Genomic DNA, 115,343 nt, shown 5'->3' on the forward strand with positions numbered 1-115,343 from the left:
TGCTGCAAGAGGGCAATATTATTCAGTCGGGGCCGGTAATGTCGGTGTACCGCCAACCCTCGACGGTGACAGCTGCGGAGCTTTTCAGTGAGCCACCGATTAATCAGATCAAAGGGCGGGTAACAGAAACTGAAGTCACATTTGATGACTACGCCCATCACCCGCTGACTCGCAACCTGAGTGATCTTGCGCCTGGCGCATATCAGTTTGGCGTGCGTCCCAGTCATATCAGTCTGGTACCGCAAAACGACGATGATCTCGAGCTTGCCATGACTGTGGAACTGGGTGAGATCAGCGGGTCAGAAACCTTCATGCACGTGAAGAATGACCATTTTTCGCTGGTGCTGCAGTTGATGGGGGTGCACCAATACCACACGGATACGCCCGTTAAAATTTATTTACCGATCAGCAAGTTGTTCGTTTTCGGGGTGGATGGGAGCTTGATTCAAGCACCGCATCACCTGTCCAAGGAGTGAGTGAAGATGGCTGAGATACAACTAAAATCATTGGCGCACAGTTACAGCAAACACCCTTCGGGCGCCGAAGACTATGCCATTCGCCAGATGAGTCACGTCTGGCATAATGGTGGCGCTTACGCTTTACTAGGCCCCTCAGGCTGCGGTAAAAGCACCATGCTCAATATCATATCGGGCTTGCTACAACCCTCTGAAGGAGAGGTGTTGTTTGACAACGTCAAGGTCAACGAGCTGTCGCCGAAAGACCGGAACATCGCCCAGGTGTTCCAGTTCCCGGTCATCTATGACTCCATGACGGTGTACGACAACCTGGCCTTTCCGCTGCGCAATGTGGGCATGCCAAAAGCCAAGATCAAAGCCAAGGTGGACGAAATAGCCGCCATTCTTGAGCTCGGTGAGGTGCTTCACAACAAGGCCAGAAATCTGACTGCCGACGAGAAACAGAAAGTGTCCATGGGCCGCGGTCTGGTGCGCGACGACGTGTCGGCGATCCTGTTTGACGAACCACTCACCGTGATTGACCCGCAGTTGAAATGGAAGCTGCGTCGTAAACTCAAACAGATCCATGAGCAGTTCAACATCACCATGGTGTATGTCACCCACGATCAGCTGGAAGCGTCTACCTTCGCCGACAAGATAGCGGTGATGTACGAAGGTCAGATCGTCCAGTTCGGGACGCCGCGGGAGCTGTTTGAAAGCCCTAACCACACCTTTGTTGGGTATTTTATTGGTAGCCCAGGCATGAACCTGATTCCGGTTCAGCGAACGGAAACGGGCGTCGAATTTGATGGCCTGCCGCTGCACATTCATCCGGAACTGGCGAAATACGCGGAGACCAGTACCTCGTCGAACATCAAAATCGGGATTCGTCCTGAATTTGTTCGCCTGTCCAATACCCCGGCTGATGACAGCTATGAATGTCATGTGAAGTACATAGAGGATCTGGGCACTTATCGGATTGTTACTCTTGAGCTCGGGTCCCAGACGTTACTGGCGCGGATTGATGAAGACCAGGTGATTGAGGGCGATACCGTGCATATCGGTTTTCCCCGCCAATGGCTGAAGCTTTACATCGATGAATTTCTGGTAGAGGGAGCGACAGGATGAACAAGGTACCCAACAACAAGGCCTGGTGGCTGGTGCTGCCGGTTTTCATCCTGGTGGCATTTTCCGCGCTCATTCCGCTGATGACAGTGGTCAATTATTCGGTCCAGGACATATTTGGCCCGGGACAGGCTTACTTCGTGGGCACGGAATGGTTTGAAGAAATACTCGGGGATGAGCGGCTGCAGGACTCTCTGGGCCGTCAGTTTCTGTTTTCTGCTGCCGTGTTGTTTATCCAGATTCCCCTGGGAATAGGGATCGCGCTGATGATGCCTACCCGTGGCAAACGTGCCTCTGTATGCCTGATTATGCTGGCCATCCCGTTGCTGATCCCTTGGAACGTAGTTGGCACCATCTGGCAGATATTTGGCCGTGGCGACATTGGGCTGTTCGGCTGGGGATTAAACCAGCTCGGGTTCGATTACAACTACACCGCCAATACCGGTGATGCCTGGGCAACCGTACTGTTGATGGATGTCTGGCACTGGACGCCGCTGGTAGCGTTGCTCTGCTACTCCGGTCTCAAAGCAATACCTGAAGCGTTCTACCAGGCGGCGGAAATAGATCGCGCCTCCAAGTGGGCTATCTTCCGTTATATCCAGCTCCCTCGCCTAAAAAGCGTTTTGGTGATCGCGGTGCTGCTGCGATTCATGGACAGTTTCATGATTTACACTGAGCCCTTTGTCCTGACAGGTGGTGGCCCGGGCAGCTCAACGACGTTCCTGAGCCAGACCCTGACAACGATGGCCATCGGTCAGTTCGATATTGGTCGGGCAGCCGCCTTCTCACTGATCTACTTCCTGATCGTGCTGTTGGTGTCATGGCTGTTCTTTACCGCTATAACCCACCTCGACAAGCAAAAGTGAGGGCTTAGTGATGAAAATGAATAAACGTAAAAACTTTGGTATTACGGCCTACATCATCCTGCTGATGTTGCCGATCTACTGGTTGCTGAACATGTCGTTCAAGACCAATCAGGAAATCCTCGGACAGCTGACTTTGTTTCCCCATGACTTCACGCTGGCAAACTACGCGACGATTTTTACCGATCCGAGTTGGTACTCCGGTTATACCAACTCGATGATCTACGTTTCAATGAACGTGGTGATCACCCTGTTGGTGGCGCTTCCTGCAGCCTATGCCTTCAGCCGTTACAAGTTTGTGGGTGACAAACACCTGTTCTTTTGGCTGCTCAGCAACCGCATGGCGCCACCTGCGGTGTTCCTGCTGCCGTTCTTTCAGCTCTATTCCTCTATTGGCCTGTTTGACACGCACATAGCGGTAGCGTTGGCTCACTGTCTGTTTAATGTTCCGCTGGCGGTGTGGATTCTGGAAGGTTTTATTTCGGGAGTTCCAAAAGAGTATGACGAGATGGCCTATATTGATGGTTACAGCTTTCCAAAATTCTTCGTGAAGATATTTATTCCGATGATTCGTTCGGGGATTGGTGTCGCGGCTTTCTTTGCTTTCATGTTTTCCTGGGTGGAGTTGTTGCTGGCGCGAACACTGACCTCGGTAGATGCTCAGCCTATTGGTGCGATCATGACGCGGACCATGGGGGCCAGTGGTATTGACTGGGGCGTGCTGTCCGCAGCCGGGGTATTGACTATTCTTCCGGGTCTGCTTGTGGTCTGGTTCGTCCGTAACCACATTGCCACCGGCTTTGCCCTCGGTCGGGTATAAGGAGAGTCATTATGATTGCCTGGATGAACTGGACCTTACCGGTCGCTATTTTCTTTTCCGTAATTGCCGCTATTCTTCTGGTGATGACGGTGTACGAAGTTGTTTCTCCCTGCACCGAGCGCAAGGGGTTTCTGCCCATCGCAACCACCCGTGGTGACCGTTTGTTCATTGGTCTGCTCACAAGTGCTTACCTCAACCTGACGTTTTTGGGTTTAACCGAACTCAGCCTTTGGATAGCCCTGGCGGTCTCGGTTGTCTGGGTCGCCATACTGCTCCGCTGGGGCTAACAAAGGAGATTGCGTAAAAAGCCGGGAAACATGCGCAAATTTTAAAAATTTGCGCATTGATGTTTTTCTACAAACGAACTAATGTTTTATTTATGGCCGAAAACGATCACAGTATTGTTTTCGAGCTGCCACATGACGGGTGACTGACGTCAGGTGAGACGGATTTAAAACCAAAGGCTTTTGCCCGGTCGTCATCCCGAATTCTAACAATACAAACGAGGTTGGATATGCTTAAGAATAATAAGTATCCGAAAGCGCTAATGCTGAGCATTGCGGTAAGCGCGGCAAGCCTGGGGCTCAGCCTGGAGGCTTACGCGGATCAATACTCCGACGCGGCCAAGAAGTGGGTGTCCGAAGAGTTTGAGACGTCAACGCTCAGCCAAGATGAACAGCTAAAGGAAATGGCCTGGTTTACCGAAGCCGCCAAACAGTTCCGCGGTATGGAAATTAATGTGGTTTCCGAAACCATTGCAACTCATGAGTACGAGTCCAATGTTCTGGCCAAGGCTTTTGCGGAGATTACCGGTATTAAGGTGACCCACAACCTGATCCAGGAAGGTGATGTCATCGAGAAGCTGCAGACCCAGATGCAATCCGGGCGCAATATTTACGACGCCTATGTCAACGATTCCGATCTGGTCGGCACCCATTGGCGTTACGGTAAAGTGGTTCCTATCTCCGACATGATGGCAGGCGATGGCAAAAGCATCACCAACCCCATGCTGGACCTGGACGATTTCATCGGTCTGGATTTCACCACCGCCCCCGACGGCAAGATTTACCAGCTGCCTGATCAGCAGTTCGCTAACCTGTACTGGTTCCGAGCGGACTGGTTCGAGCGCGAAGACCTTCGTAAACAGTTTAAAGACATCTATGGCTATGAGCTGGGTGTGCCTGTTAACTGGTCCGCCTATGAGGACATTGCCGAGTTCTTTACCGTCAGTGTGAAAGAAATTGATGGCCAGCGCGTTTATGGTCACATGGATTATGGCAAGAAGGATCCATCATTGGGATGGCGCTTCACGGATGCCTGGTTTTCCATGGCGGGCGCTGGCGACAAAGGCTTGCCAAACGGCATGCCGGTGGACGAGTGGGGGATTCGGGTTGAAGAATGCCACCCGGTCGGCTCCAGTGTGACCCGCGGCGGTGCCACAAACGGACCGGCTGCGGTGTACGCAACCGAGAAGTACGTCGACTGGTTGCGCAAGTATGCGCCGCCGGAAGCGCAGGGCATGACATTCTCGGAGGCCGGGCCGGTACCTGCGCAGGGCAATATTGCTCAGCAGATCTTCTGGTACACCGCGTTTACCTCCAGCATGACCGAAAAGGGCTTGCCGGTGGTGAATGAAGACGGCACGCCGAAATGGCGGATGGCACCTTCACCCCATGGTCCCTACTGGGAAGAGGGCATGAAGCTGGGTTATCAGGACGTGGGTTCCTGGACATTTCTGGATTCCACGCCTGAAAAACGCCGTCTGGCGGCGTGGTTGTACGCCCAGTTTACGGTGGCGAAAACCGTATCCCTGGAGAAAACCCTGGTGGGTCTGACGCCGATTCGTGAATCGGATATTAACTCCCAAGCGATGACCGATGCCGCGCCCATGCTGGGTGGTCTGGTCGAGTTCTATCGCAGTCCGGACCGGGTGAACTGGTCACCGACCGGTACCAACGTGCCGGACTACCCGAAGCTGGCCCAGCTGTGGTGGCAGTACATTGCCCAGGCCGCCAGTGGCGAGCGCACTCCGCAACAGGCTCTTGACGGACTGGCCGAAGCACAGGACAAGGTGATGATGCGCCTGGAACGCGCCTCTGTAATGGCCACCTGTGGGCCCAAGCTGAATGAGCCACGGGAAGCAAGCTATTGGCTTAACCAGCCTGGCGCACCGAAGGCTAAACTTGCCAACGAGAAACCACAGGGCGAGACAGTGCCTTATAAAGATCTCCTGAAGCGCTGGGAAGACGCCCGCGAGGGATAAATGTCTGGGCAAGCCACCGACATACATGAGTTTTGTCGGTGGCTTGCAACCTGTTATTTTAAGGGGCTGGGCTTTCGCAGAGGGCGCCAATTCCGCAGCCGATTTATCCCCTATGTACGCGAATCAGACGATACGTGCCTCGATGTTAGTTATTTCCCAATCTCTGTCAGATCCCCGATACTCGAAGGCCTGCCCAACCGAACAGCGGATGAATGGCTGCAATCATGAAGCAAAACTGGCTATTCGCCGCTATTCGAATAGCGTGTGGCTGATGAAAAAAAGGGCAATGTGTTGAAAAGACAATGGGTAACCGTAATGGATACGCCTATGCGCCCCAGACTGTGAGTCCCAATCGAAAGCTTGTTGTGTTGGACCGGTGACCGGTAGTCTGCGCCGGTCACCGGCCCGTCAGGTCCAGTTTGAGCCTGTAGATAAAACGCGTCTCTTCGAGTCCGAGTTGCTGCAGCTTATGCGCTATTGCGGTATAAACGGGAAACTACTTGTTTACCCGCAGTTTGTTTTAACAATTGCCAGCTAGCAGGAACCGGGTAGTGGGCATTTTGCGTTTCACATTCTATGTAGATGATACCGTTACTGTTGAGGAGCCCATGCTGAGCAATCAAGGTTATGCACTGGGGTAATAAATTGCGATTAAAGGGCGGATCCAAGAAAATCAGATCATATTTATCAATTAACTGTGCCAGCACGACCAAGGTGTCACCACTGATCACCTGAGCTTGTACCGATTCGACCTGTAGTAAAGCCAAATTCTGTTGTAAAGCCGCAACGGCTTTTTTGTCTAATTCTATGAAGGTGGTGTGCTGGGCGTGCCTGGAGAGGGCTTCAAAACCCAGACCGCCACTGCCGGCAAAAGCATCCAGGCACCGGCTCCCCTGTGTGTAGGGCATCAGCCAGTTGAACAAAGTTTCTTTATTTTTGTCGGTTGTCGGGCGCAACCCTTTGACATCCAACACAGGCAGTTTGCGGCCACGCCAACGCCCACTAATAATACGTATAGCACCATTTGCACTTTGTTGTTTTTTTACGTCTCGCTTCATTTATCTTAGAAATGCTATGATTGCCCTTTACTGGAGTCAGTGTACTCAATTAACCTAACGATTTCCCAAGGATTTCTAGTCAATATGTCCAAGTTTTTCGGTTGGCTCAAAAAAGACAAGCAAACGTCAGAGTCGCAAAAAGATGCACAAAACACAGAAAGTGAAGCCCAATCTCCTTCATCTGAGCCAACCCATCACGCTGAGTCAAACCCAAATAATCAGCCAAATGGATCCCAGTCCGGCGTCACCGAGATAGGCTTAGAGCAACTGTCCGGCACCCAGGTGGAAACCGTTCCCCCGGAGCTAGAAGCTTTAGCCACGGAGCAAAAAACCACCACAGAGCAATCTGTAATAGCACCAGAGACTACTTTAGCCACTCCCCAGCCCGATGTTGCCGCCGATAAACCAGAAAAAAGCGGTTTTTTATCTAAATTAAAACAGAGTTTGTCCCGAACTAAGGAGAACCTGGGCAGCGGTCTGATCAGTTTATTTCGTGGTAAAACTATTGATGACGAATTATTTGAAGATCTGGAAACCCAATTACTGGTTGCGGATGTGGGTATGGACACCACTACCAAAATCATTAAACAGTTGACTGACAGTGCTGGACGCAAACAACTCAAAGACGGAGAAGCCTTATATCAGTTACTCAAAGAGCAGATGACCGATATTCTCAGTCAGGTAGACAAACCCCTTGACGTTTCCTTGGATAATGGCCCGTTTGTAATCTTGATGGTTGGGGTCAATGGCGTGGGTAAAACCACCACCATAGGCAAGATGGCCAAACAGTTTCAACAGCAGGGCAAAAAAGTGATGCTGGCCGCTGGCGATACCTTTAGAGCCGCTGCGGTGGAGCAATTGCAAGTATGGGGGGAGCGTAATAATATCCCGGTCATCGCCCAGCAAACCGGATCAGACAGTGCATCGGTAATTTTTGACGCCTTACAATCGGCTAAAGCACGCAATATAGATGTTTTGATAGCTGACACCGCCGGACGCTTGCAAAACAAAGAGCATTTGATGGAGGAGTTAAAAAAAGTGGTCCGTGTCATGCGTAAAATCAATCCTGAAGCTCCCCATGAAATCATGCTAACCCTGGATGCAGGTACCGGCCAAAATGCCGTAAGCCAAACCAAGTTATTCAATCAAGCTGTGGGTCTTAACGGTATCACCCTGACCAAACTTGATGGAACAGCTAAAGGTGGCGTGATCTTCGCTATAGCGGATCAATTCAAGATCCCGATCCGCTACATAGGTGTGGGGGAAGGAATAGACGATCTACGCCCATTTAACAGCCGCGAATTCGTCGACGCCTTGTTTGTCGAAAACACCACTAATGCCAGTAACCTGTAGCCAGCACAGATGATCAAATTCGAACAAGTGAGTAAAACCTACGCCGGTGGTCAACAAGCTTTGCGCAAGGTAGATTTTCATATCGAGCCTGGTGAAATGGCGTTTTTGACCGGTCATTCAGGGGCCGGTAAGAGCACCTTGTTAAAATTGATCAGCATAATGGAACGACCGACTGTGGGCAGAGTGCTTATTAATGGCCATGATCTGAATATTATCCAACGTCGACAAATTGCCTTTATCAGACGCGACATAGGCATGATATTTCAAAGCCATCAATTGTTAATGGACAAGAGTGTGTTCGATAATGTGGCCTTACCCTTAATTATCGAAGGCTATTCACATAAGGAAACCGGCAAACGGGTACATGCCGCGTTAGAAATGGTCGGGCTACGGGACAAGGTCAAAAACCTGCCTATGATGTTATCCGGAGGTGAGCAACAACGGGTGGGTATCGCCCGGGCGGTGGTCAACAAGCCCCCGTTATTATTGGCCGATGAGCCAACGGGCAACCTCGATCCTAAATTATCCATGGAAATTATCCGATTATTTGAGGACTTTAACCAAGCTGGTGTGTCAGTCTTTATTGCAACCCATGATTTGGGGCTTATAGCACGCATGAAATACCGGACCCTCACGTTGCGTAACGGGAATATGATCACCGATGGTTTATCCGAAGAATTCCAGACGTCATAGCCAATATGAGGTAACAACATGAGTATCTTATTTCAGGGCAGAGCTCAGGGCGCCCAGCTTAGTCAAATATCGTCACTTCAGCGTATACAAATGTTTTTTATTAGCCATCTGCGCCAAGCACTTAGTAGCTTAGGAGAGTTATGGCGAGCCGGTGCTGCTTCACTGATGACAATCGGTGTATTGGGCTTGAGCATCACCTTGCCCAGTACCTTGTATATTCTGGTCAAAAATGCCGAACAAGTCAGTTCCGGCTGGGAGCAGGCTTCGGAAATTTCGCTGTTTCTCAAAAACGATCTGGCTCAACAGGATATCGATCAACTACTCACCCGCATCAATCTTTGGCCCGAAATTGGCAAAGTTACCTATATTCCGGCCAATGATGCCCTGGCCGAATTCCAGGAACTGTCAGGATTTGGGGATGCTATTGCCTATTTAGATAAAAACCCCCTGCCCCACGTAGTACTGGTGACTCCAACGGATAAACATGCAGGCCCCACAGCAGCACGACTGCTGCTGAATAAATTGCGTAAAGAACGGGAAGTGGATATAGGCAAATTAGACGTGGAGTGGTTAAAAAGACTGGATGCCATACTCAACGTAGCCAAGGAGTTGGTAACCGTCATCGCCTTACTGCTGTTTTTGGCGGTGATCCTGATCATCGGTAACACCATAAGATTAAACATTTTAAGTAAAAAAGACGAAATATTAGTCATGAAGCTGGTGGGCGCAACCGATGCGTTTATTCAACGCCCCTTTATGTACACGGGTTTCTGGTATGGCTTGCTTGGTGGCTTACTGGCCTGGATGGCCGTCATTTGCCTGTTATGGTGGATGAGCGCCAGCGTGTCGGCGGTCAGTGCCTTGTATCAAAAACAATTCAACCTAACCGGGGTGGATTTCAATACTTTGCTGGTGATGTTAGCCACATCCATTTTCATCGGTTTGGCCGGCTCGGTTATTTCGGTGAAAAGGCATGTAAGGGATATTGAGCCGAAGTAATTTACCGGGGAAGACCCATCCCCCGAGCAATTATCCTATCCTCTTTTACTTGCTGGAAAATGTGGGGATATAGATTGACGCAGACCGTTTCCCCATAAAATAGATTGGTTAAAAATACTGTGCAGGCGTTTCTGATCTATTTTAAGCATGCCCGCGATGCGGATGACTTTCAGCCAATTGGCACTCTCAAATGCCTTCACCAGAAGTAAATAAACAGACAAATCGTTTTGTCCGCCGCTCAGGGCATATTTAACCTCCTCAGTTAATGGCAACTGTGCGAGTAAGGTTTCCATATTTTGATCAAGCAGCGCATCCAACAATGAAAACAGACCCACTAAGAAACCCACAGGAGGATTGGCGCCTTTTTTGGTTTCCTGGGCCAATAAATCACAAAACTTCGCCCTTACCAAGGACAAATGCAGTAACTCTATGGGTTTGTTATCGTTCAGGTTCGCCAGGGCAAGCAGGGCAATAAACTTTTTAATTTCCACTTCACCTAAGTAATTCAATGCATGACGCAAGGACGTGATTTCATAACGCTTATTAATCATCGGATTATTGACAAAGCGCAATAACATATAAGACAAACCAACATCATGTTCTATCACACTGTTAATTTGCTCCACGTCGAATGTTTCGCTGGAACTGGCGCCCATCAACTCCACCAGGGTGAGTTTTGAGGTCGGCAAATGTTGATGTTTAATGGTGTCCGGCCGGGCAAAAAAGTAGCCTTGAAAATAGTCGAATCCCATATCATGGTAGATAGCAAAATCTTGTGGACTATCGACGTTTTCAGCCACCAGCTTGACCTTTGCATCAACCAAGCGTGGCATGCTACGAGAAATAGTTTCATGATCACTTTGCATGACATTAACTTTGATAATATCAACGTAAGGCAAAAACTCGTTCCATTTAGGATCGAGGTGATGATCATCCAGCGCAATCTTAAAACCTGAATTCTTAACTTTTTTGCATACATCCAGCAAGCTGTCATGGCCAAACATGCCGTCTACCAACTCGACCACAACATTTTCCGGGTCAAAAGATTTAGGCAACCCCTGGATTAAGGTCTCTTTCTGAAAATTGATAAACGATTTTTTACTACAAGATATGTCATCTAAATTCAAGGTCAAATAGTTCTTGGCAATCAATTTAGCGGTTTTCTCATCCCTAACCACATCGGGATAACAATTATTTTTGCCATCCCGAAACAGTAATTCGTAAGCGAAAACATCTTTACGTCGATCGAGAATAGGTTGACGAGCAATAAAGGCGAACATTAACTTCCTTTTAAATTTATGTATCTAATTCTTGAAATTTGAAATTTAGTGACCCCATCGTTGCCTCATGGTTTTGAGTCAATGATGGGAGCTACAACAACAGTATATAATATTGAGAGTACCAGACCTGATGAAAGTTTGTAAATAGTCTATATTCTGCGCAGCCCCCACAATGGCTGCATTTGCTACGGGCAAGGCTTTGCAGTCCTTGTTAATGTGGCTTGTTATCTTCAGGTTACATATTAAAAACCACAAGGTAGTTTTTCTAACCGCTACATCTGTTACTATCCGCACTTAGATCGTCTTTAGCAGCGTTTTAAACAAGGGATTTATATTTGTTCCGATCTCCACAGCATTCTAAGAGATCTTGATTTTTATTCTAACGTACCCACATATTTGAGTTGCTAAATGAAATTTTTTTGAATTTGAGTGGTCTATCACAGCAGATTGAACTCAAAATGGTTCGCGGAAAGTAAAGTGATTTGCTAATATTCCCAACCTAATCGTTATACGAGGTAATTATGACAACAGACATGCGTGCATTGACGTTAACTGTCCCACAGACGGGTAGTATAGAGACTTATATTCAGGCGGTAAGCAGTATTACTATGCTCAGCGCAGAAGATGAACGTGGTCTGGCTGAACGTTTGCAACAAGATGACGACTTATTAGCGGCCAGAAAGCTGATCATGTCTCATTTACGCTTCGTCGTACACATAGCCAGGTCATACTCAGGCTATGGTTTGCCTCAAGCAGATCTTATCCAGGAAGGCAACATAGGTTTGATGAAAGCCGTCAGGCGGTTCGACCCCACAGTTGGCGTTAGGCTAGTCTCATTTGCAGTGCATTGGATTAAAGCCGAAATACATGAGTTTGTATTACGTAACTGGCGCATAGTTAAAGTTGCCACCACTAAGGCACAACGCAAATTATTCTTTAATCTACGTAAAAATAAGAAACGTTTAGGTTGGTTTACCCATGCTGAAGTGCAAAAAGTTGCCCAGGAGTTAGGTGTCAGCGAGAAAGAAGTACTGCAGATGGAAGCCCGCATGAGCAGCCATGACCAGTCATTCGATTTATCTGCCGACGATGACGAAAGTGGCAGTTTCGCCCCTGTGCAGTTTTTAGAAGATAAAAGTGCAGATGTTGAAACTGATGTAGCTAATGCCGATTGGGATACCGCCGCTTCGAAAAAGCTTTATTCGGCAATTAAAACCTTGGATGAGCGCAGTCAGCATATCATTCAAACCCGTTGGTTAAGCGATGATAAAACCACGTTGCAAGATTTGGCTGACAAATATGAAGTATCAGCAGAACGGGTTCGACAAATAGAGAAAAACGCCATGAAAAAACTTCAGGGTGCTATGGTATAAACTTTGGTCAACCAGTATATTTAATAAAAAAGCGCATATCATGCGCTTTTTTATTGCCTAAAAAAAAGCTACAAAATCTATATTTAACTACCCTCTTCTGAACTGCCAGGGGCTTCAGGTAAAATCCAGAACACGCCGTTAAATTCGGCTACCGCAGTATCACCATCCAAGATATTAACCTGTAATTTAATCTGGCACTTTTTGTTGCGCGACAAGGGTTCTAATTTTCCGCTTAATGACTCGATATGACACAAAGCTCTGGGCTGCATAGTGATGGGTTTGTGGTAATGAATATTACCATCGCCCAACACAATGTCGCCGCTGAGGTTCTTTTGTTTTAACTGTAAGAAAATCATCCCCCATCCCGTTAGGGTCGCCAAGGAAAAAATGCTACCCGCAAACATAGTGCCATGCAGATTGATATTTTTATTCAGCGAGGCACGATTTTCCAGGGTCTTACCTGAGTATTGATGTAATTTGATCCCCATCTGTTCGCTGATGGGAATAGTCTCGTGCCAGATTTCCTGTAATTGTTTGCACCATTTGGGATGCAGCAAGATAGTGTTATGGGCGAGCAACCGTTTTACCATTTGCTGACGTTTCAGCTTGCCTAACTCACTGGGTGCTTCTTTTTGTATTTCAAAACCGCAGCTAGTAAAAAACGGGATAGACAATTCACGGCTGTTGGTGACCATTCTCACCGCCCCTTCTTGTCTGGCAACCGACTCAAGTGCCGACATAATCATCTTCGCCAGGCCTTTACCCTGGGCATCAGACGCGACCGCTATATGCCTGATCTGGGCTTCTTCGGCACTGTTCATATGCACCCTACCAACGGCAATCACTTCACCTTTAGCACTGCGTATCATGCGGTGCTGGCTGACCTGCTCATATTCGTCTTTTTCCGAGCCCAATGGATAATTCCAGGGTTTACGCAACATTTGCCAACGAAACTCGAAATAGTCGGCAAAGTCTTGTTCAGAAACTGGCGTATCAATTCTATACATTGCTAAGTATCTATCCTCGTTGCAGTTACTGGCACCTAGAGACAACCCCTGGTTGCTCAATTAGGCGATATGCTATTTACTGAATATCATTAAATAGCATTCTGGGGTCTGCCGCAAATTATACTTCCAGGCTAAAGGTAACCGGCCCGTCATTGACCAGAGAGACTTGCATATCTGCGCCAAACCGGCCAGTTTGGCATTTTATGCCGGACGCTTGAGCACAGTGAATGAAATACTGGTATAGGTACTCCCCCCTTTCAGGGGAAGCCCCGGTAGAGAAACTCGGACGTAACCCTCTGTTAGTATCGGCGACCAGAGTAAATTGAGAGACGATCAGTAATTCACCGCCAATCTGTTTAAGATTAAGGTTCATTTTACCGTTGGGATCGGCAAATATACGGTAATTGATAATCTTGTTTAACAGTTTGTTTGATTTAGCTTCATCATCATCTTTGTGCACCCCGAGCAAGAGTAAAATACCTTGCCCGATATTGGCCACATCCTGGTTGTCAATGATGACCCTGGCTTGGGCTACCCGCTGGATCAAGCCTTTCACGCTTGTTCTCTGATAAAAGTCGCCATAGCGTTAGTCGCCAGGCACAACGCCGCGGTGATTTTTGGCTCCCCAGAACTATGTCCCGATTCAGGTACTATGGTCAGCTGACTTGCATCCCACTGCTCACTTAGTGCATAGGCACCTTGCAGTTTACATACACAATCGTATCGTCCATGCACAATATTAGAAGGTATCGTATTGATCTTATGTATATTTTTCAGGATGTAATCCGCTTCAATAAAACAAGCATGTTTAATATAGTGACACTCTAGAAGCGCTAAACTGATGGCGCGATGCACATCTGGCATTAATATCTCTTCGTCCAGCGCACTGTGAAGTCGACTAATGCGCGCTTCCCACAAACACCAGGCTTTGACCGCCGCCATTTTACTTACTTCATCATCACCGGTGAAAATTTGATAATAGGCTTGGGACACCGACATCCGGGGTAACTGCTCTTGCACCGGCTCAATAAAATCTTGATAGAAATCGGGAAACAGCTGTGCCGCACCGCCTCGTTTATCCAGATACCAATTAAAATCTTCTTGCCGACCTAGAAAAATACCACGTAATATTAGTCCTATCACACTTGAGGGCTCATCAATCGCTAACAACAGCGCCAAGGTTGAACCCCAAGAGCCGCCAAATAGCAGCCATTTTTCTATCCCCAGATGGCGCCGTATCTTGTGTATGTCTTGGATCAAATCTTGGCTAGTATTATCCGTTAATTCTCCAAAGGGTTCAGATTGCCCACAACCCCGTTGATCAAAACCGATGATCCAATATTTTTGCGGATCGAAAAAACGCCGGTAGTCACCGGATAAACCCGCCCCCGGTCCGCCATGCAAATACAATACAGGTATCCCCTGGGGATTCCCGGTTTGTTCGAGATAAAGACAATGCTGCGCGCTGACCTGCAACATTTCACTGAGAAATGGCTTAATAGCCGGGTATAATTCACTCATATTAGTGGGTACGTCATAATTGTTTGTCGCATTAGTTTGTTTTAATTTACTATTAGTAGTGAACAATAGTGAAATAAATCATCAGGAGCAACAGATGTCAGGACAAGGTTCAGGTGGCAATGTCATTGCCGCACTATGTAATTTCTTCATTCCAGGTTTGGGTCAACTGGTACAGGGCAGGATATTAGCGGCCCTAATCTTCTTTGTTTTAGTTAGTGTAAATTATACGTTAGCCGCAACAGGGATTTTATTTTTTATGGCATTGTTCGGTTTTATCTTCCATGTCTGGTCGATTATCGATGCCGCCAAGTACAGGGGTTAAGAGTATGAAATTCATTTTAACGTTAGTTATGCTGACTATGCTGACCGCTTGCCAGAGCGCCTATTATGCCGCCTGGGAAAAAGTGGGTGTGGAAAAACGCGATATATTGGTGGATCGAGTCGAGGATGCCAAAGACTCCCAGGAGGACGCCCAACAACAGTTTAGCTCGGCCCTTGAACAATTCAGCCAACTGATTAACTTTGATGGTGGTGAACTGCAGGACAAGTATGAACGCTTAAAAAACCAGTATGAAGCCAGTGACCAATCCGCTCAGGAAGTCAGTAGCCGCATCGACAAGGTCGAAAGTGTCGCCGAAGCGCTGTTTGATGAGTGGGAAGATGAACTGGAAAAATACACCAGTGAAACCTTACGCCGGGATAGCGCCAATACCCTGAAGGATACCCAAAGGCGTTATAATAACCTGGTAAAAGCCATGCATAAGGCCGAGAGTAAAATGGCCCCGATTTTAGCGACGTTGCATGATAACGTACTGTATTTAAAACATAACTTAAATGCTAGCGCCATCGGTGCATTGCAAAACGAATTTACTGGGGTGAAAAACGACATCAACCTGCTAATCAGCGAAATGAACAAAGCGATTGCCGAGTCCAATGCATTTATTTCCAGTATGCGCAGCTGAGTGGCTCTCTGGTCCCTAGTGAGGCAGATAACCTGAGCAACAAACGTATACGGGCTGTTGCCCGTATTATATTAGATAATTAGCTTGTCGAAGATGATGTATTCTCATCATCTTCGATAAATTCATCTTGTGGCTCTTCGTGTAAAAACAGTTCGAGCACATGGGTGAATTCCGCTCCCAGCAGTACCACTACCCAGGATAAATATACCCACACAAATAAAATCGGGATTACAGCCATAGCGCCATAGATCACTTGGTAAGACGGAAAATTGGTAATGTAAAACGAAAACCCCTTCTTCGATAACTCAAACAAAGTCGCAGCCAGCAAGGCTCCGGATATGGCATGACGGGGATTAATACGCTTATTTGGCACTATCATATAGATAATGAAAAATGCCGAAACAGAGGCCACAAAGGGCACTATTTTGAGTATAGTAGTGGTGACCCCATACGTATAAGCCTCAGCGGTATTGGCTAGCGCCATTAAATACGAACTCACGATGACACTCAATCCTATTAATAAAGGTCCCAAGGTCAGTACCATCCAATATATGGCGAAAGTAAAAATGATCGGCCTTTCACTTTTTGCCGCCCAAATGCGGTTCAGAGTTTTGTCGATATTGGAAATCAGTAACAAGGCCACTACCACCAAAGACACTATACCAATAGCCCCCATTTTAGAGGCATTGCCGACAAACTCCCCTACATATTGCTGAATTTGCTCCCCCGCCGCCGGGATAATGTTGCCAAAGACTAAAGCTTCAATATCTCCGCGCACTTTGGAAAATGCCGGAAAGGCCGACATTATAGTGAAAAACACCATAACAAAGGGAACCAGAGAGAGCAGAGATACGTAGGCTAGGTGTCCAGCAGAAACCGTTATGCCGTCTGACAGGCAGTGTTTCAAAAACATCCGCACAAACAAATTGAGCTTAGGTGCCTGCTTTGTAAAGCTATTCAATAAATTAATTTTATTATCCATCAAGTTCGCATATGGCCAAGTAAGTTAACCCGTCTAGTCTGCTCTAACACCCAACATATGGCAAATGGCATAACTCAATTCGCTGCGATTAAGGGTATAAAAATGAAAATCCCGGACCCCTTCTTTAGCCAACACCTTGACCATATCCATGGCGATACTTGCCCCCAATAGATTGCGTGTCGTCTGATCGTCCGCATCCAAGCCGTCATACATTTTATGTAACCAATTGGGGACATGCACATTAGTAAAACCGGCAAAACGTTGCAACGTCTTATAATTAGTCACCGGCAGTATGCCAGGCACTATGTCCATATCTATGCCTGCCGCTGCAGCCCTGTCTCTGAAACGCAGAAATACTTCGGCATCAAAAAAGAACTGGCTAATGGCCTGATTCGCACCAGCCTCAGCTTTGCGCTTAAGGTTTAATAGGTCAAATTGGCTGTTTGGGGCTTCTGGGTGTTTTTCTGGATAAGCCGCCACGGCGATATCGAAATCTGCCACCTCTCTAAGCAAGGCAACCAGGTCCGATGCGTAAGACACATGTTCGGAATAGCCTTCTGGCAGATCGCCACGCAAGGCAACAATTTTTCGAATGCCACTGGCCCAATAGTCTTTGGCGATCTGCACCAGTTCATCCCGGGTTGCATCCACACAGGTCAAATGTGGTGCTGCTGCAATACCCGTTTCGCTATGAATACGTTTAACGATTTCATGGGTGCGATCACGTTCACCACTGTTAGCCCCGTAGGTAACCGACATGTATTTAGGTTTTAGTGGCGCCAGTCGCTCAACCGATTTCCATAGCGTTTGCTCCATACTCGGCGTTTTCGGCGGAAAAAACTCAAAAGATACATTGATCCCTTTTAATTCGGATAATGATTGATTGAGCGCATCAATCCCCCGTGCATAAGACACCATGGTGGCTCCGTTAAATTTGGACGTTTAGACGTCTAAATTAAACTTTGTACGTAAAGCCGTCAAGATGTTTAGCAGTCTATCGTTGACCTTTATCGGTTAACAGTTAGAATTTCCGCTTATAAGAAAGAAAAAAGCGAGTAAAACGATGGCTAATACAACCAAGTGGAATGGTAAATACATCCACCCCTATGCAGAACACGGTAAAAAAAGTGAACAAGTAAAAAAAGTAACGGTGTCTATCCCTCTCAAGGTCCTCAAGGTGTTGACCGATGAGCGCACCAGGCGACAAGTTAATAATTTACGGCATGCCACCAACTCTGAGCTGCTATGTGAAGCCTTTCTGCATGCATTCACCGGCCAGCCCCTGCCTGACGACGTGGACTTGCAAAAAGAGAACCCCAACCGTATTCCGACCGAGGCCTGGAGAATAATGCAAGAAATGGGGCTAGAGGACGACAGCAATGACTGAGTGTATCAAGGAATATGACTAACGTTTAGGCGTAGGCGTATTCTCCGCCCCGGATCAACGCGCGTTTATAGGCCTCACGGGCATGGATACGCTGCACATAACTAGCGATATTAGGATAACCTGTAATGCCCCGTGACGCACTAGCCTCTAAAGGGAAGCTCATTTGGATATCCGCCCCGGACAGTGTCTCACCAGCAAACCACTGATGTGTGGCTAAATGGCTTTCGATGAAGGCCATATTAGCGCTGATATTCGGTCCAAAATAGCCACCCATGACCTTGTCGGCAATTTTATTAGCAATGATTTTGACAAAAAACGGTTTGGCGTTAGTTCGCACTTTATCAAACACCAATTTGGCCACCATAGGTGGCATTAATGAGCCTTCTGCAAAGTGTAACCAGTAGTTGTATTCTCTGTAGGCCTGACTGTCCACAGCAGGCAACATCTTGTCCGCGGAGTAACGACGGGCGAGATAGTCAATAATGGCGCCAGACTCCGCGACAGTGATATCACCATCAGTAATAACCGGCGATTTACCCAGAGGATGGATTTCTTTCAACGTATCCGGGGCCAAATTGGTCACAGGATCACGCTGATAACTCTTGATGTCGTATTCTAACTCCAGCTCTTCTAACAGCCAGAGGATCCGCTGGGAGCGGGAATTATTTAAATGATGTAGGGTAATCATAGTGTCTCCGATAAAAATTTGCTTGCCCTAAGTTACGGTTATTGAGAGCAATTAGTTCATCGTATTTATGAATAGACTATTATCAGCTAAAAAAATACCCGTTCAGAATGTGAAAAATTCAGTGATGCTCAAGCAAAACTGAATTTTTTCGATAACACCATATTGTCAAATTCCAGCCGTAACGTTTTATTTACCGCCCGGATCCAGACTTGCAAAATAGGCTGCTAGATCATTTATATCGCTATCACTCAGACCCGAGGCCATGGGGGCCATCACCATATTTTTGCGTTCACCGCCACGAAAGGCGTTAAGTTGCAAAACCAGGTATTGCTCTTTTTGCCCAGCCAGATTGGGATACATAGGTATTTGGGATATGCCATTAGCACCATGGCAAGCCACACAGGTCATAGCTTTATTTTTTCCCGCAGCCACATCGCCAGCATAAGCGTTACTTGTTAACATACTGATTAACGTGGCGCTAACGAGGCCACAAGTTTTGAGAAGTAGTTTCATATTCGATCCTTATAGGTGATGACTAACTATACAATAACTCAAATACATGGCAATTAAATAGAGGTATCAAGTGAACTTAGATCATTCTTACGCCCTTGAATTAAGTGATTTAGGTTCACTGGTCACGCCCGTGGGCATTAAAAACGCGAGACTCATTCACGTCAATCAATCTCTTCGTCAAACGTTACAACTGCCCTCAAACTCTGACCAAAATGTTGTTTGAACAAACAAGTCCTTTAAATAAATTATCTATGGCGCAAAAATACGGCGGACACCAATTTGGCCACTGGAATCCAGAGCTAGGGGACGGTCGAGGTTTGCTTTTGGGAGAAACCACTGATGCAGCAGGTCAGCGCTGGGACTTGCATTTGAAAGGTGCGGGGCCCACCCCTTATTCGCGTTTTGCCGATGGCCGGGCAGTCTTGCGCTCAACGTTGCGCGAGTATTTGGCCAGCGAAGCGTTGCATCATCTCTGCATACCAACCTCTCGCGCATTATGTTTATTGGCCAGTGAAGAGCCGGTTTACCGGGAAAAACCGGAACATGCGGCGATGATGATCCGAGCCTGCCAAAGCCATATCAGGTTTGGCCACTTCGAATATTTTTACCATAGCAATCAACACGACAAGCTAAAACGTTTATTTGACTATTGTTTCAAATACCACTTTGCATATTTGGCGAAGGACCGATTTCCCCATTTGGCCATGCTCAGAAAAATCGTAAACGACACCGCTGATCTTATCGCCAAGTGGCAAGCGTTTGGCTTTAATCATGGAGTGATGAACACGGACAACATGTCTATACACGGTATTACATTCGATTTTGGACCCTATGCTTTTTTAGACGATTTTGCCCCTGATTTTGTCTGTAACCATTCAGATCATCAAGGTCGATATGCATTTGATCAACAGCCTGGTGTCGCACTATGGAATTTAAATGCCCTGGCCCATGCCTTCACCCCCTATTTGGACATTAGCCAAATTAAATCGGCCCTTGGGGAATTCGAGCCGCAACTGCTGAATCACTATCGCGACCTGATGGGCAAAAAATTAGGACTATCTTCCGACGGGACGGATAACCAAGATCTGATCAATCAATGGCTAAATCTGATAGAGAAGGATAAACGTGATTACCATATTAGTTTCCGCCTGCTATGTGATGTAAATGAATTCGCAGACAATGCAGCACTAATAAATCATTTTATTGATCGAGATGCAGCAATGGCTTGGCTAGAGCGCTATAAAATAACCTTGTTGTCCCAAGGTACGACGCAAAATATCCGCCAACAGCAGATGAGGTTAATCAATCCCACCTATGTATTACGTAATTACCTGGTCCAGTTAGCGATAGACGATGCTGAAAATGGCGAGTTTGGCAAATTTGAAACACTCCTTAACGTATTGCAACAACCGTTTGACAGCCAATTGCAATACGCAGAGTATGCCAAAGCCCCACCCAATTGGGGCAAACACCTGGAAATTTCATGTAGCAGCTAAACCAGGCTGCACGCCATTGGTGATTTAACAAGACATCGGGTCAAGCTTTTAGCTTATACTGTTGCTGATTAACTGACTTTGAATTGATAAATATTGAAACATACCTTCTTTAAAAAACTGTTTTGGCTGCTCGCCGCCACCGTTTGTTTCGTCAGACTGGCTGTTGCCGAGCCAGTGGTGCTGGAACCAAATCTAAGTAAGGTCAACCTGCTCAAACAAACCCAGTGGTTAGTCACCAACGACAGAGCCCAGTTATCAGACATTCAGGATTTACAAAACTGGCGCTCAATTTTTTACCCCCATCCTCTGGAATCAAACCAAAGTCTGTGGGGTAAAGTTCAGGTACAAAGCAAACACGGTTCGCAACACTATTTTCTGTCCATAGGTAATCCTCACCTGGACATAGTGGATGTATATTTATTAGATGAAAAAAACCGCATATTAAGCTCCTATCCCATGGGCGCATCCAGGGACAATAGCACTCGTCCTTACTCCCATCGTTTATTTGTTGTGCCGATAGATGCACCATTAGACCAGCCACTTAATTTATATTTTAGGGTGCGAGATGACGGTCCTTTAGTTTTTCCTCTGAGCATTTATTCTGCGTCTGAATTGATCGCTGACGAACAACGCTCCATAGCTGCATTTGCCTTTTTAAGTGGCGCACTGGCGATAATGGCTGTGTATTTCCTAGTGACTTACACTTTGTTGCGCAGTCCGGTACGCTTTTGGTTTTCCGTTGCCAGTGCCGGATATCTACTGCTTTTTTTAAATATTCAAGGATTAGTCAGCCAAGCTATCGGAATTAGCGCCTACATCAGCCAGATCACCACCTGTTTATGCGGATTGTTGCTTTTTACCCTGACAAAAGTCACTTTTACTATTTTGGAAAAAGTACCAGCTTATTATCGTTACTTCTTATATACCTTAGCGTTAATTACCGTCGTTTCAACCTTTGTACTGTCTAGTTATCAGCAAATCCTGACGGCCGCTGTCACGGGTATGATTTCTGTATTAGTGGTCGCGGTGTTGTCGTTATTTTATCGTGACAAAGACAAAACCATGGCCAATCGAATATTTGCCTTAGGCTTAGGGCTGATTACACTCACGAGTGTGGTGCATGTGAGTTTGTATTTGGACGGCTTCGAATTCCCCCATCAGCTATCGCTGGCCTTAAGTGCGGTTATCATTCTGGGAATAGTGTTAATAGCTGTGGCCATAGCCGCCCACGAAAAAGTACTTTCCGTTCGCCATCATGCCACTTTGCAAGACACCATTGGCGAACTACAGCTCTACCAAGAATTATTTCGTGACTCTGCCCAAGGGTGTTATATCTCTACACCGAAGGGCAAGTTACTTAAGGTCAACCGGGCCATGAGCGAGATGTTCGGCTACGACAATGAGCAACAAATGCTCGAAGCCATAAAATCCACTGCGGAATTTTATGCCGCTCCCCAGGACCGCGAGCTTCTACTCGGGGAATTGCAATGTTACACTAAAGTGTTAGGTAAAGAGATCAGGGGCCTGCGCAAAGATGGCAGCGAGTTTTGGTTTTCGGTTTCCGCTCAACGTAAACAAAATGACAACAGCACCGAGAAATTTATTTACGGTTCACTGTTTGACATAAGCCTGCGTAAAAAATCGGATATTAGCCTGGAATATATTGCCACCCACGACGCATTAACCGGAACGTATAATCGTCAGGAATTCGAAAACAGACTGCACAACGCGCTACAATTGGCGCAGTTGAACCAAACAGAATTAACCCTGCTGTATATCGACATCGACCAATTCAAGGTAGTTAACGATACATGCGGCCATAAAGCAGGGGATTTGTTGCTCAAACAACTGGCCGACATGTTAGCAAAAATAGTTGCCCAACAAGGGACGTTAGCCAGGCTCGGTGGGGACGAATTTGGCATACTGCTGGAGGGTGACCATGCCCAGAAGACCTATATGTTGGCCAATAGATTGCTTACTGGTGTACAAGAATTCCGCTTTACCTGGGAGAAACAAATTTTCACCTTGTGTGTCAGTATCGGTCAGGTGTCTTGGCAGGCGGATATCGGCAATTCCGAACAGCTACTGAGTATGGCTGACTCCGCGTGTTATATGGCAAAAGAACGAGGACGCAACCAAATCCATACCTATTCGCCGGAAGATCAACATATGCTGCGCTACGAATCCGAGCTGGTCTGGTTGTCACATATTCAGTTTGCGCTAGAAAACGATGGTTTCGAGTTGTTTTTTCAAAAATACTTGCCCATGACTAAAGTAGAAAACGGCCACCACTATGAAATCCTGCTCAGAATGCGTGACGACAAGGGCGAGCTTATCTTGCCCTCCGTCTTTTTGCCGGCCGCAGAACGCTATCATTTATCCCCCCGCATTGACCGCTGGGTTGTGGAAACCTATTTTCGATGGTTAGTGAATAACCCTTTGCATCAACAGGCACTGTTTCGATGCAACATTAATTTGAGTGGTCATTCCTTGGGTGACAAGGATTTAAAACTGTTTATTCTCAATGCCTTTGAAAAATATGCTGTGCCTTACGACAAGATATGTTTTGAAATAACTGAAAGCATGGCGATACTGAAGATGGATGAAACTCTGGAGTTTATTCATACCTTTCGCCAGTTGGGATGCAAATTTGCATTGGATGACTTTGGCAGCGGATTTTCATCCTACAACTACCTAAAAAATCTCCCCGTGGATCAAGTTAAAATTGACGGTGATTTTGTCAAAGACATTCTCATCGATCCTGTGGATTTGGCCATGGTGACCTCGATCAAAGATGTGGCTAAAGCCATGGGTATTGAAACCATAGCCGAATATGTCGAATCAAAAGAAATCATGGTCGAGCTTGGTAAGATAGGCGTAGACTTCGCCCAGGGGTATGGGGTGAACAAGCCGTCAACATTAACCATACTCGCCGATAACCAGCAGCAGGTCCTGAACGAATAATCTCGCTCACACCTTGTTTTCATGCGCTAAGCGCCCATATAAATGGGCTACATAAGTAGCGCTTACCCATAACCCTTAAATTTACAAGTATCAATATGAAACAGCACCAGAAGTATGAATATGTAAGCTCAGCCTCTCTACCGACTCGATGGGGACAATTTACTATTCACGGGTTTGTTGAAATCGACACGCAACAAGAACATGTGGCCCTGTCCTATGGTGATTGGCAAACCGGTGATGTGGTGCCTATGCGGATCCACTCAGAATGTCTAACTGGCGACGCCCTCTTTAGCACTCGTTGCGACTGCGGAGCCCAGCTGGAAAAATCCTTACGCAATATAGTTGAACAAGGTAAAGGCGTATTGCTTTATTTGCGCCAGGAAGGCCGCGGTATAGGTTTATTAAATAAAATTCGCGCCTATCATTTACAAGACAAAGGTATGGACACAGTTGAAGCCAACGAACATTTAGGTTTTGACGCCGACTTACGTGAATACGGCATCTGTAAGTTAATGCTGGATAAATTGAATGTAAAGCGGGTGGCGTTAATGACAAACAACCCTAAGAAACGCATCGCCCTTGAGGCACTAGGCATAGAAGTTGTCAGCCGCACGCCAATAGATCATGGGGTAACGGACGCTAATCGAAAATATATTCGTACCAAAACCGAAAAGTTGGGACACGAATTCGATCCTCACCTGTTCAAATAAAATAATAATTTGCGGGCTAAGCGGGTAAATGCAAAACCATTGCTACCCGGTTTTGCATTTACCCAGCTAATGTCGCATGCCACGCATTTCACCCTCCACCCCGGTCTCGGGCAGTTTCAAGCTAAGCTCGTTAGTAAAGGTTCAGTTTTGGTTAAGCCTTAAGGGCTTATAACTAAAACATATCCCTAAGCCATTTGTCTGTATGGCGTTTAAACGAGGTAGGCTCATGCGTAATAATATCAAATACATTTTTATTTATTTGTGTCTTATCGGGGTACTGGTGGCTACGGTATTGCAACTCGCCCAAGCACAGCAGACGGTCAACACAACGGTAGAAAGTATGCAACAACCGCTTGATCAAGGCAAACTGGATCAAATGCTGGCACCCATCGCCCTGTATCCTGACACCTTGTTGTCGCATATTTTGATTGCGGCGACTTATCCACTAGAAGTGGTACAAGCCGCCAGATGGCGGGAGGCCAATGCTGATCTGGATGAAGATCACGCCTTGCAGGCGGCAGATAACCAAGACTGGGATGCCAGTGTCAAGGCGCTGGCCCCCTTCAGAGACTTATTGATAAAACTCAGTGATGATCTCACCTGGTTACAAAATTTAGGTGATGCCTTTTTAACCAATGAGACCCAAGTGTTAGAGTCAGTGCAAAATCTACGTCATAAGGCTTATGCAAAAGGTAATTTGAGGAGTAACGAGTACCTGGAGGTTGAACAGGAACAAGATAAAATAGTGATCCAACCGGTGCAAAAAGAAATTGTCTATGTGCCCTATTACGATACCACTGTGGTATACGGTGATTGGTGGTGGCCGTCATACCAGCCGATTTATTGGCGTTCACCCAGACACTATGCCTATCGCTCCGGCATTTATTGGAGCCCCAGTTTTCACATTAGCACCGGATTCTTCTTTGGCGGTGTGCATTGGGCCAATAATTATGTCGTTATTGATCACAATTATCGCCGTCGTACCGCCAGACATCATCAGCCAAGAGTGATTGTCAGGGAATATCCTCGCTGGCAACACAACCCTCACCACAGACGTGGGGTGCGTTACACAACTAACGGGCATCAGCAGCAACAGGTACGCGTTAGGGAACGTCAACCTGACGTGAAACACTTACGCCAGTTGGCACAAAAGCCGGTAGCGGGGCACACCGTTGTGAGGGGGTCAGTTAACCACCAGCAGATCAAACAACGACTCCAAGAGCATAGGCAGAGACCCAACCAGTCTGATACCAGGGGCGTATTAACCCGCCAGGGCAAACAAGATAAGCAATTACACCGGGTACAGGACACCCCAGAGCGCAGTGTACAAAAACCTGCCCAACGCTCTTATGCTCAAAAACGAGAGGTCCCAGCGCCTAGGTCCGGGTTGGAGCACCGCACACAGTCTCGGGCGCAGTTTGAGCGCCCGTCAGCCGACAAACAGGTAGTCGGACGCCAAGAAGTAGCTCCCCAAAGACCGGTTCGGCATGTACAACAGCGACACAGGGCGGACAGAGCGACGACCCAACCACGTCAAGGGCTATCCCGACAGTCAGAGTCACGTCACAGACGTGATACTTCGGAGCGTAAATAGCGATGGTTGAGAAAAGTTGAGAAATTTGTGGCGCTGATAAAAAGCACATTATAAAGGAGAGAATGAGTAGGCTTGTCCTGGCAGAGTCTTAAAAAACAAGGAAAAAATAGCCTGCCTGGCAGGCTATTTGCCTTTATTTACTCGAGTAACCCTGTCCCTTCTAGACATCGGTAGAGAGGTAAGCATTAACTTGTGACGCTTTGCGTTGCTCAGAAAACTTTATCAAGTCGACGCCGTTACATTTCACGCCGTCAACTGATACCACTTTACGCATCACGTCTTTTGAACTAAAGGCCACAAACCCAACCTTACTTCTTACGCTGCGCTTGAGCATGTCCAGATCGTCGTTGACCACGGCTTTGCAAAAGTTTGAGTATTCAACGTCACCGGAAAAACGTACCTTACTACTAGACTCCATGCCTGCACTGGCAGTAAAAGCCGTCAATGTGAACAGCGATGTTAATAGTACTTTTTTCATGAGTGCTCTCCAAATGTGTTGCTCGTTGTAAGTCTTGCAGGAAATTTCCTGCCTCTTAGTTATGGGTTAAATCCTCAGCCCTGTCTGTGGTTTTATTGTGCAAATCAAGTAAAAATCATGTAAAACAATAGGTTACAAATCAGCAACATATGCAATTCTTTGATATAACTACCTTTTTTAAATTTCGATATATTAATATTGATGATTCATGCTCGTATTTATTCGAAATTCATCTTGATTAAGGTGATTTTTAAGCTAAAGAAAATGGCTGAAAAACCTTTTGTTAACGAAATCCAGTGATTAACCATGGGTAAAAGTCCCTTATCTGGATCAATACAGTCTTAAAAACATACATCCATACATAATAAGCCACGGCTGCCTTGGGAATTTGAATCTACCTAAACCCGCACTCAATCCGCGACAGTTCATCGGGATTAGCCAGGCTTTTTTCAATAAATTACAAGATCCAATAGGCACTTGTGATTATACTTCGCGACTCCATTACTATTTAAACTTCAGATGACGACAGACTATGAGATTACTTCCTGAATGGGCGCCACAAGAGGCAATTATTTTGGCCTGGCCAGACGCAAAAACAGACTGGCAGCCTTGGCTTGGAGACGTACGAGACGTTTATCTGAATATTATTCAGGCCATTAACGCACAAGGCACAGGGGTGATATTGTTGATCCGAGCAGAGGAAGTTGACGCTTTTAACTCCTTAATTGCCTGCGCCGCTGCCCCCCTGAGCGTGTTGTTGGTGCCAGCGGATTACAATGATACCTGGGTACGGGATTACGCCTTTTTGACCTGCGTTACTGACCAGGGCATGCAGCCTGTGGAATTTATCTTCAATGGTTGGGGCAATAAATTCGACGCCCGAAAAGACAATAAAATTAATCAGCAAGTCTTAGCAGGTTTGTGCAGACTCGAATTACAAAGCTTCGATATTGTTGCCGAAGGCGGCGCATTAGAAATCGATGAGGCTGGTGTATTGTTATCCACTGAATTTTGTTTATCTAACCCCGAGCGCAACGGGGAAATGACAAGGACGCAATATCGCACGGTATTTGAAGAAGCCTTGGGCGCCACCAGCGTCTGCATCTTTGAACACGGTCATTTAGAAGGAGATGACACAGATGGCCACATTGATACCCTGGTTCGTTTCACCCCTCACAATGGCTTAGTGGTGCAAACTGCATTTAACGCTCCTGATGATCTCCACCATCAAGGTTTAGCAGCTTTAGTTGCTGAATGTCAGGCTGCTTTACCTAGCCATCAGATATTTGAACTACCGCTACCACATATAGTCAATGCTCAGGGCGAACGTTTACCGGCCTCGTACGCTAATTACTTGATAAACAACAAACAGATCTTATGCCCGGTGTATCAACAGCCTGAAGATGATCTAGCCATGATAATTATGGGCCGTGCTTATCCACACCATACTATAGTGCCGATAAACTGTTTACCCTTGGTGCAACAATTTGGTAGTTTGCACTGCATCAGCATGCAAGTGCCAACCCATACATTGAAACCACAGATCAGTCAGCAACTACTTTCAGGAGTCAGTGAGTTATGAGCCGTACACCACAAACCTCTAAAACCCTAAAAGTTGGAGTCGTGCAACAAGCGGTGGCCGACAATAATAAAGAATTGAGTTGGCAGCGCAGTGCCGAGCAAGTCAGCAAATTAGCCAACCAAGGTTGTGAGTTGGTAATGTTGCAAGAGCTGCACAGCACGTTATATTTCTGTCAGCAGGAAAACACCGACTTTTTCGATCTAGCGGAGCCCATACCAGGCCCGGCCACAGATTTTTTTGCGGATTTGGCCGCAAAATTAAATATCGTGTTGGTCACTTCGCTATTTGAAAAACGAGGCTCAGGACTCTACCACAACACGGCTGTGGTATTTGACAGACAGCTCGGCATGGTCGGTAAATACCGCAAAATGCATATCCCCGATGATCCGGGTTTTTACGAGAAATTCTATTTCACCCCGGGGGATCTGGGTTTTGAGCCCATTCAAACCAGTGTGGGTAAGTTAGGTGTGTTGGTATGCTGGGATCAATGGTATCCGGAAGCCGCGCGTTTAATGGCCATGCGTGGTGCGGATATGTTGTTTTACCCCACCGCTATAGGCTGGGATCAAAACGACACTCAAGATGAACAACAACGGCAATTTGATGCCTGGCAGACCATTCAGCGCTCCCATGCAGTGGCTAACTCCTTACCTGTGATCGTGGCTAACCGCACGGGTTTTGAGGCTTCTCCGGTGGCAGGAGAAGATGGTATCCAATTTTGGGGGCAGAGTTTTATTACCGGCCCCCAAGGGGAGATTTTGGCACAAGCCAAAGCCGATAAAGAGCAGAATTTGATGGTCGAGCTGGATTTAACCCGCACCGAACAAGTGAAACGCATTTGGCCGTATTTTCGCGACCGTCGTATCGATGCCTACGAAGATATGACTAAACGCTGGCGCGATTAGCTTTAAAAATTGATCAATAAAAGCTGCGAGAAGCATGCTCACGCGGCTATTTACTGAGTACTGATATGGTTGTTAAATAACCGATACCAGCGGTGCTAAAGGCAATGAGGGTTGCTTGAGTAAATGATCATCCTGCCAAATTTGTTGCATCTTTTGATTATCAATATTACCCCCGGATAAAATCACCATCACTCGCTGTGGTGTTTTTTGCGCTGCCAAATAATTTACCACAGCGTGCATGCTCATGGCACTTGTAGGCTCCACATGGATTTTTAACAAGTGCTGTAGCCACTGGGTCCAGTAGGCAATCTGCAATTCATCCACCTCATAAAACCCGTCCAAGCGTTTTAAAAATTCATAGGTAAGCTCACCCACAGCGGGTGTGGCGGCACCATCCGCCAGGGTTATCGCGGGTTTTTTTAAGCACTGAATACTGCCTAAACGTAAGGTTTGGGCTGCATCATTGGCTTGCAAAGGCTCCGCGGCAATCACTTTGGTGTGGCCACTGATCGCTCTTGCGGCGATCAAACTGCCGGATGCGAGTCCACCGCCACCACAGGGCATAAATAAGGCATCGATTTGCGGGATTTGCGCAAAAAGTTCAGCGCTGACCGTGCCTTGACCTGCGATAACATCAGGATGATTAAAAGGTGGGATCCACAAGGTCCCGGCGTCTCGTGCTGCTCTGGCCACCGCTTGATCAGCCTCTTCACGTTGCGCATACAAACACAGCTCGGCCCCATAGGAGCGGGTTGCTGCGGCTTTAATTTTTGATATATTTTGAGTACTGTAAATAGTGACCGGTAGATTGAATAGCGAGGCAGCAAAGGCCACAGCTTGAGCATGATTGCCTGAGCTACTAGCCACTATCCGCCGAATATCCCGCCCCTGATCTTTGGCGTGCAGCAACGTATTTAGTGCACCACGTAGTTTAAAGGAGCCGGTTTGTTGGAAACACTCTGCCTTAAAATATATCTGGTGGCCAAGCCAGCGGTTCAATAAACTGGATGTGATGACAGGTGTGGTTTGCACATATGCGGCGATACGCTGCTGGGCGGCTTGAATATCAGAAAATATGACGCTGGGCATGTAATGGCTTAATCCATATAAAAGAGGGTTTGACTTTAACACGCCGAATTTTACAGCTAAACATTAGCGGTTTTTTTATTTATAAAATCAGTTTCACTACACAACAACCTTGAGGAATAAATTATGGGTTTATTGGATGCCCTATTAGGTAACGCTTCAGAAATAGATGTCAACGAAGTGCGAGAAGAGTTGGCGCCGATCATCGGTGATAGCGAAAGTATTCAGCAGGTATTTAAGGTGGTTAGGGACATGTATGTATTTACCAATAAACGTCTGTTGTTAATTGATAAACAGGGCTTAACTGGGCGCAAGGTGGATTATCATTCTATTCCTTACAAGGCCATTACCCAATTTAAAATTGAAACCGCCGGCCATTTTGATTTGGACGCCGAATTTAAGATTTGGGTCTCGGGTCAAGAGCAGCCCATCGAAAGAGACCTAAAAAAAGATACGGTGGTTGGTATTCAGCGCACCCTGGCCACTCATATGTTTGCCTAAATAAAAAACCAAGACAGGAAATAACAAGGGCGACTCTCGAGTCACCCTTGTTGCATCGACTGTATCCGATGTTTTTGGTTAGCTACTTCATGTCAAAATGCCGATTAAAGAAGTTCGTGATGGTGTGGTACAGATGGATGCCGGTTTGTTTACCACGGATACTGTGTTTTTTGCCTGGATAATCCATGCTTTCAAACGGGATCGCCAAGTCTTGCAAATGTTTGTATAACTTGGTGCTATTGCTAAACAACACATTGTCATCCGCCATACCGTGGTAGATGAATAAATCCCCCGTCAGATTTTTTGCATAAGGGAAAACAGAAGAGGCAATATAGGCGTCCTTATCGGTTTGCAGGTTGCCCATGTAACGCTCGGTATAGTGGGTGTCGTACAAAGCCCAATCTGTTACAGGTGCCCCCGCAACTGCGGCCTGGAAATATTCACCGGCTTTAAACATGCTCATCAAAGCCATGTACCCCCCATAACTATGCCCATGTATGCCAATACGTGTGGCATCCACATAAGGCAGCGTGCGCAAAAATTTCACCCCGGCGATTTGATCGTCAACCTCGATGTCTCCCATTTTTTTATACAAGGCGTCCTCAAAGGCTTTACCCCGGTAATTCGAGCCCCGATTATCCACTGTGAATACTACATACCCTTTATCGACCCAGTACTGCATTAACAGGCCTCTATTCCCCCCCCAGCTGTTGGTAACCAGTTGGGCATGCGGTCCACCGTAAACGTAAACGATAACCGGATGTTTACCTTCAATTTTACGGGGTTTATACAGGCGGTAATACAGTTGGGTGCCATCGTCGGCCACAAAACTGTCCAGGGTGGGTTTAACCCATTGCTGCTGGTAATCACTCAGGGGGTGATCCGCATTCAGGGCATTTTCGCTCAACCAGGCGAGGTGTTTACCATTTGCGCTGTGCAAGCTAACTTGCCAAGGCGTATTAACCGTAGAAAATTTGTCCACATAAACCCCAGCGTCCTCGCTAAACTCAGGGATATGTGTGCCACTGCGCTGGCTGATTGGCGTGATTTCCCCACCATCAAAGGACACCACATAAATATGACGTTCCGTAGGCGTATCCGCCCGTCCGGTAAAATAAATACTGCGTTTATCTTCATTGATGGCTTCGATTTCATCAACCACCCAGTCGCCGTCGGTCAGTTGACGCACTAACTGACCGTCGTTTTGATACAGGTACAGATGTTTGTAACCACTGCGCTCAGAGGCCCAGATAAAATGCTTTTGGTCTTTTAGAAAATGTAAATCGTTATGTAAGTTCACCCAGGTGTCACTGGTTTCGCTCAGTAGATTGTATTGCCTGCCTGTAGTGCTGTTATAAGCCCGTAATTCGAGCGTTTTTTGATTTCTACTTTGCCATTGATAAGTAACTGACTGGCTATCTTGCATCCAGTTCACGCGTGCCAAGTACAGGTCTTTTTCAGCACCTAAATCAATCCATTGGGTCTCACCAGTGCCAATGGTTTTCACTGCCAGTTTAACTGCCACATTCGGGGTCCCTGCACTTGGATAGCGCTGACTGATCGTTTTAATTGATTCGGCGTAAATTTCGCTACGGGTGACTTCTTGTACCCCTGATTCATCAATTTGGGTAAAAGCGATTTTAGTTTCATCAGGGGACCACCAATAGCCTGTCATACGACCCATTTCTTCTTGGGCGACAAATTCCGCCATAGCGTTTTTGATGTTCTCTTTGCCATCAAGCGTTAACTGGGTCTCAACTTTAGTGGCTAACGCTTTGATAAACAGATTTTGATCCCGCACATAAGATATATAATTACCTTTTGGGGAGAAACGAATATCTGTCTCAAATGCCTCGGTATCCAGGACCTTCTGAACTTTGTCATCACCCAGGCGGTAATAATAGGCATCACCAGCCAGAGGGAACAACAATGCCTTACCATCATCGGACCAGTGATAACTAACGATACCACTACCACTCATGCGCATCCGTTCCCGGCGGGCTTTTTCTTCGTCAGACAACACTTCGGGGCCACTGTGTAAATCGTCGGAATTAAACAGCATCTGGGTTTTGCCACTGGCGATGTTGTATTCCCACAAATCATAACGCTCGTAATCGCTTTGTTTACCTTGCAAGAAGGTCACGCGTTTACCATCAGGGGAGACTTGCACGCTGTTAGGCGCACCACCCTCTAATGCCGGAGATTGGAATATACGCTCTATGCTTAATTTTTCAGTTGCCATAACAGAGGTCGCCAGTGAACATAATAGTATCCAGATGAGTTTTTTCATTAATAATCAGTATCCTTTAATCGTCAAGCACGTATTGTAAAGAGTTGATTCAAATAGGCAAAATATGAAAACAATAAAACACGCCTTGGTTTTGGGTGCAACCGGCCTGGTTGGTAAAGCATTAGTGACAATGCTGCTTAACGATCCCCGTTACAACCGTATCATCTGCCTACTACGCAGGCCGCTGCAACAAAGGGATTTCATCGATCCTCAGGGCAAACTGGAACCTATAGTGATCGACTTTGAAAACTTGCAGGCCTACCAGGGTTATTTTGGTGTTGCCCATGTCTATGTCTGCCTGGGCACTACTATTAAACGGGCCAAATCCCTAGAGGCTTTTCGCAAAGTGGATTTTGAATATGTGCATATTGCCGCCCAGTTAGCCCGAGCTCAAAAGGCCCATAGTTTTGTGTGGATATCGTCAGTGGGTGCCAACGCCAAAAGCAGCCATTTTTATTTGCGGGTTAAGGGGGAGCTAGAAAATGCTATTTTTGCTATCTCAGGCCTAAACCATCCCAGCGCGGTACGACCGTCATTATTACTTGGGGCTCGAGAGGAGCCACGCTGGGGTGAAAAAATAACAGCCGCAATGGCAAAATTGCTGGGCCCTATAATGTTCGGCCGTTTGGCGAAATACCAACCTGTGGATGCCAGATATGTAGCGGCCCAAATGATCAAACTACAAGTATTCTAAGACTATGGCAAACAGCGGTTTTCAATTTAAACAGTTTTTTATTACGCACCAAGGCTGCGCCATGAAGGTGGGCACCGACAGCATTATGCTTGGCAGTTGGGTTAACCCATCCCAGGCACGTACTGTTCTGGATATCGGTACAGGCAGCGGCTTATTGGCGATCATGCTGGCCCAGAAAACGCGGTCAGATTGTACTATTTCAGGTCTGGACGTAGACGTGGGAGCTATCCGGCAAGCCCAAGAAAATGCGCAAAAGTGTCCCTGGACAAACCGACTGCACTTTATTCACTGTGCGCTGCAAACTTGGCAACCCGGGTGTCAGTTTGATCTTATTGTTGCCAACCCCCCCTATTTTAATAGCCCAAAGGAGCCGCTGGATAAATCTTTTCAAACGCGCCTAATCGCTCGCCAGACTTTAAGCTTGTCCCATCAGCAACTCATAGCCGGCGTGGCAGAACTACTTTCCCCAAAAGGGCAATTCTGCTGTGTGCTGCCAGTGCAAAACGCCTTAACGCTAATGGCATATGCCCAAACCCATGGTTTATTTTGCACCCGGCTACTGATTGTTAAAGCCAGACCCGAAGGTGAAGATATCCGTTACTTAATGGCATTTCGTCGCCAGGCTAACAAGCCTCAAACCGAACACCTGGCTATTTATACCCATGAGCAAAACTATAGCCCAGCTTACAAGGCGTTATGCCAAGCCTACTATCTCAACTTTTAGGGCTAAAACGTCGAAACGGCAAGCTTAGTGGATAATGATCAACTCTTGGTCATATGTGATATATGCTGATAACACGGGGAAATTCGACTAATCTAGGTGTAATGCAGCTGTCGATTTTATGCTTGTTGGATATTAGGATCACGAGGTGAACATGGGTACTTTGAAACTACCGGAATCGATATCGTCCCTGGTTGAGCGTTTGCAGGTGGTAGAATTCAGCTGGCGCGGGGTGCGCATTCAAGTTCCCAAATTTGCGATTTATGCCAGCCTGTCCCAACCGATTTTTGATCAGATGATCCGGCGTAAGGGTTACCAGATGGCCATTCTAAAATTTGGCCGCTACCGAGTACCCATCATCGACCCTTTCAAAGATGATCTGTCGTTATGCCCCAATTACGTGATTATTCTTAGCCATTGTCGAGCCAACCGATTCGGTTTGTATGGCTATCCAGCAGATAACATAGAAACCGGTATCGAACTGCCGTTTCAACATAGATCGGTGCCGCGCATAGTCAAAAACTTTATCTAACTAAAAAGGCGGCCATCAGGCGTCCCGGGGCAAACCCTTTTCTATACTTCTAATTAGACGCTGCTTGAGCCGATCGGGGCCGGCGGCAGCACTTATCTTCTTAACCTGCTGTTGGCCCAACGCCCATCTGGCATGCTCTTGCACCAGCTCACTGGACGTGCTGAGCAAGGTTTCAAGTGCCGTCACAATTTCGGGGCTGTAGGGGGCATTTCCCAGGCCTACGGCCAAATTACGCTGCCAACGCTGGTGACCGATACGCCGAATGGGCGATCCCTCGGTGAGGCGCAAAAACATATTTTCATCCCAACTCAACAATTCAAGCAAATCTTTGTCTTGCAATGCCTGACGAGGATTAAAATCGTCTTCATCAGTTAACTGGGCATAACGGTTCCAGGGGCAAATCAGCTGGCAATCATCACAGCCATACACCCTGTTACCGATCAGCTTGCGGTATTGTTCAGGGATGGCCCCTTTTAATTCTATGGTCAGGTATGAAATACAACGCCGGGCATCTACCACATAAGGCTCTACTATGGCCTGGGTGGGGCAAATAGTGATACAAGCGGTGCAACTGCCGCAGCTTTGCTCGGCGGGTTTATCCACAGGCAAGGGAATATCCACAAACAGTTCCCCCAGGAAAAACCAGGAGCCCGCCTGTTTATTCAGGGTAAGGGAGTGTTTGCCCGTCCAGCCTATCCCGGCTTTCTGGGCAATGGCATGTTCTAGCACTGGGGCGGAGTCCACAAAGGGTCGAAAATTCAGCGCCTCACATTCTGATTGAATTTTTTCACCGAGTTTTTTTAGTCGACTGCGTAATAGTTTGTGATAGTCCCGCCCCAGGGCGTAACGACTGATATAGGCCTTATGTTTATTTTTTAAGGTGTGAGCAAACTTTGCGTGGGGGGGAAGGTAATCCATACGCACGCTTATCACCCGCAGAGTGCCTGGCAGCAGCTCTGACGGACGAGCACGTTTCATACCGTGCTGGGCCATATAATCCATGTCCCCTTGGTAACCTTTATGCAACCAGGTCTGCAGGGGTTTCTCGTGCGCGGCTAAATCCACATCTGCGATCCCTACTTGCTGAAAGCCTAGCGCTTTACCCCAAGCCTTGATATTTTCAGCTAACTGATTCAGAACATGGAGATCATATTGTGCAGACGACATTAACTACCTTAATGGACAATTGGGCACCGTCTAGTTTATCACACAAAGTTTTTTGGGCAGAACAAGTGCGCCACAATGAACGAGCAGCAGCCCAAACAATGGGTTGCCCTATGTTTACCCTGATGGAACGCGCCGGACATTCAGTATTTGATTTTCTCAAACAAAATTGGCCCTATGCCCGACGGATAGCGGTTTTGGTTGGTTCAGGGAATAATGCTGGCGACGGTTATATAGTGGCAAGTTTAGCCAAGGCATTTGGCTGGCAGGTTACTTTAGGCGCCATAGACCCAGATAAACAACTGACAGGAGATGCCCTGCAGGCCCGGCAAAACTGGCTGGGGGCCCAGGGCGACATCCTGCCCTGGCAGGATATTGAGTTGTCCGAATTCGATGTAATAGTAGACGCCCTGCTGGGTACAGGCCTATCCGGCGAGGTGAGGGCAAATTTTACCCAGGCGATTGACGCGATAAACCACGCCCAGATACCCGTGCTGAGTATCGATATTCCCTCGGGTTTACATGCGGACCTGGGTTACCCACTCGGCCAATGTGTGCAAGCGGATTGCACTGTGACCTTTGTGGGTAAAAAAATCGGGTTAACCAGTGGTCAAGGAAAGCATTACAGCGGTAAACTCATCTATAACGATTTAGGCATAGGACAAACGTTTGCCACCTTAGTCCAGCCCGCTGCTCATTTAATCAGTTTTGCCCTCTTACCCAAATTAGCGAAGCGAGCCGACAATGCCCATAAGGGCCAATTTGGTCGTCTACTGTGCATAGGAGCTAATCAAGGGATGCCTGGCTCCATTCGTATGACCAGTGAAGCGGCGCTGCGTAGCGGAGCCGGCCTGGTGCGAGCTTATTGCCATACTGATAACCGATTGGCCATAGCCATGGGCCGTCCGGAATTGATGCTCAGCAGCGACAATTTTGAGCAGCAATTAATCTGGGCCAGTGGTTTTGCCCTTGGGCCTGGCTTGGGACAAAACCATTGGGGAACAAACCTGTTTGCACAGTTATTCAAACATTTAAAACAGCAAAGCAAACCTTTAGTAATTGATGCTGACGGACTGAACCTATTGGCCGCAGATGAGGTCGGACTGCACCAGTTATTGGACAGTAAACGCACGGTACTCACGCCGCACCCGGCTGAGGCCGGCCGCTTGCTTGGCTGTAATACAACAGACATCGAAGAAAACCGGCTGGGGTCGGTACAAGAAATCGCCAAAAAATATCAGGCAGTATGTGTGTTAAAAGGGGCTGGCAGCATGATAAGCGATGGACAACAAAGCTGGATTTGCCAGGACGGCAATCCAGGAATGGCCACCGGTGGTATGGGCGATGTATTAACCGGTATCATCGCCGCGCTGTTGTGCCAGGGCATGAGCGCCACTCAAGCGGCCTTGTACGGCGTATGTTTACATGCTGCGGCCGCTGACAAGGTTGCCAGCCAGTATGGACAACGTGGTATGCTTGCCACAGATTTGTTTGACCCCTTACGAGTATTAATTAACTCAGCATGAAAAAAACATTTTTTTTAGCCGATGAACAAGCCACAGTAGATCTGGCTGGCCGCTTGGCCAAAATATGCAGCCAGGCCACCGTTATTTATCTGGAAGGCGATTTGGGAGCCGGTAAAACCACCTTTAGCCGTGGCTTCATTCAGGGTTTAGGACATCAAGGCAAGGTAAAAAGTCCAACCTACACCTTGGTTGAACCATACGAGGTTGGGGGCTGGCGAGTATTTCATTTCGATTTGTACCGCTTGGCGGATCCTGAAGAGTTAGAATTTATGGGGATCCGCGATTATTTCGATGATGATTGCCTGTGTTTGATTGAATGGCCTGATAAAGGCGCCGACCTCTTGGCATCTGCTGATTTACACATTAGTATTGAATTTGTTGATAATAGCCGCTCACTAAACATGCAGGCCATAAGCGGATATGGGCAACAACTTGTAAGCAACTTCACATAAGAATTAATAAATAAGTAAAAATAACAATGAAATGTAATAGGCAATGGGTATCAGTGTGGTTGTTAGGCCTGCTATTAAGCGGGCTCGCTGGTGTAACAAACGCGGAAAATGCCATAGACGGCGTGCGAGTTTGGCCGTCACCTGGTAGCACACGTATTGTTTTTGATTTAGCCGATGCACCACAATTCAGTTATTTTAGCCTGACCAAACCTGAGCGCTTGGTTATCGATTTAGCCAATACCCGGGAAAACTTCAATTTTGCTAGGATCGCCGGCAAAAGCCCGTTGATAAAAAAATTACGCTACAGCACCCCCAAAGACAAAGACTCTGTGCGGGTGGTAATAGAGCTCAATAAAAGCCTTGCCAGTTCACTTTTTTCCTTGCCCCCAACCGAGCCTTATCACAATCGCTTGGTTATTGATCTGGAAGACAAAACGGCTAGTCAACTAGAGCCAGTGGTAATCAAACACCGTTCCAGTGCAAAATCCGAGCGGGATATCATCATAGTCCTCGATGCGGGGCACGGCGGTGAAGATCCCGGCTCAATTGGTCGAGGGGGGAGCTTTGAAAAGAACATTACTTTGAATATCACCCAGCGCATAGCTAAACTGATCGATGCTGAGCCGGGTATGCAAGCCATCATGACCCGTTCCGGTGACTATTATATTTCCCCCAACAAACGCCCAGAAATTGCACGCAAACATAAAGCGGATTTATTGCTCTCAGTACACGCTGACGCGTTTATCACGCCCCAGCCCAGCGGTGCTTCGGTATGGGTATTGTCCATGCGCCGAGCAAATTCTGAATTAGGACGCTGGATGGAAAAATCTGAACGTCATTCCGAGCTCCTCGGCGGTGCGGCACAAGTGATAGAAGATACGGCCAATGAACGTTACCTGACCCAGGCCTTGCTTGATATGTCCATGGATCATTCCCTTACCACCAGCTATGATTTAAGCAAAAGGGTGATAAGTCAGCTAAAGGGCGTCACCAAAATGCATAAAACTATTCCCCAAGCGGCTAGTTTAGCGGTTCTGACTGCCCCGGATATCCCTTCCATCCTGGTTGAAACTGGCTTTATCTCCAATCCTAAAGAAGAGAAAAATCTTAATTGGGCGGATTATCGCCAGAAATTGGCTCAATCCATTTTTGTGGCGCTCAAGCAGCATTTCAAAATAGCCCCCCCGGATGGCTCCTTATGGGCTAAACAAAAGCAATTTAATCGCACCCACAGGGTCCGCAGCGGAGAGTCCTTATCCATACTTGCTCAGCGCTACAATGTGCGGATCAGCTCTTTAAAGGCCGCCAACAATCTCAATTCAGATATTGTGCGAATAGGTCAAGTACTGACTATTCCTCGCACCTAGTCCGTAATACAATATAACTATTCATTCACACCTGCCGCAAAGGTTCGACTTCTTGCCCGCTTCTATTACCACCATACGCATTTTACCCCCGCAGCTAGCCAATCAGATTGCCGCCGGTGAGGTAGTTGAGCGACCAGCTTCAGTAGTTAAAGAGCTGGTGGAAAACAGTCTGGACGCCGGAGCCAGCCATATCGAGATCGAAATCGATAAGGGTGGCCATAAACGTATCTATATTCGCGATAACGGCTGTGGAATAAAGCAGCAACAGCTCGCCTTGGCCTTAAGCCGCCATGCCACCAGTAAAATCGCTAGCCTGGATGATCTGGAACAGATCAGTAGTTTAGGTTTTCGTGGTGAAGCACTGGCCAGTATCAGCTCCGTGGCACGACTAACCTTGACGTCCAAACCTGCAGACCAGCAGCAAGCGTGGCAAGCCCATGCCCAAGGCCGGGACATGGAAGTGCAGCTTAATCCGGTGGCGCATCCCAAAGGCAGCAGTGTGGAAGTGCTGGATTTATTTTTTAATACACCGGCCAGGCGCAAATTCCTGCGTGCAGAAAAAACCGAGTTTGCCCATATTGATGAAGTTATCCGGCGCATAGCCCTGAGCCGTTTCGACGTGAGTTTTAGTCTTAAACACAATGGCAAATTGCTGCGCAAGTACCCGGCAACGGATAATCAAGATGGACACAGCAAAAGATTGGCAGCAATTTGCAATAAAACCTTTGCTGAACATGCCATAACCTTAAACAGTAGCTACCAAGATTTAAAACTGCAAGGCTGGTTGACACCCCCTGATAGCGCTAGTTCCCAAGCTGACTGCCAATATTTTTATGTCAATGGGCGCATGATGCGTGACAAGTTGATCAATCACGCTATTCGTCAGGCATTGGAAGGTGTCGTCAGTGCCGATAGCCAGCCCAATTACGTATTGTATTTACATATCCAGCCCCAGCAAGTAGACGTCAATGTGCACCCTGCCAAACATGAAGTCAGGTTTCACCAGGCCCGACTAGTACACGATTTTATCCTCAGGGCTGTAGTTGATGGGATCAACCAGTATTTCGAATCCCATGAGACTCAGTCCGCCACTGTAGAACTTGCGCACGTCACCCCCCAACATAGTTATATTCAGCCACTGCAAGACGTACCACAGACCAGGCACCGCGCCCCAGGTGTAGCAGATAATGCTTACGGTCAGAGCAACCACAGGCCTATACCCGGAGATTTGAGAGGCAGTCAACCCCCTGCCGCCAAAGCCGTACAAGGTTATCAGCAACTGGTTACCCCCAACCCCGATACTGCCACCTTTGCTCTCGCATCCACTGCCCAATGTCTCACCTTGGATCCCGAGCGGATCCTGGTTGGACTAGAAGACAAGTTTTATGTCCTGATGAGCAGGGATTTACATTGTGAAAAGCTGCATCGACTATTCGCCAACCAAGTGCCCGTTAGCCAGCCCTTATTGATGCCGATATCCATAGATGCCTCACAGACCATGTTGCAACGAGCACAGGCGTTATATAAGCCATTGCTCGACAACAGTGTGGAAATCGGCTGGAGCGCCAAGCGAGTGATATTACGTAAAGTACCCGCGGGTATGCGCCAATTGCCCTGGGCAACCATTTTGCCAGACTTGCTCAGCGAACCGTCCAGTACAAACCAAGTCGTGCGGGCCCATCTTTTTGAGTGTATCGCCACCCAATCACTGGATTTTTCGGCCTCCCAAGCCCGTGCACTTTGGGCGGAGCTGGCAAGCGATGAAAGTATTGTGTTGGCCCAGTTAGTCAAAAAATTAGGTAAAGAATTGCCCTTGCACAAATGGATAAGCGATTATGTCTGACAATTCTAGCCAAGACAGGTTGCCTCCGGCCATTTTACTTATGGGGCCGACCGCGTCAGGCAAAACGTCCTTGGCTATTGAGCTTTGCCAGGCCCTGCCCTGCGACATCATCAGTGTTGATTCGGCGCTGATATACCGAGGCATGGATATTGGCACCGCTAAACCCAGTGCTCAAGATCTAGCACAAGCTCCCCATCGGCTGATCGATATACTTGACCCCATCCAGAGTTATTCCGTAGCCGAATTCAGGCGTGATGCCTTAAGGGAAATGCAAGACATCACTAATAAGGGCCGCATTCCCTTGTTGGTGGGGGGAACCATGCTCTATTACAAAGCCCTGACGGATGGTTTGTCCAGTTTGCCAGAAGCAGATCAAAGTATTCGAGGCATGATTGAACGCCAGGCCCAGGATCTTGGTTGGAACGCATTACACAGGCAGTTGAGTGAAATAGATCCTGTCTCCGCTGCCCGTATTCACCCCAATGATCCCCAACGTTTAATACGCGCTTTGGAAATATATCATTTAACTAAAAAATCTATGACCGAATTAAGTTTGAATAAGCAGCCACCGGCCCCATATCAGTTCAGTCAGTTTGCCATTGCCCCCCAGGATCGTAATGTATTACATGCCCGTATTGCCGAGCGTTTTGACACCATGCTCAGGGACGGCTTCGAACAAGAAGTAGCGCAATTGAAGCAGCGTTCGGATTTACATACTGACCTGCCTTCCATACGCTGTGTGGGTTATCGACAAATGTGGCAATATTTACATGGTGAAATAAGTTACCAGGAAATGAAAGAAAAGGGCCTTGCAGCCACACGACAGTTGGCAAAGCGTCAATTAACCTGGCTGCGCAGTTGGGAAAATTTACACTCGTTAGACACGTTTTCAAAAGACAATTTGACTAATGTTATTAAACTAAGCAAAATTCCCCTGTGAGCCGTTAGCTATACAGCCTTTATTATTTCTGTATACTTAGCGAAAGGGTGTAATTAATAATAAGAAGAAAGGATAAATGATGGCAAAAGGTCAGTCTTTACAAGACCCATTCTTAAATGCGCTTCGCAAAGAGCGTATTCCTGTTTCAATTTATCTTGTCAACGGGATTAAACTGCAGGGTCAGGTTGAGTCGTTTGATCAATTTGTGATTTTGCTAAAAAATACAGTAAGCCAGATGGTATACAAGCACGCGATATCCACAGTTGTTCCGTCACGCGCCATCCCCATGTCAGCAACCAATCCGCAAGCAGATTCTGACGAAGGTTAACTGCTAGTGGTCACAGGAGAACGGCTTGTTTGACCGTTATGAAGCAGGCGAGCAGGCTGTATTAGTCCATATAGATTTTTCTGATGACACCAGTAAAGAAGATTTACTTGAGCTGCAGTTATTGGTTAGCTCCGCAGGTGTCAAGGCGGCTGATGTAGTTACCGGATCACGTAAAGTCCCGCATACGCGTTATTTTGTCGGCAGTGGCAAGGCTGAAGAAATCGCCAACACGGTTAGAGCGACTGATGCTGACGTGGTTATTTTTAATCATAGTTTGTCTCCCTCTCAAGAGCGTAATTTAGAACAACTTTGTAAATGCCGGGTACTGGATCGTACCGGATTAATTTTGGATATTTTTGCCCAACGCGCCCGCACCCACGAAGGCAAACTGCAAGTTGAACTCGCCCAACTCAAACATATTTCTACCCGCCTAATCCGCGGCTGGACTCACCTTGAACGGCAAAAAGGCGGCATTGGGTTACGTGGCCCAGGCGAAACCCAACTTGAAACCGACAGACGTTTGTTACGCGCCAGAATTAAAAGCATTCAAGCTCGCCTGAGCAAGGTACAAAAACAGCGGGAGCAAAGTCGGCGGGCAAGGGTACGGGCTGAAATTCCAACTCTAGCCTTGGTCGGTTATACCAATGCGGGTAAATCGACCCTGTTTAATACCCTCACAGACGCAACGGTTTATACTGCGGATCAACTGTTTGCCACCCTGGATCCGACCCTTAGGCGCATAGAGTTACACGATGTGGGGCCAGCTATTTTGGCTGATACGGTTGGTTTTATTCGTCACCTGCCCCATGATCTGGTAGCGGCATTTAAAGCCACTTTGCAAGAAACCCAACAAGCGGACCTGCTATTACATGTTGTGGATTATTCTGATGAGCAATTCCGTGAAAATATTGATCAGGTCAATGCGGTTTTGGACGAAATTGATTCAAACGAAATTCCGCAATTAATGATTTGTAACAAGATCGATCGCATGCAAGGTGTTGAGCCGCGTATTGATAGGGACGAAAATGGCCTACCGACTCGGGTGTGGATGTCGGCGCAGCAAGGCTTAGGGACCGAATTATTGTTTAGTGCATTGAGTGAATGCCTGGCTCAGGACATGATGCTCCTGAAGTTACGTATTCCGCCTCAAGAGGGTAAACTCAGGGGGGTGTTACTAAACATGAACTGTATATCTGAGGAGTCGTATGCAGAAGACGGAAGTTGGCTAGTGCAGGTACATATGCCTACTGTGGATTGGCATCGTCTTAACAAGCGCACTGGCTCAGATCTCAATACTTTCGTAATAAACGATTTATAATAATAAATATTTCACCTTGAATTTTTTAAAACTGTTTTGATTGATTAACTATTTGGAGAGTAAAGATGGCTTGGAATGAGCCCGGTGGTAATAATAATGATCCTTGGAAAAATCGTGGTGGACGCGATCAAGGTCCACCAGATTTGGACGAAATGTTTAAGAATATTTTAAACAAGTTTGGCAAATTTGGTGGTGGTAAAGGTGGTTCATCAGATGGCAAAGGCTTTAGTATTGGCCTGAGTTTGGTGGTCGGTTTATTAGTGGTTATCTGGTTTATCAGTGGCTTTTATACCATACGTGAAGCAGAACGTGGAGTCGTATTGCGCTTCGGCGAGTTCAGTCATTTTGTCGATCCCGGTTTACGCTGGAAACCGACCTTTGTGGACACTGTATTACCGATTGATGTACAAACTGTGCGCTCCATGCCCTCTTCCGGCTCCATGCTGACAGAAGATGAAAATGTGGTACGGGTAGAGATGGAAGTTCAGTACCGTATTTTGGAACCCTATAAATACAGCTTTTCGGTAACCAGTCCTGAAGAAAGTTTGAGTCAGGCGCTGGACAGCTCCATTCGTTATGTCGTTGGCCATTCAAAAATGGACGCGATTTTAACCAGCGGTCGTGAAGTGGCTAGACAGAATGTACGGGATGAGTTGCAAAATATTATTGAACCCTACGATATGGGCATATCTATAGTGGATATGAACTTTAAAGATGCCCGTCCTCCGGAGGAAGTCAAAGCTGCATTTGATGATGCCATTGCCGCCCAGGAAGATGAGCAACGTTTTATTAATGAGGCCGAAGCCTATTCCCGGGAAATAGAACCTCGTGCTAGGGGACAGGTCAACCGAATGGCAGAAGAAGCCCAAGCTTATAAAGAGCAGTCTATTTTGCAGGCACAAGGTGAAATTGCCCGCTTCGAAGAACTGCTACCCCAATATCAAGCTGCACCTGAAGTAACCAGAAGCCGTTTGTATATTGAAACTTTGGAGTCAGTTTATGCCAATACCAGTAAAATCATGGTAGACACCAAAGGCAGCGGCAATATGTTGTACCTACCTTTGGACAAAATTTTAGAACGTCAAAACAATACCGTGGCGCCCGCTAATAACAGACGAACCTTAGAGGGTCTGCGCAATCAGGATCCGGTGACTACCTCAGGTAGTGCCGTTGATAATGGCCTGCGCGATGACCGTTTTCGCACAGGGAGAAACTAAGCGATGAAAAATTTTATATTAGTAATCATTATCGCGCTTGGGGCTTTGGTATTTAGTTCGTTGTTTGTGGTAAAAGAAGGCGACCGGGCCATAGTCATTCAATTTGGCAAAGTGCAGCGTGATAGCGAAACCACACAAACAGTAGTATTTGAGCCTGGTTTACACTTTAAATTGCCCTTTATCGACCGGGTGGTAAAACTTGATGCGCGGATCCAGACTCTGGACGAAGTTGCGGACAGATTTGTGACCTCGGAGAAAAAAGATTTAATCGTTGATTTGTACGTCAAGTGGCGCATTAGAGACTTTGCCAAATATTACCTGGCTACAGGTGGTTATAAAGACAGCGCCGAGATATTACTGCAACAGAAAGTCAACAACGGGCTGCGTTCTGAATTTGGTACTCGTACCATTTCAGAAATTGTCTCTGGTGAGCGTTCTGAGCTGATGGATGAAGCCATGGCTCAAGCCGCAGATAGCTCAGATCAATTGGGAATAGAGATCGTCGATGTTAGGGTTAAGCAAATTAACTTGCCCATCGAAGTGCGTAACTATATCTTCCAGAGAATGCGCACCGAACGAGATGCCGTTGCTCGTGAGCACCGTTCTGAAGGTAAAGAGAAAGCGGAGTTCATCAAAGCAGAAATGGACGCAAAAGTAACCGTCATGCTAGCTGACGCCGAACGTAATGCACGTAAATTGCGCGGTGAAGGTGATGCCAAGGCTGCGGAAATATACGCCCAAACCTATACCAAGGATCCCGAGTTTTATAACTTTTTACGCAGCATGGATGCCTATAAAACCAGTTTCTCCAGCAAACAGGATGTATTGGTGATTGAACCTGATAGCGACTTTTTCAGATATATGAACAAGCAATCGGGTAAGCAATAACTACGCGAGTTGTAGCAAACTGAAAAAGCGCCTTAGGGCGCTTTTTTTATGAGCGTTAATAGCACCTCCGTTAAGCTGGAGACAAAGGGTTATTCCGTAACGAGTCTTTTTGACTTTTAGCTGAACGGCCAACCGACGATCGACCGGTATTCAAAAAACCTCAAAATCAAGCTTTCAACTGCTACCCAACGAAATTCTGCGTGCAAGCAGAAAATCATGCTCGGAGTAATTAAAAGATAGGCTTACCTCAATATAGCCGCCTTGTCTGGCTTTTTTAGCATATTTCACTGATAAATAGCCGCCTTTTGATGCTAGAATCGGGCAAATGGCTTCATTACTTACGGCCTAATGCTTTACATGCTCAAAGATATTCAGTTATTACTGCCCCAATTTTTAGATTTACTGCTTGACGCTGTTTGTGTGGTCGACAGACAAGGTCATTTTGTCTTTGTGAATGCGGCCAGTGAACGGATTTTTGGTTATACCGCCAAAGAATTGCTTGGGACCCCAATGCTGGATCTGGTTTACCCCGCCGATCGCGACATCACGCTCAGCACGGCACGAAAAGTTATGGCTGGTAAGCCTGTACCCCACTTCGAGAATCGATATGTGCACAAAGATGGTCATCTGGTGGACATTATGTGGTCAGCCTCATGGTCGGCTAAAGAAGGCTTGCGTCTGGCCGTGGCCCGGGATATATCACAGGCAAAACGAGCCGAGCGACAACAAAAGGCACTTTACGCTATCTCGGAGGCAGCCCATAACGCTGCTAATCTGGCCGCGCTTTATCAACATATCCACCTCATTATTACGACCTTGCTGCCGGCGGATAATTTCTGCGTGGTGTTATATCAATCTGCAACCAACAAATTGACCTTTCCCTACTATGTTGACCAAAATGAGCACACCTATACCGACCGAGGATTAAACCCAGATGAACCCTTGGCCCAGGTTATTTTAACCGGGCAGCCTTTGCTCATACACGCCACCCAAAACGGAATGACTAACAGCCAAATGCCAGCTAACAAATCAGCCGTAATGAACTGGTTAGGGGTACCGTTAATCTCTGCAGATAAAGTGATAGGCGCACTGGTGTTGCAACAACCTACGGGACGGGGCAATTACACGGCCCAAAGCGAACAACTGTTGCATTTTGTATCGATGCAAATTGCTAATGCTATCACCCGTAAACAAACTGAAGCGAATCTAAAACACTTGGCCAGCCATGATGCCCTGACTAATCTGGCTAATCGCACTCTGTTCAATGTACGCTTGGAATTCGCTCTCAAACAAGCTCATCGTGAACATCAAAAATTAGCGCTACTCTATATTGATTTAGATAATTTCAAAACAATCAATGACACTCTTGGCCATGAGGTGGGCGATGGGGTGCTGGTGGAATTTAGTCGACGCCTGAATGTCTGCGCGCGAGACTCAGATACGGCCGGGCGCATGGGAGGCGACGAGTTCACCTTAGTATTAACCAATATCCATGGCAAAGATGATGTCGAGCTGGTCATCACCAAACTCAAGGCTTTGACCGAAAAACCAATGAAAATAGGCGTTCATAGTGTCGCTGTTACTGCGAGCATAGGGTTTGCTATCTACCCGCAAAATGGCACCACAAGGCAACTACTGTGTAATGCTGCCGATGTGGACATGTATCAGCAGAAAAAAGCGCGGCTAGAGCGAACCGGCACACAGACTAAACCGGGCTAAAGCATAACAAGATTAGGTTTCTAGCAGCCCCTGCGCTTCCAAAGCTGTACTTCACCCTCTCCATGCTCAGCGAGTAACTATTTTCAGTGCCCCAGCGACCAGTTTATCCCTGTCTATTTTGGCCGGGATCTCTGCCCCCTTACGCGCCATCGGTCTGGCATCTATAGCACTTTTCCAGCGTTGAAGATGGGGTAAGTCATCGGTATTAACTCCGGACCATTCATGGGTGCGTGCCCAGCACCAATTAGCCATATCGGCAATGCTGTAGTCACCGGCTAAATATTCATGGTTGGCTAACTGCTGATCTAATACACTAAGTAGACGTTTAACCTCATTATGATAACGATCTATAGCGGGCTGGATTTTTTCCGGGAAATAGCGATAAAACACATTAGCTTGTCCCATCATGGGGCCTAATCCGCCCATTTGAAACATTAACCACTGGATCACTCGGGAGCGTCCTTTGACATCAGCAGGCAAGAACTGACCTGTCTTTTCAGCAAGATAGAGCAGGATGGCCCCGGACTCGAATATCACCAAGTTATCTTCATCTCTATCCACCAGTACCGGAATACGTCCATTCGGGTTACGGGCTAAAAACTCGGGCGTTTTCTGCTCCTGGTCCATCAAATTGATGCTGTGCACCTCATAGGGCAACTGCATTTCCTCTAAAGCAACTGAGGCTTTCCAACCATTGGGGGTAGAAGACGTATATAAATCAAACATGTTATTTTCTTTCACGCCTTGGCGGCAGCGCGGGCACTTATCGAATCATACCAACGCTGCAGGTGAGTATGTTGTGGCGATATACGAACCTTAACAACGCGGCCAAAATCAATGGCACACACCGCCGTAATATCGGCGACACTGAAGCGCTCACCGGCAATAAACTCCTGTTCGCTTAATCTGTTATTCAGTATTGCAAGAAACTTGCTGGCGTCTTCACCGGCGGCCTTGCCGTATTCGGGCACAGGCGTCATGCGATCCTTAAAATAACCAGTGGTATGTTGAAAACACATACCGATTGGCATAAACAAGCCGAACTCCACTTGTCGTTGCCACATATCGATTTGCGCTTTTTCAAGAGCAGTGCTGCCCAGTAAGGGTGGCTCTGGATGTAATTCTTCGAAGTAACGGCAGATAGCCACCGACTCACTGATGCAGATACCGTCATCTAATTCTAATACCGGCACCTTGGCCATTGGGTTGCGAGCGCGCATGGAAGGACTGAGGTTCTCTCCGCCTTGGATATCAACCTGAATATAATCCATAGGTATGTTCTTTTCAGCGAGAAAAAATCGCACTCGACGCGGCGTGGGTGCGGTTTTTGTTTCATATATTTTCATTTCACGGCTCCTGTGCCACTTGCTGCACTGGGCAACAAACACCTTAAGTTAATTGTGCTGTAACCAATAGCGATTTTTAAGCTCTTGGTAGCGCTCTGTAGTTTTATATTGTTTTATAGCATTGTTTAGCAAAGGAACTAATTCACTATGTTTGTTATGCACATAGTGATAAACCGGTACCGATATAATTGTGCGATAGGTGCTATCGGACAGCATGGCACTGTTATCAATAACGTCACTGGCGCTGAGCACTAATAACCCCTTCTCAGTTTGATTAAAAGCATTAAACAGCGCCTCGACCGAATCATATCGTTTAATGACTACATGGTTTTCCTGGGCCCAGTTTTTTACCACCAATAGCTCATTGGCGACTAAAACTTCACTACCTTTTGCAAGACTACTGGAGCACATCTCTATGTCTTTACACACTAAATAAATAGACATATTAACCAGCGACTCTGGGACTTGTTCCAGTACTGGGGCTAATTGGGTATAGGCGTCTACCCGCATCAACTCCCCATCACTACCGAAACGGTAGGAATTAAGCGCAGCCTCTAGTGTTGCGAAACGGGTAACGGAAATTTTATACCCCAACTGTTGATAAATATCTTGCATTAAATTAGATGCGAAGAATGTCTCTTTGAATCCGGTGACAGAGGAAAGATACAATTGAGGAAGACGATCCAAATCCGAATTTATATTCACCTGGTAAGTAATTTCAGCTCCGTTAATCACCCATTGGGTTAACGATACCCCCTTGTCTTGATGGATACTTTTGGCAAAACTACGGGCAGCATTTTGCGCAATACCCGACTTGGCGTCGCGATCGAAAAACTGCACCAACATGTCCGATTGCTTTAGCGTATTAGCGGATATTTTCATTCGCTCACCGGGCGAATTTTGCATAAACCCTTCATTAATGACCGGTAATACGCCCAAATCCATCGCGATGGACGCGTTTTTCGTCAATAGATATCGCAGTAAATCGGTGAGCTGATTTTTGTTTTCGGCTGAGCGAGGAACTACCCACACTTCTAAGGGGGCAATTTCGCTATTATTATCTTTTCGCGCCTTGGGAAAGGGGAAAAAACCTATATTGTCTGATTGTGTTGGATCGATGCTGCCTTCAGCAAATTGCCCCATCAGAGTCATTGCAGCCTGTTGCCGCACGACAGCTTGCACGGCTTGTTGCCAGCTCCAACGGCGCTCTGGCGCAAAAAACCATTCATGCCCTAATAACTGGCTAAATTGTTCAATTAATCTCGACGCCGATTTTCCTGTTGCAGGATTGCCGGTTATTAATTGTTGGCGCAACTCAGTTCCCCCGGCATCCAGTGAAAGATAATCCAACCAAGCGAGCACCGGCCAGCCTTCCTGAACCGCTTGTACTAACGGGTTTGCACCTTGGTTTTTTATTTCATGGCACAAGGCAATGAACTCTTCCCAGGTCTTCGGTGGACTGACGTTTAACTCTTTAAATACTGACTTATTGTAATAAAAGCCCCAACCATACTGTGAAAGAGGTAAAGCATAGGTACCCGTTTCATTGGACACACTGTTAAAAACTGCAGGTTGGATCGCACGTTGCAGCTCTGCTTTGGGTAACAATGTATCTATGGGTTGAATGACATCCTGATCAATAAGCGATTGCAGGCGTTGCCCACCTTGCCAGTAGAGCAAGTCGTGCTCGCCTGACTCTAACCAATCCGGTAATAAGCGTTTAAAGTCCTTGTCGTTGTGTAAAACAAGTTGAACGCGAAATTCGGAAGAGTGTTTTTCAAAGTCAGCGAAGACTTGGCGATACACCTCACTTTGCTGCTCGCTGGTTGTCAGTACTGCAACCGATAAGGTTTGAGCTGCAAATACTTCAACCAAAATGCCGATATAACCGCAAAATAACCCAATTAGTTTAACTATTTTTGTCATCAATATGTGTCTCACCAGTGCCACTTCATAAAATCTGTTTCACAGAGATTCAACCCTTATGCTGCACCGTCAGTAGCCAATAAAAACGAATGTAAAAAATGAATATTAAGGGCTTCGAGCTCCCATTGACATTAGACAAAAGTCGGTTTTCTAATATGATAATGCAAAAAACGCGCTACCATTAGGCGTACTAATCCGATTCTGTGGTTTTTTGCCATTTTTCGAGTTGCTCAGCGGCCTGAATTTTAAGTTGTTTATGATGGGTATTAACCCACCAAGACTCTAACAAACGAATATTTTTGCGGTTAGCTTTATAGAATACGTCACTAATATCCCCGATAAATGGAATTAATCCAATCAGAAAATCAAAGATCGTGTTACGGATCATAGCAATACGTAACGATCTTGGCGCATCCATCTGTCCTGCTAAGCGGATAATATGGGCCGAGAGGGCAAACCCAACGAGATCCCCCACACCTGGAACTAACCCTAAAATACTGTCTAATCCAAAGCGGATTTTAGTAAAGGGTATGCCTATGGCAGTATCGAGTATATTCGCCATCTTCTGCGCCTTGCGCAAGGCGGTAGGGGCCTTTAAATCGGTGGCTGGCTTCATTATTTATCACTCCCAAGCTCAGCGGCTAACTGAGCACTTAGCTGAGGATTACGTTGAGGTACTTCCCACCCTGCGAGGTTATTCTCGATAAGCTCCCTCAAGGCAGCAATATGCTGGGGGCGAGCATTTAAGGCCGCTATATATTCATAGCGTTCGCCGCCTGCCGCAATAAAGTATTCACGGTTTTCTATGCCTATCTCTTCGATAGTTTCCAGACAATCAGCCGAAAAACCCGGGCAAATCATTTGCACCGACTTTATCCCTTGGGCCGCTAAAGCCTTCAATGTTTCATCGGTATAAGGCTGCAGCCACTCCTCACGGCCGAAGCGAGATTGAAAAGTCACCAGATACTCATCTTTATGCAATCCCAATCGTTCGGCTAACAGACGCGAAGTCTTATAACATTCACAGTGATAGGGATCACCGTTTAGCAAATAACGTTTGGGAATGCCGTGGTAGGTAAATAGTAATTTTTCTGTACGCCCCTTTGCCGCCCAATGCTCTTCGACGCTGTGGGCCAACGCCTCGATATAAGGTGGGAAATCATGATAATGGGTGACAAAACGCAGCTCGGGGATCCAGCGTTCCTTGGCTAAACAGGCCGCCACAGCATCGAAAGTGGAGGCGCTAGTGGAGGCGCAGTACTGGGGATATAACGGCAATACCAGCAGCTTTCTCACACCTTGTTCTAACATTTTGTGCACAACACTGTGGATGGCTGGTGAGCCATAGCGCATAGCGAATTCCACGACTACATCGGCACCATATTGCGCCTGCAGTTGAGTGCGCAATGCAGCGCCCTGATCTTGAGTATGGAACAATAGAGGCGAGCCGCGTTCTGTCCAGACGCTAGAGTATGCCTGGGCGGATCGTTTGGGCCTAATATTGAGGATCACCAGATTTAATACCATCCACCAAATAAATTTGGGTACTTCAACCACTCTGGGATCGGACAAAAACTCCTTTAAATAACGCTTCAATTCCTCTTTTTTAGGCGCGTCAGGGGTGCCTAAATTGGTGATCAACACCCCAACCTTATCGGCCTGGCTATGGGTAAAAGACGAATTACTGCGGTATTTCATGGATGAACTCTTAGAATAAAAATTAGATGAGGTTGCCAAGGGTACGCAACCGTCAACGAAATAGTTTAAAAACGCTAATTTTGTTAACCTGCAGTCCATAATACTCGGCGCCAAATTTATATTACCCCATATAATCAGTGGTGGCACCCGGTCCTACAGGCATAATTATTAAACTACAAGGCAACATTGTGGCCAAAAGTGTGCCTAAACCCAAGTCTTTTTTGTACGGGACAGCAATGGCTAATACCCAACCAAAATAACTCATATCTGGATTACCTAAAATAGCGTTTTGAGGCAAAACGGTAAGAGCACCAAATAAGCAGGAAATTAAACACCACATAAACAAGCTCGGAAATAATATTGCATATGATCCCGGCCCGCACTAGGGACACGGTTAATATGCTTTGGGAGGCATTCATCAACAATGCCCCCATGATAGTAGAAAGTAAGCCTGGGTATTCGCCAACCGATACCCCAAACACAACCAACTCTTGCCGTACCCAAAGCCTTAAAACCGCTCCTTTATTAATTTTATTATGGGATGTGTGCTCAGCTATATTAACTAATACCCGGTTTAGACGTTATATTTTCAGCAATAATGGCCCTGCAAACGTCTATTTATTCAGCAACACGACTAAATTTTGACAAAAAAACGTTTGTAAATACAGCGGAACACTTTATTGTTATCTATCGGAAAGTGGTCGTTAACCTATTGTTGCTGCAAGGAAATTCAGATGTCGGAAAAGAAACACACTCATGATGACGAAGAAAAAAGCAAACCCATTAACGAAATAGAGCAACTCAGGCAAATTGTTTTTGGTCATGCCCAACAAGATCTTGAAAACCGTATAGAGCAACTCGAACAGAGTATGCATACTCAGTTTACACAAATGCAGCAACAGACATCCGAGAAAATTAAGCAGATAAAAACGTCACTAGAGCAAGGTTTTCAACAACTTGAAGATAAACTTGCCACAACTGACCAGGCAAATGATGCTAAAACCGCTGAACTATATACACTCAACAGCAAACTCTCTTCTGAGCTAGAAATGGCTGATAGCGTTCACAAGCAGGAAAATGACGAACTGCATCAGCGCCTAGATCAAGAAGTAAAAAAGCTGTCTGCTAGCTTTAATGAGCAACTCAGCCAGGCGTTAAAGGAAGTGACCCAAGTATCCAATGAACTGAATGCCTCTAAAACTGATCGCAAGACCTTGGCCAAATTGCTGACTACCGTCGCCAGTAACCTCGAAACCGGCGATGATGAGTAACGACACGGATGTCAACTCAAGGGCCACCCATCACTGAACCAGAATCGCAAATGAAGCAACTGCGGGAGTTATTATTCGGTGAGCATAACTGCCACCTCAAACAAATATTACGCCAGGACGCGCGTCAAATAGTTACTGAGGTTTTTTCGGAGGCCTTACATGACAGGCAAGAGCAAGATGGCTCGGTAAAAACCGTTATCACACCCTTGGTCGAAAAATCTGTCGAGGTTTCCATAACCACCCATAGAGATCAATTTGTTGGTTACCTGTACCCCATAGTTGGCAGCGTAGTGCGCAAATCTGTAACGGCCTTTCTAAGTGAATTTTTAGAACGAACCAACGAGTTAATCGAAAATAGCCTAACTTTCAAAGGCTTCAGTTGGCGAATGAAAGCACGACGGGCAGGCATTCCCTATGCCCATTATGTAGCCAGTCAAACGTTTAGCTTTCGCGTCGAACAAGTAATGTTAATTCATGGCAAAACCGGACTGTTATTAAATACCGTCGCTTATGGCCAACAAGGCAGTGCAGACGCCGAACTCATTTCTTCTATGCTGACGGCCATTAACGACTTTGTATCCGACTCATTTAGACCCGCAACGGATAAGGGTGAACAACATTTAGACATAGTAAAAACCGATGATTTCACCTTAGTACTAAAAAAAGGACCAGAGGCTTTGTTGGTGGCTGCCGTGACAGGAAACATGCCACAAAAAGTGGCTGACCAATTGCAACGTAGCCTTGAAGAAATACATAGTCTCTACATCAAGCAATTAAGACAGTTTACTGGTGATATCGCGGCCTTTATCCATTGTGATCAACAACTAAATGATTGCCTGTTAGCAGAACTGAAAAATCCCCAGGTCAAACAGGCTAAAACACCTTGGATGGCATGGTGTTTAGTGATTATTCTGTTCGGTGGCCTTACTTTTTATGGCTATAAACGATGGGAGTTAAACAAGCTGTTGCAACACATATCTATGCTAAAACATCAACCCGGCATTATGATCACTGACCTCAATAGCTCAAGCTTGACTGACATCGAGCTTGAAATTTTAAGAGACCCCAGCGCTATAAATGTGCAACGTTGGCTTACTCAGCAAGCTATCCCAGTTGCCCGGGTACATATAACTGAAAAGGCCTATTTATCTCTAGAAGCAAAAATGATCCAAACCCGCTTAAGTAGGCTAATTGCCAAATACCCAAGTCTCAGTTTAACTTGGCAGCAGGCTACCCCGCAGATAAGCGGGCAGCTTGATAATCAGCAAATGCGCAATTTGCAGCTGGATATTGACCGGCTCACAGGTTTGGAAAATCGTTCCGTCCTGCTCGCTTCCGTACATTTAGTCGATAACGAAGTGCAAGATGCAGACAATGCAATTGTTGTCCAAGGTCTAATCGATTGGCAAATATCCCGTATTAACGGTACCCAAATAGGGTTTGTAAACGCCAGCAGTGAACTCAGTGCATCTGCCCAATTACAATTGACTCAATTGGCAATGCAAATCCAGGCGTTGATTAAGTTGGCCAGCGAACAGCAGTTAATGGTAAGTTTTATCATTATGGGCGCCAGTGATGCTCAGGGATCCCACGCTTTTAATGAGACGCTGAGCTTGCAACGTGCCAACCGAGTGAAATTTCAATTACAACAGTTAGGTATTGCGTCAGAGCGGCTCAATGCCATTGGCATAGGTATCATTGATGTACCCTCTATGGGGATTGGGGCACGCAAAGTGTTATTTAATGTTCTAACAGTAAAAGCAGCTTAACAGCCGTTGATATCAGGAAGTCTATGATCCATAAAAAAATATGTTTATTAGGTGCGTCTGGAGTAGGTAAAACCAGCCTGATAAAACACTATGTAGACGGTATTTTTTCCGATAAATATCTGACCTCAATAGGCGTGAAAATCGACAAGAAGATCGTTAAACTCGCCAAAGAGGAAGTACAACTGATGATTTGGGACATAGAAGGCATAGATCGTTACTGTGGTTTTCAGGCTAAATATATGCGTGGTGCCTCAGGGCTGATCATAGTCGTTGATCACACCCGTTCCCAATCTTTAGTAGAAGGCCTTGAAATTTTCAAACTGGCTCAGGATATATCCCCTATTCCCAGCATACTTGCCATTAATAAGTCTGATTTAGCCTGTTCTTGGCACTGGAATGAAAAAGAGCTGGCTGAACTGGCTAGTCCATTTACTCATACCTTACACACCAGTGCTAAGACCGGCAACAATGTGGAAGCTATGTTTCAGTCTATTGTCGACAACCTTATCAGCGAGTTATAACGGTGGATTTATCTCTGTTTAAGACCTTAGACATTATAAATTGTTGTATATTTAGGCGTGTTTCGGCTACACAATTTGACATACTTTATGCCGAACACCACTGGTTAAGTGTGCTATTACCGGAAACGTGCCAAGGTAATAGGTTTACCTACCAGTTTAATTGCGCTTTTTTGGATGAATTCCTAGCGCAAGCTGAACCGTTCTGGCAACACGCCAGCCAGGGGAAAATAGAATCGGGTATCTGGAATGAAAACATCGAGGATATGCCCCTTAAACTCAACGCCTACGCCGCTGTCGATCAAAGCCAACAATATCTGATCATTTGCAACGTACAACATGACTTTTCCAAACAACAAAAGACACTGCAAGCGGCACGAGAATTGTTGTTATCTAATGATAAAGTCGTTACTCAGCAAGAATATATTCACCAGCGTCTGGATGAGTTACTCAACCAATCCCACTCTTTGCAAAGTATCCAGCAACCCATTAGCGAAGTCGTTGAGCAAACCGAAGTTGGCGTGGTGATCCTCGATCCTGATCTTAAACCGTTAAACCAAAACCCTGCATTGTATAAAATATTCGAAACATCACATACACAGTCAGGCATCGCACCCTGCCAAATAATTTTGCAGTTATTTAAAAAACAATATCCGGAATTTGAGCGGGTCATAAGTACTGGCAGCCGCTGGGGAGGTGAGATTTTTTGGTTGCCCCTGCAAGGGCAAGGCAAGTGGTTAAAACTAGCAATTTGTCCGGTAAAAACTGAGACCCAGCAACTTACCCATTGGGTATGTATGGTGAATGATATTTCGCAAATAAAACACCTGTTGCAGAACAATGAAAAACTCACCCATTTCGACGCGTTAACCGATATTTATAATCGCCGTCATTTTTGGCAACAACTGGAACAAACAGTCGATAGCGCCGTACCCTTTTATTTATTGTACCTCGATATAAAAAATTTCAAACGCATCAACGAAATACACGGCCACTCTCGCGGCGATGACATAATTAAAGAACTGGTTGAACGGATTCGTCCGCATATTGATAATTCGGATATATTCGCCCGTATTGGCGGGGGTGAATTCGCTATTATTCAGCAGCAAACCTTTACCGAACAGCAATGTATTACCTTAGGGAAAACCCTTATCAGTGCGGCCACCCAACCCTTCTATTTAGCCAATGGTATGGGTTGTGAAATCGGTCTAAATATAGGTGCGGCAAGTTTCCCCCGGGATGCAGATGATGCTGAAGGGCTAATGAAATTTGCCGATCTTGCGGTATTTAATGCCAAAAAAGCCACCAACAGTAGCGTGCAATTTTACTCTCAGAAACTCAAAGACGCCTCAGAGCGGGTTATCGAATTAGAAAATGCGTTGCGTAGCGCCATAGTGAACAATGAATTCGAATTATATTTGCAACCTATGTTGGATCTTGCCAGTGGAAATGTCATTAAAGCCGAAGCGTTGCTGCGCTGGAATAGACCTGATGGTGTGCTGGTAGGACCGGATGAATTTATTCCTATTGCCGAGCAAAGCGGATTGATTATTCCAATCGGCAAGTGGGTCATAGCCCGGGCATGCGAGATGCTTAATGTACTTGGGGGCCAGGGTTATAATTTTAAACTCTCGGTAAATTTATCCCCTCGTCAGGTTGGCGATAGACATTTGTATGAGTTTATTCAAACGACTATAGGCAATAGCAATATTTTACCCAATCAGCTTGAATTGGAATTAACCGAAGGGGTCCTGGTTGATAATTATAACAAGGTTCAATATCTGTTAAATGCGGTCAGAAAGCTTGGTCTGAGTGTATCAATTGATGATTTCGGTACCGGTTATAGCTCGCTGTCTTATTTACAAAAATTACCCATTGACCATATAAAAATTGACCGTTCTTTTGTGCGAGACTTGGCCAGTAATGAAAATGATCAAGCTATAGTGTTAGCGATCATTGCCATGGCCCGTAGTTTAAAGCTCAACGTTATTGCTGAAGGGGTTGAAACAACGCTGCAAAAAGATTTTTTGCAGCTCAATCAGTGCAATTTAGCCCAGGGTTATCTGTTTAGCCGCCCCCTACCCTTCTCGCAGTTTTGTGCCTATCTAAAACAATCTACAGACCCGTAAAGTGAAGTAAAATCCTTATGTATACCCTAACCCAGAATGGGCATATTCATTGGCATATCCCCCTCCAGATTGACTATATTATCATTTATTGATGATGACGAATTTAAAATGGTACAGGGTAATCGTGCATAACACTTACTATATCCTTTAGCGCTTCGTCACTTAAACGGCTGCTAAAAGCTTGAATATTTTCTTTTAATTGGTTCATGGTAGTCGCGCCGATAATAGTAGAGGTTACACCGTCGACTTGATCACACCAGGCCAAGGCCAATTGTGCAGGTGTCATGTGATGGCCCGCTGCCAGCTCGACATATGCCTTAATGGCTTGGGCACTTTGCTTGGTATCACGGAATATTCCGTTGCGCTGTTCGAAGCTCCAGCGGCTGCCTTTTGGCATTTTGCCGTTTAAGTATTTACCACTAAGAGCCCCTCCAGCCAAAGGTGACCAGGGTAAATAAGCCAACTGTTCATGAATACAATTTTCAATTAGATAGGGCCAATCTTTAGTATGCAGCAAGCTGAATTCATTCTGGATAGAGACCATGCGTGGCAAGGCGTGTTTTTCACTCAGACGCAAATACTGATTAATTCCCCATGGCGTATCATTTGACAGGCCACAAAAGCGGATTTTTCCGGCTTTAACACAAACGTCCAGGGCCTGTAATATTTCCAGCATCTGGCTAGTTTCTGCCTGACTATCCACATCGGAAAATTTTACCCGTCCAGGCCAATGTTTAGCAAAATGTGGAGAGTTCCGATTGGGCCAATGTAACTGATATAAATCTATATAATCTGTTTGCAAACGCCTAAGTGATGCATCCACAGATTGGATCACAGCATCCCCAGTGATCCGGCCACCGTCACGGATATAAGATAATCCCGAACCGGCAATTTTACTGGCCAGTATGATGTCACCACGGGTGTGCGGATTTCTGGCTAGCCAATCACCGATAATGCTTTCGGTACCCCCATAAGTATCGGATGAGGGTGGCACTGGATATAACTCTGCTGTATCGATAAAGTTAATTCCCTGTGCCAGTGCATACTCAATTTGTTGATCCGCTTGCTGTTGGGTATTTTGAATCCCCCAGGTCATGCTGCCCAAACACACTCGAGATACTGATACTTCGCTGTGACCTAATGTAGAAAACTCCATTGTGCATCCTCTATTACGTTTCGCATTAATTGACTGTGACTAACATTGAAAGACTTAGGCGTTCTATTATTTATGGCTATTCAAGGTGAACCTTGAGAACTCTATTCAGTACTAGGAAGCTTAAACTATGGGGGCGTTTGATTAAAACCCTATGTATGTTTAGCAAAAAAAACCTTATAGCTGGAGCACATAAAAGGGTGAAAGCGGGGCTTTCTGACGCATTTCACAGGCATAAAAAAAGGCCACCTAGGTGACCTTTTTTATAGCTAAATTAGCTACTTAAAGAATTTTAGCTACCACGCCTGCACCTACTGTGCGGCCACCTTCGCGGATAGCGAAGCGTAAACCTTCGTCCATCGCAATCGGTGCTATCAATTCAACAACAAATTTCAAGTTGTCACCAGGCATAACCATTTCTACGCCTTCAGGAAGCTCTACAGCTCCTGTTACGTCCGTTGTACGGAAGTAAAACTGTGGACGGTAACCTTTGAAGAACGGAGTATGACGACCGCCTTCGTCTTTAGACAACACGTACACTTCAGCTTCAAACTTGGTATGCGGGTTGATGGAACCTGGCTTAGCCAATACTTGACCACGCTCAACGTCTTCACGTTTAGTACCACGTAACAACGCGCCGATGTTCTCGCCTGCACGACCTTCGTCAAGCAATTTACGGAACATTTCAACACCCGTACAGACACTTTTGGTGGTGTCTTTCATGCCGACGATTTCTACTTCGTCACCGGTTTTCACGATACCGCGCTCAACACGACCTGTTACTACCGTACCACGGCCTGAGATTGAGAATACATCTTCAATAGGTAACAAGAATGGCTTGTCGATATCACGCGCTGGCTCGGGGATATACGTATCAAGGGCTTCGGCAAGCTCAAGAATTTTCGCTTCCCATTTCTCATCGCCTTCAAGGGCTTTAAGGGCTGAACCTTGGATAACGGGTAAATCGTCGCCCGGGAAGTCGTATTCAGAAAGTAATTCACGTACTTCCATTTCAACCAACTCAAGCAATTCTTCGTCATCTACCATGTCACATTTGTTCATGAAAACGACCATGAAAGGTACGCCAACCTGACGGCCTAACAAGATGTGCTCACGGGTTTGTGGCATAGGACCGTCTGTCGCCGCTACAACCAGGATAGCGCCATCCATTTGGGCCGCACCGGTGATCATGTTTTTCACATAATCGGCGTGTCCAGGACAGTCAACGTGGGCGTAGTGACGAGCCGGTGTATCATATTCAACGTGAGACGTTGAAATGGTGATACCACGTGCACGCTCTTCAGGTGCGTTATCGATTTGATCGAATGCAGAGGCAGAGCCACCGTAGGTTTTAGCCAACACAGTAGTAATTGCCGCTGTTAAAGTGGTTTTGCCGTGGTCAACGTGGCCGATTGTACCGACGTTTACATGCGGTTTTGTACGTTCAAACTTTGCTTTTGCCATTGTCTATTCCCCAGCAAATTGTGATAAGAAGTTGTGTTTACTTAGAACTGGGGAGAGAAAGTGGTGCTGATAGGCAGATTCGAACTGCCGACCTCACCCTTACCAAGGGTGCGCTCTACCAACTGAGCCATATCAGCACTGATTGGAGCGGACAGAGGGAATCGAACCCTCATCATCAGCTTGGAAGGCTGAGGTAATAGCCTTTATACGATGTCCGCACATCTCATTTTCTCTAACCACCTCATTTTAAAAAAGTGGTGGAGGGGGCAGGATTCGAACCTGCGAAGGCTGAGCCGTCAGATTTACAGTCTGATCCCGTTGACCGCTTGGGTACCCCTCCAGAGATTGATGGTGCCGACTACCGGAGTCGAACTGGTGACCTACTGATTACAAGTCAGTTGCTCTACCAACTGAGCTAAGTCGGCACGTCATCAAGTGGGTGCGGATATTAGAGGAACATTTGAGATGGTGCAATAGGCAAGTTTGAAAAAAACGTAATTATTGTATCGTTTGCTTAAATTTACGCCTAATTAACTTTATTTTAGCCAAATAGTGGGGGCCAGAGGCAATTATTTAATTTTATAAATAATTCAACAAACCACATAAAACTAAATTTGGATGAAATACGCACTGCTCAGTCGTGTGATTTTCAAGCAATGCCTGGCCACCACCACTGATTATGATTTGATATTTATCTGCCACAGCGGCAATTTTTTGCTCCGCAGCATGAAAAAATCCAAGTGTCGCGGCGACACAACCCATATTCACACAATCAACTGTTTGTTTACCAATCAATAAATCCGCCGGAAACTGTTCGTTGGCAAAAACATGACGGGTATTGTTCACTACACTGTCACGCATCAGCGAAAAGCCCGGCGCTATCCAGCCGCCCAGATGTCGATCTTCCACCACAAAATCACAGGTATTAGCCGTGCCAAAATCCAGTACCGCAAAAGCCCCGTCAGTTAACCGACGCCCGGCAATTATGGCTAACCACCTATCGACACCAAAGGTCTGGAAATTTTCATAGGCGCAATCTATGCCAAACCCCCTAGCTGGGGTGGATACCACCAATAGAGGTGTATTCCACTGGTGGCAGATTTGTCTCAAAACCGTCACCTGATCAGTTTGCCCTACAGAGGACACCAGCACCCGGTCGCTCTGGGCTATCATAGGCGCAAGTTCTGTGACCTTAGCACAATCGAGTACTTCCATTGCGCCAAGATCTACAGCCGGCCCGGCATTGACCAAGGTGAATTTAATCTTGCTGTTACCTATGTCGATTAATAAGGCATTATTTTGATCGGACACTGATTTCTCCCCCACTAAAAGCCTGTAATTTGTCGTCTACCTGGAGTAACAGCGCACCCGTTGAGTTTATCCCTCGGCCGATGCCGGTAATGGATTTACTGCCTATTATCAGCGAGATCACTTGATTGCAATAGATATCCAAGGCCCGCCACCTTTCGACAAAGGGCTCTAAGCCATGTTGGTCAAAGCTATTGAGGGCCTTCATCAGCTCATCTAACAATAACGCTGTGATCTTATTGCGATCCACTGGCAGGCTGCTTAGCCTGGCAAGATCCACCCAGGGCTGATCAATTTCTGCTACCTGGGCGGGCAATGACATATTCAGGCCAATACCTATAATACAGTCACATGCTCCGCCCATTTGCCCTTCTACTTCCACTAGTACCCCAGCCAGCTTCTTACCTTGGGCGTAGATATCATTGGGCCATTTGAGCTGTATATCGTCGTATCCGGCCTTCTTGAGGGCCTCACACAGGGCAACGCCTACCGCCAGGCTTAATCCCCCAATTGACTGGTATCCACCCGCAAACTGCCAATACATAGACAGATAGAGACTCGCCCCATAGGGGGATACCCATTTTCTACCACGTCGCCCACGCCCAGCGGTTTGTGCCTCAGCCACACATGCATGACCGCTGATTAGCTTTCCTTTGTTGTCCTTAAGATACTGATTGGTGGAGTCAATGACGTTGAGCACCTCCAGCTGCTTGATTGTAAACTGCTGACAATGTTTGCCAATAAGATCCCTTGCTAACAATTGCATGGGAGCGGCCAATTTATATCCTTTGCCGGTAACACTGAATATGTCCAGACCTAATTCAAGCAATGATTTAATATGTTTTGACACTGCAGAGCGAGAGATACCTAACTGCTCACCTAAGGCTTCACCGGAACAGAAATTTCCCGACGCGAGTTGGGTCACTATGTGGGTTTTGATATCGTCTACTTGTTTCATAATTTTACCGGTCCATCCTTGCCTATCAGTTGCACTTCATTTTCCAAGCTGATATCAAATTCTGTCAGCACTGCCTGTTTAATGAGTCTGGCCAACGTCAACAGCTCCTGTCCCTGACCTGAGCCGATGTTTGTCAATACTAGTGCTTGTTGTGGGTGACAGCGAATACCACCCAAGGTTTTGCCTTTAAACCCCAAGGTGTCAATCAGCCAGGCAGCCGGCAGTTTTACTCTATTGTTATCCGCCGAATAATGAGGCAGAGCAGGCCATTTTTGCCTGATCAGTAAAAACTTGTCCTGAGTGACAACCGGATTTTTAAAAAAGCTACCGGCATTGCCCAGTATCTTAGGGTCCGGAAGTTTGGCGGACCGAATGGCGACGACTTTATCGAAAATATCCTGGACGGTGGGATTTACCAAGGACGCCAATTCACCATAGTGTAAAACAGGCTGCCAGGCCTTAGGGATACGGAAATAGACCTTAGTGATAATACTGCGCTGATATAGTTGGTGTTTAAAAACACTGTCCCGGTATGCAAAATGACATTGCTGGTGACTGAGGGTTTTAAGCTCGTTGGTTTGGCAGCAGACATATTCAATTTGAGCGATAAAACGTTCGACTTCAATCCCGTACGCACCAATATTTTGAATTGGCGCAGCCCCTACCGTGCCTGGGATCAATGCCAGGTTTTCAAAACCTTTTATACCCCTTGCCAGGCACCATTTGACCAAATCATGCCAACTGAATCCGCTGCCCACGGCCAGTTCAAAACTGTCAACGGTCTCATGCAGTTCGATCTCTTTAAGATTAATACGCAACACCTGACCATAAAAATCGCTGACAAAAGCCGTATTACTACCCTGACCAATGACATAATAAGGTCGGTCTTTAATGTCGCTAATAAAGCCATGTATGTCTTGAATATTACGGACATCAACAATAGATTCACAACAAGCGGGTAAGGCGAAGGTATGCAGCTTCTGAACAGATTTCAAATTTTTAGCCATCTGGAATTTTCAGCCATTCTAGCCAAGGGGAAAAAGAAAACAAAGGATTGCTTGTGCAAATGGCAAGAAGATTCAATCACTGCCAACCTGAATGTAGGTCAATACGGCTTAGGGTTCTAGAGCCAAATTTTTTAAGGCCTCATAAAGTCCTCGGCGCTTGGTAATATTCGAGCGCAGATTCTTCACTTTGTTAACCCCCCAACACAGGTGATCCCGCTTCTTGTGTACGCTGCACAGCTTGGAATAAATCCGCACTTTCATTTTGTTCTACATCGCAAACGATAATAATACCGTCAACCAGCTTGCCTATTGCTACAGCATCACTGACGGTGTTGATCGGCGGAATTTGTATCACTACACGTTAATAATGGTTACTCAGCTTGCGCAAAAAACCTGAAAATCTGGGTTTGCATATATAATCCAAGGAATCAACTGGGATGGGCCCGCTGGGCATCACAGTAAGCGGACTATTATGCACTCGACTGATGCACTCGACTGATGCATTGGCTAAAGGTCATTTGACGGCTAATGAAAATCGTTAGCCCAGGGTGGTTGGGATCGAGATTTAAAGTGTTAGCCACATTAGGGGTACGCAAATCTGCATCCAATAACAGGGGGGGTTCCCATGCGACTAAAGGACTCAGCCAGATTAGTGGCAATATTAGTTTTGCTATCTTTGTTGCCAAAACTGGTAAGCGCTATCAGTCTATTACCTAACTATCCTTCGTGACCAATACTGCGGTTCTAATGGAGCGTATCGCTTTGCGGTACAGATAATTTCGTTCTCCATGTTCAAAATTTGTAGTCTGATCAATGACTTTTTTGATCCTTCCACTTGATCTATACAGGTTTAAGGAACGGGCTTTTAGTAGTAATCATTTCGTCTAATATTAAGTGACGATTTTGCGTACGTCTACCCTCTAACGCTGTATGACTCCATGTTCGATTTAACGAGATGTATTTTTGAAAAACGCTAATCGTATACCCTAAACCTCATATACTTGGCTAAGATTATTAGAGCGCAGTGCATTCATCGACACCAGCAGACGTCTACTTGGCTATAACAATATTGTCTTAATAATTGACGACACGGTGTAGATTGGCCCCAGAAGCAGCCAATGTTGCCATGTACTCTCTTTGTTACAAAAAAATTCATTAGGTTGTGGGAGCAAAGCGTTTTGCAAAGCTTTAATGACTTGGCGTAAACAACGTCATTACCAACACACTTTTTTAAAAGAAAAGAAAACAACCGCATAGTGGCTTAATAAAGCTCAAGTGCATTCAAAAAACAAGTGTTATACCATTCGGTATAATTGACTAGTCATATTTATCCAGCCTCTTGTACACATTTTGATGACACCCTATCAATAGAAAAATGCAAAAAAGCCCCCCTTACGGATAGCCCTGTCTGTAAATGCTATTCGTGCATCGGATGCCGCGCATCGGGTGCCGCGCATCGGGTGCCGCGCATGCGACGGCCATGAATGGCGGAAGGTAGGGCAATGCAGGAGCACCGGGCTTGCGATCGAGTTGCCGAGGGGTGAAAGCGGGGCTTTCAGGAACACTGCTCCTGGCGCTTGAACGGGCGGCAAGGATGCTGCACTGGACGCAGCCCTATGGATGGGTGACATCTAGCACTTCACGATAACCACGGCTATTGCATGGGATACTCCGCATGACACCACATGGATTAGGTTAACGTGCAGAAGAACTTTCTGGCAGCCGATGTAGGCGTTAACCTCGCAGTTCGCCCAGAGATTATTCTGCGCAAGGGTGAAAGCGGGGCTCTCAGGAGCACAGCTCCTGCCGCTTGAACGACTGGCATGAATGCCAGGCTGTAACTCCGTTAGGGGGATGACTATCATCATATACGTGTTTATGTCGCTACTGATAAAGAAAAGAAAGTTTTCCTGTGGGAGTAGCACTTGCGCGGCAGCGCTTATAAGAATGGCTACCGGCCTCAAGGCCGATAACGGTGCATTGTTAACTTTATTTCAGGCAAACAAAAAAGGGCCACCCTTACGGATAGCCCTTTCTCTAAATGGGAGTCTGGCAGTGTGCTACTCTCGCATGGGGAGACCCCATACTACCATCGCCGCTAATACGTTTCACTTCTGAGTTCGGAATGGGATCAGGTGGGGCCGTATCGCTATGGCTGCCAGACAAAAAACGTGCTGATTTATCCGCGTCTTTTTGCGGTAAATTAGCGCAAGGTGAGTCGACCTGTCTATATGAAGTGTCGTGTTCATCTTGCATAAATCAATATGTAAAAGCTGAGGTAATCAATGCTAAAAAACGTTTAGTCTTACTCTGTCGATTAATAATACTTGTCATTCATACACGTCTACTATTATTTACACACTTGACCGTCGCTGCGCTTTTACTTTAGCGAGTAGATAATATGTCAGCAGGGTACCCCTGCGCTTAAGCATATTATCACGACAGCGCGATAGCGCGTTTATAAAAAGCTATTTGGGCGTTGTATGGTTAAGCCTCACGGGCAATTAGTACAGGTTAGCTCAACGCCTTACAACGCTTCCACACCCTGCCTATCAACGTCGTAGTCTTCAACAACCCTTTAGGACAATTAAATTGCCAGGGATGACTCATCTTGGGGCTCGCTTCCCGCTTAGATGCTTTCAGCGGTTATCGATTCCGAACGTAGCTACCGGGCAATGCCATTGGCATGACAACCCGAACACCAGCGGTTCGTCCACTCCGGTCCTCTCGTACTAGGAGCAGCTCCCCTCAATCATCCAACGCCCACACCAGATAGGGACCGAACTGTCTCACGACGTTCTAAACCCAGCTCGCGTACCACTTTAAATGGCGAACAGCCATACCCTTGGGACCGACTTCAGCCCCAGGATGTGATGAGCCGACATCGAGGTGCCAAACACCGCCGTCGATATGAACTCTTGGGCGGTATCAGCCTGTTATCCCCGGAGTACCTTTTATCCGTTGAGCGATGGCCCTTCCATTCAGAACCACCGGATCACTATGACCTACTTTCGTACCTGCTCGACGTGTCTGTCTCGCAGTTAAGCTGGCTTATGCCATTGCACTAACCTCCTGATGTCCGACCAGGATTAGCCAACCTTCGTGCTCCTCCGTTACTCTTTGGGAGGAGACCGCCCCAGTCAAACTACCCACCAGGCACTGTCCGCAACCCCGATAAGGGGCCAACGTTAGAACATCAAACGTACAAGGGTGGTATTTCAAGGTAGACTCCACGTCATCTGGCGACAACGCTTCAAAGTCTCCCACCTATCCTACACATGTAGGGTCAATGTTCAGTGCCAAGCTATAGTAAAGGTTCACGGGGTCTTTCCGTCTAGGTGCGGGTACACAGCATCTTCACTGCGATTTCAATTTCACTGAGTCTCGGGTGGAGACAGCGTGGCCATGGTTACACCATTCGTGCAGGTCGGAACTTACCCGACAAGGAATTTCGCTACCTTAGGACCGTTATAGTTACGGCCGCCGTTTACCGGGGCTTCGATCAAGAGCTTCTCCGAAGATAACCCCATCAATTAACCTTCCGGCACCGGGCAGGTGTCACACCGTATACGTCATCTTTCGATTTAGCACAGTGCTGTGTTTTTAATAAACAGTCCCAGCCACCATTTCACTGCGGCCGCCATTCGCTTAGAGAGCAAGTCTCATCACAAACAGCGGCGTACCTTCTCCCGAAGTTACGGTACGATTTTGCCGAGTTCCTTCACCCGAGTTCTCTCAAGCGCCTTAGTATTCTCTACCTGACCACCTGTGTCGGTTTGGGGTACGGTTATTAATATCATAAGTTTAGAGGCTTTTCCTGGAAGCATAGTATTTGCAACTTCAACACCGTGGTGTCTCGTCTCGTGTCTCAGGTTATATGTCGGTCCGGATTTACCTAAACCAACGCCCTACGCACTTTCACCTGGACTACCAACGCCAGGCTTGCATAACTTTCTCCGTCCCCCCTTCACTGATATTAACAGTACGGAAATATTAATCCGTTTCCCATCGACTACGCATTTCTGCCTCGCCTTAGGGGCCGACTTACCCTGCCCTGATTAGCATGGGACAGGAAACCTTGGTCTTCCGGCGTGGGGGTTTTTCACCCCCATTATCGTTACTCATGTCAGCATTCGCACTTCTGATACCTCCAGCAGGCCTCCCGGCACACCTTCAACGGCTTACAGAACGCTCCCCTACCACGCATAGCAAGCTATGCGTTCGCAGCTTCGGTGTATCACTTAGCCCCGTTACATCTTCCGCGCAGACCGACTCGACTAGTGAGCTATTACGCTTTCTTTAAAGGGTGGCTGCTTCTAAGCCAACCTCCTAGCTGTCTTAGCCTTTCCACATCGTTTCCCACTTAGTGATAACTTAGGGACCTTAGCTGGCGATCTGGGTTGTTTCCCTCTTCACGACGGACGTTAGCACCCGCCGTGTGTCTCCCGGATAGTACTCACTGGTATTCGGAGTTTGCAAAGGGTTGGTAAGTCGGGATGACCCCCTAGCCTTAACAGTGCTCTACCCCCAGTGGTATTCGTCCGAGGCGCTACCTAAATAGCTTTCGGGGAGAACCAGCTATCTCCCGGTTTGATTGGCCTTTCACCCCCAGCCACAAGTCATCCGCTAACTTTTCAACGTTAGTCGGTTCGGTCCTCCAGTTGATGTTACTCAACCTTCAACCTGCCCATGGCTAGATCACCGGGTTTCGGGTCTATACCTTGCAACTAAAACGCGCAGTTAACACTCGCTTTCGCTACGGCTCCCCTATTCGGTTAACCTCGCTACAAAATATAAGTCGCTGACCCATTATACAAAAGGTACGCAGTCACAGAACAAGTCTGCTCCTACTGCTTGTACGTATACGGTTTCAGGTTCTATTTCACTCCCCTCACAGGGGTTCTTTTCGCCTTTCCCTCACGGTACTAGTTCACTATCGGTCAGTTAGGAGTATTTAGCCTTGGAGGATGGTCCCCCCATATTCAGTCAGGATAACACGTGTCCCGACCTACTCGTTTTCACTTAAAGTTCGTGTTCGTGTACAGGGCTATCACCTGGTATCGCCATACTTTCCAGTATGTTCCACTCACTTACAATCAGCTTAAGGGCTAGTCCCCGTTCGCTCGCCGCTACTAGGGGAATCTCGGTTGATTTCTTTTCCTAAGGGTACTTAGATGTTTCAGTTCCCCTCGTTTGCCTCATTAAGCTATGTATTCACTTAATGATACCGCCGAAGCGGTGGGTTTCCCCATTCGGATATTTGTGGATCAAAGCATTTTGTCGGCTCCCCACAACTTTTCGCAGACTTACACGTCCTTCATCGCCTCTAACTGCCTAGGCATCCACCGTATACGCTTAGTCACTTAACCATACAACCCCAAATAGCTTCTTTAGCTTGCCCTATGCTTCACCTTCGGCGTCTCTCACTCGGTCATGTACAGACGTACATTCCCTCACTCGTTCCTCCTGCGGCTTTGCCTAGAACAACCTAACTCGCTATTTCCTCGTAGCAAACAATCATAGTCTGCACGTCGAAATAACTCGCCCTACCCTTTGGCCTTTTATCCAAAGTTAGGTGCAACTTGCGTTGCCGTTGTATGCGTGACAAGTATTCATTCAAATCAGATAGAGTAAGCTCTTAAAAGCGTTCTCTTCGTTTTGATTACTTTATCAGCTTTCCATATTGTTAAAGAACAAGGTGCACATGAAGCTCGATTTTTGAGTTCATGGGCGCAAGGTGAGTTCAACTACCTGACGATGTCAGATATTGTCCTCCTCTTGCTAAGGTCTAAAAAAACCCTAATCAATACCCGCTGTTACCAGCATTCATTCATTAAGGTTTGCTACCTTTGAGCAATTTTTCACTTCCCACCCCAAATGTGGTGGAGCCAAGCAGGATCGAACTGCTGACCTCCTGCGTGCAAGGCAGGCGCTCTCCCAGCTGAGCTATGGCCCCGCTTTACAGCAGGTCGATGTTGTCACACCGTAATCTTGTCTAATCAAGGCGAGCCTTGTATCAAAGATGCAATTCGCGGCTAGGCAAGGCGGATAACGAGGACGTGTGGTTTTCTACACGACGAGTCATCCAACGCAGCATAGGCGTGAATTTGGTAGGCTTGGGCAGACTTGAACTGCCGACCTCACCCTTATCAGGGGTGCGCTCTAACCAGCTGAGCTACAAGCCTCTTGCTTGGTCTTTGTCATCTATGCTTCCTGGCTACAGAATTTCCTTGATCACTAACAGACGTTAGCTCCCTGCGACACATTCTTCGCGGCGTTGCCTAGATAACAAATACACTGCGCAATACTCTTTCAAGTATCACGACAAGTTGCTTGAATTTCCCAAGCACTTCTTTTGCTCTTCTTTATTAACAACAAAACAATCTGTGTGAACACTCGACCTGACAAGGCCTGCCTAATAGTAAGGAGGTGATCCAACCCCAGGTTCCCCTAGGGTTACCTTGTTACGACTTCACCCCAGTCATGAATCACAAAGTGGTAATCGTCCTCCCGAAGGTTAGACTAACTACTTCTTTTGCAACCCACTCCCATGGTGTGACGGGCGGTGTGTACAAGGCCCGGGAACGTATTCACCGCAACATTCTGATTTGCGATTACTAGCGATTCCGACTTCACGGAGTCGAGTTGCAGACTCCGATCCGGACTACGATGAGCTTTAAGGGATCCGCTTACTCTCGCAAGTTCGCTTCCCTCTGTACTCACCATTGTAGCACGTGTGTAGCCCTACTCGTAAGGGCCATGATGACTTGACGTCGTCCCCACCTTCCTCCGGTTTGTCACCGGCAGTCTCCTTAGAGTGCCCAACTTAAGGCTGGCAACTAAGGACAAGGGTTGCGCTCGTTGCGGGACTTAACCCAACATCTCACGACACGAGCTGACGACAGCCATGCAGCACCTGTATCTGGATTCCCGAAGGCACTAAAGCATCTCTGCTAAATTTCCAGTATGTCAAGAGTAGGTAAGGTTCTTCGCGTTGCATCGAATTAAACCACATGCTCCACCGCTTGTGCGGGCCCCCGTCAATTCATTTGAGTTTTAACCTTGCGGCCGTACTCCCCAGGCGGTCTACTTATCGCGTTAGCTTCGCTACTCACGGATTAAATCCACAAACAGCTAGTAGACAGCGTTTACGGTGTGGACTACCAGGGTATCTAATCCTGTTCGCTACCCACACTTTCGCACATGAGCGTCAGTTATTGACCAGGGAGTCGCCTTCGCCACTGATGTTCCTCCAGATATCTACGCATTTCACCGCTACACCTGGAATTCCACTCCCCTCTCCAAAACTCTAGCCTGCCAGTTCTAAATGCTATTCCCAGGTTGAGCCCGGGGCTTTCACATCTAGCTTAACAAACCGCCTGCGTGCGCTTTACGCCCAGTAATTCCGATTAACGCTCGGACCCTCCGTATTACCGCGGCTGCTGGCACGGAGTTAGCCGGTCCTTCTTCTGTTGCTAACGTCACAGCTAACGGGTATTAACCGTCAACCTTTCCTCACAACTGAAAGTGCTTTACAACCCGAAGGCCTTCTTCACACACGCGGCATGGCTGCATCAGGCTTGCGCCCATTGTGCAATATTCCCCACTGCTGCCTCCCGTAGGAGTCTGGACCGTGTCTCAGTTCCAGTGTGGCTGATCTTCCTCTCAGAACAGCTAGAGATCGTCGCCTTGGTGAGCCTTTACCCCACCAACAAGCTAATCTCGCTTAGGTTCCTCTTTGCGCGAGAGCCCGAAAGCCCCCTTTGGTCCAAAGACGTTATGCGGTATTAGCCATCGTTTCCAATGGTTATCCCCCACACAAAGGCAGATCCCTAAGTATTACTCACCCGTCCGCCACTCGTCATCTTCAAAGCAAGCTTTGAAATGTTACCGTTCGACTTGCATGTGTTAGGCCTGCCGCCAGCGTTCAATCTGAGCCATGATCAAACTCTTCAATTAAATATTTATCGAACATGAATTTTTGTTGGTAGACACTCATCAAGTGAGTATCCACACAGATTGTCTTGTTATTAATTGTTAAAGAGCGTTTCGCGGCGATGAACACCGTACTTCGATTTCATCAGCGCAAGGTGACGGCCATTCAATGACGTCACCTAGTTAATCTTTCTGCTTAAGTTGTCCGAAGACCCTCTTAAGCGGGAGGCGTATATTACGTTGTTCGTTTTGGTTGTCAAGGTTTTATTTAATTTTAATCCCAAACTAAACCGCCTTGCAACCCGCTAATCTCTTGACTCTTACGAGTCTTGAACCCCCAGCCTGAGCCGGTATCGTTTCAGCGGTTTAACCTGCTGTCCCGAAGCGAGGTGCGCATTATAGACACCCCGTCGATGAGCGCAACCCTTATTTGCAAATAATTGTTTAAGCGGACAATTTATACCCAAGTCGCTCATATAGGCAGCAGCTTGCTGGTTTTCAATCCAGTATTTAAGCAGGACAAAGCTAATTAGTTGGCGAATATGTAATAAATGAGTAACATAGCTCTGCCTTTTTATTCTTATAAACACACAATCTTTTAGGTAGATACATGAAATCATCCATTACAATAAATATAATTCTTGCCATTATTCTTGCCGCTGTGGGCTACTTTGTTTTACCCCTACTCGCCCCTAGCCTTGATCCCGCCTTGGCGTTAGCCGTGGGTATCTTGATAGGTGGCATTTTAATTCCCCTACTTTGTTCATTAACAGGCGGTAGCTCAACCACTACCAGTGAGACAATTGATGATCAAGACAGCAAAACGCTTTATGTTGGTAACCTTCCCTATCGTGCCAATGAGCAAGCTGTTCAGGAACACTTTGAACTTCAGGGGCAAGTGCATTCCGTTCGTTTGATGAAAGATCGTCGTACAGGTAAACGCAAAGGTTATGGCTTTGTGGAAATGAATGCAGCTGGAGCAGAAAAAGCAATCCAGAATTTGAATGATTCCGAATTTCAAGAGCGTACACTTAAAGTACGCATGGCCAAAGATAAAGTAGACGAAGAATAATCGCTTACTTCGAGCAGTTTTAACCCTGCTTTGATCATTGCCATCAAAACCGATAAACCTAACTTATCGGTTTTTTTATGGCTGAAATTTGTCTAAAAAAATACCGCTTAACTAACGAGCGGTATTCAATAGCGTAGTTGGGGCGTGATATCCCTTACAACACAGATACCAAGGCAGTAGCCAACGCGTCAACATTTTTATTGCTGATCCCGGCGATATTCACCCGGCTTGAATCAACGAAATAAACACTGTGTTCGTCTCGCATCCGTTGGACTTGTTCGGGGGTAATACATAAATAAGAAAACATGCCTTTTTGGCTATTTACAAAACTGAAGTCCATGGGCGCACCTTTTTCGGCTAGCTTGTCCACCAGCAAGGCCCGCAAGCTTCGCATGCGAGTACGCATATCTTCCACTTCTGCTATCCATTCATTACGCAAGTCATTATCGCGCAAAATAATACTGACCAGGGCACCACCGTAAGACGGTGGCATAGAATAAATACCCCGGGCGATAGATTGGATTTGGCTTTGCAGGGCATTTTTGGTCCGGCTATCAGCGCTGATCATAACCGCCAGGCCCACCCGCTCACGATACAGGCCAAAGTTTTTCGAACAAGAAGCCGCAATAAGCACCTCAGGTAAATTATCCACTAACAATCGGATGCCGTACGCATCTTCTTCTAGGCCGTCACCAAATCCCAGATAGGCAATATCCACAAAGGGCACAAAACCCCGTTGCTGGGCTAGTTCCAATACCTTCTGCCATTGCTCTTTGGTTAAGTCAGCCCCAGTGGGGTTATGACAACAACCATGCAGCAAGACCACGTCACCTTTTTTTACTAGGCTGAGGGTCTTAACCATGGCATCGAAATTGATGCTTGCATCCGCTTTATTAAAGTAGGGGTACATTTCTATCTTAAGACCGGCGTTGCCAATCAAAGGAATATGATTGGCCCAAGTCGGATCGCTGACCCATACGGTCAGTTCGCCATTACAACGTTTAAGTAGTTCTGCCAGAATACGCAAGGCACCACAACCGCCGGGTGCTTGAACGGCAGCGACCCGGTCTGCAAGCAAGACCTGATTACCTTTGCCTAACAACAAATCAAGCATGCCATCTATATAACCTTGCACTCCTTGGGGGCTTATATAGGTTTTTGAATCTTCCTGCTCGAGTAAAATTCGCTGTGCTTTTGCCACACAGGACAGAATAGGCGTATGTCCTAATTCATCTTTATAGACACCCACACCCAAATCAATCTTGGCTGGGTTGGTATCTGCTTTGTAAGCAGTGGAGAGTCCCAATATGGGGTCGGCAGGCAATTGCGGCAGTACTTCAAACATGTTGTTCCTCGGGGAAATAGTTATGAGCGGGTTAAACGGTGGCCATTATGCCATTCAAAGGACATTTTTCGAACTTAAAATGCTGCTATTTTATATCGAAATGATAGCTATTTTCAGCAACACACTCCGCTCCATTATCAAATGTACGTTCTTGCCACCTTACACCTTGGTGCTTATCCACTAATAACAAAGTAGATGAGCGTGTTCCATACTCTGGACTTTGAATGAAAATAGAAGACAACTTACGCTCCCATTCTATAGATACACCAGTTTGTGGCAAGTCATCATCAGCCGCTAGGGTATCGTCTCTCAATAAAGCAAAAAGCTGCTCAGATTCAACCTGGTGATCGTCTGCGCAATAGTCTGTTAGTCGTTTCATGCCTTTGGCGGCTTTTGGCCAGGGGCTATTTAAACTGGCATTGGATAAGCCATACACCCCAGGCGTGAGACGCCTCACCTGCTTATCAGAGTTATTGAAAACCCGCAGATCATGCCAGTGACCAAACAATAAATTAAAACCGTTATATTGCTCAGATCCCCGATTTAGGGTTTGTAGATACTGTTTTGCACTGGGCGACTGTTGTAAATAGTCAGTGACCAGTTTGCCCCGGGTTAGCGCCAGTGGATTGTTGTGTTGCGGGTCTCGAATGTTGGTTAGGGCACCAATCTGGCCCCGGCGATTAATACCCATCCAACTGCCCCCAGCCTGTAAATCCCGGCCTGCGAGCATATCCGGGCACTCATGCCAAAATCTGGACTGGGCAGTAGGCCGGGCAAAAAACTCGTCTCGATTGGCCGCAATGATCAACGGATAAGCCGAATGCTGATTTACCGCAATAAAAAGGATACACATAAGGCTAGCCTGAAACTATAGCGCTGTTAGTCATGTGTGGAGTTTTCTTCTACCAGTTGTTGTTGCACCTCAGCAAATAAGTCACTACCTTCGTCCAGTAAAACGGATAGGTCTGCGGCGGGCACAATCCGATAAGCTGGCGGTAACAAGGTGGCGTCATAATCTGGTCTAGGGCTAAATTCACCACTGCCTAGCAGTACTACACTCAAAATTGGCAACAGCAAGATAATGGACAAACTGCAGGCGAGAATATTGCGTCTTTTGTTACTTTGATGAAACGCAATAAACAGGCATAGCCATATAAAGGCAAACAGTATTGCGCCAAACACCAATAATTCTATCCACATCAAGTTTTGCGGGGCATTGAAGTTAAAGGATAAAAATTTCTGTAGTAGATAGAGGCCGTACAGGACAAATAAGGTGAGCCACAGAATATTGAACTGACTTACCACTCTGCTTTCTTTCTTAAACACCTTGCCCATCACGGCAAATAACAAAGGCCAGGCACTTAACAAGGCCATTTGCCCCATTTCTTTGGGCAACATAGTGGCTAATTTATATTCATCTGCACTGCCTATAAAACTGGAAACCAGTGACAATACCAGATAAGCGATTGTCAGACATATAGCCAGGGCACTGCTGGAAAGCCAACTAAGGTTTTCTTCTAGTCGACTTAAAGCCAAAGTGGCAGCCACAGACTGATTGGAATTAATCACCTTGAGACGGGTACGTCCCAATTTGAGCACATCCTCACCGTACAACTGACCGTCTTGGGCAAGATAGCCATTCACTTCTGTACCATTTACCGAGTGGCAATCCTGGAATGTAAGCACCCCATTATCTGTTCCTTGACTGATACGCAGATGTTCGGAACAGACATAAGGATCATCCAGTCTTAAGTCACAATGGTGATCGCGACCTATGGATATTTCCGATTTATCAAATTTGAAATATTTAATTGTCTGGTGTTTTCCGGATAACAGCTCCAAAACTATTGCCATGAGATTGCCCCCATAAATTGCTGGGTAAACTTTAATGCCGAATCCTTGCTTACACCGGCCAAAGTAAAATGACTGATCAAACCTTGAGTCTGATGATCCAAGGTGGCACCTATATACAATACGTCGTACAAGTCGGCGAATTCTTTGTAAGCACGTAGACAGAAAGTGGTTTTCATAGTGACCGCATGCTGATTGATGATGTTATTTTGCTGACATTGATAATTGCTTACATCGATTTTGCTGGCTAAATTCCCCGCACCGGCTCCTGCGATACTCTGGCCGTAAAAACTGTAGAATCTGTGCTGACCAAAGTGCTCACTGCTCAACCATTCAAATTCTATTTCCAACCCACCGGTGCGCAATCCAGTGTGCAAATATATCTGTTCGTCTAAGCGACAACGATTTTCCACTGATAAATACAAAGCTTCCTCATTGGCACTGTTAGAATCCCCCCAACAAGACAAAAACTGACCTATGCCTGTTGGTACATTAGCTTCGCCCAATAAACTGCTTTGCCAAACTCCTTCACTTAGGCGCGTAATTAATTGTTGCTGATTGTCGAGCAACTGCAGGCGGATCGTGGCTTTATATTCTTCCCGGCTGAGCGTCTTTTTATCTTCACCGGCCAACAAGGAACGCAGTTTATTTAGGGGAATTAAAAAACCAATTTGATTCCCAGCCGTGGCGACATTCACCCCTACAACCTGTCCTTTGGTGTTAACCGCGGGACCACCACTCATACCCGGGTTAATCGAGCCAGTAAAATGTATCCGTTGATAAAAACTGTTTTTCTTCAAGCCATTGAACGTCCCAGGCACCACTATCATGCCCAAATCATGAGGATTTCCCAGGGAATAGATTGCTCCGCCTTGTTCTGGCAAGGACGCAGCAAGGGCAAAAAAATCGGCATCATTCTGTGGCGCAACCTTATTAACTATGGCCAAATCATTGATCACATCAAAATTAGCCAGTTGCAGTGCCCCTGTGCTGCCATCAGCACTAAGGTATTCCATACGATATTTATCCGGAAAATACACATAGTCAGACACCACATGATAATTGGTCACAAGGGTACCGGCTTTGTCAATTTGAAACCCTGAACCTATGGAGGATTTATTACCGGAGCCAAGTTCGATAAGCCGAATCTGATAAAGTGCTCCTTGGTAATGACTGAAAAGATTTTGTGCCGTTTGCTGGCCCTGACAATAGACACTAAAGAGCGCCAAAAAACATAACATAGTTCTCAAAATCCAGCTTTCCTCATTCATTTACCTTTCCAGGTCCTGTTTATCACGAACAGTCATTCACCCTCGACAAAGGGTTTGACATAGGGGAGTATTCCCACAGTGTAAATTGGTCAAGCCAAGAAAGAAATGGATGATAGTTTAAATACGCCAAAACTGAGCGCAGACATCCCAAGGATCGGCAATGTTATATACCCAAGTGACCTCAAAATGCAGAGATCACTTGGGTATAATTTGCTGGCTGGGCAGAACGGTCTTACGTATGATGGGCTAAGTCACACGGCGTCGTTGAGCAAATGGTCCGACAAATACGCGCTGCCAAGCAAATAATATTCTGCCTGACTCCCGACGGGACGCGCAGTAGACAGGAAAGCTGGAAAATGGGCTTATTACATATAGCTCATAAAGCTGGCATTCCTGTGTTTTTAGTGGCTTTTGATTATAAGAAAAAACAAATTAAATTAGGCCCAGCGCGCAAAGTAAGCGACGATACACGAGCTGAGTTAAATTAAATTTATCGGCATTACTCCTCCGTTCAGGCCAAATATCCTGCTTACGTAGCGACCAATAGAATTATGCCCAAAGACGGAGACAAAGATTGAACAAGCAAGGCTTCACCACCCGATTAGTACATGCAGATCGCCTAATTAATAAACCGCAAAATGGTGCGGTACATCAGGCAACCGATAATTCAGTGCTGTTTGAATTCGACAATGCTCAGGATTTAGTTGATGTGTTTCAAGGCAAACAGGCAGGGCATGTATACGCTCGTTCTTCGTCCGCTTCCAGTGTCGCCTTGCAAAACATACTCGCTAATTTGGAAGGCGGTATCGGTGCGATCACTTTTGCCACGGGTATGGCTGCGATAAGCGCGACATTATTAAGCCTATTGCAAGCTGGGGATCACCTGATCATGAGCCGGTTTTTATTTGGCAACACCAGTAGCCTGTGCAAAACCCTGCAGGGGTTAGGTATACAGATTAGTTTCGTTGATGTGACCGATATTAAAGCCGTCGAAGCCGCAGTCGCAACCAATACCAAAATAGTGTTCGCAGAAACCATTGCCAATCCGGCCACTCAGGTTGCCGATTTGCAGGCCATTGGCCAGCTGTGCGCCCAACGGGACTTAGTGTTTGTTGTCGATAACACCATGACCCCGGCCAATGTGTTCTCCTCCAGAAGTGTGTTGGCCTCTTTGACTATTGCCTCATTAACCAAGTACGTCGCAGGCCACGGCAGTGTATTGGGGGGAGTGGTAATAGATACAGGACTGTTTAATTGGCCGAGTTTCGAGAACATTTTGTCTTTGTACCGCACTGCCGATAAACAGCAATGGGGCTTAACCCAAATAAAAAAGCGGGGATTACGGGATATGGGCGCCACTTTAGCACCGGCATCAGCCCATGCTATATCCCTGGGATTGGAGACTATGGTACTTAGGGTCGAACGTATATGTGACAACGCTATGCGCCTCGCCTCCTATTTGCATACCCATGAACAAGTTAAAAACGTTTATTACCCGGGCCTGGCAGATCACCCGCAACACTTTTTGGCCAGGGAGTTATTTTCCGGTTATGGCGGCATTGTCAGTATAGATCTCGCTGAGCATATCGACCCTCTGGCTTTCCTAAATGCAATGCAACTGGTGATTTGCGCCACTCATCTAGGTGACACTCGCACCTTGGGTTTACCAGTGGCGCAAACTATATATTTTGAAAATACCCCCAAGCAGCGCGCCGAAATGGGTGTGAGTGACAAAATGTTACGCTTTTCTATCGGTATAGAAGATATAGATGACATAGTGGCAGACTTCACCCAAGCATTTGCGCACTTCGCCTAACCACCCAGCGCAAAGAGCGGCATGTAACACTCACGGATTGAGTGCCAAGCCTGCAGTGAGCTACCTTAATTAAGCTTATAACTGGTGGTAATTTCGACGTTACTTGTTAGCATTAACATCACCGAGCAATATTTCTGGGCAGATAAATTTACCGCTCGGGCCACATGTTTGTCGCTTAGGTCTTGACCTTCAAGTTCAAAATGGGCGTGTATTGAGCGGAAAACCCGAGGCGCAGTATCCTCTCGTTTGCCCGTCAATTCGCATTTGCAACCGCTTACCTGCTGGCGCGCCTTTTTCAAAATTTTCACCACATCAATTGACGAACAGGCACCTACTGACAACAACACGCTTTCCATGGGTGAGAGGCAGTTGCCTTCTCCGTCCAGCTCCAATTTATGGCCGGTGTCGGTTTCTCCGCTAAAGCGCATGCCATCTTGCCAACTAACAGTTGCTTTCATACATACTCCACTACTTTATTCCATCTGGTGATTAAACCGCTATTTAAGCAAGGTAACTTTACTCTTATCCAGCAAAATACGTTTTTGTTTATATAAGGCGCCCAAAGCTTTTTTATACACACTTTTACTGACATTAAAACGTTTGGAAATTTCGTTAGCCGGGCTTTTATCGGTCAAGGTCGACAAACCATCGTGGGCGATCAAATCATCGATTATCAACTCTGCCAGATCCTTGCGGGCTTCCTCGTCATGGAACTGGAAACACAGGTCAATTTTGTTGTCTTCCCGTATATGTCTGATAAAGCCTTTGAGATGTTGACCGTTACGTAACGGTTTGAAGACTTCGTCCTTAAAGATAAGGCCCAAATGGGAACCATTGATCACGGCTTTGTAGCCCATGTCGGTATGACCGCATATCAGTAAATCTACCGCCTGTTTGGGCGCAAAAATACTGCCATCTTCAATCAGGAAATCACGTAAACGCGTGGATGCTGCCACCCGGCCAGTTTCATCATCATAAAATACATACACCACATATGAGACGCCCTCTGCCATAGGAAAGTCTTGTTCGCTGTAAGGCACCAGTAAATCTTTCCCCAGCCCCCAGTCGAGGAAAGCACCGACATTATTTACGCTGACCACACGCAAAAAAGCGCATTCATCTACTTGGGCCAAGGGTTTTTGGCTGGTCGCCACGATCCTGTCATCGCTGTCGTGATGGACAAAAACCGTAAGCCTGTCTCCCACCTTACAATCGCCGGGCGCTGATTTTGTGGGCAACAAGATTTGCCCCGCATCACCACCGTTGAGATAGAAGCCAAATGGGACCTGGCTAGTCACCTCAAGTGTATTAAATCTACCGATCTGTAACATAACGCCTAACTGTCTATATAAATCGAAATAATACGCTAGTGTAACTGATATCAGCAGTACCGACACGCCGAGCCAAAAAATAAAAACAGCTGGCAAAGATAGTTAAGATCCCTGACGATTTCGTGACATAATTACAATCTTAAACTCCTCTTTTAGCAATTTTTTGGTTCGAGTAGCATTGATGCGTATTGTATTTTTAAATGGTGAATACCTGCCGATGGAACAGGCAAAAATATCGCCTATGGACAGGGGATTCCTGTTCGGTGAGGGCATCTATGAAGTCGTCCCCTCATACGATGCCAAATTAGTGGGTTTTGTACCGCATATTCAGAGAATGCAAGCCGGGTTGGCCGCCATTGAAATCACGCTGGATTACACCGAATCGGACTGGCGTAATATAATGAAAACTCTGATGGATAAAAACGGGTCAGGAAACTTAGGCTTATATTTACATGTGAGTCGAGGCACGGCTCCCGAGCGCTTACATGCCTACCCTAAAAATATAGTACCCACAGTCTTTGCCTTTACCTTCGATATCGGCCCCGAACACATAGCGGATAAACGCCAAGCCAAGATATACAAAGTGGTCAGCGCTGCAGATTTACGCTGGAAACGTTGCCAAATCAAGTCTACGTCCTTGTTAGGTAATGTCATGCACTTCCAACAAGGGCAAGACGCCGGTGTCCAGGAAACCATCTTGTACAATAGTTCGGGTCAGCTAACCGAAGCCAGTTCGTGTAATGTGTTTGTGGTTAAAAATCAGGTGATCACCACTCCGCCTCTGGATAATCAATTATTACCCGGGATCACCCGAAAATTATTGCTCGATATGTTACGAAAAGATGGCCGACTACAAGTTAAAGAACGACCTATCCACATGCAGGAGGTGCGGGCCGCTGACGAGTTGTGGTTAACCAGTTCAAGCAAAGAGATAGCGCCCATTGTAGAACTTGACGGCAAACCCGTGGGTAACGGCCAGGTGGGTGATATATGGCTACTTGCCCAGGCACTTTTCAATAAACATAAATATTCATATTAAGATACAGGACGTTATTTAACCACTATGTCTCGACCGACCACTATTACTATTGACCTCCAAGCAATCAGAACCAATTGCGCCCTCGCCCAGTCACTGGCAGGGAATGCAAATATTATGGCCGTTATCAAGGCCGATGCCTATGGTCACGGCGCGATACCTGTTGCTCGGGCATTAGCGCCCCAGGTTGAGCTATTTACTGTTTCTTGCCTGGAAGAGGCGTTAACCTTACGTGCTGAGGGGATAACCACCCCCATACTTTTGCTCGAAGGTTGTTTTAATCAGATTGAACTGACCACAGCAGCAGACAATACACTGCAAGTGGTGATCCATAACCACCACCAACTAACCCAACTTGTTGAAGCGACCATTTCAAAGCCTCTGACGGTTTGGCTAAAAATTGATTCCGGCATGCATCGTTTGGGTATTGCAGCCAAAGACTGCATGGGGTTTTACCAGCAATTAAAACAAATACCCCATGTCAGAGATATCGTCTTGATGACCCATCTGGCCAGTGCGGATCAATTGCAAAATCCGCTGACCGGCCAGCAAATTGCCTACTTTAAGCAATCCATCGAAAAGCTCCTGACATTGTGCCCACAGACCCAACAAAGTATTGCCAACTCTGCGGCACTGATGGCTTGGCCCGATAGCCGGGCAGACTGGAATCGCCCGGGGATCATGTTATATGGCATCAGTCCGTTTGCAGACCCCCTCAACAACGAAGCTCGCCTCGTGCCAGCTATGACTTTTAGCTCCAAAGTGATTGCTATCAGAGAGGTCAACAGCGGTGAGTCGGTCGGGTACGGCAATACTTGGGTGGCAACAAAGCCATCGGTGATCGCTACAGTGGCGGTGGGTTATGGTGACGGTTACCCCCGGGGGGCTAAATCCGGTACGCCGGTGTTGGTCAATGGTCAGCGCACTCAACTGGCTGGTAGAGTATCCATGGATATGCTCTGCCTGGATGTCACCCAGTTAGATGTGGTAAATATCGGGGATGACGTTGAACTGTGGGGCAAGCAGTTGTCCGTCAATGAAGTGGCAACCTGGGCGGACACCATAGGTTATGAATTGGTTACCCGCATGCCCGCTAGAGCGAGGCGCATTTACCACAACTGATGTGTATGTATCACCCGCCTCAACGCTGAGCAATAATCACCGCTCGCAAAGGAGCGGGATATCCTTCGATGGTTTTCGTAGGATCATCTGGGTCAAGGAAATCAATCAGGGATTGACTGTCCATCCATTGGGTTGCCCGCTGCTCGTCAATAGTCGTGACGGCCAAATCAACTACCCTAATATTTTTAAATCCTACTCTGGCCAACCATACTTCCAACGCAGCAGTACTGGGTAAAAACCACACATTGCGCATTTGCGCATAACGTTCGCCAGCCATTAATACACAATTTTCGTCCCCTGGTACCACTAACGTTTCAAGTACGAGCTCCCCTCCCTGGCGCAGTTGATTTTTCAGTTGGTACAAGAAATCGATAGGACTTTTACGATGATAGAGAACGCCCATGGAAAAAACCGTGTCAAAAGCATTAAGTTCAGGCAATTGCTCGACCCCTATGGGCAAAAGATGGATACGCGGGTCTGGATTAAAATGTTTAATCGCCTGAAACTGCATCAAAAACAGTTGCGAAGGATCGGCCCCCACTACCATCCTGGCGTTTTCACCTAACATACGCCACATGTGATAACCACTGCCACAGCCCACGTCCAATACGTATCGATTTTTTAACGATTGAATGTGTGGTTGCACCCTCTGCCACTTCCAATCGGAACGCCATTCCGTATCCACATGAATGCCATGGATATAAAAAGGACCTTTACGCCAGGGTACAAATTGTTTGAGTAACCCGCTTATCTGTTTTTGGGTATAAACATCAATGTCGGCAGCGTTGCCCAATTCCACCTTATCCAGCAAATTGATCCTTGAAATCTGGGTTTGAGGCAATTTGTCGAGCAGTTTAAGCCACTTATTGAAATCTCCATGCAGTTGTTCCTTTTGCCAAGTAGCTATTTGTCCCGGCAAAACTTCCAGCCAATGACTAAGAGGAGACTCAGCAATTTGTTGATAAAAATGATTGAACCAGTTCACGGCCATAAGTTACTGCCTAATTTATGCTGCTAGTAAATATAATTATTGTTTAATAGCGACCAGCGAAGCGAAATTAAAACATTGGAACCATAACACTACTTCGCTAAATCCAGCATTTAACAATCGGGATTTATGGGCTTCAAATGTCTCGGCGCGCAATACATTTTCCAGTGACTCCCGTTTCTGACTGATCTCAAGTTCGCTGTACCCGTTTCTACGCTTAAATTCATGATGCAGATCGATTAGCAGCTCGTTACCCTGTGCAGAGCCATGCTGGAGTTTTTCCGACAATATCAGGATCCCCCCAGGGTTTAAGCCCTGGTAGATGCTTTGGATTATATTTTGGCGTTGCTCAAGGGGAACAAATTGCAAGGTGAAATTCATGACCACGCTAGATGCATTATGGATGGCAACATTTTGTAAGTCATCACATATCACTTCAGCCGGGGTTTTGGATTTAAATGCCTTTAGATGTAAACGACAGCGCTCGACCATAGCCACTGAGTTGTCGACCGCAATAATCCGACACCCCTGTGCCTGAATATACCTGCCTGCTGCCAAACTTACCGCCCCAAGGGAACAGCCCAAATCATATATTAGGCTTTTGTCCGTGGCATAACGACCGGTTAATTGACCGATGGCATCGACAATGGTGTTATATCCCGGAACTGACCGCTGGATCATATCGGGGAACACTTCCGCCACCGAATCGTCGAAACGAAAACCATCAACTTGCTGTAGTGGCTGAGAATAGATGGCGTCTTTGCCTGAATGCATAATATATTGATAGGTCAATCGGATGAATGGCAGGATTCTACCCTCATGCCCGGGTGCGATCAATTTCCTTTAGTTTAAGTTTGTCCCCCATAGGGGTGGTATATCTTGTAACCTTATTTATTGAACATAGTTATTGCATTAATCTCTTCATTATTTGCGACTAAAGTATTAGTCTTGTTTTATACAGTAATAATAAATACTCAAAGGCGTTTTAATGGCAAGATTTTTAATCGCAGACGATCATCCACTTTTTCGGGACGCATTAGTTGGCGCATTAGAACCTCTATTTGAACAAGCTAAGATTGTGCAAGCGGACTCTCTAGATTCAACCTTAGTTTGCCTGGAGCAACATCCTGACATGGATTTAGTCCTGCTGGACCTGCACATGCCTGGTTGTGAAAATTTTTATGGGTTAATTCGCGTCACCCAAGATTACCCAAAGGTGCCTGTGGTTGTGATTTCGGCTACTGATTCAGTTGAAGTGGTCTCATATGTCATGAGTTTTGGTGCCAAAGCATTTATTCCTAAATCGACCTCGACCCAATTGCTCTCCGAGGCCCTGTTGGCAGTTATAGATGGTAAAACATGGCTACCGGATGGGCTGAGAGAAAAAATCGCCAGCATTGGAGACGAGGGAATGACGCTGGCACAAAAGCTAGCCGAGCTAACCCCTAAGCAATTTCAGGTATTAAAGCTTGTTCAAGAGGGTCTATTGAATAAACAGATTGCCTATAAGCTTAATGTCAGTGAAGCGACAGTGAAAGCCCATATCAGTGCGGTGTTTCGTAAATTAGAAGTCAAAACCCGCACCCAAGCGGTACTGATACTTAACCAATTGCAGCTTGAAGATTAACTTGCAGCAGATATTATGTGCCTTGGCAGGTGATTGGAAATTAATTGACATGCACCTGCCAAGGTAGCGATTATTGTGGCCCTTGTTTGCTTAAATTCAGTGGTAAACCGTCTATTAATCTCTGATTGAAGGAATAAAAGCGCTGAATGGCAGTGATTAAGTCAGGGGTATGCACCTCCCCCATCTGATTTATCAACCCATTGATTAAATTGTCGTATTCCTCACCACTTTCCAGGGTTTGCCTCGATTGCTCAATCACGTCCAACATTTTATCCAGATAATGAGCAACAGGCTTTACCACTTTGACTGGATCGCCACGGGGGTCGTCCTCGTTAAAATGCGATACTGATTCGTAGGTTTGAATTGATTGTGACTGCTCCACCCGAGTCAATTGCAAGGCAAAACCGGTTAGTTCCTGCTCATCAAAACCGAACTCCAGAGCCTGATTAAACGCAGATTCAACATCACCATTAAAAAACTCATCAGCCAAACTATTTGCATCAGATACCAGTTTGCCGATAGCAACAACCTCTGCCTCATCGAGATCACCTTTGACTGAAAACGAAAAAGCACTACTTTCAAAATGCTGGTAGCTTCGAGTAACAGACACTTCGGCTTTTGTTTGTACTTGCTGCACTTCTTTGTCTGCCAAGTCACTGGTCTGTGCAGGTTCGTCGGTCTGCATAGTGCTCGCCTGTTTAATTGACGGCGTTGTATAGGATTGGTTTAACCCCTCTGCTGCCCCTGGTAGGGGCCGCACTACAGGTTGGTCGTATATACTTTGTTCCTCAGTTTCAACCAGTATCTGACGGTTTATTTCGAATGCATCCAGGTTTTCAAAACGAATATTGACTTCATCCCCATCTAAGGTACGAATAGTTAACTCCCCTGAATCATTGCGCTGATAACTGGCTTGTTGGCTTATTTGAATTTTTTGACTCTGGGCATCCTGGACTGGTACGGCCGTGCCAAATATTTCATCCTGCAGTTTTTGCAAGCCTTGCTCGATAGCGTCTCGGCTGCGGGTTATACCGGTCTTAATTTCGTCATTCATTATGTCGCCTAAGTCTTTTTCAGCCATGGCGATCCCCTTAAGTACGCCGGAGCGCGCCTGCTCAAATAAGGACGTCAGCGCCTTGTCATCCACCCCTTTGCTTTGGGCATTTTTGACCGCTCCGCCCACAAATTTGAGCACATTACGGGCAATCTCTTCAAAATCGAAGAGGCTTTTTTTCGCTTCACTGGTTCCTTCCCCATCGGGGCTAGGGAGTTTGGCTTGTTGATTGTCGATAGCCAAATTTTGATTAAGGGCGTTGTTAAATACCCGGATCCCCACAGCGGTATTCGAACTGAATTTAGTGGTTTGCAAAGACACCTCACTGCCCTGTATACCAATAGCCTGGCGCAACCCAGAATCCCTAAGCTGATTCTGCATACTATTTTGTGCACCCAAATGTTTGGGCTTTTCACTCATAAAAGCTTTAAGTTCATTAATATTCATAATAGATCCCTCACTATCCTCATAAAGGTTATCGGCTGCACTCTGGTGAAATTTAGTACAAAATTACTTTTACTTTGCATAAAACTAATATTGCAGATCCGGGGAAAACACTTAAAATCCCGCGCCATAATCTACACAATCACTGGAACTATGTTATGCGACCAACCGAGATTAACCCGGCGGAATATTCACAACAGCTGCAGGATAAGGTTGCGCAGATAAACAATGTGTTTCAATCGTTCCAATCACCTGCATTGGAGGTGTTTCAATCGCAACCCTTACATTACCGAATGCGCGCCGAGTTCCGAATTTGGCATGATGGGGAAGCGCTGGATCATGTGATGTTTGACCAAGCCAGCGGTGAAAAATACCGAGTGGTCACCTTCCCATCCGCCAGCCAGTTAATTAATCAGGTAATGGCTAAACTACTGGGGCTGCTGAAATTCAATGAAATTCTTCGCAGAAAACTATTTCAGGTCGATTATTTGAGTAGCCTCAGCGATGAAATTATTGTCACACTGGTCTACCACAAACCTTTGGATGATGATTGGCGGCTGGCCATGAAACAGGTGCGAGATCAACTCAGAAAAGAATTTAACATCGATATCATAGGTCGCGCCAAAAAACAGAAAATTTTGCTCGACAGAGATTTTGTAATTGAGCAGCTACCTGTGAATAACCGGGTCTATCAATTCAAACAGATCGAAAATAGCTTCACCCAACCTAATGCTGGTGTTAACAGCAAAATGGTAGAATGGGCACTGGATGTTACCCAAAATAGCCAGGGAGATTTACTCGAATTATATTGTGGGTCGGGGAATTTCAGTTTGCCCATGGCACAAAACTTCAATCGGGTATTAGCAACCGAAATATCGAAATCCTCGGTTGCAGCAGCCCAGGTTAATCTGCACCTGAATGATATCGACAATGTGACTATTTTACGCATGTCCAGCGAAGAATTTGTGCAGGCCTTAAATAAAGAACGCACCTTTAGGCGCCTAGCAGAAGTCGATCTTAGCCAGTACGATTGCCAAACAGTCTTGGTTGATCCGCCCCGTTCAGGACTGGATGATGACACTTTGAGCATGGTACAAAACTATAAAAACATTGTGTACATATCCTGCAATCCACAGACCCTGAAAGACAATTTGCTAACCCTGCAAAAGACTCACGCTATCAAGCGCTTTGCGATTTTCGATCAATTTCCTTACACCCACCATATCGAGTGCGGCGTATATTTGCAGCTCCGTTAGATACCGGCAGCCTCTTTTGCGCCATTGGCTATAAACCTCAATTGCATCTTGACCCGCTGAGCTAAGAGTGCCTGTTGCTCGCTGCCGGAATCCAGTGCTTCAGCACCGGCACTAAAGACTAACTTGACCATGGCTTCCGCTTGCAAATTAGCAAACTGGTAAGGCAAGCCCGTGGTTGTCATAGTGTAATCGGTCAACTCCACGATGAAATGCTGGATCTCCCTCAACACCGCAGCCCGAAACGCTAGTGATGTACCCGTGTGCTCCCGTAACAACAAACGGAACACATTGCTATTGGCACAAATGAATTCCATAAAGGTATCTACTGACGTATTAATTACCCCTCCTCCAGAAGCAATACGTAAACGAGCCTGACGCATCAACTGGCGCAAAGTCAATCCCGCTTCATCTACCAGAGTCAAACCGAGCTCATCAATATCTTTGAAATGCCGGTAAAAGGAAGTAGGGGCGATACCCGCGGCCCGGGCGATTTCACGTAAACTGACACTGGAAAGGCTGCGTCTTTCATCTAACAAACAAAAAGTCGCGTCGATGATAGTTCGACGAGTTTTTAATTTTTGCTCTTGGCGATTCAACCTAACTCCGAATTAAACTGGGGGGTGCTGTGTATGTTAGCTCGAATGACAACAAACAAACACAGCTCACTGGCCACATTACATCATAAATAACTTGCCAAATGTGGCCCAGATAGTTAGATTAGCTTACAAGTGTAAGCTCAATAAAGTTGCTTCTTTTTGCCAATGAAAAAACCCCGTCTAATACTCACCAACGTTCTGGTATTTGTCATTACTGGCCTTATCGCCTTACTGGCGGTGCCCTATGTGGCTTTTACCCAAGGTTTCGATACGGTCGAAATTATATCTTGCATAGTGCTGGTGTATTTTTCAGGCATGTCTATTACCGCTGGTTACCACAGGTTGTGGGCGCACAAGGCCTATGAAGCGAACGGATTTGTCAGATTTGTTTTAGCCATAGGCGGAGCAATGGCTCTGCAAAACAGTATTTTGCATTGGACCTCGGATCATCGGGTGCATCACAAACACGTAGATAATAATGATAAAGACCCTTACTCAGCAAAAAAGGGGTTTTGGTATTCCCATATGGGCTGGATGTTGCGGGAGTATCAGACTCGCAAGTACAGCGATTACAGTAACTGTAGAGATTTACAAAAAGATAAGATCGTGATGTGGCAGCACAAGTATTACCTGCCTATTATGTTGATAGCTAATTTTGGCATCCCGTTGTTGTTAGGCTGGCTCAATGGTGATTTGTGGGGCATGTTGTTACTAGCAGGATTTTTCAGATTAGTGGTGGTTCATCAAGTTACTTTTTTTATCAATTCACTGGCTCATCTGTGGGGACGTCAACCTTACACAGACAAGAACAGCGCCAAAGACAACGATATATTGGCCTTTTTTACATTTGGTGAGGGCTATCATAATTACCATCATATATTCGAATACGACTATCGCAACGGCATAAAATGGTGGCAATTTGACCCGACTAAGTGGCTCATCAGAAGTTTAGCCTATATCGGTTGGACCAAAAATCTAAGGCGCTGCCCGGAAGAACGCATTGAAAAAGCCAAAATAGCCATGCAACTGCAACACGCTCAGGTAAAACTGTCAGTGCTGCCAAATGCCGATGAAATATTGCATGCTCTGCAGCAGGAATACGATCTGATCGTGCAAAAAATGGCCGAATTTTACGCTACCAAGAAACGCTTAATGGAAATCCGCAAGCAAAATATAAAACGCAGCTATGAAAGACTTGAACTTGATTTCAAATATAAAGAATTAAAATACAACCTGGAACTGCAAAAACAGAAATGGTTAACCCTGTACCAGCTTGAGTACCAACTAGCCTGATTGCCAAATTCATTAGTAGCGGCCTATATTCCCCAGGCCGCTGACAAACTGTTCATCAACGCACATCTCTTGTGGAAAAAAGCGTAAGTTTGCCAGCACATTATTACAGCACGTTTGGGTTTGTTGGCAATTTTACTTTCGATACAGTCCCTATCAATTGTCAATGAGTCTGTTTGTATACAGTCAAACAACCAGTTGTTTTGGGTTCCACTTTGAACTGCACCGGCAGAAAAAAGGTCCAGTGGGTGAATTAAAAAAATATTTTAGGTCTTAACATAGATAATTCCTCGATAACTTGTTTAACGAAGCGTTAAACAACCCAATCTTGGGCGGGAACAAAAACTATGCAACTCACAAAATTGTGACAGGGCCATGATAAATTTAGTTAATTTTTGATAGGAACAATGTTAATGAGTTGTTTTGATGAGGCGAGAGGTTGTGAAATTTGTGCGCGTTTTTTACCCAACCCACCTAAACCCATTATACAAGGATGCTCTAACTCACAATTGCTGATCATCGGCCAAGCCCCTGGAATAAGGGCTCATAATTCCAACAAACCCTGGAATGATGCCTCGGGAGTCAGGCTGCGCAGCTGGCTGGGTATTAGCGAGCAGCAGTTTTACGATGAACAAAAAACTGCCATCTTGCCCATGGGTTTTTGTTATCCAGGTAAAGGTCAAAGCGGCGATTTACCGCCCCGCAAAGAGTGTGCCCCGAAGTGGCACGACCGTCTTATTCAATCCATGCAAATAAAACATATCTTTTTAATTGGCCAGTATGCCCAGGCTTATTACTTGAGCGACAACATGACCCTGACCCAGAGAGTCAAAAATTGGCAAGATTACCGCCCACAATATTTTGTATTGCCTCACCCCTCACCACGCAATAACATTTGGCTCAAACGCCATAGCTGGTTTGAAGAAGAAGTGGTGCCTGCTATCCAGCAGGCCGTCAAGCGGATATTATAACAATGCCCTATTTGGAATTAAAGCTTTTCTTTATTTTGTTCGAAATGGTTCAGTAGCTCATCAAATGGCATGGGCTTGGCGTACATAAACCCTTGTGCCTCATCACAGCCCAGTCTGAGCATATAGTTGGCTTGTTCGGGTTTTTCTATGCCCTCGGCTATGGTTTTTAAGCCCAACTTATTGCCAAGAGTAACTATGGTTTCGGCGATAAAGGCCGATTGATTAAGGCTGATTTCGTTGACAAAAGCGCGATCCACCTTTAGGCGATCCAAGGGCAATTGCTGCAGATAACTCATAGATGAGAATCCTGTGCCAAAATCATCCAAGGCCACTTTAACCCCAAATTCTTTAAGTTCATTAAGGGCATCAATCACTATATGCGGCTCATCCATCACGATACTTTCGGTGATTTCTAATTCAATGGATCCGGGTCTCAAGTTATTTGACAAAATAGCATTTTTGACAATATCGATAAATTCAGGATCCCGAAACTGGGGCATCGATATATTGACCGCCATACGTAAATCTTGATAACCCTGGGCCAAAAGGTATTTTAATTTTTCACACGCTTCCTGCATTACCCAGGCACCGATATCAATTATCAGTCCTGAATATTCAGCCAACGGCACAAATACCACCGGAGAGATAAAACCACCGTCCTGAGATGGCCAGCGTAACAGGGCTTCCATACCAACGATTTTTTCACTGAGCAAATCAATTTGTGGTTGATACCATAATTGCAGCTTTCGCTCGTTAAAATCACTACGCAATCGACGGATCATATCCAGACGCCAGGTGGTCTGCTCTTCCATTTCAGGGGCGTAATACTCAAAGTTGGATTTTAAGCTCTTCTTGGCAAGGTTGAGAGCGATATTAGCCTGTTTCAATATGTTGATACCCGAGTATTTTTTACCATTTAAGCGACAAAAACCAAAAGCAGCGCTTAATGGCAAGGCGTGGTCACCGGCTTTAAACGCATTGATAAATAATCCTTGCATGCTGGCAGGATTAATCTCTGCTTCGCTGCCTACCACCCCAAACACATCTGAGCCTACACGCCCCAACATGGACGCATTTGGAAACAATTCCTCTAGACGCTGGGCAATGGCTAGCAGTGTTTGATTGCCTGTTTCCTGCCCCAGACCATCATTGATATCAGCAAAATGATTAATGTCTATTAATACCAACACATCATGAGCATGGGCCGGATAATCGTTAAACTCGTCAAGCCTGTTGATGAATTCAATGCGGTTGGGCAGTTTAGTCAACCAATCTTTAAATGCTGCCGTATGCAATTGGTGAAACAAGTTAACGTTTTCATAGCCCACAGATATACTTGATACAAACACTTCCAATAACTGTTTATGTACGTCATCTATTTGCTTACCCACTTTCATATACACTGCAGCTTCATAGCCCGAGCTATTTAAATATAAGACTGAAAACTCTCGCTCGTAAAGATGCTCTTTGCGCTGTAGGCAAAGATTGACCGCTTGCACAATCTGCTTATCGTGCAATTGCTCAATTTTTTTATTGATGCAGCTCGTAAACTCACCCGCAGCCCCAAGAACATAGACGGCGTCATCGTTTTTATCCAAAACAGTGCCCGCCCTGGCGCAAACTAAACCCGATGAATCCAAGCCAATCAACGAATTGACTTGGGTCAATACCCCTTCGCAAAATTCCTTTACCGAGTGTTCTTCGAGTAAATTAGATGCCGAACGAATAATTTTTTCTAGACCTCGCCGACTTTGATTAATGGTCAATATTTGTTGATATGAACGCAATGACGCAATGATAGAAGTGATAAGTTTGCTGCGAGTGAGCTCGGTTTTGGTTTTATAATCATTGATATCATAGTCTTTAATGACACTTTCTTCTGGAGCATAGCCTGGTTGCCCGGTGCGCAAAATGATCCTGGGTTCCAACAGGCCCATTTCCGAACGCATTTTGCGCACAACTTGCAAGCCTGCATCGTCCGTTTCCATCACTACATCGAGCAGAATGATGGCCAGACTGGCTCCCAGTTCGGCGATGATTTCAAGGGCCTCTTTTTGAGAATAGGCATGATAAAATTTAAGATTTTTATCATTTAGTACCAAATCTGACAGGGCCAAACGTGTAACCGAATGAATTTCCTCATCATCATCCACCACTAATATATTCCAACTGCCAACATATTCGTGGTTGGTTGGGCTGTTTTCCTCAGACAGGAAGACTATCTCATCATTTTCATATTCAATTGGACACATGTAGTTATGGATTCTCACACGAGTTGTTGAGTAGATAATCAGATTAGATACTAACCATACCGTAATCTGGCGCTTAGCAAAAGATTCTTATAAATAAGTCCTAAATTGCATTTCCTTGCATTAAGCTCTAGCATACTATGGTAAAAATTATTTACGAACATAGATTTCAACTTCTTTGCCACACCTATGAAAATTGAACAGACTTCTATCTCAGCACCTCCCAAAGTGCAGCATAAGATCACTACGTCTCCTGAGCCAGCGCCGATAACTAGCCAAAAAAATGCCGAAAGACTAAATGCCCAGACAACCAGAGAACGGATCGGCCAATGGTTCGCCCAGATTGGCATTGTTCCTCCTCAACAAGGTCGTCTCACTGCCAGCATCGACAATCGAGTGTTAAGACGGGATAAACTGGCTGCACACAGGAAACTTGGCAATATAGAAAGTGTGCTGGACAAGGCTCTGAATTTTTGTATAGAGGATAATAAAGATGAGCGACTCGATCCGGACTGGTTCTTTAATTTTGTAAAAATGGCTGAAGAAATATATTCACCTGCCATGCAGGAGCTCTGGGGGAAGATTTTCGCCGTTGAGACCAGCCGCCCGGGCAGTTTTTCTTTACGCACTTTACAGACTTTAAAACAACTCACCCACAAAGATGCGCAGATATTTCGCCATGCAGTGACCTTAGCCAGTCGACGTCAAGGTGAACCGACCCCAAAGCTGATAATTGGCTACCATCAAAAGCCCAGCGTCTGGTCGCTTTTTAGCCTGCGAACTGAGCATCATCTTAATTTGGGGAAATTCGGTTTGGGTTATCCCGATTTGTTATCGTTAATGGACTTGGGGCTGATTTATCAAAGTGAAATCGAGTCCGGTGAGCTAGCACCTAACAGTGCTATAGAATGGAAAAATAGCGGACAGAGTTTCCAGTTAACCGCGCGGAAGACCGGCACCATCTTGGTCTATTACAAATTTACCAGTACCGGTGCGGAATTATTTACTTTAGTGGGCGCTAACAAACCCGGTATATATTTGGAAGAGCTGAAACGAGTATTACACAACGGCTTTAATATAGACTAAATACCGTCACCAAATTCATGCAATCCACACTCACGTTTCATGCCGAAAAAACGCGTATCTTGTTCACTCATGCCTTCTTGCAAAGAACGAGTGGTATGCCAGTCACCGATTGAGACATAACCTTGTTCCCATAAAGGGTGATAAGGAAGATCGTGTTCCTTAAGATAATAGTGAATATCCTTATTGCTCCAATCTATGATGGGATAAATCTTAAACTGCTTATCTAAACGCTGCACCACGGGCAAAGTTTCACGTTGATCTGACTGTGACCGTCTTAACCCGGCAAACCAACTCTTGGCTTGTAAGTCTGCTAATGCGTTCTGCATAGGAGCAACTTTGTTCATGCGATTATATTTTTCGATGCCCTCTAAACCCTGCTCCCACAACTTCCCATATCGCGCTTCCTGCCAGGCAGGACTCAATTCATCGCGGTAAACCTTCAGATTAAGTTTTAACCGGTCGACCAGCGTGTCAATAAATTGGTAGGTCTCGGGGAAAAAATAACCGGTGTCAGTCAATACTACCGGGATATCCGGACGCTGCTGCACAAGTAAATGCAGCATCACGGCAGCTTGGGCGCCAAAACTGGACGACAATACAAAATTCGAAGGTAAATTTTCCAGGGCCCAGGCCACTCGTTGTTGGGCAGACTGCCCCTCCAAATCTGTGTTTATCTGGGCAAGTTTGTCGACCGAAAACAATGGCGTTCCCCGTCGTTCTTCGACTGTATTAGATTGCATAATCAGGGTCGCCATAAAAATCCTTTGCAGAGTTTATCACTGGTTTTATAAATTCTGCGCGGATCATGAAATCACCGAAGGCTTCACCTTTTTCGCGCCCATTTGCCCACTTAGCGATTAAACTATCTAATTCGCGAAGTATTTCCTTTTCATCAATATTTTCCCTGTACATCCTAGGAATACGGGTACCTTGACGATTACCACCTATGTGTAAATTGTATTTACCTGGGCCTTTTCCGACCAAACCGACTTCAGCCAACATTGCGCGACCACAGCCGTTGGGACATCCGGTAACACGGAATATCAGACTCTCATTGGCAAGGCCATGCTTATCCAATATGCCTTCCAGTTCGCTTACTGCATCGGGCAAATATCGCTCAGCTTCGGCCATGGCAAGAGGACATGTCGGAAATGCCACACAGGCCATCGAATCTTTGCGTTGCTGGCTGAGGTCGTCGGTAATCAAGCCATGTTCACGAGCAAGTGCTTCAATTTTTTCCTTATCCTGTTCAGCGACACCCGCCACAATAAGGTTCTGATTGGCGGTTAGGCGAAAGTCTCCTTTATGAATTTTGGCGATTTGTGCACATCCTGTTTTCAAGGTCTTGCCCGGGTAATCCAAAATACGACCATTTTCGATAAATAAGCTCAGGTGATGTAAGCCATCAATACCTTCGACCCAACCAATACGATCGCCACGGGAGGTAAATTCATAGGCACGGCTTGGGGTAAACTTCACATTGGCACGTTTCTCTACCTCAGCCTTAAAAGTGTCTACTCCCACACGCTCAAGCGTATATTTGGTCTTCGCATTCTTGCGATTAACTCGGTTCCCCCAGTCACGTTGAGTAGTCACCACGGCCGCCGCAACGGCCAGGGTCTTATCCAGCGCAATGAAGCCGAAGTCGTCAGCTTTACGCGGAAAAGTGCTTTGATCACCGTGAGTCATTGCCAGGCCACCACCGACTAACACATTGAAACCAATAAGTTTTCCACCTTCTGAAATGGCCACAAAATTTAAGTCATTGGCATGCACATCAATATCATTTTGTGGTGGGATCACAACCGTCGTTTTGAATTTACGGGGTAAATAATTATTGCCTAAAATAGGCTCTTCTTCTGTGGTTTCTAATTTTTCACCATCCAACCAAATTTCCGCATACGCGCGGGTTTTTGGCAGTAGATGTTCACTGATTTTTTGAGCCCATTCATAAGCCTGTTGATGCACTTGTGACTCTACTGGGTTAGAAGTACACAGCACATTGCGATTTACATCACCGGCGGTAGCAATGGAATCAATTCCCACTTTGTTAAGTGTTTGGTGCATCAATTTTATATGGGGCTTTAATACACCATGAAATTGAAACGTCTGGCGGGTAGTCAAACGAATACTGCCATATAGGGTATGCTCTTGGGCAAATTTATCGACCGCCAGCCATTGTTGTGGGGAAATAATCCCTCCGGGCAGCCGGGCCCGTAACATGACATTCTGTAAAGGTTCGAGCTTTTGCTTGGCCCGTTCGGCTCGAATATCCCGATCGTCCTGTTGGTACATACCGTGAAAGCGGATCAATTGAAAATTATCACCGTTAAAACCGCCGGTTAAGTCATCTTTTAAATCTTCCGCTATGGTGCCACGCAAAAAGTTGCTTTGCCCTTTTAGGCGTTCATTATCGGCCAAGACGCCTTGCACCACGTATTTGTCATTATTGGTAGTCATTAGTAAACATCCTTCTGATAGCGTTTCGCACGACGCAGTTCGCTAAGGTAGGATTCCGCCTCCTGTTGATTTTTGCCTCCGTGCTGTTGAACAATAGCAACTAAAGCTTCGTGTACGTCTTTGGCCATGTGTTCTGCGTCACCACACACATACAGATAGGCGCCTTTTTCAAGCCACTGAAAAACCTCGGCTCCCTGCTCTAATAAGCGATGTTGCACATATATTTTCTCTTGCTGATCTCGAGAGAACGCCAGGCTCACTTTGTCCAGGACGCCATCTTTGACAAAACGCTGCCATTCAACCTGGTATAGGAAGTCCTGTGTGTAATTAGGGTTACCAAAAAACAACCAATTATTACCCTGTGCTTCGTCCACTTCACGTTGTTGCATAAAAGCTCTAAACGGCGCAATACCCGTACCAGGACCTATCATGATGACGGCTGAGTTAGGATTTTCTGGTAGCCGGAAGTTGTTGTTTTTCTCGACAAACACTTTAACTTCACCACCTTCATCCAGACGTTGGGCCAAATACCCTGAAGCGCCACCTTGATGGGGAACACCATGGGCATCGTATTCAACTAAGGCAACAGTGAGGTGTACTTCATCTTCTACTTCTGCCTGGCTAGACGCAATAGAATACAAACGAGGAGTTATGCCGCGCAATGCGTTGGCAAGCTGCTGAGCGCTCACTGTTATCGGGTACTCTCGTACCACATCGATAATTTGACGCTCAGACAAATACACGCGCAAGATGGCTTTGTCTGCCAACTTTTCAGCCAATTCAGCGTTGTCTGCAATTTCATTGTAGGCGCTGACAAAAGTCGGATAGCTTTGCGTCAATTCCAACTTTTCAAGCAATGCATCAAAAATTGTCATTGCGTGTCCTGCCAAGTCTATAGATTCATCCTTGTCGATAGATAACAATGTTAGCAACTCGGTAATCATTGCAACGTCATTGTTAAACCATACACCTAGGGCGTCTCCAGGCTGATACTGGATCCCGGATCCCTCTAACGAAATCTCTATGTGCCGTATGTCTTTGACTGAATCTCGCCCGGTGATTTTTTGGCTCTGCAATAAGGAGGCGTTAAAGGGGGTCTTTTTACTGTATTGATGACCAACCAAGGCTAAACCGGATTTTCCACCAGCAGCTAAACTAACGACCCCAGAACCGGGTACGCTTAATTCATCTTGTATTTTTGTCGTAACCTGCTGTAACCATAGCTCAACTGCACCATCATAATCTACGTCACAGTCTACGCGCTCGGTAATGGGTTTAGCACCCGCGGCAGCCAGTCTGCGATCAAAATCCTTCGCTGTCTGGCAGAAGAACTCATAGCTGCTGTCACCCAGGCCCAAAACTGCATAGTGAAGATGGTCTAATTTAGGCACCTTTTTACTGGCTAAAAAATCATGTAGCTCAATGGCGTCGTCTGGCGCATCCCCTTCGCCGTGGGTACTGACGATGATGACAAGGTGAGTTTCATTTTTTAATTGTTTTAATTTGAAATCAGCCATGTTGACTAACTTAGTTTTTATGCCCGCCGCTTCAACTTTTTGCTTATATTCTTTAGCCACACTTCTGGCATTGCCGGTTTGTGAGCCATACAAAATAGTTAAAGTCTTGCTTGCAACGACCTCCGTTTGAGGAGCGATAAAAGAACCAGATTGATCTTGCGCCACACCGGCTAAATAGCCGCTTAACCAATGCATTTGGGCAGTATTGAGCGAGCCCGCCAATTGATTGACTTGTGCCCACTGCGCTTCGCTCAATGCTGAGTTTGAACCTAAGATCTGATTTGTATTTGATGACATAATATCGCTAACCTCTAATGCTATGGGGCAAGGTTAGCGATTAATGTTCATAACCGGAAAGAATTAAAACTAATTTTTTATTACTTAATGAGCTGAGCAATTATTCAACAATTGCCTACAGGCTAAAAATGAACTTCGATCCCAGCAAACGCTCCCCTAAATTCCAAATCAGAATAGAGGTTATCCAAGTCTTCCAGTTCCATTTTCATAGCGCGAAACCCGACTTGCAAGGTAGTATCGATAGCGATGTTATCCAATAAACTATAGGTGATCACTGCCTGGTAATCACTCACCTTGTGGTCATCGAAACTTAAGAAACTGCCTTCAACATAGGCACCAATCCCCGTAAAAGGGACACCGAATGCTATACGGGTATACAGCATGGGAATAATACCTGTAAAATCCTGATCACCGTTTTGCGTAGGATCATTTTTGACCTGCACAAACGCGTTGCCATCGAGATGTTTGCCGTTTACGCCTAAATCGAAGCTAAGCAAATCATTATCGAACAACTCGTAATACAGAATAAAATCCGTGCTAACCAATTCTATATCGGAAGTAAGCACGGTATTTGCCGAGAACAACTCACTGTCGAAAGTAAAGCTAGAGGACACGGATACCTCACCATTGGTATCCATATCCGAACGTTGAATTTTAATATTTGGCACTAGGGGCAGTGGATGTTCCAGAGCGAGGTAAAAATTGCCCTTTGTTTGATCATCGAAATTAAAAGCGATATTGGTGCCATCGTCAGAAAAACCACCCTTGGTATTCATATTCCACACTTGGGCGCCTGCGTATATGCCTAACAGAGTATCGGCCTGGGCAGGCACACTAGCCAAAGCAGCGGCGACAGCGCAGATGCAAAGCGACTTTTTCATCATTTATCCTTGATTTAACAGTTCAGAAAGTTCAATTAGAGCAGCATTTGCCCGGGAAATATAGTTCGCCATCACCAAGGAGTGGTTGGCTAACACGCCAAAGCCACTTCCATTTAGGATCATTGGGCTCCAGATTGACTCTTGAGTCGACTCCAGTTCACGAACAATTTGCTGCACACTCACCCGAGCGTTTTTCTTATCCAGCACTTCAGCGAAGTCTGCTTCCATAGCTTTTAGAAAATGGATCAGGGCCCAACTCGCTCCCCGTGCCTCATAAAAATTATTATCTAATTGCCACCAACTGGTTTTCTGCTCTAGATCTCTGTTAGAAGGGGTGGATTGAGTCGCGCCTGCATCTCCCGCCAGACTGGTATCTAGCCTGTCTTGTCCCACGCTGGCGCTAAGTTTTTGCGATAAGCTACCGAGACGCTTTTCGACCTGTTTAAGCCAATCACGCAAGTTGTCCGCACGGGCATAAAATTGCGCACTGCCCTGTCGCCCATTGGACAGACTGGTACGATACTCATATAACTTATCGATAGCGCCTTGATATTGAGATTCCGCCGAGGGTAATAACCAGCTGCGGTGATCGATGTTAAATTTCGGCTGAGCATCGGTCAAATATGAGTTTTCAGATGATTGAGACTGAGAGCGGCTCAAGTCTTTGCGCATGGCCAAGGCCAGATCCCGAGCCATTTCCAACGCACCGAATTCCCAGCTGGGCATATTGTCCATCAGCAAACCTGGAGGCATAACGTCGTTGGACAAGTATCCACCGGATTTATTGAGTAACGTCTCAGTCACCCGAATCAAACTGGTGGTAATGGCGTAACCTGGCACGACTTTTTCGTTGTGTTCGGCGGCGTATTCGCTCGCCGCTTGACTAGGCTCAAACCTCTGAGGTTCGAAACTCCATAAAAAAGCCACAAACCAAAACAATAAAATGAGCAGCAATACAAAGGATAATATCCATTTTGGTCTAAAATATTGTTTCATATCCACCTCCTAGTGATGATGAGCCTGCTGTTTGGGCTCGCTAACGATCCCGTTGAACGTAATGATATCGCCGTCTTGGGTAATTAGCCTAAGCTTAACACTTTGGGCGTTTTTCAAGGGGGCATTTAAACCAAAAATCATCATATGTAATCCTCCCGGTTCGAAATTCACCGTCTGCCCTGCCGGAATAGTTACAGATTTTTGTTTTTCCATGCGCATTACTTCTCCTTGCATAACATGGTTATGCAACTCCGCCTTTTGCGCTATATCAGTTTGGGCGGCGACCAGGGTAATATCATATTCAGCGGTATTTTTTACGCTAAAATAGGCGGACGTATTAGGTAGACTGGGTGGCAATAGCCTGACGCTAGCATCGCTAACCATCAGCTCAGCATAAACACTGCTGGCAAAAAGGAACAAACTTAAGGCAAATAAAAGTGAGCGTGGGCGAAACATCTTAATTTCCTGTTCGAAAACATGTTGAGAAAGAATTATTCAGTAAATCGGCACAACATGCCACCCATTACTCAAGACTATTGTGTGAAACCCGTTTGCCTACTGATAGCTGGACGGACGTTTGTCTTTGAGCAGCCAAATCACCAGCATTACCACTAATATGATAGGCCAAAATGCACTTATACCAGCAAAGAGCAGGGCACCGAACACCACTAGTGCCACAAAAGCCAAAGCTCCAACGAGACTTAAAGCAACTACAAACCCCACTAGTACCAGTGCGATCCCCAGGACAATAAACACTAACAAAGACGTCAATGGTGCAACGTTTTGACTATCCATCTGAACATTAATGTCAAACCAGTCTGTGGCAACATAACCTAAACTGTAGGTTAACAAGATAGCGATGATAACCGCCATAGCCAGGTTTTTAAGGATGTTCATGGCCGTGATGGCACAAGTAGCACTGCCACCCCGTAAGCGATTGCGGTAGCTAAGGGTAAAAATAGGAAGCAGGCGACGGTAGCCAGGCGAATGACCCAGCGCGGTTGTTGCCAGTGTTTGGCTAGCCCGGCGCATACACCAGAGACTTTTGCTCGGGTTGAATCTCGGTATAAACGGTCAAAATCAAAATATTCTCTCATGCTATTCTCCTTGATGGTAGTAGGCGCACTAAGCCAATAAAACGGCGTAGTGCGCTAGGCCTTAAGCTACTTTGTTACGCAATTGATCAAGCTCTTGCTCAATTTTATCCTGGGCTTCGAGCTCATGAAATTGAGATTCCAAACTTTGGGAGCCGCTCACCAGATCGTAGGCATCGACCTGAGACTCAAGATCATCGATACGTCGTTCATATTGTTCAAACTTAAGAATAGCAGCATCGATTTTATCCACCTGCCCGTTGTTTTTAACCCGTAACCTTACGGCTACTGAACGCTGCCTAACGCTCAGCGTTTTCTGTTTTGCCCGAGCTTCAGTGAGTTTATTCTGCAGTTTTCCACAATCCTCCTGCAGTTTGCTTATCACCTCGTTTACACTTTCCAGTTCTTGCTGTGCACCGGCTAATTGTTTGAGTGCATGGTGTTTTTCTGCCAATGCGGACCGCGCGAGATCCTCCCGCCCTTTTTCTATAGCAAGCTGAGCCTTTGCTTGCCAATTATCACTGTTCGCCTGGAATTTTACCGTCTGTCGTTGCAACTGAGTTTTGTCCGCTAAAGTCCTGGCTGCCACAGCGCGAACTTCAACCAAGGTTTCTTCCATTTCCTGAACCAATAGCTTAATAATCTTTTCCGGATCTTCGGCTTTTTCCAAAATCCCATTGATGTTGGCTTGTACTATTTCTGACATTCTCGAAAGTAGTCCCATTGTGATTCTCCAAATGGTGATTGTTGTTAATCACTGGTGTAATCCAGCCTTGGAAACACAGTTACAAATGTCGTGCCACGTTCGGATAAAAATTTAAATAATTGATTTAACAGAATTTTCAGCGAATTAGTCACGGCACACTATTTTTCGGAAACGGCTTAAGATGGTTAAATGCACTAATAGGTTGGTGAAATTCACCATGTATCTGGTTAGAATTTTCAATCTTAATGTTTACCCACTTAATGATTGCAAAAGCCTTGATATTGACAATAAAATGGCTAATAAATATGCAAATGAACATCCCCGCTAAGGAACAGGCAAATGAACGATAGTAAAATCCAGACATTAGTATTAGATGCAATCGCCCTTACCAACCAATCCCGTGAAGACTCAGAACAAATACCTGTTGCTCCAGACACCGCTTTATACGGCGCCCAAGGCAATTTGGACTCAATGGGACTCGTTGCCTTATTGATTGATATTGAGGAAATGCTCCAGGATGAAGGTATCAATGTTTCCTTAAGTGACGAGCGCGCTATGTCTATGGCGAACAGTCCATTTAAAAATGTGCCCACGCTGGTCGCCCACATTTCCAACCTGCTTACAGAAGCTTAAGGCTCATGAGACAGATTCTTGTAACTGGTGCGAGCCGAGGTCTGGGTAAAGGGATCGTCGAACATTTTTTGCAACAGGGCGATCGGGTCATAGGTTGCGCCCGCAGTGCCAGTTCAGTGGACCATCCTAATTATCATCACTTTACCGTAGATGTGGCCAGTGAAGAACAAGTGCAAGGCATGTTCATCGCCATCCGGCAACAGTTCAAATATCTCGATGTATTGATTAACAATGCCGGTGTCGCACGCATGAATGCGTTTGCTTTAACACCTTTTAAAAATATGCGTGAAACCATAGATGTTAATTACGCCGGCACCTTTATGTGCAGCCAAAAAGCTATTGGTCTGCTGCGTAAATCCAAGTGTCCGCGCATTATCAATATGAGTACGGTAGCTGTGCCAATGAATCTTGAAGGTGAAGCTGCCTATGCGGCCTCGAAAAGTGCTGTTGAGACCCTTACCCGTATTATTGCCAAAGAGTTAAGCAGCTTTAATATCACCTGTAACGCTATTGGTCCGTCCCCCATCGCCACAGATTTAATTCGTGGTGTAGGGGAAGACAAAATAGCCCGTCTGGTGCAGCGACAATCCATTCAAAAAATGGCCCAACCGGAAGATGTGCTTAATCTGGTCGATTTTTTTATTAGACCGCAAAGCAACATGATCACCGGTCAGGTTATTTATTTAGGAGGCATATCATGACAGTTCAATTTTTACTGGACAAAATGTCTGAGCTGCAAGAGCAACCAGCTGTTGCTGTGGGCGACAATATTATCACTTATAGTCAACTGCTAAATAAGTATCATGCTTGGTTGGACTGGCTAGCCCAAGAACAAATAAAAGCGGGGCAAGTGGTCAGTATAAAGTCAGATTATTCCGCTGACAGTATCTCGCTATTTTTAGCGTTGACACAAAATGGCAATATCATTGTGCCGCTGTCCAATGACTCAGTTGCTCACTTCGATGAATTTTGTGAGGTCGCGCAAAATCAATATGACATCATTCTGGATGCACAGGGAACCCGGTTAACGAAAACGGCATTTCAACCAGCCCATCCCTTATACGAAGAACTGCGCGCAAAAAACCGACCAGGCTTAGTATTATTTTCGTCGGGTTCGACCGGTAAAAGTAAGGCTATATTTCACGACCTATCGTTACTGTTAAACAAGTTTAAGGTACCGCGTAAAACCATGCGTACCCTGGTCTTTTTACAGTTTGACCACATAGGTGGTGTGAATACACTTTTGTATACACTGGCCAATGGCGGCACCGCAATTGTGCCTGCTAAGCGCACCCCCCAAGACGTATGTAAGGCCATCGAAAGACATCAGGTAGAAGTGTTACCCACCTCACCGACCTTCATCAACTTATTGTTGTTATCGGGTGCCAGTGAGCAGGCCGATCTCAGTTCATTAAAATTAATTACTTACGGCACCGAAACTATGCCTAGCAGTACCTTGACGGCCATTTCGAATAAATTTCCTGACATAAAATTACTGCAAACTTATGGTTTATCTGAGGTGGGGATTTTACGTTCCAAGTCTAAAGATTCCAAATCTTTATGGGTCAAAGTTGGGGGCAAGGAGTTTCAGACTAAGGTTGTCGATAACCGCCTATGGATAAAATCCGAATCCGCCATGTTGGGGTACCTCAATGCACCGTCTCCTTTTGACGAAGACGGGTTTCTGGACACAGGGGACCAGGTTGAACAAGAAGGCGAATGGCTGAAGATCCTCGGTCGACAAAGTGAAATCATCAATGTAGGTGGCGAGAAAGTCTATCCGGCAGAAGTGGAGAGCGTGGTATTGGACATGGATGGTGTGGAAGATGTGGCGGTTTATTCCATTGCCCACACGATCACCGGTATGATAGTGGCGGCCGATATTAAAATCACCACAGATGAAACGTTGCAGGAGTTTAAGGTCCGCTTGAGGAATCATTGTGGGAAATTTCTGCAAGGGTACAAGATCCCACGCAAGATAACGTTGATTGACAACTATACTCATAATGCACGCTTTAAAAGGATGCGCAGAAAAGCATAACGAAGTTTTTAGTGCAATACCCCATCGCATAAACACAGGACTGAAACTAATGCGCAATATGATTAAGTTTTTACTCAACAAGCTATGTCAGTTATTGGCATTGCCTTTTGCTCTGACCTGCTGGCTAGAAAGCTACCTTAGCCAGCATTCTGAAACCGTTTTTTCCATATGGGCTCAAGCCTTTTCCGTTTTACCTGGGCTGCCCGGGGTTTTTATGCGCCGGGGGTTTTATTCCCTGACTCTGGATAAGTGCTCCGTGAACTGCCATATAGGTTTCGGCACTATTTTTGCGCACCGCAGTTCAATTGTCGAAGAGAACGTTTATACCGGTAGCTATTGCACAATTGGCTCAGCTCATCTGGGTAAAAACTGCCTGATTGGTAGTCATGCCAGTTTACTCAGTGGTAACACCCAACATACCCGGGATGATGAAAGTGGCCAGTGGCAGGCCTTTTCTCCCCAAGGCATGACCCAAATAAAGATCGCTGAGAATGTCTGGGTTGGTGAAGGGGCGATCATATTGGCGAATGTTGGAGCGGGCTCCCTCGTTGCCGCTGGCGCGGTGGTCAATACCAAGGTCAAATCTAATGTGGTGGTCGCTGGCAATCCAGCTAGATTTGTCAAGAATTTCGACACACCAACCCCTCTAGAGGTGCCTGAGGTCAACAAAATTCAACACAATGTCCCGGTCTAACAAGAACTGATATGCAGATGAAACGTTGTGACTTTGTCGATTGGATGAAAGCCATAGGCATGTTTTTGATCGTATTTGGACACTTCTTTGGTGAGCCCTATAACCAATTAACCCAACCGGTTTATCCCAAACAGCTGGGGGTAGCTATTTTCGTATTTATTATGGGGTGGGGACTAGGCAAAGAAATCCGCCCTAAAATACAAGTGGCCTTCAACCGTATATTTCCGATGTTTTTCTGGGGCATAGTCATAGCGCTGTTTATCAGTCTGGTTAACCTAATCCTTAACGATAATGTAATGTTCAGCAATTACGCACCCTTTGTATTTGGCGTAAATGTGCTCATCGATGGCTTTCCCGCTAACCCCACCACTTGGTTTATTGGCACCTATTTACATATTATTTTATTGTGGGCTCTAATACTCTATCGCCTCAAAGTGACGCCCCTGGTACTGCTGGCCAGTTTACTATTCGAAGTCATGATCCGCGCTACCCTTATCTCTAACGACACCATTTATATTGCTTATATGTCTGTGCCTAACTGGCTTACCGTATTTTTGCTGGGTATCTATATGCGGGATAAACAGGACAGTGTTAATAGTAAAGGGTTGATAACGATCCTGTTTGCTTGGGTTGCTTTTACCACATTATGGGTGGTAATACTGAACGCATTAGAAGTGACAGGCAGATTTCCGTTCCGGGATTTGCAACTGACCACGGGTTTTAGCAATTCAGTTTTTACGTCCGCTGCCATTTCAGCGGTTTATCTGACACATACAGCATTTTTTGTCGCCGTATTTAGCAAAATCAGGGCGGGTAAGCTGGTCAGATTCTTTTCAAGAAACACGATAATCGTGTTTATTGGCCATATGCCTTTGTATTTTGTGCTGGAGCCAATGGTCAGGCTGGTATTTCCCAGTGGTTGGCCAAAACGATTGTGTATCGTTATCATCATGTTTGTGGGTTTGTCATTGCTGTCTGAATTACTCAGAAAAGTCATTAATACAGATGAGCTAAAGAATAGGCTGTGGAAATTATTACGTTTGGAAACAAACTGCAGGGCGAGTTAAAACAGTGGCTATGATCTGGTTTACAACGGTCAATACTACAGGGAGTGACCGTTATTTATTGATGTATTTACCCTTGGCATTGACAGCGTTGGTTCTTTTTTAACAAACGCATACAAGCTGAAGAGCAGGGCGCCTGCCAAATAGGCAACAACTGGCGCAAGTAACAAGAAAACCAAAATGGCGTGATCAAACATAATCACCTCTTATTCTGCTTGTTTTTTGGCAATCTTTTGTTCGGTTAAGTCAGTGATAGTGACGCTAGATGCAACTTGCGATCCCCCATCTAGACTAAACATATTACCTGCGGTTAATACTGCCTCTTGAATGTTGTATTGCAACTCCATTTGCGTCGCTTTGATGGTATTGCTCATCAGGTGACCGACAAATTGTTCCAAATTTACTTCCTTAGCCTGAGCTGCAGAGTTGAAAGCGAAAGTAGAAGTCAGGGCAATAGCGGCAATTGTGACTTTAGTAAACATAATATTCCTCTCTATATTGGTGGTAATAACGGCCTGTTGATTTGGTATAACCGTTATGAGTTAAGTCGCAGTATGTATTGCGAGAGTTGTGCCAATTTAGAGATATTCTTTAACGTACTGATTTAATTGAATTTAAAGTTAGTGCTGATTGAAAAACTTGATATAAATAAGGGCGCAAGTCAAGGAATTGGTTAATTTCACCAATTTTTTGGTTAAATCAACTAACTTTAGCGTTTCGAAATTCACTTACTTGCGCTTGGGCATCTTTAAGGGCAGCTAAAGCATTGAGCAATAGTTCCGGGCCGATCTGGCGACCCGAATTGTTTTGCCCGGTGCCATGTTGGCTCAAATAACGGCGCCAAATTCTACCTCCAGGCTGTCCTTGGAACAACCCCAGCATATGTCTGGCAATGCTCCAGGCTCTGGCACCTTGCATTAGTTGTTGCTCCACATAAGGCACCATGGCCAACACAATTTCTTCGCGGCTAAGTACATCATGGTGATCCTGATAAAAACGTCTATCCACCTCAGCCAGAATATAGGGATTACTGTAGACTTCGCGGCCTATCATCACCCCATCTAAATACTGCAGATGTTGGTCTACATCATCCAAGGTTTTCACCCCGCCATTGAGGCTGATATTTAATTGGGGGAATTGTTGTTTTAAATGGTAAACACGCTCATATAACAACGGGGGAATATCACGATTTTCTTTAGGGCTTAGACCTTTGAGCCAAGCTTTTCGCGCATGTATGGTAAAGACTTCACAACCGGCGTCCGCCACGCATTCAATAAAACGGGTCAAGTCATGATATTCATCCATTTCATCAATACCAATGCGTGACTTAACAGTAACCGGAATATCCACCTCTGCTTGCATCGCGTTGACACAGGCGGCCACAGTTTCAGGCTCAGCCATCAAACAAGCTCCAAATCGACCATTTTGCACCCTGTCAGACGGACACCCTACGTTAATGTTTACCTCGTCATAGCCATACTCTTGCGCCAACGCAGCGCAACGCGCCATATCAGCTGGGGCTGACCCACCTAACTGCAGTGCTACCGGGTGCTCTTGCTGGTTATATTGCAAATAATCACCTTTGCCAAAGATGATCGCACCAGTGGTAACCATCTCGGTATATAACAGCGTATGTCGGGAAATTTGCCGTAAAAAATAACGGCAATGTTTGTCAGTCCAATCCAGCATAGGGGCTACGGAGATTGTGCGATTGATTGTCTTAGTTAGCAAAAACCATTTACCTTATTGTTTTATAAATACTTTTATTAATTCAGGTTAACCGCATAGGCACACCTAAAATTAAGATTTTTGTTTAGCCTAACGAATTATACCATTAGCCAGGGTGGGTGAAGGGGAAAAATATAACAAGCGTGGCATTGGAGCGTGCGGAACAGGTTAGGGTCAAATAGAGTAGCTTATCGTTGTACTTCGACTATGGGGTAGCTAGAAAATAGTATTGACAAACTCAACCATGCTGACGGTACATGTTTGGCCGTCAGCAGATTGCAATTATACAAATCTAAAACTTTGCGTGGCAATGTTTTTTGTTCAACCCTGAACAATCTCTAGTCGGCCTGCGCTAAATTTTCCCCATCAGTAATAATATGATTAATATCAGTAACACCAATCCTACTAAGCCACTGGGCCCATAACCCCAACTTCGACTATGGGGCCAACTGGGCACTACGCCTAGCAATATCAATATTACAACAATCAGCAGAATTGTTCCTAAACCCATTTTACCTCTCCTTATAGAAAATCACTAATAAACAATGCCAAGGCATAGTCCTTTTTTTCAATTAACCTACACCCGTTGCGTGGCACTCATTTGCGTGCCAGGTCAGGTAGTGAAGGAAAACGTTTGGCTGGTCCCAGTTATCATTGCATGATTCCGGTTTATTGGTGCGTCAATGACAACGGAACTCCGAGCCTGACCTAAATTCGAATTAGCACTAAGATTGCAGGGATTATTCCCTAAAAAAAACAATAGTTAACAGCCCAATTAATAGCAAGTTTTGGGAATTATTTTTGATTGATTTCGATAGTACGCAATACACTCGTTAAATAGACGGCTGGGAAATACCGGGCCCATTACTAATGCATTAGCCTATATTTGCACCCGTGCCAAATATACTTCCCTAAACAGCTGTTCCTAGGCGAAAGAAAAGCAGGTTAACTGTATTAAGAAATAACCGTGCAATAATGTTTGAATAATATGTTAACACTATGAAAAAGAAAGATTGCCGTGCAAATTCCGTCTATAGTCGTAAGCTATTGTGTAATGAATTTAACTACCCAGGAACTAGATAATGAAAATCGCAATTATATCGCGCAACAAAAAACTTTATTCAACCAAGCGCCTGATCGAGGCGGGGGAGCTGCACGGCCACGAAATTGATGTAATTGATGCGCTGCATTGCGATATCGACATTGCCAGCAATCGCCCGGCCATTCGTTATAAAGGTGAAGAACTCGCCCATTATGACGCGGTAATTCCTCGAATAGGGGCTTCCATCTCATTTTACGGTACCTCTGTTATCCGTCAGTTTGAAATGATGGGAACATACAGCATCAATGAGTCTGTGGCGATCAGCCGCTCTAGGGATAAGCTGCGTTCGTTACAACTTTTGTCGCGCAAAGGAATTGGTTTGCCGCGAACGCAATTTGCTCACTCTTCTGACAATATTAAACAACTAATTAAAACCGTGGGCGGAGCGCCAGTGGTCATAAAACTACTGGAGGGAACTCAAGGAATAGGCGTAGTATTAGGAGAAACCGCCAAGGCCGCCGAAAGTATTATTGAAGCCTTCCGGGGTTTAAATGCCAATATTCTGGTGCAACAATATGTCAAAGAGGCAGGTGGGGCCGATATACGCTGTCTCGTTGTGGGAGACAGAGTAATAGCGGCGATGAAACGCCAAGCTCAGGCTGGCGAATTTAGATCCAACCTGCATCGCGGTGGCAGTGCTGAAATCGTTAAATTAAGCAAAGAAGAACGGGCCACGGCTGTGGCAGCCGCCAATATCATGGGCTTAAATTTATGTGGGGTGGATTTGCTGCGCTCCAGTACCGGTCCAGTTGTCATGGAGGTGAATTCATCCCCCGGCTTGGAAGGTATCGAATCTGCCACCAAAAAAGACGTGGCGGGCATGATTTATGACTTTATCGAAAAAAATGCCAAACCTCACCACAACAAAACCCAGGGCAAAGGTTAAGTTAACGAGTAGTCTGAAATAGCTGCTCTACCCGCTCTTACTCAGGTTAGCCGTCAGAGGAACTGGCAGCTACATACCTTTTGCAGTGCCAACCTTGCCACACTGGCACTTGGATGATCTTATAAGGGAGACATCATGCGAGCTTGGGAAAGTGCTTTATTAACAAGTTACGAGCAGTTAATTGCTTACCTGGTGGCTTATGTACCCCAGCTAGTAGGTGCAGTGATACTGATTATTATTGGTGGCTTCATTGCTTGGATACTGGCAAAGGCGACAACCAGTCTAATATCACTTGTTAGTCGTTTTATGAACAAGCTCACCCTCACCCTGCTACCAGACAAAAAAATTGAAATTAAGCCCCAACATACCCGTTTGGCCGGTCGGGTGGTGTTTTGGATTGTGATGTTATTTTTCTTTGCTGCTGCGACTTCTAGCCTTGGCATGACCTTTATTGCGAGCTGGCTGAAAGAATTTTTAAGCTATTTGCCGAGTATTCTAGCGGGTGGCGTGATCATTTTAGGAGGTTACTTTATCGGTAGTATCGCCAGCGCGATGACTGTAGCCGCTGCTGAAAGTACTGGTTTTCGCTATGGGCACCGGGTTGGCATGTTGGTCAAATGGGTGATCGTCTCCATTGCCGCCGTCATTGGCATCGAACAATTGGGGGTCAATATTCATTTTGTCACGACCCTGATCATAGTCTTAATGGGTGTGTTGAGCTTAGGTGTGGCATTGGCCTATGGTCTTGGCAGCAGCGAACTGGTAAAAAATTTGGTGGGTGCCAGGCAAGCTAATAAACATTTACGGCTGGGAGATCGGATTGTGATAGCCGGCATAGACGGACGATTAATAGAGATATCAGCCAGTATGCTGGTGGTTGAAACGGCTAATGGCAAGGCGTTGGTGCCGGCCAGATATTGCATGGAGACCCATTGCAATATCATCCAGGCTGACACAGAAGACAAGATAAACCAGTAGTTCCTTACCAATACCAGGCATATGGATAACCTATGAGTACTTCTCATTTAAAACTGACCGTCCATTTTTTCAACGAAGAACCCGAAGCGGCGGCGCGCAAATTAGAGCTGTTACCTGCCCATCAAGCAGCCAGTGTATTACAGGAAGCCTCATTATCGGCAGCCAACAATGTACTTCGCAAAATGCTGCCCAGTGCATCCGCTAAACTATTCCCGTTTTTTAGTCAGGAGCAGTGTTTCAAACTAGTGGAGAAAATGAACTTATCAGACTTAGCAGCGATCGCCCGCTACATGCAAGGTGAAGAACAACAAAATCTGATTAAACAGCTTCCTGTGCGTAAACAGAGCTTGTGCAATATGTTGATTAGTTATCCTGAATATTCCGTTGGCTCCATGGTGGAAACGGACATGCTGGTGGTTGACAATCAGATGGATGTGAAAGATACCTTAATCCGTTTACGCAAGAAGTCATTTTCATACTTACAAAACATATACGTAGTAAATCAGGGACGCCAATTGACGGGTCAAATTTTTATTGGCGATTTGCTCAAAAGTGAACCTGTAAGCTTAGTTTCCAGTTTGATGCTGCCGATAAACCACACTATTAGTGCGTCCTTGGATTTACTTTCGGCTTATGAACTCGATCTATGGCGCAACCAGGATACGGTAGCCGTAGTCAACAGAAAACAAGAATTTGTGGGCATGGTGCATTTCCATCGACTGCGCCATTTTATGACACGCAAAAAAATGAGCAACGATTTGCCACAATCCGTATCGGCCGATATGTTGGAGACATACGGCGATACTATTGTCTCTATGGCCGACCTTATTAGCCCTATGGGATATAATCGCTGATACCTGATTGTGCCCAGAGCAGCAGAGCCCCCTATGACAACAGATAAAACCCAGTTGTTTGCCACCTCACAACAACTTAACCGGGAATTTTTAGCCCTCTATCCCTATAAAAGTGCCCGTCACTTAGAAACCATTGAAGCAAAACATGCCGGCGAATTATTGAACTCACAGCCCCTGGACGTGGTGGTTAACTTGTGGACATTTATCCCTCCTGGTGCAGCAGAAGATATTTTCACTGAGCTGGCGCCAGATTTTGCCGCCACACTGCTCAAAGCCCTGGATAGTCATATAGCCGTGGCCCTGCTTAGTAGACTGTCGACTGCACGTCAAGAGGAAGTCATCGTTCAGTTGAGCAAAACCGATGACAAAGTCGTCTCTGAACTAATGGAATTATTGAGTTACCCCCAGGATACAGCAGCGCGCTTGATGACGACCAAGGTCAACGCCTTTTACAGCGATCTTGCCGTACATGAGGTGTTGAGAATACTCAAACAGCGCAAGGCCAAATCTGAAGATGTCATTTATGTCCTGGATAAGGAACAATACTTATTAGGCGAAGTCAGCCTCGCGTCTTTAATAGTGGCTAACGCCGAAGAAAAATTGCTTACTATTGCCAGCCCAATAAAAGCAGTAATCAGCGCACTGGACAACAAAGACAGCGTCATCGAAAAATTTGAAGGTTTTCGATGCAGCGCCATACCTGTGCTCGATAGCCACCAACAACTCATTGGCATGATCCGATTTTTTGATGTCTACCAATCTACCAAAGAAGACTTAGCCAGTGACATGCAGACCATGGTGGGGGTTAGCAAAGAAGAAAAGGCCTTATCCAGTAGCTGGTTTGCAGTAAAAAAACGTTTGCCATGGTTGCAAATTAATCTATTAACCGCCTTTGCCGCCGCCGCTGTGGTCGGCGCCTTTGAAGGCTTAATTTCTGAAATAACCGCACTGGCAATTTTGCTACCTGTGGCAGCCGGTCAATCAGGCAATGCAGGGGCGCAAGCATTAGCCGTGACTATGCGCGGATTAACCTTGCGGGAAATTACCACCCGCCACTGGCTCAAGGTGATGAAAAAGGAATTATTGGCCGGCATCTTAAACGGTTTTGCCATTGCGGTTACCTGCTCCTTGGCGGTTTATCTTTGGAGCCACTCGTTTGGTTTGGCGGTTGTGATTGCACTGTCCATGGTCTCTTCGTTAGCGATTGCCTGTACGGCTGGGGCTATAGTCCCCATAGCGTTAAAGAAATTTGGGATGGATCCCGCCCAGTCATCTTCTATAGTACTGACCACTATCACTGACATCGCCGGTTTTATGTCATTTTTAGGTATCGCCATGTTATTGTCAGACATGTTACCCAGGGGCTAGCGCCCCACCCGCGCTTCAGATTTTATGTTCAGTCGGTTTGGTCAAGCTTCGATTTTCTGTGGCCAAACAAGTCAAACAGCCCACGTTCTGCAAACTGGAGGACGGTTCATGCTCACCAATATATCTTGGCAAAAAAAACTGGCCAGTGCCTTAACACTCAACGAGGAAGTGGCCCAGAGTCGCTATTTTCAACTGGCCACTATCGACACCGATGGCACACCCTGCTGCCGGACTATGGTCTTTAGGGAGTTCGCCGAGGCAGAATCCCGGCTGGTCATGCACACGGATTTACGTAGCGATAAAGTCGGCCAACTCAATTACCACAAATTGGCAGAGATATGCTGGTACTTCCCCCAAACTCGTGAACAATTCAGGTTAAAGGGCAAGATAGAGCTGATATGTTCACCTGATCATCCTCTTGGTGCTCAGCGAACAGTCCATTGGCGGGGACTATCCGACGAGGTTCGGGCAGGCTATGCACAACCAGCCATAAGGGAAAATAAATGCACTACCAAGGTGCTAGTTAGTAACCAACACCTACCCCAAGAAGCGTTTGCCCTTTTACAACTGACTGTTGATAGAGTCGACCATTTGCAGCTGCAGCGCCTGCCCTATAAACGCTGGTTGTATCAACGAGATAATGAAAACAGCTGGCAATCATGCCCAATCCAGCCTTAATGTAGTGATTTGGCAGATGATTTATCTGGTTATCTAAAATCACTTACCTTTCAGTGATCTATAATTCTCTCGAGCGGTTCTAAAATGCTCTATTAATGCGGCTCTGGCTTAGAAGGTATAATTATTTGCCCGATCCTTCAAGCAATTATAGGTGACAGGGATAAAAAATAGGTACACAGTAGCAGATAACGATTTTGCTTGATTATTAACCTGTACCTATCTGGCCAATGGGATTATTGATCGTCGGAATTAAAGCGGCGTAAGAATAGTTAAGTGTGGCAGTTAGGTGTCCGGTGCACACCTAATAACAGCTCTAAGAGGCAGACCTATGTTAGTGTTGAGGCTCAATAAATCCGGCATGCCACAGGCGTGGATAAGTCTGGAAGAGGCTGCGAAATATTACACCCAAAACAGGGTGCTGTTCGAATTAGGTGATGCCAAACGTATTTTGCATGGTGGCTGGAATAAATGTGGCCAGCAAAGTCTACTTACTCTCTCTTCCATTATAGGGTGTGAAGGGAAAGTCGTTTATCCCTCTGGCAAAATTCACCTGAATAACCGTTTTCTGTTTCGCCGGGACAACTACTTATGTTTATATTGTGGTAAAAAATTCCGCGTCCCTCAGCTAACCCGCGATCATATTATTCCCCGCAGTAAAGGGGGCAGGAATATTTGGACCAACTGCGCCACCGCCTGCACCAGATGTAACTGCTTTAAAGCCGACCGGACCCCGGAAGAAGCGGGTTTGTCACTTATTGCCGTACCGTTTACACCTAATCTATATGAACGTTTTTATTTGATGAACCGTAGGATACTCGCAGA

Annotated in this window: 106 protein-coding genes, 6 tRNA genes, 3 rRNA genes and 2 pseudogenes (2 of these 117 only partly in view); 58 read left to right on the forward strand and 59 right to left on the reverse strand. The window is 46.1% G+C overall.

The window, feature by feature from the left end; translation table 11 throughout:
* The 6 genes from AC3RV5_RS21330 to AC3RV5_RS21355 form a co-directional block, all read left to right on the forward strand.
* On the forward strand, positions 1 to 476 hold the final stretch of the coding sequence (locus tag AC3RV5_RS21330; protein WP_489729577.1) for an ABC transporter ATP-binding protein. The gene continues 613 nt to the left of window position 1, outside the view; the window shows 476 of its 1,089 coding nt (coding positions 614-1,089); the start codon falls outside the window, past its left edge; the stop codon is at positions 474 to 476.
* A gap of 6 nt (positions 477 to 482) precedes the next feature.
* Positions 483 to 1,583, forward strand: coding sequence for an ABC transporter ATP-binding protein (locus AC3RV5_RS21335; protein ID WP_489729578.1), 1,101 nt, complete (start codon positions 483 to 485; stop codon positions 1,581 to 1,583).
* Positions 1,580 to 2,446: a carbohydrate ABC transporter permease gene (locus AC3RV5_RS21340; protein WP_489729579.1), complete on the forward strand. Its 867-nt coding sequence runs from the start codon at positions 1,580 to 1,582 to the stop codon at positions 2,444 to 2,446. Before AC3RV5_RS21335 ends, AC3RV5_RS21340 begins: the two co-directional genes overlap by 4 nt.
* Before the next feature lie 10 nt (positions 2,447 to 2,456).
* On the forward strand, positions 2,457 to 3,263 hold the full coding sequence (locus tag AC3RV5_RS21345; RefSeq protein ID WP_489729580.1) for a carbohydrate ABC transporter permease: 807 nt from the start codon (positions 2,457 to 2,459) through the stop codon (positions 3,261 to 3,263).
* Between the two features lie 11 nt (positions 3,264 to 3,274).
* A complete protein-coding gene (locus AC3RV5_RS21350; RefSeq protein WP_489729581.1) occupies positions 3,275 to 3,550 on the forward strand; it encodes a DUF2160 domain-containing protein in 276 nt (91 codons plus the stop codon).
* A gap of 227 nt (positions 3,551 to 3,777) precedes the next feature.
* Positions 3,778 to 5,526, forward strand: a complete 1,749-nt coding sequence (locus tag AC3RV5_RS21355; RefSeq protein WP_489729582.1) for an ABC transporter substrate-binding protein — start codon at positions 3,778 to 3,780, stop codon at positions 5,524 to 5,526.
* Positions 5,527 to 5,993: 467 nt separating this feature from the next.
* Here AC3RV5_RS21355 and rsmD read toward each other — a convergent pair whose 3' ends face one another.
* A complete protein-coding gene (rsmD, locus tag AC3RV5_RS21360) occupies positions 5,994 to 6,584 on the reverse strand; it encodes a 16S rRNA (guanine(966)-N(2))-methyltransferase RsmD (RefSeq protein WP_489729583.1) in 591 nt (196 codons plus the stop codon).
* Positions 6,585 to 6,668: 84 nt separating this feature from the next.
* On the opposite strand from rsmD, the gene ftsY reads away from it, so the two are divergent.
* From ftsY to ftsX, 3 genes are read left to right on the forward strand one after another with little or no spacing between them, the layout of a single operon-like run.
* Positions 6,669 to 7,937 (forward strand): signal recognition particle-docking protein FtsY, encoded by a 1,269-nt coding sequence (gene ftsY / locus AC3RV5_RS21365; RefSeq protein ID WP_489729584.1) that lies wholly within the window; start codon positions 6,669 to 6,671, stop codon positions 7,935 to 7,937.
* 9 nt (positions 7,938 to 7,946) lie between these two features.
* Positions 7,947 to 8,630: a cell division ATP-binding protein FtsE gene (gene ftsE / locus AC3RV5_RS21370; RefSeq protein WP_489729585.1), complete on the forward strand. Its 684-nt coding sequence runs from the start codon at positions 7,947 to 7,949 to the stop codon at positions 8,628 to 8,630.
* 18 nt (positions 8,631 to 8,648) lie between these two features.
* Positions 8,649 to 9,629, forward strand: a complete 981-nt coding sequence (ftsX, locus tag AC3RV5_RS21375) for a permease-like cell division protein FtsX (RefSeq protein ID WP_489729586.1) — start codon at positions 8,649 to 8,651, stop codon at positions 9,627 to 9,629.
* 35 nt (positions 9,630 to 9,664) lie between these two features.
* On the opposite strand, the gene AC3RV5_RS21380 is transcribed toward ftsX, so the two are convergent.
* A complete protein-coding gene (locus tag AC3RV5_RS21380) occupies positions 9,665 to 10,909 on the reverse strand; it encodes an EAL and HDOD domain-containing protein (protein ID WP_489729587.1) in 1,245 nt (414 codons plus the stop codon).
* A gap of 521 nt (positions 10,910 to 11,430) precedes the next feature.
* On the opposite strand from AC3RV5_RS21380, the gene rpoH reads away from it, so the two are divergent.
* On the forward strand, positions 11,431 to 12,282 hold the full coding sequence (gene rpoH, locus AC3RV5_RS21385; RefSeq protein WP_489729588.1) for an RNA polymerase sigma factor RpoH: 852 nt from the start codon (positions 11,431 to 11,433) through the stop codon (positions 12,280 to 12,282).
* A gap of 83 nt (positions 12,283 to 12,365) precedes the next feature.
* Here the strand turns inward: rpoH and AC3RV5_RS21390 are convergent, their stop codons facing one another.
* From AC3RV5_RS21390 to pip, 3 genes are all read right to left on the reverse strand, one after another.
* A complete protein-coding gene (locus tag AC3RV5_RS21390; protein ID WP_489729589.1) occupies positions 12,366 to 13,289 on the reverse strand; it encodes a bifunctional GNAT family N-acetyltransferase/hotdog fold thioesterase in 924 nt (307 codons plus the stop codon).
* Positions 13,290 to 13,407: 118 nt separating this feature from the next.
* A complete protein-coding gene (gene dtd, locus AC3RV5_RS21395; RefSeq protein ID WP_489729590.1) occupies positions 13,408 to 13,845 on the reverse strand; it encodes a D-aminoacyl-tRNA deacylase in 438 nt (145 codons plus the stop codon).
* Complete coding sequence (gene pip / locus AC3RV5_RS21400; protein WP_489729591.1) at positions 13,842 to 14,810, reverse strand: prolyl aminopeptidase; 969 nt, start codon at positions 14,808 to 14,810, stop codon at positions 13,842 to 13,844. The genes dtd and pip overlap by 4 nt, the downstream gene beginning before the upstream one ends.
* A gap of 94 nt (positions 14,811 to 14,904) precedes the next feature.
* Here pip and AC3RV5_RS21405 point away from each other — a divergent pair, with 94 nt between their 5' ends.
* Together AC3RV5_RS21405 and AC3RV5_RS21410 are read left to right on the forward strand one after the other, a co-directional pair.
* On the forward strand, positions 14,905 to 15,132 hold the full coding sequence (locus AC3RV5_RS21405; protein ID WP_489729592.1) for a hypothetical protein: 228 nt from the start codon (positions 14,905 to 14,907) through the stop codon (positions 15,130 to 15,132).
* A gap of 4 nt (positions 15,133 to 15,136) precedes the next feature.
* Positions 15,137 to 15,772, forward strand: a complete 636-nt coding sequence (locus AC3RV5_RS21410; RefSeq protein ID WP_489729593.1) for a DUF2959 domain-containing protein — start codon at positions 15,137 to 15,139, stop codon at positions 15,770 to 15,772.
* A gap of 79 nt (positions 15,773 to 15,851) precedes the next feature.
* Here the strand turns inward: AC3RV5_RS21410 and AC3RV5_RS21415 are convergent, their stop codons facing one another.
* Together AC3RV5_RS21415 and metF are read right to left on the reverse strand one after the other, a co-directional pair.
* Positions 15,852 to 16,754: a virulence factor BrkB family protein gene (locus AC3RV5_RS21415; protein ID WP_489729594.1), complete on the reverse strand. Its 903-nt coding sequence runs from the start codon at positions 16,752 to 16,754 to the stop codon at positions 15,852 to 15,854.
* A gap of 33 nt (positions 16,755 to 16,787) precedes the next feature.
* On the reverse strand, positions 16,788 to 17,672 hold the full coding sequence (gene metF / locus AC3RV5_RS21420; RefSeq protein ID WP_489729595.1) for a methylenetetrahydrofolate reductase: 885 nt from the start codon (positions 17,670 to 17,672) through the stop codon (positions 16,788 to 16,790).
* Between the two features lie 145 nt (positions 17,673 to 17,817).
* On the opposite strand from metF, the gene metJ reads away from it, so the two are divergent.
* The gene (metJ, locus tag AC3RV5_RS21425; RefSeq protein WP_489729596.1) at positions 17,818 to 18,141 is read left to right on the forward strand and encodes a met regulon transcriptional regulator MetJ; all 324 of its coding nucleotides are present in this window, start codon (positions 17,818 to 17,820) and stop codon (positions 18,139 to 18,141) included.
* Between the two features lie 25 nt (positions 18,142 to 18,166).
* Here the strand turns inward: metJ and AC3RV5_RS21430 are convergent, their stop codons facing one another.
* On the reverse strand, positions 18,167 to 18,829 hold the full coding sequence (locus AC3RV5_RS21430; RefSeq protein WP_489729597.1) for a glutathione S-transferase: 663 nt from the start codon (positions 18,827 to 18,829) through the stop codon (positions 18,167 to 18,169).
* A 186-nt stretch (positions 18,830 to 19,015) separates the two neighbouring features.
* A complete protein-coding gene (locus AC3RV5_RS21435; protein ID WP_489732229.1) occupies positions 19,016 to 19,291 on the reverse strand; it encodes a c-type cytochrome in 276 nt (91 codons plus the stop codon).
* 121 nt (positions 19,292 to 19,412) lie between these two features.
* Here AC3RV5_RS21435 and AC3RV5_RS21440 point away from each other — a divergent pair.
* From AC3RV5_RS21440 to AC3RV5_RS21455, 4 genes and pseudogenes are all read left to right on the forward strand, one after another.
* Positions 19,413 to 20,838, forward strand: a pseudogene (locus AC3RV5_RS21440) (protein adenylyltransferase SelO).
* A gap of 93 nt (positions 20,839 to 20,931) precedes the next feature.
* Positions 20,932 to 23,802, forward strand: a complete 2,871-nt coding sequence (locus AC3RV5_RS21445) for an EAL domain-containing protein (protein WP_489729598.1) — start codon at positions 20,932 to 20,934, stop codon at positions 23,800 to 23,802.
* Between the two features lie 95 nt (positions 23,803 to 23,897).
* Positions 23,898 to 24,512, forward strand: a complete 615-nt coding sequence (gene ribA, locus AC3RV5_RS21450) for a GTP cyclohydrolase II (protein ID WP_489729599.1) — start codon at positions 23,898 to 23,900, stop codon at positions 24,510 to 24,512.
* A gap of 226 nt (positions 24,513 to 24,738) precedes the next feature.
* Positions 24,739 to 26,106: a DUF3300 domain-containing protein gene (locus AC3RV5_RS21455; protein ID WP_489729600.1), complete on the forward strand. Its 1,368-nt coding sequence runs from the start codon at positions 24,739 to 24,741 to the stop codon at positions 26,104 to 26,106.
* 160 nt (positions 26,107 to 26,266) lie between these two features.
* Here AC3RV5_RS21455 and AC3RV5_RS21460 read toward each other — a convergent pair whose 3' ends face one another.
* Positions 26,267 to 26,584 (reverse strand): hypothetical protein, encoded by a 318-nt coding sequence (locus AC3RV5_RS21460; RefSeq protein WP_489729601.1) that lies wholly within the window; start codon positions 26,582 to 26,584, stop codon positions 26,267 to 26,269.
* A 532-nt stretch (positions 26,585 to 27,116) separates the two neighbouring features.
* Here AC3RV5_RS21460 and AC3RV5_RS21465 point away from each other — a divergent pair.
* Both AC3RV5_RS21465 and AC3RV5_RS21470 read left to right on the forward strand, forming a co-directional pair.
* Positions 27,117 to 28,166 (forward strand): agmatine deiminase family protein, encoded by a 1,050-nt coding sequence (locus AC3RV5_RS21465; RefSeq protein ID WP_489729602.1) that lies wholly within the window; start codon positions 27,117 to 27,119, stop codon positions 28,164 to 28,166.
* Entirely contained in the window at positions 28,163 to 29,071 is a 909-nt protein-coding gene (locus AC3RV5_RS21470; protein WP_489729603.1) for a carbon-nitrogen hydrolase, read from the forward strand. Before AC3RV5_RS21465 ends, AC3RV5_RS21470 begins: the two co-directional genes overlap by 4 nt.
* Positions 29,072 to 29,143: 72 nt before the next feature.
* Here the strand turns inward: AC3RV5_RS21470 and AC3RV5_RS21475 are convergent, their stop codons facing one another.
* Positions 29,144 to 30,160 (reverse strand): serine/threonine dehydratase, encoded by a 1,017-nt coding sequence (locus AC3RV5_RS21475; RefSeq protein ID WP_489729604.1) that lies wholly within the window; start codon positions 30,158 to 30,160, stop codon positions 29,144 to 29,146.
* 123 nt (positions 30,161 to 30,283) lie between these two features.
* On the opposite strand from AC3RV5_RS21475, the gene AC3RV5_RS21480 reads away from it, so the two are divergent.
* Positions 30,284 to 30,658, forward strand: a complete 375-nt coding sequence (locus tag AC3RV5_RS21480) for a PH domain-containing protein (RefSeq protein ID WP_489729605.1) — start codon at positions 30,284 to 30,286, stop codon at positions 30,656 to 30,658.
* 82 nt (positions 30,659 to 30,740) lie between these two features.
* Here AC3RV5_RS21480 and AC3RV5_RS21485 read toward each other — a convergent pair whose 3' ends face one another.
* Positions 30,741 to 32,948, reverse strand: coding sequence for a S9 family peptidase (locus AC3RV5_RS21485; RefSeq protein WP_489729606.1), 2,208 nt, complete (start codon positions 32,946 to 32,948; stop codon positions 30,741 to 30,743).
* A gap of 64 nt (positions 32,949 to 33,012) precedes the next feature.
* On the opposite strand from AC3RV5_RS21485, the gene AC3RV5_RS21490 reads away from it, so the two are divergent.
* From AC3RV5_RS21490 to AC3RV5_RS21500, 3 genes are all read left to right on the forward strand, one after another.
* Positions 33,013 to 33,642: an NAD(P)H-binding protein gene (locus AC3RV5_RS21490; protein WP_489729607.1), complete on the forward strand. Its 630-nt coding sequence runs from the start codon at positions 33,013 to 33,015 to the stop codon at positions 33,640 to 33,642.
* A 4-nt stretch (positions 33,643 to 33,646) separates the two neighbouring features.
* Positions 33,647 to 34,366: a tRNA1(Val) (adenine(37)-N6)-methyltransferase gene (locus tag AC3RV5_RS21495; RefSeq protein ID WP_489729608.1), complete on the forward strand. Its 720-nt coding sequence runs from the start codon at positions 33,647 to 33,649 to the stop codon at positions 34,364 to 34,366.
* A gap of 151 nt (positions 34,367 to 34,517) precedes the next feature.
* Entirely contained in the window at positions 34,518 to 34,895 is a 378-nt protein-coding gene (locus AC3RV5_RS21500; protein WP_489729609.1) for a hypothetical protein, read from the forward strand.
* A gap of 15 nt (positions 34,896 to 34,910) precedes the next feature.
* On the opposite strand, the gene queG is transcribed toward AC3RV5_RS21500, so the two are convergent.
* The gene (gene queG / locus AC3RV5_RS21505; protein ID WP_489729610.1) at positions 34,911 to 36,062 is read right to left on the reverse strand and encodes a tRNA epoxyqueuosine(34) reductase QueG; all 1,152 of its coding nucleotides are present in this window, start codon (positions 36,060 to 36,062) and stop codon (positions 34,911 to 34,913) included.
* On the opposite strand from queG, the gene AC3RV5_RS21510 reads away from it, so the two are divergent.
* From AC3RV5_RS21510 to AC3RV5_RS21555, 10 genes are all read left to right on the forward strand, one after another.
* Positions 36,050 to 37,585, forward strand: coding sequence for an NAD(P)H-hydrate dehydratase (locus tag AC3RV5_RS21510; RefSeq protein WP_489729611.1), 1,536 nt, complete (start codon positions 36,050 to 36,052; stop codon positions 37,583 to 37,585). The two genes, queG and AC3RV5_RS21510, sit on opposite strands and share 13 nt — an antisense overlap.
* Positions 37,582 to 38,037, forward strand: a complete 456-nt coding sequence (gene tsaE / locus AC3RV5_RS21515) for a tRNA (adenosine(37)-N6)-threonylcarbamoyltransferase complex ATPase subunit type 1 TsaE (RefSeq protein ID WP_489729612.1) — start codon at positions 37,582 to 37,584, stop codon at positions 38,035 to 38,037. The genes AC3RV5_RS21510 and tsaE overlap by 4 nt, the downstream gene beginning before the upstream one ends.
* Before the next feature lie 26 nt (positions 38,038 to 38,063).
* Complete coding sequence (locus tag AC3RV5_RS21520) at positions 38,064 to 39,404, forward strand: N-acetylmuramoyl-L-alanine amidase (RefSeq protein WP_489729613.1); 1,341 nt, start codon at positions 38,064 to 38,066, stop codon at positions 39,402 to 39,404.
* Between the two features lie 52 nt (positions 39,405 to 39,456).
* Positions 39,457 to 41,247: a DNA mismatch repair endonuclease MutL gene (gene mutL, locus AC3RV5_RS21525; protein ID WP_489729614.1), complete on the forward strand. Its 1,791-nt coding sequence runs from the start codon at positions 39,457 to 39,459 to the stop codon at positions 41,245 to 41,247.
* Entirely contained in the window at positions 41,240 to 42,187 is a 948-nt protein-coding gene (gene miaA, locus AC3RV5_RS21530; RefSeq protein WP_489729615.1) for a tRNA (adenosine(37)-N6)-dimethylallyltransferase MiaA, read from the forward strand. The genes mutL and miaA overlap by 8 nt, the downstream gene beginning before the upstream one ends.
* 79 nt (positions 42,188 to 42,266) lie before the next feature.
* Positions 42,267 to 42,515 carry an RNA chaperone Hfq gene (gene hfq, locus AC3RV5_RS21535; protein WP_489732230.1) on the forward strand — a complete coding sequence of 83 codons (249 nt, stop codon included), beginning with the start codon at positions 42,267 to 42,269 and terminating at the stop codon, positions 42,513 to 42,515.
* Between the two features lie 25 nt (positions 42,516 to 42,540).
* Positions 42,541 to 43,833 carry a ribosome rescue GTPase HflX gene (gene hflX / locus AC3RV5_RS21540; protein ID WP_489729616.1) on the forward strand — a complete coding sequence of 431 codons (1,293 nt, stop codon included), beginning with the start codon at positions 42,541 to 42,543 and terminating at the stop codon, positions 43,831 to 43,833.
* Between the two features lie 65 nt (positions 43,834 to 43,898).
* Entirely contained in the window at positions 43,899 to 45,050 is a 1,152-nt protein-coding gene (gene hflK, locus AC3RV5_RS21545) for an FtsH protease activity modulator HflK (protein WP_489729617.1), read from the forward strand.
* 3 nt (positions 45,051 to 45,053) lie between these two features.
* Complete coding sequence (hflC, locus tag AC3RV5_RS21550) at positions 45,054 to 45,938, forward strand: protease modulator HflC (RefSeq protein WP_489729618.1); 885 nt, start codon at positions 45,054 to 45,056, stop codon at positions 45,936 to 45,938.
* A 357-nt stretch (positions 45,939 to 46,295) separates the two neighbouring features.
* Positions 46,296 to 47,657 (forward strand): diguanylate cyclase domain-containing protein, encoded by a 1,362-nt coding sequence (locus AC3RV5_RS21555; RefSeq protein ID WP_489729619.1) that lies wholly within the window; start codon positions 46,296 to 46,298, stop codon positions 47,655 to 47,657.
* Between the two features lie 66 nt (positions 47,658 to 47,723).
* Here the strand turns inward: AC3RV5_RS21555 and AC3RV5_RS21560 are convergent, their stop codons facing one another.
* The 7 genes and pseudogenes from AC3RV5_RS21560 to AC3RV5_RS21590 form a co-directional block, all read right to left on the reverse strand.
* Positions 47,724 to 48,383, reverse strand: coding sequence for a glutathione S-transferase family protein (locus AC3RV5_RS21560; protein WP_489729620.1), 660 nt, complete (start codon positions 48,381 to 48,383; stop codon positions 47,724 to 47,726).
* Between the two features lie 11 nt (positions 48,384 to 48,394).
* On the reverse strand, positions 48,395 to 49,003 hold the full coding sequence (locus AC3RV5_RS21565) for a glutathione S-transferase family protein (protein ID WP_489729621.1): 609 nt from the start codon (positions 49,001 to 49,003) through the stop codon (positions 48,395 to 48,397).
* 48 nt (positions 49,004 to 49,051) lie between these two features.
* Positions 49,052 to 50,929 carry an ABC transporter substrate-binding protein gene (locus tag AC3RV5_RS21570; protein ID WP_489729622.1) on the reverse strand — a complete coding sequence of 626 codons (1,878 nt, stop codon included), beginning with the start codon at positions 50,927 to 50,929 and terminating at the stop codon, positions 49,052 to 49,054.
* 190 nt (positions 50,930 to 51,119) lie between these two features.
* On the reverse strand, positions 51,120 to 51,545 hold the full coding sequence (locus tag AC3RV5_RS21575; protein WP_489729623.1) for a DUF4112 domain-containing protein: 426 nt from the start codon (positions 51,543 to 51,545) through the stop codon (positions 51,120 to 51,122).
* Positions 51,545 to 52,627, reverse strand: coding sequence for a ferrochelatase (gene hemH / locus AC3RV5_RS21580; RefSeq protein ID WP_489729624.1), 1,083 nt, complete (start codon positions 52,625 to 52,627; stop codon positions 51,545 to 51,547). The genes AC3RV5_RS21575 and hemH overlap by 1 nt, the downstream gene beginning before the upstream one ends.
* Before the next feature lie 121 nt (positions 52,628 to 52,748).
* Positions 52,749 to 52,898 (reverse strand): annotated as a pseudogene (locus tag AC3RV5_RS21585) (AbgT family transporter); the annotation flags it as partial.
* A gap of 1 nt (position 52,899) precedes the next feature.
* The gene (locus AC3RV5_RS21590; RefSeq protein ID WP_489732231.1) at positions 52,900 to 53,061 is read right to left on the reverse strand and encodes a hypothetical protein; all 162 of its coding nucleotides are present in this window, start codon (positions 53,059 to 53,061) and stop codon (positions 52,900 to 52,902) included.
* A gap of 300 nt (positions 53,062 to 53,361) precedes the next feature.
* Here AC3RV5_RS21590 and AC3RV5_RS21595 point away from each other — a divergent pair, with 300 nt between their 5' ends.
* The 4 genes from AC3RV5_RS21595 to AC3RV5_RS21610 are packed head-to-tail and all read left to right on the forward strand — an operon-like array spanning position 53,362 to position 58,314.
* Positions 53,362 to 53,898, forward strand: coding sequence for a hypothetical protein (locus AC3RV5_RS21595; protein WP_489729625.1), 537 nt, complete (start codon positions 53,362 to 53,364; stop codon positions 53,896 to 53,898).
* A gap of 8 nt (positions 53,899 to 53,906) precedes the next feature.
* Positions 53,907 to 55,667, forward strand: a complete 1,761-nt coding sequence (locus tag AC3RV5_RS21600) for an OmpA family protein (protein WP_489729626.1) — start codon at positions 53,907 to 53,909, stop codon at positions 55,665 to 55,667.
* 23 nt (positions 55,668 to 55,690) lie between these two features.
* Positions 55,691 to 56,188, forward strand: a complete 498-nt coding sequence (locus tag AC3RV5_RS21605; protein WP_489729627.1) for a Rab family GTPase — start codon at positions 55,691 to 55,693, stop codon at positions 56,186 to 56,188.
* A 2-nt stretch (positions 56,189 to 56,190) separates the two neighbouring features.
* Complete coding sequence (locus tag AC3RV5_RS21610; RefSeq protein ID WP_489729628.1) at positions 56,191 to 58,314, forward strand: sensor domain-containing protein; 2,124 nt, start codon at positions 56,191 to 56,193, stop codon at positions 58,312 to 58,314.
* A 103-nt stretch (positions 58,315 to 58,417) separates the two neighbouring features.
* On the opposite strand, the gene AC3RV5_RS21615 is transcribed toward AC3RV5_RS21610, so the two are convergent.
* The 15 genes from AC3RV5_RS21615 to AC3RV5_RS21685 all read right to left on the reverse strand — a co-directional run bounded on the left by AC3RV5_RS21615 (position 58,418) and on the right by AC3RV5_RS21685 (position 72,163).
* Positions 58,418 to 59,470, reverse strand: a complete 1,053-nt coding sequence (locus AC3RV5_RS21615; protein WP_489729629.1) for an aldo/keto reductase — start codon at positions 59,468 to 59,470, stop codon at positions 58,418 to 58,420.
* A 279-nt stretch (positions 59,471 to 59,749) separates the two neighbouring features.
* Positions 59,750 to 60,931, reverse strand: a complete 1,182-nt coding sequence (gene tuf / locus AC3RV5_RS21620) for an elongation factor Tu (RefSeq protein ID WP_489729410.1) — start codon at positions 60,929 to 60,931, stop codon at positions 59,750 to 59,752.
* 61 nt (positions 60,932 to 60,992) lie between these two features.
* A tRNA-Thr gene (locus AC3RV5_RS21625) sits at positions 60,993 to 61,068 on the reverse strand.
* 6 nt (positions 61,069 to 61,074) lie between these two features.
* A tRNA-Gly gene (locus tag AC3RV5_RS21630) sits at positions 61,075 to 61,149 on the reverse strand.
* A gap of 37 nt (positions 61,150 to 61,186) precedes the next feature.
* A tRNA-Tyr gene (locus AC3RV5_RS21635) sits at positions 61,187 to 61,271 on the reverse strand.
* Positions 61,272 to 61,280: 9 nt separating this feature from the next.
* Positions 61,281 to 61,356, reverse strand: a tRNA-Thr gene (locus AC3RV5_RS21640).
* Between the two features lie 154 nt (positions 61,357 to 61,510).
* Positions 61,511 to 62,242, reverse strand: coding sequence for a type III pantothenate kinase (locus AC3RV5_RS21645; protein WP_489729630.1), 732 nt, complete (start codon positions 62,240 to 62,242; stop codon positions 61,511 to 61,513).
* The gene (gene birA / locus AC3RV5_RS21650) at positions 62,226 to 63,197 is read right to left on the reverse strand and encodes a bifunctional biotin--[acetyl-CoA-carboxylase] ligase/biotin operon repressor BirA (protein WP_489729631.1); all 972 of its coding nucleotides are present in this window, start codon (positions 63,195 to 63,197) and stop codon (positions 62,226 to 62,228) included. The genes AC3RV5_RS21645 and birA overlap by 17 nt, the downstream gene beginning before the upstream one ends.
* Entirely contained in the window at positions 63,194 to 64,204 is a 1,011-nt protein-coding gene (gene murB, locus AC3RV5_RS21655) for a UDP-N-acetylmuramate dehydrogenase (RefSeq protein WP_489729632.1), read from the reverse strand. Before murB ends, birA begins: the two co-directional genes overlap by 4 nt.
* 190 nt (positions 64,205 to 64,394) lie before the next feature.
* The gene (locus tag AC3RV5_RS21660) at positions 64,395 to 64,559 is read right to left on the reverse strand and encodes a hypothetical protein (RefSeq protein WP_489729633.1); all 165 of its coding nucleotides are present in this window, start codon (positions 64,557 to 64,559) and stop codon (positions 64,395 to 64,397) included.
* Between the two features lie 1,692 nt (positions 64,560 to 66,251).
* Positions 66,252 to 66,367: ribosomal RNA gene (rrf, locus tag AC3RV5_RS21665) — 5S ribosomal RNA — on the reverse strand.
* A 320-nt stretch (positions 66,368 to 66,687) separates the two neighbouring features.
* Positions 66,688 to 69,573 (reverse strand): 23S ribosomal RNA (locus tag AC3RV5_RS21670).
* Positions 69,574 to 70,084: 511 nt separating this feature from the next.
* A tRNA-Ala gene (locus tag AC3RV5_RS21675) sits at positions 70,085 to 70,160 on the reverse strand.
* 152 nt (positions 70,161 to 70,312) lie between these two features.
* Positions 70,313 to 70,389 (reverse strand) — tRNA-Ile (locus AC3RV5_RS21680).
* A gap of 237 nt (positions 70,390 to 70,626) precedes the next feature.
* A 16S ribosomal RNA gene (locus AC3RV5_RS21685) occupies positions 70,627 to 72,163 on the reverse strand.
* The 16S, 23S and 5S rRNA genes sit together here with 2 tRNA genes alongside, the layout of an rRNA operon.
* Before the next feature lie 586 nt (positions 72,164 to 72,749).
* Here AC3RV5_RS21685 and AC3RV5_RS21690 point away from each other — a divergent pair.
* Positions 72,750 to 73,211, forward strand: a complete 462-nt coding sequence (locus AC3RV5_RS21690) for an RNA recognition motif domain-containing protein (protein ID WP_489729634.1) — start codon at positions 72,750 to 72,752, stop codon at positions 73,209 to 73,211.
* 154 nt (positions 73,212 to 73,365) lie between these two features.
* Here the strand turns inward: AC3RV5_RS21690 and AC3RV5_RS21695 are convergent, their stop codons facing one another.
* The 4 genes from AC3RV5_RS21695 to AC3RV5_RS21710 all read right to left on the reverse strand — a co-directional run bounded on the left by AC3RV5_RS21695 (position 73,366) and on the right by AC3RV5_RS21710 (position 77,678).
* Positions 73,366 to 74,556 carry an amino acid aminotransferase gene (locus AC3RV5_RS21695; RefSeq protein ID WP_489729635.1) on the reverse strand — a complete coding sequence of 397 codons (1,191 nt, stop codon included), beginning with the start codon at positions 74,554 to 74,556 and terminating at the stop codon, positions 73,366 to 73,368.
* An 85-nt stretch (positions 74,557 to 74,641) separates the two neighbouring features.
* Entirely contained in the window at positions 74,642 to 75,409 is a 768-nt protein-coding gene (locus tag AC3RV5_RS21700; RefSeq protein WP_489729636.1) for an NRDE family protein, read from the reverse strand.
* A gap of 26 nt (positions 75,410 to 75,435) precedes the next feature.
* Positions 75,436 to 76,410, reverse strand: coding sequence for an FHA domain-containing protein (locus AC3RV5_RS21705; RefSeq protein ID WP_489729637.1), 975 nt, complete (start codon positions 76,408 to 76,410; stop codon positions 75,436 to 75,438).
* A complete protein-coding gene (locus AC3RV5_RS21710; RefSeq protein ID WP_489729638.1) occupies positions 76,401 to 77,678 on the reverse strand; it encodes a S1 family peptidase in 1,278 nt (425 codons plus the stop codon). Before AC3RV5_RS21710 ends, AC3RV5_RS21705 begins: the two co-directional genes overlap by 10 nt.
* Positions 77,679 to 78,034: 356 nt before the next feature.
* Between AC3RV5_RS21710 and AC3RV5_RS21715 the strand changes: the two genes are divergently transcribed.
* Together AC3RV5_RS21715 and AC3RV5_RS21720 are read left to right on the forward strand one after the other, a co-directional pair.
* Entirely contained in the window at positions 78,035 to 78,166 is a 132-nt protein-coding gene (locus tag AC3RV5_RS21715) for a hypothetical protein (RefSeq protein WP_489729639.1), read from the forward strand.
* Between the two features lie 86 nt (positions 78,167 to 78,252).
* Positions 78,253 to 79,494 (forward strand): cystathionine gamma-synthase family protein, encoded by a 1,242-nt coding sequence (locus AC3RV5_RS21720; protein ID WP_489729640.1) that lies wholly within the window; start codon positions 78,253 to 78,255, stop codon positions 79,492 to 79,494.
* A 65-nt stretch (positions 79,495 to 79,559) separates the two neighbouring features.
* Here AC3RV5_RS21720 and AC3RV5_RS21725 read toward each other — a convergent pair whose 3' ends face one another.
* Positions 79,560 to 79,952 carry an OsmC family protein gene (locus AC3RV5_RS21725; RefSeq protein ID WP_489729641.1) on the reverse strand — a complete coding sequence of 131 codons (393 nt, stop codon included), beginning with the start codon at positions 79,950 to 79,952 and terminating at the stop codon, positions 79,560 to 79,562.
* A 39-nt stretch (positions 79,953 to 79,991) separates the two neighbouring features.
* Positions 79,992 to 80,825 carry a CvfB family protein gene (locus AC3RV5_RS21730; protein WP_489729642.1) on the reverse strand — a complete coding sequence of 278 codons (834 nt, stop codon included), beginning with the start codon at positions 80,823 to 80,825 and terminating at the stop codon, positions 79,992 to 79,994.
* Between the two features lie 181 nt (positions 80,826 to 81,006).
* Here AC3RV5_RS21730 and AC3RV5_RS21735 point away from each other — a divergent pair, with 181 nt between their 5' ends.
* Positions 81,007 to 81,864, forward strand: coding sequence for an aminotransferase class IV (locus AC3RV5_RS21735; RefSeq protein WP_489729643.1), 858 nt, complete (start codon positions 81,007 to 81,009; stop codon positions 81,862 to 81,864).
* 24 nt (positions 81,865 to 81,888) lie between these two features.
* Complete coding sequence (alr, locus tag AC3RV5_RS21740; RefSeq protein ID WP_489729644.1) at positions 81,889 to 82,983, forward strand: alanine racemase; 1,095 nt, start codon at positions 81,889 to 81,891, stop codon at positions 82,981 to 82,983.
* Between the two features lie 19 nt (positions 82,984 to 83,002).
* Here alr and cmoB read toward each other — a convergent pair whose 3' ends face one another.
* Together cmoB and cmoA are read right to left on the reverse strand one after the other, a co-directional pair.
* Positions 83,003 to 83,974 carry a tRNA 5-methoxyuridine(34)/uridine 5-oxyacetic acid(34) synthase CmoB gene (cmoB, locus tag AC3RV5_RS21745; RefSeq protein ID WP_489729645.1) on the reverse strand — a complete coding sequence of 324 codons (972 nt, stop codon included), beginning with the start codon at positions 83,972 to 83,974 and terminating at the stop codon, positions 83,003 to 83,005.
* Between the two features lie 36 nt (positions 83,975 to 84,010).
* A complete protein-coding gene (gene cmoA / locus AC3RV5_RS21750; RefSeq protein ID WP_489729646.1) occupies positions 84,011 to 84,745 on the reverse strand; it encodes a carboxy-S-adenosyl-L-methionine synthase CmoA in 735 nt (244 codons plus the stop codon).
* A gap of 214 nt (positions 84,746 to 84,959) precedes the next feature.
* Between cmoA and AC3RV5_RS21755 the strand changes: the two genes are divergently transcribed.
* Complete coding sequence (locus tag AC3RV5_RS21755) at positions 84,960 to 85,598, forward strand: LuxR C-terminal-related transcriptional regulator (RefSeq protein ID WP_489729647.1); 639 nt, start codon at positions 84,960 to 84,962, stop codon at positions 85,596 to 85,598.
* A 70-nt stretch (positions 85,599 to 85,668) separates the two neighbouring features.
* Here the strand turns inward: AC3RV5_RS21755 and AC3RV5_RS21760 are convergent, their stop codons facing one another.
* On the reverse strand, positions 85,669 to 87,099 hold the full coding sequence (locus AC3RV5_RS21760; protein WP_489729648.1) for a DUF5610 domain-containing protein: 1,431 nt from the start codon (positions 87,097 to 87,099) through the stop codon (positions 85,669 to 85,671).
* Positions 87,100 to 87,254: 155 nt separating this feature from the next.
* On the opposite strand from AC3RV5_RS21760, the gene trmA reads away from it, so the two are divergent.
* Positions 87,255 to 88,352: a tRNA (uridine(54)-C5)-methyltransferase TrmA gene (gene trmA, locus AC3RV5_RS21765; RefSeq protein WP_489729649.1), complete on the forward strand. Its 1,098-nt coding sequence runs from the start codon at positions 87,255 to 87,257 to the stop codon at positions 88,350 to 88,352.
* Here the strand turns inward: trmA and fabR are convergent.
* Positions 88,349 to 88,948, reverse strand: coding sequence for an HTH-type transcriptional repressor FabR (gene fabR / locus AC3RV5_RS21770; protein ID WP_489729650.1), 600 nt, complete (start codon positions 88,946 to 88,948; stop codon positions 88,349 to 88,351). The genes trmA and fabR overlap by 4 nt on opposite strands.
* 165 nt (positions 88,949 to 89,113) lie before the next feature.
* Between fabR and AC3RV5_RS21775 the strand changes: the two genes are divergently transcribed.
* Positions 89,114 to 90,241 (forward strand): acyl-CoA desaturase, encoded by a 1,128-nt coding sequence (locus tag AC3RV5_RS21775; protein ID WP_489729651.1) that lies wholly within the window; start codon positions 89,114 to 89,116, stop codon positions 90,239 to 90,241.
* Between the two features lie 410 nt (positions 90,242 to 90,651).
* Positions 90,652 to 91,209 (forward strand): uracil-DNA glycosylase family protein, encoded by a 558-nt coding sequence (locus AC3RV5_RS21780; RefSeq protein WP_489729652.1) that lies wholly within the window; start codon positions 90,652 to 90,654, stop codon positions 91,207 to 91,209.
* 17 nt (positions 91,210 to 91,226) lie between these two features.
* Here AC3RV5_RS21780 and AC3RV5_RS21785 read toward each other — a convergent pair whose 3' ends face one another.
* On the reverse strand, positions 91,227 to 93,461 hold the full coding sequence (locus tag AC3RV5_RS21785) for a bifunctional diguanylate cyclase/phosphodiesterase (protein WP_489729653.1): 2,235 nt from the start codon (positions 93,459 to 93,461) through the stop codon (positions 91,227 to 91,229).
* A gap of 186 nt (positions 93,462 to 93,647) precedes the next feature.
* Here AC3RV5_RS21785 and AC3RV5_RS21790 point away from each other — a divergent pair, with 186 nt between their 5' ends.
* A complete protein-coding gene (locus AC3RV5_RS21790; protein WP_489729654.1) occupies positions 93,648 to 94,544 on the forward strand; it encodes a TIGR03899 family protein in 897 nt (298 codons plus the stop codon).
* Here the strand turns inward: AC3RV5_RS21790 and AC3RV5_RS21795 are convergent.
* The 9 genes from AC3RV5_RS21795 to pspA form a co-directional block, all read right to left on the reverse strand.
* On the reverse strand, positions 94,541 to 95,284 hold the full coding sequence (locus AC3RV5_RS21795) for a phosphoadenylyl-sulfate reductase (protein WP_489732232.1): 744 nt from the start codon (positions 95,282 to 95,284) through the stop codon (positions 94,541 to 94,543). The genes AC3RV5_RS21790 and AC3RV5_RS21795 overlap by 4 nt on opposite strands.
* A complete protein-coding gene (gene cysI / locus AC3RV5_RS21800) occupies positions 95,274 to 97,004 on the reverse strand; it encodes an assimilatory sulfite reductase (NADPH) hemoprotein subunit (protein ID WP_489729655.1) in 1,731 nt (576 codons plus the stop codon). Before cysI ends, AC3RV5_RS21795 begins: the two co-directional genes overlap by 11 nt.
* On the reverse strand, positions 97,004 to 98,818 hold the full coding sequence (locus AC3RV5_RS21805; protein WP_489729656.1) for an assimilatory sulfite reductase (NADPH) flavoprotein subunit: 1,815 nt from the start codon (positions 98,816 to 98,818) through the stop codon (positions 97,004 to 97,006). Before AC3RV5_RS21805 ends, cysI begins: the two co-directional genes overlap by 1 nt.
* Positions 98,819 to 98,940: 122 nt before the next feature.
* Complete coding sequence (locus AC3RV5_RS21810; RefSeq protein WP_489729657.1) at positions 98,941 to 99,699, reverse strand: TIGR04219 family outer membrane beta-barrel protein; 759 nt, start codon at positions 99,697 to 99,699, stop codon at positions 98,941 to 98,943.
* Between the two features lie 3 nt (positions 99,700 to 99,702).
* Positions 99,703 to 100,695, reverse strand: coding sequence for a DUF2333 family protein (locus AC3RV5_RS21815; protein ID WP_489729658.1), 993 nt, complete (start codon positions 100,693 to 100,695; stop codon positions 99,703 to 99,705).
* Between the two features lie 9 nt (positions 100,696 to 100,704).
* Positions 100,705 to 101,151: a copper chaperone PCu(A)C gene (locus AC3RV5_RS21820; RefSeq protein WP_489729659.1), complete on the reverse strand. Its 447-nt coding sequence runs from the start codon at positions 101,149 to 101,151 to the stop codon at positions 100,705 to 100,707.
* 99 nt (positions 101,152 to 101,250) lie between these two features.
* Positions 101,251 to 101,592 carry a hypothetical protein gene (locus tag AC3RV5_RS21825; RefSeq protein WP_489729660.1) on the reverse strand — a complete coding sequence of 114 codons (342 nt, stop codon included), beginning with the start codon at positions 101,590 to 101,592 and terminating at the stop codon, positions 101,251 to 101,253.
* A complete protein-coding gene (locus AC3RV5_RS21830) occupies positions 101,589 to 101,792 on the reverse strand; it encodes a PspC domain-containing protein (protein ID WP_489729661.1) in 204 nt (67 codons plus the stop codon). Before AC3RV5_RS21830 ends, AC3RV5_RS21825 begins: the two co-directional genes overlap by 4 nt.
* Before the next feature lie 61 nt (positions 101,793 to 101,853).
* A complete protein-coding gene (pspA, locus tag AC3RV5_RS21835; protein ID WP_489729662.1) occupies positions 101,854 to 102,513 on the reverse strand; it encodes a phage shock protein PspA in 660 nt (219 codons plus the stop codon).
* A 321-nt stretch (positions 102,514 to 102,834) separates the two neighbouring features.
* Between pspA and AC3RV5_RS21840 the strand changes: the two genes are divergently transcribed.
* From AC3RV5_RS21840 to AC3RV5_RS21860, 5 genes are read left to right on the forward strand one after another with little or no spacing between them, the layout of a single operon-like run.
* Entirely contained in the window at positions 102,835 to 103,128 is a 294-nt protein-coding gene (locus tag AC3RV5_RS21840) for a hypothetical protein (RefSeq protein ID WP_489729663.1), read from the forward strand.
* A gap of 5 nt (positions 103,129 to 103,133) precedes the next feature.
* Positions 103,134 to 103,829 carry an SDR family NAD(P)-dependent oxidoreductase gene (locus AC3RV5_RS21845; protein ID WP_489729664.1) on the forward strand — a complete coding sequence of 232 codons (696 nt, stop codon included), beginning with the start codon at positions 103,134 to 103,136 and terminating at the stop codon, positions 103,827 to 103,829.
* The gene (locus AC3RV5_RS21850) at positions 103,826 to 105,169 is read left to right on the forward strand and encodes an ANL family adenylate-forming protein (protein WP_489729665.1); all 1,344 of its coding nucleotides are present in this window, start codon (positions 103,826 to 103,828) and stop codon (positions 105,167 to 105,169) included. Before AC3RV5_RS21845 ends, AC3RV5_RS21850 begins: the two co-directional genes overlap by 4 nt.
* Positions 105,170 to 105,218: 49 nt before the next feature.
* Complete coding sequence (locus AC3RV5_RS21855; protein WP_489729666.1) at positions 105,219 to 105,863, forward strand: acyltransferase; 645 nt, start codon at positions 105,219 to 105,221, stop codon at positions 105,861 to 105,863.
* 11 nt (positions 105,864 to 105,874) lie between these two features.
* Positions 105,875 to 106,930: an acyltransferase family protein gene (locus AC3RV5_RS21860; protein WP_489729667.1), complete on the forward strand. Its 1,056-nt coding sequence runs from the start codon at positions 105,875 to 105,877 to the stop codon at positions 106,928 to 106,930.
* A 35-nt stretch (positions 106,931 to 106,965) separates the two neighbouring features.
* Here the strand turns inward: AC3RV5_RS21860 and AC3RV5_RS21865 are convergent, their stop codons facing one another.
* From AC3RV5_RS21865 to AC3RV5_RS21880, 4 genes are all read right to left on the reverse strand, one after another.
* Positions 106,966 to 107,124: a hypothetical protein gene (locus AC3RV5_RS21865; protein WP_489729668.1), complete on the reverse strand. Its 159-nt coding sequence runs from the start codon at positions 107,122 to 107,124 to the stop codon at positions 106,966 to 106,968.
* A gap of 9 nt (positions 107,125 to 107,133) precedes the next feature.
* A complete protein-coding gene (locus AC3RV5_RS21870) occupies positions 107,134 to 107,409 on the reverse strand; it encodes a hypothetical protein (RefSeq protein WP_489729669.1) in 276 nt (91 codons plus the stop codon).
* Between the two features lie 217 nt (positions 107,410 to 107,626).
* The gene (gene dusA / locus AC3RV5_RS21875) at positions 107,627 to 108,616 is read right to left on the reverse strand and encodes a tRNA dihydrouridine(20/20a) synthase DusA (protein ID WP_489732233.1); all 990 of its coding nucleotides are present in this window, start codon (positions 108,614 to 108,616) and stop codon (positions 107,627 to 107,629) included.
* A 391-nt stretch (positions 108,617 to 109,007) separates the two neighbouring features.
* Positions 109,008 to 109,166: a DUF3309 family protein gene (locus tag AC3RV5_RS21880; RefSeq protein WP_489729670.1), complete on the reverse strand. Its 159-nt coding sequence runs from the start codon at positions 109,164 to 109,166 to the stop codon at positions 109,008 to 109,010.
* A gap of 571 nt (positions 109,167 to 109,737) precedes the next feature.
* Here AC3RV5_RS21880 and rimK point away from each other — a divergent pair.
* The 6 genes from rimK to AC3RV5_RS21910 all read left to right on the forward strand — a co-directional run.
* Entirely contained in the window at positions 109,738 to 110,643 is a 906-nt protein-coding gene (rimK, locus tag AC3RV5_RS21885) for a 30S ribosomal protein S6--L-glutamate ligase (RefSeq protein WP_489729671.1), read from the forward strand.
* A gap of 135 nt (positions 110,644 to 110,778) precedes the next feature.
* The gene (locus tag AC3RV5_RS21890; RefSeq protein ID WP_489729672.1) at positions 110,779 to 111,621 is read left to right on the forward strand and encodes a mechanosensitive ion channel family protein; all 843 of its coding nucleotides are present in this window, start codon (positions 110,779 to 110,781) and stop codon (positions 111,619 to 111,621) included.
* Between the two features lie 32 nt (positions 111,622 to 111,653).
* Positions 111,654 to 112,475, forward strand: coding sequence for a magnesium transporter MgtE N-terminal domain-containing protein (locus AC3RV5_RS21895; RefSeq protein ID WP_489729673.1), 822 nt, complete (start codon positions 111,654 to 111,656; stop codon positions 112,473 to 112,475).
* 33 nt (positions 112,476 to 112,508) lie between these two features.
* Entirely contained in the window at positions 112,509 to 113,843 is a 1,335-nt protein-coding gene (locus tag AC3RV5_RS21900) for a magnesium transporter (RefSeq protein WP_489729674.1), read from the forward strand.
* Positions 113,844 to 113,951: 108 nt separating this feature from the next.
* On the forward strand, positions 113,952 to 114,521 hold the full coding sequence (locus AC3RV5_RS21905; RefSeq protein WP_489729675.1) for a pyridoxamine 5'-phosphate oxidase family protein: 570 nt from the start codon (positions 113,952 to 113,954) through the stop codon (positions 114,519 to 114,521).
* A 328-nt stretch (positions 114,522 to 114,849) separates the two neighbouring features.
* Positions 114,850 to 115,343 carry the 5' portion of an HNH endonuclease gene (locus AC3RV5_RS21910; RefSeq protein WP_489729676.1) on the forward strand. Its footprint extends 55 nt past the window's final position, so the window shows 494 of its 549 coding nt (coding positions 1-494); it begins with the start codon at positions 114,850 to 114,852; its stop codon lies beyond the right edge, outside the window.

This window comes from Paraglaciecola sp. IT1134, from assembly GCF_058068185.1.

Coding starts and splice junctions, on each gene's coding strand:
- AC3RV5_RS21600 (WP_489729626.1), top strand. CDS start 53,907: ATGTCAACTCAAGGGCCACCCATCACTGAACCAGAATCGCAAATGAAG.
- dusA (WP_489732233.1), bottom strand. CDS start 108,616: ATGCTGGATTGGACTGACAAACATTGCCGTTATTTTTTACGGCAAATT.
- AC3RV5_RS21590 (WP_489732231.1), bottom strand. CDS start 53,061: ATGGGGGCATTGTTGATGAATGCCTCCCAAAGCATATTAACCGTGTCC.
- AC3RV5_RS21705 (WP_489729637.1), bottom strand. CDS start 76,410: ATGGCAATAGTTTTGGAGCTGTTATCCGGAAAACACCAGACAATTAAA.
- AC3RV5_RS21460 (WP_489729601.1), bottom strand. CDS start 26,584: ATGAAAAAAGTACTATTAACATCGCTGTTCACATTGACGGCTTTTACT.
- pip (WP_489729591.1), bottom strand. CDS start 14,810: ATGAGTGAATTATACCCGGCTATTAAGCCATTTCTCAGTGAAATGTTG.
- AC3RV5_RS21735 (WP_489729643.1), top strand. CDS start 81,007: ATGCGTATTGTATTTTTAAATGGTGAATACCTGCCGATGGAACAGGCA.
- AC3RV5_RS21380 (WP_489729587.1), bottom strand. CDS start 10,909: ATGTTCGCCTTTATTGCTCGTCAACCTATTCTCGATCGACGTAAAGAT.
- rsmD (WP_489729583.1), bottom strand. CDS start 6,584: ATGAAGCGAGACGTAAAAAAACAACAAAGTGCAAATGGTGCTATACGT.
- AC3RV5_RS21435 (WP_489732229.1), bottom strand. CDS start 19,291: ATGTTAACAAGTAACGCTTATGCTGGCGATGTGGCTGCGGGAAAAAAT.
- AC3RV5_RS21350 (WP_489729581.1), top strand. CDS start 3,275: ATGATTGCCTGGATGAACTGGACCTTACCGGTCGCTATTTTCTTTTCC.
- AC3RV5_RS21840 (WP_489729663.1), top strand. CDS start 102,835: ATGAACGATAGTAAAATCCAGACATTAGTATTAGATGCAATCGCCCTT.
- AC3RV5_RS21700 (WP_489729636.1), bottom strand. CDS start 75,409: ATGTGTATCCTTTTTATTGCGGTAAATCAGCATTCGGCTTATCCGTTG.
- birA (WP_489729631.1), bottom strand. CDS start 63,197: ATGAAACAAGTAGACGATATCAAAACCCACATAGTGACCCAACTCGCG.
- AC3RV5_RS21465 (WP_489729602.1), top strand. CDS start 27,117: ATGAGATTACTTCCTGAATGGGCGCCACAAGAGGCAATTATTTTGGCC.
- tsaE (WP_489729612.1), top strand. CDS start 37,582: ATGAAAAAAACATTTTTTTTAGCCGATGAACAAGCCACAGTAGATCTG.
- AC3RV5_RS21355 (WP_489729582.1), top strand. CDS start 3,778: ATGCTTAAGAATAATAAGTATCCGAAAGCGCTAATGCTGAGCATTGCG.
- AC3RV5_RS21785 (WP_489729653.1), bottom strand. CDS start 93,461: ATGTGTCCAATTGAATATGAAAATGATGAGATAGTCTTCCTGTCTGAG.
- AC3RV5_RS21810 (WP_489729657.1), bottom strand. CDS start 99,699: ATGAAAAAGTCGCTTTGCATCTGCGCTGTCGCCGCTGCTTTGGCTAGT.
- ftsY (WP_489729584.1), top strand. CDS start 6,669: ATGTCCAAGTTTTTCGGTTGGCTCAAAAAAGACAAGCAAACGTCAGAG.
- AC3RV5_RS21790 (WP_489729654.1), top strand. CDS start 93,648: ATGAAAATTGAACAGACTTCTATCTCAGCACCTCCCAAAGTGCAGCAT.
- murB (WP_489729632.1), bottom strand. CDS start 64,204: ATGGCTAAAAATTTGAAATCTGTTCAGAAGCTGCATACCTTCGCCTTA.
- AC3RV5_RS21595 (WP_489729625.1), top strand. CDS start 53,362: ATGTCGGAAAAGAAACACACTCATGATGACGAAGAAAAAAGCAAACCC.
- AC3RV5_RS21890 (WP_489729672.1), top strand. CDS start 110,779: ATGCGAGCTTGGGAAAGTGCTTTATTAACAAGTTACGAGCAGTTAATT.
- queG (WP_489729610.1), bottom strand. CDS start 36,062: ATGTCGTCTGCACAATATGATCTCCATGTTCTGAATCAGTTAGCTGAA.
- AC3RV5_RS21725 (WP_489729641.1), bottom strand. CDS start 79,952: ATGAAAGCAACTGTTAGTTGGCAAGATGGCATGCGCTTTAGCGGAGAA.
- AC3RV5_RS21490 (WP_489729607.1), top strand. CDS start 33,013: ATGAAAACAATAAAACACGCCTTGGTTTTGGGTGCAACCGGCCTGGTT.
- AC3RV5_RS21905 (WP_489729675.1), top strand. CDS start 113,952: ATGCTCACCAATATATCTTGGCAAAAAAAACTGGCCAGTGCCTTAACA.
- AC3RV5_RS21410 (WP_489729593.1), top strand. CDS start 15,137: ATGAAATTCATTTTAACGTTAGTTATGCTGACTATGCTGACCGCTTGC.
- AC3RV5_RS21520 (WP_489729613.1), top strand. CDS start 38,064: ATGAAATGTAATAGGCAATGGGTATCAGTGTGGTTGTTAGGCCTGCTA.
- cmoB (WP_489729645.1), bottom strand. CDS start 83,974: ATGGCCGTGAACTGGTTCAATCATTTTTATCAACAAATTGCTGAGTCT.
- hfq (WP_489732230.1), top strand. CDS start 42,267: ATGGCAAAAGGTCAGTCTTTACAAGACCCATTCTTAAATGCGCTTCGC.
- cmoA (WP_489729646.1), bottom strand. CDS start 84,745: ATGCATTCAGGCAAAGACGCCATCTATTCTCAGCCACTACAGCAAGTT.
- metJ (WP_489729596.1), top strand. CDS start 17,818: ATGGCTAATACAACCAAGTGGAATGGTAAATACATCCACCCCTATGCA.
- AC3RV5_RS21415 (WP_489729594.1), bottom strand. CDS start 16,754: ATGGATAATAAAATTAATTTATTGAATAGCTTTACAAAGCAGGCACCT.
- AC3RV5_RS21900 (WP_489729674.1), top strand. CDS start 112,509: ATGACAACAGATAAAACCCAGTTGTTTGCCACCTCACAACAACTTAAC.
- rpoH (WP_489729588.1), top strand. CDS start 11,431: ATGACAACAGACATGCGTGCATTGACGTTAACTGTCCCACAGACGGGT.
- AC3RV5_RS21825 (WP_489729660.1), bottom strand. CDS start 101,592: ATGAACATCCTTAAAAACCTGGCTATGGCGGTTATCATCGCTATCTTG.
- AC3RV5_RS21345 (WP_489729580.1), top strand. CDS start 2,457: ATGAAAATGAATAAACGTAAAAACTTTGGTATTACGGCCTACATCATC.
- AC3RV5_RS21860 (WP_489729667.1), top strand. CDS start 105,875: ATGCAGATGAAACGTTGTGACTTTGTCGATTGGATGAAAGCCATAGGC.
- AC3RV5_RS21555 (WP_489729619.1), top strand. CDS start 46,296: ATGCTCAAAGATATTCAGTTATTACTGCCCCAATTTTTAGATTTACTG.
- AC3RV5_RS21430 (WP_489729597.1), bottom strand. CDS start 18,829: ATGATTACCCTACATCATTTAAATAATTCCCGCTCCCAGCGGATCCTC.
- AC3RV5_RS21605 (WP_489729627.1), top strand. CDS start 55,691: ATGATCCATAAAAAAATATGTTTATTAGGTGCGTCTGGAGTAGGTAAA.
- AC3RV5_RS21780 (WP_489729652.1), top strand. CDS start 90,652: ATGAGTTGTTTTGATGAGGCGAGAGGTTGTGAAATTTGTGCGCGTTTT.
- AC3RV5_RS21820 (WP_489729659.1), bottom strand. CDS start 101,151: ATGTTTCGCCCACGCTCACTTTTATTTGCCTTAAGTTTGTTCCTTTTT.
- hemH (WP_489729624.1), bottom strand. CDS start 52,627: ATGAAATACCGCAGTAATTCGTCTTTTACCCATAGCCAGGCCGATAAG.
- AC3RV5_RS21565 (WP_489729621.1), bottom strand. CDS start 49,003: ATGAAAATATATGAAACAAAAACCGCACCCACGCCGCGTCGAGTGCGA.
- AC3RV5_RS21560 (WP_489729620.1), bottom strand. CDS start 48,383: ATGTTTGATTTATATACGTCTTCTACCCCCAATGGTTGGAAAGCCTCA.
- tuf (WP_489729410.1), bottom strand. CDS start 60,931: ATGGCAAAAGCAAAGTTTGAACGTACAAAACCGCATGTAAACGTCGGT.
- hflK (WP_489729617.1), top strand. CDS start 43,899: ATGGCTTGGAATGAGCCCGGTGGTAATAATAATGATCCTTGGAAAAAT.
- AC3RV5_RS21570 (WP_489729622.1), bottom strand. CDS start 50,929: ATGACAAAAATAGTTAAACTAATTGGGTTATTTTGCGGTTATATCGGC.
- rimK (WP_489729671.1), top strand. CDS start 109,738: ATGAAAATCGCAATTATATCGCGCAACAAAAAACTTTATTCAACCAAG.
- metF (WP_489729595.1), bottom strand. CDS start 17,672: ATGGTGTCTTATGCACGGGGGATTGATGCGCTCAATCAATCATTATCC.
- AC3RV5_RS21405 (WP_489729592.1), top strand. CDS start 14,905: ATGTCAGGACAAGGTTCAGGTGGCAATGTCATTGCCGCACTATGTAAT.
- AC3RV5_RS21815 (WP_489729658.1), bottom strand. CDS start 100,695: ATGAAACAATATTTTAGACCAAAATGGATATTATCCTTTGTATTGCTG.
- AC3RV5_RS21475 (WP_489729604.1), bottom strand. CDS start 30,160: ATGCCCAGCGTCATATTTTCTGATATTCAAGCCGCCCAGCAGCGTATC.
- AC3RV5_RS21850 (WP_489729665.1), top strand. CDS start 103,826: ATGACAGTTCAATTTTTACTGGACAAAATGTCTGAGCTGCAAGAGCAA.
- AC3RV5_RS21895 (WP_489729673.1), top strand. CDS start 111,654: ATGAGTACTTCTCATTTAAAACTGACCGTCCATTTTTTCAACGAAGAA.
- AC3RV5_RS21455 (WP_489729600.1), top strand. CDS start 24,739: ATGCGTAATAATATCAAATACATTTTTATTTATTTGTGTCTTATCGGG.
- AC3RV5_RS21710 (WP_489729638.1), bottom strand. CDS start 77,678: ATGAATGAGGAAAGCTGGATTTTGAGAACTATGTTATGTTTTTTGGCG.
- AC3RV5_RS21845 (WP_489729664.1), top strand. CDS start 103,134: ATGAGACAGATTCTTGTAACTGGTGCGAGCCGAGGTCTGGGTAAAGGG.
- AC3RV5_RS21390 (WP_489729589.1), bottom strand. CDS start 13,289: ATGTATAGAATTGATACGCCAGTTTCTGAACAAGACTTTGCCGACTAT.
- AC3RV5_RS21795 (WP_489732232.1), bottom strand. CDS start 95,284: ATGCAATCTAATACAGTCGAAGAACGACGGGGAACGCCATTGTTTTCG.
- AC3RV5_RS21730 (WP_489729642.1), bottom strand. CDS start 80,825: ATGTTACAGATCGGTAGATTTAATACACTTGAGGTGACTAGCCAGGTC.
- AC3RV5_RS21615 (WP_489729629.1), bottom strand. CDS start 59,470: ATGGAGTTTTCTACATTAGGTCACAGCGAAGTATCAGTATCTCGAGTG.
- AC3RV5_RS21830 (WP_489729661.1), bottom strand. CDS start 101,792: ATGAGAGAATATTTTGATTTTGACCGTTTATACCGAGATTCAACCCGA.
- AC3RV5_RS21340 (WP_489729579.1), top strand. CDS start 1,580: ATGAACAAGGTACCCAACAACAAGGCCTGGTGGCTGGTGCTGCCGGTT.
- AC3RV5_RS21485 (WP_489729606.1), bottom strand. CDS start 32,948: ATGAAAAAACTCATCTGGATACTATTATGTTCACTGGCGACCTCTGTT.
- AC3RV5_RS21690 (WP_489729634.1), top strand. CDS start 72,750: ATGAAATCATCCATTACAATAAATATAATTCTTGCCATTATTCTTGCC.
- AC3RV5_RS21865 (WP_489729668.1), bottom strand. CDS start 107,124: ATGTTTGATCACGCCATTTTGGTTTTCTTGTTACTTGCGCCAGTTGTT.
- AC3RV5_RS21695 (WP_489729635.1), bottom strand. CDS start 74,556: ATGTTTGAAGTACTGCCGCAATTGCCTGCCGACCCCATATTGGGACTC.
- AC3RV5_RS21335 (WP_489729578.1), top strand. CDS start 483: ATGGCTGAGATACAACTAAAATCATTGGCGCACAGTTACAGCAAACAC.
- cysI (WP_489729655.1), bottom strand. CDS start 97,004: ATGACTACCAATAATGACAAATACGTGGTGCAAGGCGTCTTGGCCGAT.
- AC3RV5_RS21880 (WP_489729670.1), bottom strand. CDS start 109,166: ATGGGTTTAGGAACAATTCTGCTGATTGTTGTAATATTGATATTGCTA.
- ribA (WP_489729599.1), top strand. CDS start 23,898: ATGAAACAGCACCAGAAGTATGAATATGTAAGCTCAGCCTCTCTACCG.
- AC3RV5_RS21855 (WP_489729666.1), top strand. CDS start 105,219: ATGCGCAATATGATTAAGTTTTTACTCAACAAGCTATGTCAGTTATTG.
- ftsE (WP_489729585.1), top strand. CDS start 7,947: ATGATCAAATTCGAACAAGTGAGTAAAACCTACGCCGGTGGTCAACAA.
- trmA (WP_489729649.1), top strand. CDS start 87,255: ATGCGACCAACCGAGATTAACCCGGCGGAATATTCACAACAGCTGCAG.
- AC3RV5_RS21470 (WP_489729603.1), top strand. CDS start 28,163: ATGAGCCGTACACCACAAACCTCTAAAACCCTAAAAGTTGGAGTCGTG.
- AC3RV5_RS21760 (WP_489729648.1), bottom strand. CDS start 87,099: ATGAATATTAATGAACTTAAAGCTTTTATGAGTGAAAAGCCCAAACAT.
- AC3RV5_RS21755 (WP_489729647.1), top strand. CDS start 84,960: ATGGCAAGATTTTTAATCGCAGACGATCATCCACTTTTTCGGGACGCA.
- AC3RV5_RS21480 (WP_489729605.1), top strand. CDS start 30,284: ATGGGTTTATTGGATGCCCTATTAGGTAACGCTTCAGAAATAGATGTC.
- alr (WP_489729644.1), top strand. CDS start 81,889: ATGTCTCGACCGACCACTATTACTATTGACCTCCAAGCAATCAGAACC.
- ftsX (WP_489729586.1), top strand. CDS start 8,649: ATGAGTATCTTATTTCAGGGCAGAGCTCAGGGCGCCCAGCTTAGTCAA.
- AC3RV5_RS21575 (WP_489729623.1), bottom strand. CDS start 51,545: ATGAAGCCAGCCACCGATTTAAAGGCCCCTACCGCCTTGCGCAAGGCG.
- AC3RV5_RS21715 (WP_489729639.1), top strand. CDS start 78,035: ATGGGCTTATTACATATAGCTCATAAAGCTGGCATTCCTGTGTTTTTA.
- hflC (WP_489729618.1), top strand. CDS start 45,054: ATGAAAAATTTTATATTAGTAATCATTATCGCGCTTGGGGCTTTGGTA.
- pspA (WP_489729662.1), bottom strand. CDS start 102,513: ATGGGACTACTTTCGAGAATGTCAGAAATAGTACAAGCCAACATCAAT.
- AC3RV5_RS21775 (WP_489729651.1), top strand. CDS start 89,114: ATGAAAAAACCCCGTCTAATACTCACCAACGTTCTGGTATTTGTCATT.
- AC3RV5_RS21805 (WP_489729656.1), bottom strand. CDS start 98,818: ATGTCATCAAATACAAATCAGATCTTAGGTTCAAACTCAGCATTGAGC.
- AC3RV5_RS21870 (WP_489729669.1), bottom strand. CDS start 107,409: ATGTTTACTAAAGTCACAATTGCCGCTATTGCCCTGACTTCTACTTTC.
- AC3RV5_RS21495 (WP_489729608.1), top strand. CDS start 33,647: ATGGCAAACAGCGGTTTTCAATTTAAACAGTTTTTTATTACGCACCAA.
- AC3RV5_RS21500 (WP_489729609.1), top strand. CDS start 34,518: ATGGGTACTTTGAAACTACCGGAATCGATATCGTCCCTGGTTGAGCGT.
- miaA (WP_489729615.1), top strand. CDS start 41,240: ATGTCTGACAATTCTAGCCAAGACAGGTTGCCTCCGGCCATTTTACTT.